Source organism: Nonomuraea sp. KM88, assembly GCF_052245635.1.
Classification (GTDB): Bacteria; Actinomycetota; Actinomycetes; order Streptosporangiales; family Streptosporangiaceae; genus Nonomuraea.
In genome coordinates this window covers 1-115,343 of the sequence record NZ_JBQQCC010000015.1, presented here as the reverse complement: position 1 = coordinate 115,343, position 115,343 = coordinate 1, and the positions used below count along the sequence as shown (strand labels likewise).

The window sequence follows — 115,343 nt, the reverse complement described above, 5'->3', positions numbered from 1 at the left end:
CGGCGACCAGCAGGCCGGCGACCAGCTTGCCCCGCCCGCCGCGTCGGCGGCGGGCGGGCGTCGCGCCGGGCTCCGCCTTCCCGTCGAGGGGCGTGGCCCGGTCCGTCGCCGGAGCCATCAAGAATCTCCCATACCGGCGTCGGCGGACTCCTTCTGGCACTTGGCCTGCGCGTCCTTGAAGTCGGGGTCCTTGCCGACCTCGCCCGTGATGCGCATCATGCCGCCCTCGGGGTCGGGGTAGTTCTCGACGCCGTTGTCACGCATGCACTGCGCGAGCTTGCGCAGGTTCTCGCCCATCTTGGGGTCGCCCTGGCCCGACTTCTGCCCGCTCGGGGCGAACTCCTTGCAGGCCTCCTGGGCCTTCTCGATCCGCTCCCGATCCTCCTGGCCCTTCGCTTCCAGTTTCATCCTGACGCCCTTGCCAGGCTCAGGGTCGGGGACCTCCACGCCGTTCTCGCGCATGCACTGCGCGAACTTCAGGCCCTGCTCCTGCGGATCCACGCTCGGCTTGCTGGTGGCCGCGGCCTGGTTGCCAGTGCCGCCGCTCACCGACGCCACATCGGATCCGCCGTCGCTGCCGGATCCGCATCCGGTCAGGGCCAGGGTGAACGCGACCGGCGCCACGGCCAGCGCGCTGAGGACTCGTCCTCGCATCAGAGCTCTCCTCCGTCGAAATGTCGTCGAAGGGAGATGCAATAGAGCCGGCTGTTTCCTCGACGTTTCCATTTCGGCTTACTTCGAGCGAATATCTCCTGCGCCACAATCGGCCTCGGCAAGCGGATGAAAGGGCCTTGGATACGCCATGCGAGTGCTGGTGGTGGAAGACGAGCGAATCCTCGCCGAGGCGATCGCCGAATGGCTGCGTGACGAGACCCACGCGGTCGACCTGGCGCACGACGGCGAGAGCGCGCTGGAGCGGATCGCGGTCAACGACTACGACGTCGTCGTGCTGGACCGCGACCTGCCGCGCGTGCACGGCGACGACGTGTGCAAGGAGCTCGTGGCGTCGGACTCCGACGCGCGGGTGCTGATGCTGACGGCCGCCGCGCAACTCGACGACCGGGTGACCGGGCTGTCCATCGGCGCGGACGACTACTTACCGAAACCATTCGCCTTCCCCGAGCTGGCCGCCCGCGTGCTGGCGCTGGGCCGGCGCTCCCGCCCCGCGACGCCGCCCGTGCTGCGGCGGGCCGGGATCACGCTCGACCCGGCGCGGCGGGAGGTGTACCGGAAGGGGCGGTTCGTACCGTTGTCCAAGAAGGAGTTCGCCGTCCTGGCCGAACTGATGCGGGCGAACGGGGCCGTCGTCTCGGCCGAGCAGCTCCTGGAGAAGGCGTGGGACGAGCACGCCGACCCCTTCACCGGCGCGGTCCGGCTCACCATCCTGAAGCTGCGCCGCAAGCTCGCCGACCCGCCGGTCGTGGAGACCGTGCCCGGAGTGGGGTATCGCATCGCATGATCTTCTTGCGTCTGCCACGCCCGCAGCCGACGCTCCGGCTGCGGCTCACCCTCGTCTACGGCGCCCTGTTCATGGTCGCCGGGCTGACGCTGCTCGGCGTCACCTATCTCCTGTTCAACCAGCAGCTCAACCATTACTTCGAGAGCCGGTTCACGCCGGAGCCCGGCAAGTTGAAGAAGACCTTCCTCCTCCGCGACGGGGTCGAACTCTCGGGCGAGGCCGCGAGAGAGTTCATAGAGCAGCAGGAGATGGAGTTGCGCGGCGTCGCCGTCACGTCGCTGATCACCCAGGGAGTCATCGCGCTGATCGTGGTCGGGGCCGCCGCAGTGGTGCTCGGATGGGTGGTGGCGGGCCGGGTGCTGGCGCCGCTGCACCAGGTGACCGCCACGGCGCGCAGGATCGCCGCCGCCCCGATGGCCGATCGCGGCCTGCACGAACGGATCTCCCTGGACGGGCCCGACGACGAGGTCAAGGAGCTCGCCGACACCTTCGACACCATGGTGGAGCGGCTCGACCACTCCTTCGACGGGCAGCGCAGGTTCGTCGCGAACGCCTCCCACGAGCTGCGCACACCCCTGACCCTGAACCGGGCCCTGGTCGAGCTGGCCATGCACCGGCGTACGGCCACGCCCGACGTCAAGGAACTGGGCGAGAACCTGCTGGAGATCAACGCCCGCCACGAACGCCTCATCTCCGGACTGCTGCTGCTGGCCAGATCGGACCAGCACATCGCGGACCGGTCGCCGGTCGACCTGGCCGACGTGGTGACCCACGTGGTCGCCCACACCTCCTCCGACGCCTTCGAGGCCAAGGTCACCATGTACGAGGTCGCCGAGCAGGCCCCCACCACCGGGGACGCGCTGCTGCTCGAACGGCTCGTGCACAACCTCGTGGAGAACGGCATCCGATACAACCTCGACGACGGCACCGGATGGGTGCGGGTGGTGAGCCGTACCGTGTCGGACGGGAAGGTCGAGGTGGAGGTCAGCAACACCGGCCCGAGCGTGCCGCCGTACGACGTCCCGCTGCTCTTCAAGCCCTTCCACCGGCACGGGGCCGAACGGACGGTCACGGGGAAGAGCGCCGGGCTGGGCCTGTCGATCGTGCGGTCGGTGGCGCTCGCGCACGGCGGCGAGGTGCGGGCCCGGCCGCGCGAGGGCGGCGGCCTGGTCGTGATCGCCTCCCTGCCCCGCCCCCGCGCCTAGCGCGTGCGCCGCGTGCAGCCGGCCCGGCTCGACGGTGACAATGTCGTACGTGGCCGCGCCCTCGTCGGCGAAAGGCTCTGCTCAGTTGACGCAGTCCTGCGTGTTCAGCCCGAACGCCAGCTCCTTGACCGTGCCCTTCTTCGAGGCGATGAAGGCGTAGTAGGCCTTCTTGTTGCCCGGCACGGAGGCGAGAAGGAAGCCGCTCGCGGCGGTCTTCCAGCGCGGGTACGCCTTCTTGACCTGCTTGGTCGTGGAGCCGATGCCGATGCCCTCCGGTGTCCTGACCCCCTTCGGGGCGAAGATCACGGCCACGCCGCGCCGCTTGGAGATGTACAGGCCCACGCTGTTCTTGCCGGTGGGGTGCGCCTTCAGGTCCCAGCCCGAGCACGAGCCTCCCCGCAGGGGCATCTTGAGCACGACCTTGCCCGTCGCCCTCGCCTTCTTCGCGCTCATCCCGAGCCTGACCTTGCCGTAGCCGTTGGGGCCCAGCCTGGTCTTGGCACCCTCAACGGCCTGAGCGGCCTGCTCCGCACGGACGGTCTGGGCGTGTGCGGGTGTGCCGGTGGCGAGCAGCGCCCCGCCGGCCAGGACGGCTACGAGTGCCTTGCCCATGGTCATCGTCTCCTCGGTCGTGATGGTGGGCCCCTCTGCAGAGGAGGAGCCGCTGCTTGATGAGAGCGCCGGAGGCGGCAAAAGTACATGATGCGGCTCATCTCGGGGGCTCCGGCACGGGATCCTGGACAGCGGCGGGCTCTCCCCGGACCCGCCACACCGCCGGCGCGAGCAACGCGGCGGCCGTCAGGAGCACGGCGGTCGCGGCGCCGGCGCCCAGCACGGGACGGGTGCCGAGCAGAGCGGCCGCGGGGCCGGCCAGCGCCATGCCGAGCGGTGCGGCCACGAGCCCGCCCAGCATCGTGACCGACGTCGCCCGCGCCACGAAACGCTCGGGCAGGTGCTGCTGGAGGCAGGTGGTCTGGAGCACGTTGTACACCACCAGTTGCAGGCCGGCGGCGACGGCCGCGAGCGCCAGCAGCCAGACGTCGGCGGGCAGAGCCAGCAACGCCGGGAAGGGCACCATCAGGAGGAAGAGCAGGATCGCCGCCGCCATGGGCCGTGCCGGTCTCCACCGCGCCCCGACCAGCCCGCCGGCGAGCCCACCGAAGGCGTAGGCGATGCCGATCGCCGACCAGGCGGGGGCGCCGCCGAGGTGCTGGTCGGCGACGTACGGGCCGAGGACGAGGATCGGGGAGACCACGATCAGGTTGGTGACCGCGGCATGCAGGGTCCAGACCTGCAACCAGGAGTGTCCGAGCACCTCGGCGATCCCGCCGCGGATGCCCGCCAGCAGCCCGCCGCCGCGCTGGAGCCGCTCGGCGGCCAGATCAGCGGGCAACCGGTAGAGGAAGGCCGCGCTCACCAGGAACGTCAGCGCGTCGGCCGCGATAGCCCAGCCCGGCCCCGCCAGCGCCACGAGCGCCCCCGCCGTGCCGAGAGCCAGCATCGAGGCCGTGCTCCTGGAGATCGAGATCAGCGAGTTGGCCGCCTGCAGCCGCTCCCGGCCGGCCAGCGAGGCGACCAGCCCCACGGCGGCGGGGTTGAAGAAGGCCGATCCCGCGCCCGCGACGAGCTGCAGGACGACCAGCATCCAGACGCTCGCCGTGCCCGTGAGCAGCAACACCGCCGTCACGCCGTGCGCGGCGAACCGGGCCAGGTCGGCGAGCAGCATGACGGTCCTGCGCGAGAACCGGTCGCCGGCCGCGCCGCCGAGCAGGGTCAGCAGGATCACGGGCAGGCGGGTGCTCAGCACCACGATTCCTAGATCCACCGGGGATCCGGTGAGGTCAAGGACGGCGAACGCGACGGCGAGCGGCGTCAGCGCGTCACCGAACGCCGAGGCCGTCTGCCCCGCGTAGTAGCGGCGGAAGCCGCGGACCGCCAGCGGCGCGAACATCATCCGGACGGACCCGCTCACCGGTCACCGCACCTCTTTCCGGCCCTCCCGCGTCATCGGCGCCCGGCCCCTGTGGCGGGGGCGGTCGGGAGGATGCGGAGTCACCCTGCCAGGTCCCACCGACAGAACTCGGCGCCCCGCCGCCGTCCCCGCCGCCGTCGTCAGGGTGGCGGGGTGAGGGCGGGGCGGGGGTTCGCCGGTAAGGGCTGGGCGACACCTGCGGCGGCTCTACGGGCGGTCGCGGACGTAGTAGTCGCCGAGCGTGCCGTCGTAGCGGCCGGTCGGACGGCAGCACCGTCGGAAAGCGCCGCCCTGAGCCGCAGGGGCACGGGTCCTTGCCGCCGAGCTTCTCGATCAGCTCCTTGTCGCGGCCGACGCGCCGGTCACCGCGCTTGACGTGCGTCTCGCTGGAGGGAACCCCCGGCGGCGCTTGCTGGTGGGCTCAAAAGGACATCTCGTCGCGGTGCATGGCGGGCCTCCTTGGTCCGTGTTCGGCGCTGTCACGATAGGCGCCGGTACGCGGATTCGCGACCCAGTTTTCTGGCTGCGGCGGCGATTTCCTACAGGCCAGTAACATCACTACAAAACTTCTTTCGTGTGAGTATCGTACGTAAAGATCTACCGCACCCGTCTCAGGAGTCACTGCTCTCATGGCGCACGTCGAACCGCTGCGGGAGGACGACCCGACGGCGGTAGGGACATACCGCTTGCTCGGCCGGCTGGGCTCGGGCGGCCAGGGGACCGTCTACCTCGGGCAGGCGCCTGACGGCACGCGGGTGGCGGTCAAGGTGCTGCGTTCGAGGGCCGGGCTCGACGACAGGTTCGCCAAGGAGATCGAGAACGCGCGGCGGGTGGAGCCGTTCTGCATCGCGCAGGTGCTGGACGCCTCGCTGGGCGCGCGGCCGTACATCGTGACGGAGTACGTCGAGGGCCCGTCGCTGCACGAGGCCGGCCGGCACGCCGGGGCCGATCTGCAGCGGCTGGCGGTCGCCACGGCCACCGCGCTGGCCGCCATCCACGCGGCGGGCGTCGTGCACCGCGACTTCAAGCCCGCGAACGTGCTGCTCGGCCCGGGCGGCCCCCGCGTCATCGACTTCGGCATCGCCCGCGCCATGGACGACGCGGCCACCCACACCAGCGGCATCGTGGGGACGCCCGCGTACATGGCGCCCGAGCAGCTGGCGGGCCAGCCGGTGGGGCCGCCGGCGGACGTGTTCGCCTGGGCGTCGGTGATGGTGTGGGCGGCCACGGACACGCCGCCGTTCGGGCAGGACACGCTGCCCGCGATCATCAACCGGATCCTGAACAACGAGCCGCAGCTCGGCGACGTGCCGCATCCGCTGCGCTCGGTCGTGTACGACTGCCTGGCCAAGGACCCGCGGGCCCGGCCGACCATGCGGGACGTGCTGCTGCGGCTGCTGAGCGGGAACAACCCGCCCGTGCCGCACGCGGGCGGCTCCGGCCCGTTGCAGCTGCCGCCGCACGTGCCCGGAGCCGGCCGGCCAGGGAGCGGTCCTCTGCCCGGAACGGCCGCGCAGCACGGAAGCATGCCGGCCGGGCCGCACCCGGGGGGTCCCCCGCCTCCGAACGTGCGGTACGCGGGCGGTCCGCTGCCTCCGAACGGGCGGCACCCGGGCGCGGGGAGGGCGGGTGGCCGTAGAGGGCTGGTGGTGCCCTTGGTGGCGGGTGTCTCGGGTGTTGTCGTGGCAGCGCTGATCGGCGGGATCGTCTGGATCGCCCCGGGATGGGGTACGCAGGAGGAGAAGCCGATCGCCGCGCCCTCCCCCAGCACCACCACCCCCACCGCCGAACCCACGCCGTCGACCACCCCGAAGCGCACCCCCAGGAAGACCAGGCCCCCCGCCCGCCGTACCACCAAGCCCGCCGGCACTCCGAAGAAGCACACGCCCACGGCGACGCCCGAGCGGACGACGGCGCGGCCGACGCCGTCCCGCACCCGTACCACCAAGAAGCCGGTCACGAGCGCCAGGGCCAGCATCCTCGCGCTCGAGCTGAGGGGCGGCCCCGGCCAGTCGGAGTCCGGAGGCTGCTACATGCCTCCGGTGCAAGTCCAGACCCGCGTGGAGTCGACCAGACGCGGGGTGTGGGTCTCCTACGCGTGGCTGGTCGACGGCAGCACGAAGGAGAGCGGCAAGTCCTGGGTGCCCGAGGACGACTACACGGCGTTCGTGACCGCCAGGCAGTGGAACCTGCCCGCGGGACGCCACACCGTGACCCTGAAGGTCAGCTCGCCGTCCTCGGCGCGCAAGAGCATGTCGTTCAGCGTCTGCGCGCTGGAAACCTGGTGACGCCGGAGGCCATCGGCCCGTACCGGGTCGTCAGGCTGCTCGGCGAGGGCGGCCAGGGAGTGGTCTACCTCGGCACTGCCCCCGACGGGACGCAGGTCGCCGTCAAGGTGCTGCGGGAGGGCGTGCCGGGCGACGGCCGCTTCGCCAAGGAGATCGCGGCGGCGCGGCGGGTGGAGCCGTTCTGCATCGCGCAGGTGCTGGACGCCTCGCTGGGCGCGCGGCCGTACATCGTGACCGAGTACGTCGAAGGGCCCTCGCTCCAGCGGGCCGGCCGCCACACGGGCGCAGACCTGCAGCGGCTGGCGGTCGCCACGGCCACCGCGCTGGCCGCCATCCACCGGGCCGGCGTCGTGCACCGCGACTTCAAACCGGCGAACGTCCTGCTCGGACGGGACGGCCCGCGCGTCATCGACTTCGGCATCGCCCGTGCCATGGACGCCGCCCTGACCCGTACCAGCAGCATCGTGGGGACGCCCGCGTACATGGCGCCCGAGCAGTTCCTCGGCGCGGTCGCCGGGCCCGCCGCCGACGTGTTCGCCTGGGCTTCGGTCATCGTGTACGCCGCCACGGGCGCGCCTCCGTTCGGCAACGACTCGCTGCCCGCGGTGCTCAGCAGGATCCAGTACGACGAGCCGAACCTCGGCGACGTGCCCGAACCGCTGCGCTCGATCGTGTACGGCTGCCTGGCCAAGGATCCGGCCGCCCGGCCGGCCATGCAGGACGTGCTCTTCCAGCTCATCAGCGGCCGGCCCCGGGCCAGGGCGTCAGCCGCCGACGACCGGTACTCCCCCGGCAGCGGCCCGATTCCGTCCCAGGCGCCCTTTCCCGGCGGCCCGGCCCACGCTCCCTTCCCCGGCGGCCCAGCCCAGGCTCCCTTCGCTGGTGGTCCGCCGGTCGCGGCACCTCCGGTGGGAGGGCGCGGGTGGCCGCCGCCGGAGGGGTTGCGCGGCCGGACCGGTCCCACCCGACCAGTGTCGCGCAACCGGCTCGGCATCGCCCTGCTGGCCGGCGCGACCGCGCTGGTCGTGACGGGCGGGCTGGCGGCCGCCTGGGCCCTGCTTCCCACGCCGCCCGGTGACGCCGGCGCCTCCACCGCCACCGTCGCCGCGCCCTCCTCCCCCACCGGCTCGCGTACGGTCGCGGACACGAAGCGGTCGCCCAGGCCGCTGGACCCGTCGGCCGGCCGGCGCCCCGGCAGGAAGACCCCGAAACCCACCAGGACCCGGGCCACGCCGACGCCTGCGAAGAGCACGAGGACCACGCCGAGGCCATCGGCCCGGCCCACCACCGCGAAACCCACCAGGACGAGGCAGGCGGGCGGGGTGACGTCGGTGTCGTTCGACTACGAGGGCATCCGGATGGGGGACTGCTGGCGCTATGACGTGAACATCTGGGCGAAGGTGTCGGCGACCGGCTCCTACAGCTACCGGTGGCGGCTCAACGGTCAGAGCCAGGGCGCGAAGGTGGGCAACGCGTCGTCGAAGCCGCTCCTGCCGTCGATCGTGTGGAAGAAGGAGGGCACGTACAGCGTCGTCTTCGAGGTGGTCGAGCCGACGCGCGCCAGGAAGAGCGCCACGGTGAAGATCTGCGATTTCGACGAGGGCTGGTAGGCGGGCGCTGGCGTCGAGGGGCGGCGGAGGGGCAGGGTGGGCGTGTGATCGTGCCACTATCGGAAGGCAGGCGTTCCCGATGCCCATGATTCCCCGCTTCCACCTGGCCGTGCCCGTCGACGACCTGGACAAGGCCCGCCACTTCTACGGCGAGCTCATCGGCTGCGCCCAGGGCCGCAGCTCTGACAGCTGGATCGACTGGAACCTGCACGGCCACCAGTTCGTCACGCACCTGGCGCCCGCGCGTCCGGAGCGGGTGCACAACCCGGTGGACGGCCACGACGTGCCGGTCCCGCACTTCGGGCTGATCCTGACGATTCCGGAATTTCATGAGCTGGCGGACCGGTTCCGCGCGGCCAGCACCGCCTTCGTCATCGATCCGTACCTGCGGTTCGAGGGACTGCCCGGCGAGCAGTGGACGATGTTCCTGCTCGACCCGGCGGGCAACGCCCTGGAGTTCAAGGCGTTCGCCGACGACGCGCAGGTGTTCGCAGCCGACTGAGCGACCGGCCGAGCGACCGGCCGAGCGACCGGCTGGGAGCGGGCGCTAACCGCGGGCGGCGTTGCGCAGCGCGCGGTAGAGCAGGCGCGCGTCGCCCAGGTGGTGGCGGAGCAGCTTCTCCAGGCCGCCGATCGGCACCAGGTTCTGGGGCGCGCGCGGGTCCTTGTAGTCGACTCCGGCCAGCGGAGGCAGGGCCAGGGTCAGCGCGTCGGCGAGCCGCACCACCTGCGCGGGGTCGAGGTCGGCGCCGGCCTCGCAGCGCGCCACGCCCGCCCACGGGGCGGTCGATCTGACGGGCAGGCGTACGTACCAGGCGTGCCGCCGCCAGCTCGTGCCCATGAGGAACACCGGCGTACGCTGCCCCGGCGCGAGCGCGGCGACCACCGCCGACTGCGGCGACGGCAGGTAGGCGGTGTGGTGGGTCTTGATGTAGCCGACCGTGCGCGGCAGGTGGGTGCGGCCCCGCAGCGGCCCGTCCACCAGCAGCAGGTCGTCGCTCGCCGACCGGTGGCGCACGGCGAGGTCGACCTCCAACTGGGTGACCTGGCGCTGCAGTGCCAGCGACAGCTCCTCGAAGCTGGAGTCGGCGGCCTTGCTGGGGCGGTAGAGGGCGTGGCCGGTCCTCACCTCGGGGGTGTCCGCCGACGCGGAGATCAGCGTACGGTTGACCTGGATCTCCGCCAGTTCGGCGCCGTCCTGCCCGCACCTGACGATCCCCGCGGCGTAGGAGGCGGCGATGCCGGGCACGGGCATCGGCGAGCCGGGGTCGTGCACCCACACGCGGGCGTCGATCCTGCGGACGCCGTCGGCGACCAGCAGGGTGCGCGGCGGGTCGGCGTCGGGCCCCGGCGTGACGGGTTTCCAGTCGGCGGCCGGGCGTTCGACGTCGAGCACCAGTTCGGCGCTGGTGGAGCCCAGCTCGGACAGGGCCTCGACGGCGAGGGCCGCGGCGTAGCCGGGATCCCACGGATCGACGGTGAAACCGGTCACGTGGCCGCCTTCCGCACGTGGGAGCCCTTGGCGTCGCGCCTGACCTCGAAGCGTACCGGCACCCGCTCCGCCAGCGCGGGGACGTGGGTGACGACGCCGATCATGCGGTCCTGGCCGGCGGCCAGGCGTTCGAGGGTGGTGGCCACCGTGTCGAGGGTGGCCGGGTCGAGCGTGCCGAAGCCCTCGTCGAGGAAGATCGAGTCGAGCCCTCTGGCGACCGCCCCGGACAGCGCCAGGGCCAGCGCGAGCGCGGCCTGGAAGGTCTCTCCGCCGGACAGCGTGCGGGCGCTGCGCCGCATGCCCGCCTCACCGAAGTCGACGACCTCGATGTCGCCGGTCTTGTCGCCGAGCGTCAGCTCGTACTGGCCGTCGGACAACTCGCGGAGCGTCTCGGACGCAGACGCGACCAGGACCGCCAGGGCCTCGGCGCACAACCACCGTTCGAAGGCGTTGGCGCGCAGGCGCAGGGCCAGCTCGTGGGCGACCTTGGCCTCGTGCTCCTTCCTGGTGATCTGCGCGTCCAGGTCGGCGGCGCGTTTGCGGTCGTCCCTGACGCGGTCGAGCGCGCTCTCGACGCGCGCGGCGGCCCCGGCGACGGCCGCGCCGAGCTGGTCGGGCGAGGCGTCGCGCGGCGGGACGACGCCGTGCTCGGCCAGGCGTTCGGCCAGCTTGCGGCGCTCGCGGGACAGCGCGTCGCCCGCCTGGGCGAGCTGCCCGTCGCAGGCCGCGAGCGCCGCCTGGGCGGCCTGCGCGGCCCGGTCGCGCCAGCCGAGCAGGTCGGTCCAGGCCCGGTGCAGGTCGTCGCGGGTGAGCGGCGGCGGCGGGTCGTCGTGTCCGCCGGAGACGAGCAGCCGGTCGCGGGCGGACTCGAGGGTACGCCAGGCGGACTCGGCCTGCCGCTCGACCTGCTCGGCGCCCGTGCGGGCACGTTCGAGCCTGCCCCTGGCGGCGCGGAAGGCGTTGCGGGCCTGGGCCGCGACCTCCTCGGCCTTGCCGATCGCGGCAAGCCTCCCTTCGAGCTCGGCCCGGTCGCCGGGCTCGGGCAGCGCGGCGAGCTCGGACGCCAGCCGGTCGGCCTGACCGGCCAGCATCGACGCCGACGCCTCGGCCCTGGCGTGGGCGGAGCTGGCGCGCTCGGCCCGGTCGCGGGCTCCGGCGAGGGCGCGGTCGGCGGTGCGGATGTCGGCGGGCGGCTCGTGGCGGGGCAGCTCGGCGACCGGGTGCCGGCAGACCGGGCAGGGCTCGCCCACGGCCAGCCGGGGCGCGAGGTGGGCGGCGGCGTGGGCGTCGCGCAGGCGTTCGCGCTGGGTCTCGGCGGCGGCCAGCGCCTGCTCCGCGGCCTTCCGCTCGGCGGCCAGGCCGGGCAGCGGCTCCGCCGCGGCCGCCGCCTCCGCGCGGGCGCGGGCGGCCTGCGCGGCGTGCCGTTCGCGGGCGTCCAGGGCGGCCAGCGCCGCCCGGGGCGCCCCGCGGTCGCCGAGCGCGGCCAGCGCTTCGTACGCCTCGTGGTCGTCGGCCTCCAGCGTCGCGACCTCGGCGGCCAGTGCCTCCACCGACTCGGCGGCGGCCCGCCGGGCCGAGGCCAGCGTCGGCACCGCGTCCGGCATCCGCAGCGACGCCAGCACCGACCGGCGTTCGGCCACGGCGGCGCGCTCCTGCTCGGCCCGCCGGATGTCGGCTTCGCGGGCCCGCAGCAGGTCGAGATCGGCGCCGATGGTCTCGGCCAGGCGCCGCAGCGCCGCCAGCCGGTCGGCCAGCTCCTGCTCGGCCTCCGCCGTGACTCCCGACAGCTTGCCGAGCTGGTCGCGGGCGAAGGCGGCGTCGCGTTTGGCCTGCTCCTCCTCCTGCACGGCCCGCTGCCTGATGAGCTCGTAGACGTCGGCGTCGAGCAGTTGCACCAGGAGGTCCTGCCGCTCGCGGGGCGCGGCGTGCAGGAACTCCGCGAAGCGGCCCTGCGGCAGCACCACGCACTGGGTGAAGAACCGGTATTCCAGCCCGGTCACCCGCTGCGCCTCGGGGGTGACGTTCTCGCCCTCGGCCAGGGGCTTGAGCACCGCGTCGTAGGCCTGGTCGAGCGGGGCCGAGGGGTCGAGCTCGTCGATCCTGGCCTCTTTGGTACGCACCGCGCCCTTGCTGTCGCGCACCATCGCCCTCACGACGCCGTAGCGCCGGCCGCCGCTCTCGAAGACCAGCGCCACCTTCCCCGAGGACACCGAGGGGGCCAGGGCGTGGGCGATGACGTTCTCCTTGCCCCAGCGCGGCACGGTGCCGTAGAGGGCGAAGCAGATCGCGTCGATGATCGTGCTCTTGCCCGCGCCGGTCGGGCCGACCAGCGCGAAATACTCGGTGTCGGAGAAGTCGACGCTCACCGGCTCGCGGAAGCTGCCGAAGTGGTCGAGCTGGAGCAGCAGCGGGCGCATCAGCTGGTCACCTCGTCGTGCAGCCGGTCGAACAGCGCGGCCACCTGGTCGTCGTGCCGCCCGGTGGCGGTGAGATACTCGCGGAACAACTCGCGGGCGCCACGGTCGGCCGAGCCGGTCCTGCGCGTGGCCGGCACCGGCCTGAACCGTTCGTCCAGCATGACGTCCACGGCACCCGGAAGCAGCTCGCGGACGTCGTCGGCCAGGCCCACGCGGGGTTTCTCCTCGACGATCACCTTGAGCCAGTCGTCGCCCTGTTCCAGGCCCTCCAGCTGCTCCAGCGTGCCGCGCACCGTACGCAGCCTGCGGGCCGAGCCGAAGGCCACCTCCCGCACCACGGCCGGGCGGCCGGGCGAGACCTCCACCAGCAGCGCGCCGGGGGTGTTGCCCTCCTCGCCGAAGTCGACGGCGAGGGGCGAGCCGCTGTACCAGATCGGGCACGGGCCCGGGATCTGCTGGCGGCGATGCAGGTGGCCGAGGGCGGCGTACTGGGTGGACGGCGGGAAGGCGGTCGGCTCGAAGTAGTAGGAGAAGATCGACTGGGCCTGCCGCTCCCCGCCGCCGAACGCGCCGCCGGGCAGCGTGCCATGGGTGGTGACCAGGTTGACGGTGTCGCCGTGGAAGCCGGCCGTCAGCGCGCCGATCAGTTCGGAGATGCGGGCGGCGTAGTCGCGGTTGTGCTCGGCGGCCGTGCCGGCCAGCACCTCGGCGGCGCGTACGACGTAGCGGTGCGACAGGAAGGGCAGCACGGCCAGCCGCACCGGCTCGCCCGAGCGGGCGGTGAAGGCCAGCGTGCCGCCCGCGTCGGGGCGGCGGAAGCTGCCGATGACGTGCAGGCCCAGCTTGCCGAGCACCGGCCGGTAGACCTCCAGCAGCTGCGGGTTGTCGTGGTTGCCCGCCAACACCACCACGTCGCGGCCGTCGCCGCGCAGGGCCATGAGCGCGTTCAGCACCAGCGCCTGCGCCTCGGGCGTGGGCGCGGAGGTGTCGAAGAGGTCGCCCGCCACGATGACAGCGTCCACGTCGTGGTCGCGGGCGGTGGCGACCAGCTCGCGCAGCACGGCGCGGTGCTCGTCGAGGCGGGAACGGCCCTTGAGCACCTTGCCCACGTGCCAGTCCGCGGTGTGCAGGATCTTCACGTCATCACCTGTGATCAGAAGGGCGGGATGTCTTCTTCGACGCCGGGCAGCCCCTGGAACGGATCGCCTGAGGCCTTCGCGGCCGGGGCCGCCGCCTCCGCGGGCCGGGTCGCCCACGCGGGGAAGGGGAAGGCGACGGCCAGCGGCACCGGGATCTCCGGCTGGGCGACGAACATGGTGCCCGGCTTGGCGATCGTGGCGCGCTCGCGGACCGCCGGGGGCAGCCAGCCGTACTCCGACCTGGCGGCCTCGGCCGGGTCGAGGCGGCCCGCGACGCGTACGGCGCTGTTGGAGACGATACGGCGCTCCACCTCGGAGGCCGTCTGCTGGGCGCCGATGAGGATGACGCCGAGCGAGCGGCCCCGCTCGGCCACGTCGAGCAGGATCTCCTTGATCGGGGAGTCGCCCTCGCGCGGCGCGTATTTGTTCAGCTCGTCGAGCACGACGAACAGCAGGGGCTTCGCGGTGCCGGACGACTCCTTGCGCTGGAACTCGCCGCGCAGCACCACGCCCACGACGAACCGCTGCGCCCGCTCCGGCAGGTTGTGCAGGTCGACGATCGAGACCTGGGCGTCGGAGGTGCTGACGGTGTGGTTGCGGTAGAACGGCAGGTCGCCCCGGACGATCGGCGAGAGCGGGCGCACCGCGCTGCGCAGCCGGCGCAGGAAGGCGTTGACCGTGCCGAGCGGGGTCTGCGCGCCGGTCCACTGCTGGCGCGTGCCCTCGTCCTGCAGCTGGTCGGACAGCAACTCGACCAGGTCGGCGAACGTGCGGGCGGCGGTACCCTGCACCATGACGGCGCCGCCGTCGCCCACCGGCTCCGCCCACGCCTTCAGCCGGGCGGCGACCTGCCCGACCAGCAGCGAGTAGCCGGCCCGCTCGTCGTCGGCGTCGGCGAAGACGAACCGCAGCAGCTCCTCCTCGCAGAACTCGACCAGCGTCCAGTAGAAGGAGCTCACGCCCTGGGTGCGGGCCGAGACGTGGGGCACGCCGTTGGCGTCGCCGGGGCGCGGCGGGGCGAAGACGTGCACGCTGCCGAACGGCCGAGCGGGCAGCCCGAGCCGGGCGTAGACGGCGCGGGCATCGTCGTCGAGCCGGAGGTTGTCGTGGTCGAGGAAGAGCAGGTCCTCCCCCTTGACGGAGAAGATCAGCGCCTTGGTGTTGGCCGACTCGGCGTCGAGGACCCCCGAGTTGAAGATGGAGTAGAGCAGGAACGTGGCGAAGGAGGTCTTGGTGGCCACGCCGGACACGCCGGAGATCGACACGTGGGCGCCGCGGGTGCCGTCGAGGAAGTCGAAGTTGGCGTACATCGGCCGGCCGTCGCGCCCCATCCCGATCGGGATGCGCCGGTCCATCACGTCGAAGTAGAGTGCCTGCTCGCGGTCGTCGGACCCGGCGAGATGGACCTTGGCGCCGGGGAGCGGCGGCACGAACACCTCGGGCTCGACCCTGGTCACCCGCACCTCGGCCACCTCGACCACGGCCGCGGGCAACGCGCCGTCGGCGATGAGGAAGACGTCGGAGTCGTAGGCGGCGCCCTCGTGCCGGGCCTCGACGGTCGTCACCACGCCCGCGACCAGCACCGGGCCGTAGCCGGGCACGTCGCGCCTGGTCACCACCACGTCGTCGAGCTGGACGACCTTGCCCGGCTCCAGGCCCACCCAGAACGACAGTGGCGAGGCCGCCTGGGTGCCGAGCACCCGCCCGACCGCGTCTCCCGCCGCGGGTGCTGCCTCCTCCACCGCCTGGCTCGCCCCGTTGACCGTCACGAATCCCTCCGCCCCCAATGATGCCCTTCCATGGAGCGTAGTAGGGGTCGACCTGTGCGTCCCGCCCATCGGGCGTCCCGGCGGAAACGGAAACGTAACGCGCCGACCGGTAGATCACACGTATGAACACACCCCTTTCACGGCGTACGTTGCTGGCCGGGGCGGGCGCGGGAGCCGTCGCCGCGGGCCTCGGCGCGCGGGCCGCCTGGAGCGACACCCCGCGGCCCCGCAAGGCTGCGCCACCGAACATCCTGCTCTTCACCGTCGACGACATGCACGGCGGCTCCCCCGGCTGCTTCGGCGGCCGGGCCGACCTCACGCCCAACATCGACCGGCTGGCCGGCGAGGGCGTCGCCTTCCACCGCGCGCACGTGCCGATCGCCCTCTGCCAGCCGAGCCGGTCGGCGCTCATGACCGGCCGTTTCCCCCACCGCAACGGCGCCGAGGGCTTCGAGGACATCGCCGACGGCGTGCCGATCCTGAACGAGCTGCTCCAACCGCTGAACTACCTGACGGGCATCCTGGGCAAGGTCGCCCACCTCGGCCCGGATGATCGGTTCGCCTGGGATCTGAGCGTGATTCCGGACGAGCAGCTGGGCATGGGGCGCAACCCCGCCGACTACGCGCGGCACGCGACGGAGCTGTTCGACCGGGCGAAGTCCGAGAATCGCCCGTTCTTCCTGATGGCCAACTCCGAGGACCCGCACCGGCCCTTCAGCGGCAGCCTCGCCGAGCAGCAGAGATTCGGGGACGTCCTGGACGAGATCGCCAAGCCGTCCAAGGTGTACGGCCCCGACGACGCCGAGGTGCCCGGGTACCTGCCCGACCTGCCGGAGATCCGCCAGGAGGTCTCGCAGTACATGAGCAGCGCCCGGCGCGCCGACGACACGCTGGCCGCGGTCCTGGCCGCGCTCGACGCGTCCGGGCTGGCCGGCGACACGATCGTGATCTTCATGTCGGACAACGGCATGGCGGTGCCGTTCGGCAAGGCGAACGTGTACGAGCAGTGCACGCGCACCCCGCTGATCGTCCGGTGGCCCGGCGTGGCCGGCGCGGGGCGCACCGACGACGAGCACTTCGTGTCCACGATGGACCTCTTCCCCACCCTGTGCCTGGCCGCGGGCGCCACCGTCCCCGAAGGGCTGGACGGTCGCGACCTCACCTCGCTGCTGAAGGGCGGCAGCCAGTCAGGCCGCGACCAGATCAACACCGTCTTCCACGAGTCCAGCTCGGACCAGCGCTACGACATGCGCGGCGTCCACGACGAGCGCTGGAGCTACATCTGGAACGCCTGGTCCGACGGCAGCCTGAACTACCGGGCGGAGAACATGCAGGGCCTCACCTGGCCCGCGATGCGCGACTCGACGGACCCCGCGGTCGCCGCGCGTGCCCAGTTCTACCTGCTCCGCGTCCGGGAGGAGCTGTACGACCTCGCGAACGACCCCCACGCGCTGAACAACCTCGCCGGCGGGGGCGCGCCCGAGGAGCTGGCACGCCGGCGTGCCGCCATGGACGCGTGGATGGGCTCCACCGGCGACCCGCTGCACGCGCAGTACAGGAAGGAGGTCATCAACGCGTGACAGACGTTCACGAGCCATCATGGATCACATGAAAGTGATCGTGATCGGAGCGTCGGGAACCGTGGGGCGAGCCGTCGAGGCCGCCCTGAGCCCTCGCCACGAGGTCGTCGCGGCCTCGCGGCGAGGGCCGGTCCGGGTGGACCTCGAAGACGGGAAGTCGCTGGACGCGCTCTTCGAGACGGTGCCCGACGCCGACGCGGTGGTGTGCTGCGCGGCCAGCGGGCCGCTGGTGCGGCTGGGGACGGTGACGGACGAGGAGTTCGCCGCGGGAACAGCGGGAAAGCTGCTGGGACAGGTCGCACTCGCCAGACGGGCGCTGCGTCGCCTGCCCGACGGCGGGTCCATCACCCTCACCGGAGGCACGTTCGCCGCCCCGCTCGCCGACGGGTCGCTGGGCGCGCTCGTCAACGCCGGGCTTGAGGGATTCGTACGGAACGCGGCGAGCGAGCTGCCCCGCGGGCTGCGGATCAATGTGATCGCCCCCGGCTGGATCAAGGAGACCCTGGAAGGCATGGGCCTCGACGGCGCGGGCGGGACGCCGGTCGCCGAGGTGGCCCGCGCCTACGTCTCGGCCGTGGAGGGCACCGCGCAGGGCCAGACGATCGTCCCGTGACGGGCGGCATCCGGCCCGGCCGTACGAAGCGCTTCTCATCGCATAATGGCGAGAACCGTCCGTCGCGTGCGGCATGCTGGACGCGATGGACGAGACCACAGTGGAGCCCGAGGCGCCGTCCGGCGCATTCGGGATCGACGCTTTCACCCTCGATGACCGGATGCGGCTGTTCCATTTCGCCGCCGCCGAGAAGCGTCACGAATACCTCTGGCTGCTGCGCGCCCTCGACCGCGGGCGCGCCAACTACCAGGTGCTGCTGCACGCCGCGCAGGCGCGCGAGCTGCTTCAGTCGCTGCGCGAGGAACATCCGTCCTGCCCGGCGGTCGAGGACGTGCAGCCGCTGCTCGACTCGCTGGCCGACTGGCGGCTGCTCGACCGCAGCTATGACGGCACCCGCGCCGCCAACCTGGCCGAATACCGCAACCGCCACTACGTCTACCAGTTCACCCAGGCGGGATACCGGGCCTACCGCGCGGTGGAAGACGTCCTGGGCGCCGGCCTGGAGGACGCGCAGTTGTCCAGGCTGGTCTTCCCCGACATCCTCACGGACCTGAAGGCGCTGGCCACGGCTAACAGGGAGGGCGACGGCGAGGAGATCTACCGCAAGCTGAGCCGTCTCGACGGGGTGCTGTCCGACATGGCGATGCGGGCGGCCCGCTTCTATCTCATGCTCGGCGATCTGGCCCGCACCAACGACACGAGCCCCGAGGTGTTCCTGGCGCACAAGGACACCCTGCTCACCCACATGCGCGAGTTCACCGCCGAACTGGCCCGCTACCAGCCGCTGCTGGCCGCCGCCGTGGAGGAGGTGGCCGAGACCGGGGCCGACCGGCTGATCGCCTTCGCGTCCGAGGCGGACGAGCGGTTGTTCCGCACCCCGGTCGAGCGTGAGGAGGACTGGCGGCAGCGCTGGTCCGGTCTGACCCACTGGTTCGCCGACGGCTCCGAGAGCGAGGCGGAGCGGCTGCAGGGCGCGACCGTCACCGCCATCGCCGGAGTCCTGTCGCTGCTGCGCCGGGTGACCGAGGCCAGGCGCGGCGGCGTGAGCAGGGAGAGCCAGCTACGCCATCTGGCCCAGTGGTTCGTCTCCTGCCCGAGCGACGACGACGCGCACGCGCTGTTCCAGGTCACCTTCGATCTCGGGTCGCCACGCCACGTCGCGGTGCCGTACGACGAGCCGGAGCTGGTCCCGAGCAGGCTGTCGTGGTGGGACGCCGAACCGGTGCGGGTGGCACGCACGCTGGTCCAGTCGGGCCGCACGCCAGGGCTGCACGGGGTGGGCCGGATCGAGCGCAACGAAGCACAGCGCCAGCAACTGCGCGCCGAGCAGATCAAGGCACAGGCGCAGCGCCGATCCGCCGCCGCCGCGCTCGCGGACGGCGCTCTCTACGACCGGGTGCTGGACGAGCCGGAGACGCAGACCTTGCTGGGCCTGCTCGACCTGGCGTTGTCCGCACGGGTCCCCGTGGCGGGCAAGGTCGCGGGGTCCGCGAGTGGCTCGGCGCACGGCATCCGTCTCACCCTGCTGCCGTGCGCCGGCTCGACCACGGTGGCCACCGTACGCGGGCGCCTGCACCTCGACGGCCTGCGCCTGGAGGTGACCTCCATATGAGGGTCGCCGCGGACGTGTCGCCGCTCGAACTCGCCGACTACCAGCGGGCCGTGCGGCTGCTGCTGCGTCACCCGCTGATCACGCCCTCCTTCCCTGACCGGAGCGCGCTCCCCCTGGTGCGGCGGTGGGCGGCGCAGTTGCGCGCCGACCTGCCGGAGGTGCTGGGCTACAGGCTGCTCACCACGGCCGACACCGTCAGGCTGCTGCGCGTCCACGACCGGCTCGACGCCACCATGCCGGCGCTGACCAGGACCGACCGGCCTTTCAACCGCAGGCGCTACGCCTACCTCATGCTCACGCTGGCCGCGCTGGGCCGCTCCGGCACGCAGATCTCGCTGAGCGAGTTGGCCGACGCGGTGGCGGCCGACGCCTCCAGGATCGACGGGCTCGGCATGGACACCGAGCGCAAGCCCGACCGCGACGCGTTCGTGGACGCGGTGGCCTGGCTGGAGCGGCGCGGCGCGCTCGCCCTGGCCGACGGCTCCGCGTCCGCGTGGGTCAACGATCCCGACCGGGCCGAGGCGCTCTACGACATCGACAGGGAGATCGTCGGCGTCGTCTACCGGCCGAGCCGCGTCCTGCAGCATGTCGCCTCCATCACCGCGCTGCTCGACACCGGCCAGGGTCTGGCGCAGGGGCAGGCCACGATGCGCAGGGCGGCGGCCCGCAAGGCGCGGCGCCTGGTGCTGGAGCAGCCGGTCGTCTACTACGAGCAGGTCGACGAGTCCCTGCACGGCCAGCTCCGTTCCCCCTCCCTGGCCGAGGACCTGGAGCGGCTGACCGGGCTGAGCGTCGAACGCCGGGCGGAGGGTGTGGCGATCATCGACACCTCCGGGCGCCTGTCGGACGTTCGCTTTCCCGGTGGCGGCACGATCGCGCAGTCGGCCCTGCTGCTGGCCGCGCGCATCGCCACCCACTGCGGCCCTGGCAACCGGCGCAATCCTCCCCCGCTGCTTCCCGCTCCCACCGAGGCGGAGCGGCTGGCCGAGGCGGCGGCGCGGATCGACGCGGCGCTGCCGCGCGCCAACGTGCTGACCGAGCTGGCTCAGCACGACGGGTTCGAGGGCGCGCCGCCGCGCGAGTCCGCCTACCCCTTCCTGGCGGACACGTGGCTGAGACGCACCATGCGCGACCTGGTCGGCCGGTACGGAGCCGCTTTCGGCGCCGTCTGGCGGACCGATCCCGACAGGTTGCTCGGCGAGGCCGTCGCCTTGCTGGCCAAGCTGCGTCTGGTGGCCGTCGTCGAGGGCGGCGTTCTGGCGCTGCCGCTCCTGGCCCGCTATCGCGGCGTGACCGCGGAGGTGAAGCGCCGCACCGAGCAGACCACTCTCTTCGAGGATGTGAAGTGACCAGGTTCGTCCCCTCCCGGGCAGGCATCATCAACCTCTGGGACTACCGCGACGAGGAGTTCGCCTTCGCCGGGGGCTGGCTGGTCCTGCGCGGGCCCAACGGGTCGGGCAAGACCAAGGCGCTGGAGGTGTTGTTCCCGTTCGTGCTCGACGGGCGCATCGATCCCAAGCGGCTCAACCCGTTCGCCTCCGAAGACCGCACGATGAAGTCCAACCTGCTCTTCCGCGGGCAGGACTCCGCGCTCGGCTACGTCTGGATGGAATTCCGCGACCCGGGCACGGGCCAGTCGATCACGGCCGGCGTCGGGCTGCACGCCCAGAGACACCGTGACACCCCCGTACGCTGGCATTTCGTCTGCGACGGCCGCGTCGGCGAGGACTTCTCCCTGCTCACGCCCGACGACCGGCCGATGACCCGCAAGCAGCTGGCGGCGGAGCTGGGCGAGCAGGCGCTGATCAGCACGGCCTCCGACTACCGCGCGGCCATCGACCGGCGGCTGTTCGGGCTGGGCCGGGAGCGCTACGAGCAGCTCATCACGCTGATCCTCACCCTGCGCAGGCCGCAACTGGCCAAGAACCTCGACCCGGCCAGGCTTTCCGACACGCTGACCGACGGCCTGCGCCCGATCGACGACGAGCTGATCGCCGAGGCCGCGCGTTCCTTCGACGACATGGAGTCGGTGCAGCGCACCCTGGAAGGGCTGGTGGCCGCCGACGAGGCCACGGCGTCCTTCCTGTCCGGTTACAGCACCTATCTGCGCACCCACGCGCGCTGGGCCGCCGACGCGCTGACCCGCCGCAGCGACGAAGTGAGCGCCGCCGCCGAGTCCCGCCGGCAGGCGCGGGAGCGGCTTGCGGTAGCCGAGCTGGAGCGGTCACAGGCGGAGGCCCGCACCAGCGCCGCCGAGGACGCGCTGGCCGGGCTGCGCGCCAGGCTCGACCAGCTCAAGTCGAGCGCCGCCTACGAGGCGCTGCAGCAGCTCGCCGATCTGGAACGGCTGGTGCGCACCTGCGCCGACAACGCCGCCGGCGCCCTCACCGAGCTTCGGCGGCGCACGGCCGCCAGGAGCAGGGCGGCGGGCGAGCTGGAGGCTGCGCGGCGAAGCCTGGCCGAACTCGAGGCCGCCGTCTCCAGGACTGCGGGCGAGCTGGCTGACGAGGCGCACGCGGCGGGCATCGCGTGGAGCACGGGCGACGGCGAAGAGGACGGCTTCACCGACCGGGTCGGCGCGCGCGTCGCGGCCCGCGCCGACGACGTGCGCGCGGTCCGGGCCGCGCTGACCGCGCTCGGCCGGGCCGAGCAGGCCCGCGAGCTGGCTCACGGCGCGCTGGAACGCGCGCTGGAGGCGCTCGCCCTGGCCGAGCAGTCCCAGTCGGAGGCGGCCGACGACGTGCGGCGCACCAGAGACACGGCCCGCGAGGAGCTGGCGGCCTGGGCCGCACGCCACGGCGTCGCGGCGGACCAGGCGACCGCGCTCGCCGAGGCGCTGGACCAGGTGGGCGAGCCCGACGCGCCGGCGCTCGACGCCGTCTTCGGCGAGCTGACCGCCGCGGCGGTGCAGGACCTGCGGGACGAGCGGGCCCGGCTGCGCGAGGCACGACGGCAGACCGAGCTGGAGCGTCGGCGCGTCGAGGAGGAGCGGCAGCGCATCGCGGCCGAGCATGACGACGCCCCCGCACAACACCCGGCGCGCACGGCTCCGCGCGAGGACCGCGCCGGAGCGCCACTGTGGCGGCTGGTCCGCTTCAGAGACGGAGCCGGCGAGCGGGACGCGGCCGGGATCGAGGCGGCGCTGGAAGCCGCGGGCCTGCTGGACGCCTGGGTGACGCCGGAGCCCGAGCCGGTGCGCGTGGGCGATTCCGACGCCTACCTGCTCGAAGGCGATCCGGCCGACGGGCCGACCCTGCTCGACGTGCTGGAGCCGGAGGAGGAGGGCCCGGTCGCCGCCGACCGGGTCGCGGGGATCCTGCGCTCTGTCGTGCTCCGGCGCGACGACGGCGAGTCCGTTGTGGAGACCGCTCCGCGGCACCCGGTGATCACCTCTGGTGGCCGGTTCTTCCAGGGCGTCCAGCTCGGCGCGCACCACAAGACGCACGCCGAGTACATCGGCGCCACGGCCAGGGCCCGCCGCCGCGCCGCCCGGCTGGCCGAGTGCGACGCCAGGCTGGCCTCGCTCGACGTCTCGATCGCCGGCCTCGACCGGCAGGACGAGGCGGCCGAGGCCCGGCTGGAGGCCGTGGCCGCGGCGAGAGCCGGCCTCCCCAGGACCGGGGCCATCGTGGCGGCTCTGCGCACCCGCGAGCAGGCGGCAGGGCGGCTGCGCGGCGCCAGAGAGGCCGCCGACGGGGCACAACGCGGGTTCGACGAGGCCGTCGCCGCGTTCGGCGCCGCCGAACGGTCGTTGCGCCGCACGGGCGCCGAACGAGCGCTGGCACCGGACACGGTCGAGGAGGTGGCGGGAGCCGTACAACGGTTCGAACGCGTGGCCGGGGCGCTGGCGGGGCGGCGGCGCGAGGCGGCCCGCCAGCACGCCGGCGTGGAGAGCGCGGCCGACCGGCTGACGGAGGCGGCCGAGGATGAGGCGAACGCCGCCGAGACCGAGCAGGCCGCACGGCGCCGGCATGCCGAGGAGGCCGCCAAGCTGGAAGCGCTGCAGGCGACGGTCGGCGCGGAGGCCCGGCAGGTGCTGGCCGAGGTCGAGCGCACCGAGCGCGACATCACCGGCGCTGAACGGGAGACGCAGTCGGCCAGGGCCGCCGAGCGGGAGGCGCTGACCGCCGAGGCCAGTGCGCGCACCCGCGTGGAGACGTCGGGCGAGGCGCTGGCGGTGGCGCGGCGCGAAGAGTTCCGGACCGCCCGCGAGCTGGCCCCCTATGCCCGCCGCGAGCTGCTCGACGTGCTCAGATGCCCGCCCGGCCTCGGCTGGCCCGCACAGGAGGCCGACTGGCAGGCCGAGGAGCTGCCGCCCGGCGTGCGCGACGTGCACCAGGCGATCCTCGCCGTCACCCGCGACCTGACGCCGACGGAGATCTCGCTCAAGCAGTCCACCACCCGGCTGACCAAGGCGCTGGAAGACCTGCAGGCGCAGCTGACCGCCGCCGACCAGGACTACCGCCCCGAGTGGGACGGGGCCGACGGAGTGATCGTGGTCCGGGTCACCGACGAGGAGGGCCCGCTGCCGGTCGGCGCCTTCGCCGCCAAGATCTCCAGCAGCAGGAACGACCAGCAGCAGCTGCTCACCGACTCCGAGCAGCGCATCCTCGAGGACACCCTGCTGGCCAGGCTGGCGCAGCAGATCCACGACCGCACGGTCGACGCCCGCGACCTGATCCGCAGGATGAACACGGAGATGCGCTCGCGCCGCATGTCCTCCGGCACCACCGTCGGGGTGGGCTGGCTGCTGGCCGACCATCTCGACGACGAGCAGCGCGCGGTGTGCGCCCTGCTCGACGGTGACGCGGCACGGTTGCGCCCCGACGACCTGGCGAGGATGCGCGGGCACTTCGCCGCACAGATCAAGAACGCGCGGGCGCGCCACCGTGATCGTCCCTACCGCGAGCTGCTGACCGACGTGCTCGACTATCGCAGGTGGCGGCAGTTCGCGTTCCAACTCGTCCGGCCGGACGGCACGGAGGAACGGCTGACCAGGTCCAGGCACAGCCGCCTGTCGGGCGGCGAGCAGTCGGTCTCCCTGCACCTGCCGTTGTTCGCCGCCGCCCACGCCATGCTCAACTCGGCCCGTCCGACGGCGCCACGGCTGCTGGCGCTGGACGAGGCGTTCGCCGGCGTGGACGACACGGGGCGCGGCGAGCTGATGTCGCTGGCGGCGCAGTTCGACCTCGACCTGTTCATGACCGGCTACGACCTGTGGGCCACGCACGCCTCCGTATCCGCCGCGGCACACTACGACCTGGCCCACTCCCCGGCCGAGCACACCGTCAGCCCGCTGCTGCTCGTGTGGGACGGCGCCCGCCTGCTGGCCGACGACGCCGGAGAGCTGACCACGGCCCTCGGCTCGCCGGGAACCCGCAAGGTGGCGCGGGAAGAGGAGGGGGCCACGCTTGGGCTCTGAGCACGACCTCGACGCGCTGCGGGAAGAGGGCTGGACCCGGCTGCTGGCAGCCGCCCGGCGCAAGCTCGAACGCGACGGCACGTCGTCAGGCTCGATCAGCATCGGCGCCCCCTCAGAGGCCGAGCGCCGGGTCATCATCGGGCTGACCGGCCGCTACCGGCCCGAGGACGTCAAACGGCTCACCGTGCCCCTGCCCGACCTGGACGCCTTCCTGGCCAACCGCTACGCCCGCGGCCTCCGCGAGGTACTGGCCGAGCTGGGCGGCCCTCTGCGTGACCGCGCCGCGGAGCGCCGCGCGCTCGGCGAGGAACGCGACCGGCTGCTCGCCGGCTGCTCGGACGGCAGGCACGCGGGCCGGCCCTGGCACGCCGCCTGGCTCGACACCCTCGCCACCGACGGCACACTGACCAGGCTCATCAGGCGCGGCGAAGGCGCACTGCTCACGACCGCCTGCCAGGTGCTCGACCTGCTGCCCGCCCCGACCATGCCGCTTCCCGTGCTGGCCGAGCGGGCCACCGGCGACACCAAAGCGCTGTCGGCCGGTTCGCCGCTGGCCTCGCTGGTGCTCCGGGCACTCGCGCTCCGCGCCGAACTGGCGGCCGTCCCTGGTGACCGCGTGGGGCAGCGGACGTTGTGGGAGTCGGCCGGGGTGATCGTGGACGACCTGGCCAGCCAGGTCCTCGTGCTCAACCTGTCCGTACGCGGCCAGGGACCGGTCGCGGGATGGCTGGCGGAGGCGGCCGGGCACGGCCTGCCGTACCGGCTGACCCTGCACCAGCTCACCCGCTTTCCCGTCTCCCTCGACGAGGGCACGATCTTCGTCTGCGAGAACCCGGCCGTGCTCCGCGCGGCCGCCACCGAGCTGGGCGCCCGATGCGCGCCGCTCATCTGCACAGAAGGTGTGCCGTCGGCGGCGTGCCACCGGCTGCTGGAGCCGGGCGGGCATGAGCTGCGGTGGCGGGCCGACTTCGACTGGACCGGCCTGCGGATCGTCGAACGCGCGATCTCCCGCCACGCGGCGGCGCCATGGCGCATGTCGGCGGCCGACTATGCCGCGGGGCTCGCGGAGAGCGAATCGACCCCACTGCTCGGGCCCACGGCGCCGAGCCCCTGGGACGCCGAGCTGGCGCCCCTCATGGCGGGCCGGGGCCGGACGGTGATGGAGGAACGCCTCATCCCCGCCCTCCTGTCCGACCTCGCCGCCTTGTGATGCAACAGGAGCCAGAAGTCGAAACACGGAGTGGAAAGCGCGAGCCGCACCTGACTGCCCGCCTCGGCCTGCATCCGCTTGACGAGGCCGCTGTCGAGTTCCGTGTCGAGAACGCACCACACCTCGTCGCCGTCATCGAAGTCGTCGGAGCATCGGCGTCCACGGGCCAGTGACGATTTACGCTCAATCGAACGCCGCGGGCGCGGACCGTCGTTCTTTCTGGGTTGCCGGGGAGACACGCGCCGAATCTACACGGGTGGTGAGCGCGGATGCGAAGAGTTCGTCATCCACGGTCGGCACAGCCCCATAACGGCCCGCCAGATAACGACGCTCCCTGTTGTCCTCTTTGCGCGGTTTGAAATCAGTCAGAGGGAAAAGCTGAGTGCTGCCGTCTTCGCTCTTCTCGACGAACCAGATCTGGTCTCGTCTCAACACATCCTGACCCTGGACCCGCCCGAGCAACGCGGCGTCGTGACTGGCGAAGACGAGCTGTGCGCCTCGCGGATTGGTGACCGGGCTCTGGAACAGCTGAATCAGCTTCGCACTGAGGTACGTGTGCAAGCTGGCGTCCAGCTCATCTGCAATAAGGATTCCCCCGCTCTCCAGAACCGGTAGCACTGAAATCGCCAGAGTGAACAACTGCTGTGTGCCGTCCGACTCCTCATGAAAGGGAAGAATGAACTCATTACCCTCGCATGGATGCCGGAAAATCAGCTTCGCCTGGCGCGTCGGCGTGAGATCATCCCCCACGAAATTCCGTGGCCCGGCCACTCACGCCGCCAACTCCTCATCTGTCTCCTCGACGATCTCGAAACCGCTGATGCCGGTATCCGCCGCACTCATGAGATCGGCGATACGGCGTTGCAGCTCTGGTGTCCTCAGGCGCTCCAGCCTGTGCGCCACCAGGCCGCGGCTCATGATCGTGGAAGACGACCTGTATCGCTGCGCGGCGAACCAGCGATAGACGGGTTGCAGAGCCTCCTGGCGGGCACGGGCTCCAAGCGACAGGAGCAGAACGTTGGGCGCGACGAGCTCCGCCAAGCTCTTGACGGAGTCAGATGTATGGACCCCGTAGCTGAAGTCGTCACCGCTGCGTTCGAACACCTTCCGCTCCCGCTTGCGCGGATAGCTGTACAGCCACTCTTCGACGACGGCGGCATCGTCAACAGCGAATCCATAAGTGTGGCGGACATCGTCGATGAGCAGATCTACAACGTAGCTGGAAGCCACGTCGCGGTCGAGCGCAAACGGATATCGCCGGATGCCGCCATCTGGCTCGTTCTCCCGGAACGACCACCTGACCACATGGGCCATGTATCTGAGCGCGTCGAGCACATTGGACTTCCCGGCGGCGTTGGGACCGAAGATCCCGATGACGGGCACCGCCGACCAACCCGCTTCAGGCACAGGAGGCTCTTCGTAGGCGGGTGTCGTCAGCAGCTGCTGCTCTTCGCGCAGCGATCGATGGTTGGCTGCGCGGAAACTCAGCAACATATCGGCCGCCACCCCTTCCTACGCCGACCCACAGCTTATCTGCTGCGGAACAACCGCGAAGGTGATCGTCGACGGCGTCCCGGGCCGTCGTCGTACGACCCTGCGCGCCGTCCCGTTCGGATAGCTGTTTCCTGCATCCACCGGCGCCGAGCGACCAGGGCCCGGCGGCTCGGCGTAACCGCCTCAGGCGGCGAGCTGGTGGTGCAGGTAGTCGCGGAACTCCCGTACGTGAATGGTGTTCTCGTACGGCCTCAGCCGCTTGTCGAACTGCCGGATGCTTTCAACCAGCCGCGCCGGAGGAAGGGGACCGGCCACGGGAACAGCTGCTCGGGCACGGTCGACCGCCTGCTCCAGCTCGCCCTTCTCCAGATAGGCGCCGGCCGCGGCGAGCTGGTTGAGTTGCGCCGACCGGGGACGGGAGACTGCGAACTCCCGCACCACATGCTCGGCACACTCCGCTGCCTTGTCGTGCGCCCCGAGGAGGTGCCAGGTCGCGCCCATCTCCGCACGCAGCTCCGGCTCTTCGTACTTCATGATCCAGTGCGGATCGCGATCGGTCTGGCCGTGTGCGTATGCGGTCTCCGCCTCGCCGAGCAGCCTTTCGATCCGCTTGGCTGCGTGCGTGTCACCGGCCACGGCCGGGCGATCTCGCACAGCCGCGCTCCACGCCTCCCTGACCAGCATCAGTGCCATGACGCGTGGCGATGCCCCGCCCTCACGCGCGCTCGCGACGGTTGCGCGGCCGAGCATGGCGGCATGCCCGCGCTGTCCGAGGTGGATCGCCTGGCGAGTCATCGCCGTCAGCACCCGTGCCCCGGTCAGCCGATCGTTGGCGATCTTGGCCAGCTTGAGCGCCTGCCCGTAGTAGTGCTGCGCCTGCCCGTGGCAACCCGCATCGAATGACGTCCAGCCGACGAACGAGATCACCCCAGCAGCAGCCGCCAACAACTCGGCGCCGACCTTGTCGTCATAGGAACCCCTCAACAGCGGCGCGACCGTGGTGTTCAGATAGTCGACCACGGCCGGTCGGGCTATCCGGCTGCCGTAGAGATGATCGATCTGGCTGAACATCCGCCAACTCTCGTTGATCCTCCTGACATCCGAGAGCCCCACCGAAAGTTCCGTGCCCCGCGATGCCGCCGGCCCGATGGCAGGACTGTAACTCCATGCGGACAACCAACCGTCGAGGGCAGCAGGGATGAAGGGCAGCGTGGCCAGCAGGTGGCGTCGGTCGAGATCCAACTCGCCCCTCCAGAGCTTTTCAGCGGATTTCACGGTAGCCGCGATGGACAGGTCGCTGAAGTCCGGCAAAGGCCACACCTCGGTGCCCACCGGCTCCGAACAGTGCAACCACCGTTCGACCACAGCCCCGCTCACCCCGAACACCTGGGCGATACGCGCCCGATACACCGGGCGGATGTCCTGCGCGCCGCGCTCCCACCGGCTCAACGTCGTCGGCGTGACCAGCAACGCCTCAGCCGCCTCCTCCTGGCTCATCCCCAGCCGCTTACGCGCCCTCGCCAGCTCAGGCCGCCCACCACGATCCCCCACAGCCCCTCCCGCGAGACGTCAAGTGGCCGCAACGTCACTCATTGTCCGTGATCGCGGCCCAGCACGCCCCACCACCGGCCGAAACGTCCAGCAAACGACCACCGGCATGCACAGCCCTCACGTCAGGGCCAACGCCTACGTCAAGATCTGCTGCGTCACGCCCGGCCACCGTTTCCTTCTCCTACAGCCATCCGCCCGAGAGAGGAACCTTGGTGACCCCTACCGGCAGCCGCCCCCACGCCCCGGCCCGCCCGTACGTACCCAGGCAGCGCGAGGCTGGGCCGCCCGCCGCGCTCGTCCGTCCCGAGCATGTCGACGCGACGATCGGACTGCACCCCGGCGGCCTGACCTGGCGACGCGCCTTCCCCGGCACTCCCGCCCAGATCCCCGGCGCCCGTTACTTCACGCGCTATCTCCTGGCCGGCTCGTCCCACCAGGACGACGCCGAGCTCATCGTCGCCGAACTCGCCACCAACGCCCTCCGCCACACCAGCAGCGGCCATACGCAGGGCACCTTCATCGTGGAGATCATCCAGGCCGTCACGGCCACCACCCTCGCCGTCTATGACTGCGGATGGGGCGGCAGCCCCCGCTTCACTCCCCGCCACCGAGTCGACGCCGACCACGGCCGCGGCCTGGCCATCGTCGCCGCCCTCGCCGACGAAACCGGCTTTGAGGGCGACGACACGGTCGGTCACAGAGTGTGGGCGACCATCCACGTCCGCTCCACACCGTAGGCCCTCTCACGCGACTTCTTCGCTCGCGAGCGTTCCTGGCCGGTCTGCCGCACGTCCTACACCGTCCACTGTCAGCGGGGGCGGCTGAGGGCGGCCTCGGCCAGGTCTGTCCACATCTCGGCCGCGGAGTGGGGCACGACCACCCAGTCCTTCATCACCCTGCCCTGCCCCGAAGGGTCGAACAGGGACGCGCCGGCCAGCTGGAGCGCGGCTGTGTGTTCGGGGGTGTCCCTGACCAGCCGGAACACCATCGCGCCGTCGCGCTGCAGGCTCGCGAACACCTTGCCCGCCTGATCTTTGAGCGAGGGGTTCCCCATCATCCTGGAAATCCGTACACCCAGGTCGGCCAGCTCGGCGCCGACCTGCTGGAAATCCTGTTCCGCGCTCATCGTCAGTCGGTCCCCGGCTCCGTGGCGGTGTTGTCGAACAGCTTGTCCCGAGAAAGGGTATCTTCCGGCGGCCGGGCGAGGCCACGTAGGCTGGCGCCGGTGACCGTGGATGTGATCGTCACCCGGGTGGAGTCCCTGCTGTCGCGTCACCGTTGCGGCCCTGTGGCCGTGGCCGGGTGGCGGCGGCTGGAGCCGTACGCCATCGCGCGGGCGCGGCTGGAGGGCGGGGAGCGGGTGATCGTCAAGTGGATGCGCCCGCACCCGGGCGCCGCCCGTCACGCGACGTCGCAGCGGCTGCGCACCGAGGTGGCCGCGCTGCGGTTCCTCTCCGACGACCTGGCGTCCGGCCTGGCGCCGCGGGTGATCGCCGCCGACCTCGACGCGGAGCTCGTCGTGCTGGAGGACCTGGCTCCGCGTACGGCGCTGGACGGGCTGCTGCGTGCGGAGGGCGCCACCGCCCATGCGGAAGGGTTGGCCGCCTTCGCCCGCATCCGCGGTGAGCTCAGCGCCGCCACAGCGGGCAGGTCGGCACTTTACGGCGTGCGCAGACGCGCTCTCGGGCCCGCCGGCGCCGCCGAGAGGTTCCCCGGGTTTCGCGAGGAGGGACGCAGGCAGGCGGCCCGCCTCGGCGTGCCGATCGAGGGCGAGGCGGAGCGGGAGCTCGCCGCCGCGCTGGAGGAGCTGGAGCATCCGGGCCCGTTCCTGGCGCTGAGCAACGGCGACCCCGAGGCGAACAACGTCCTCGTGCACGCGACGGGCGACCCGGACGCCCGCCTCATCGACTTCGAGTTCGCCGGCTACACGCACGCGCTGCACGACGCCGTCTGCCTGCACGTCCCCGGTCCCGGCTGGGTGTCGGTGGACGCCGCCTTCGCCGGCGGCTACCGCCGGGCCCTGGCCGCCGGCCTGCCCGAGGCGGAGGACGACCGGCGCTACGGGTTCGGCCTGGCCGCCGCCTGCTTCTCGTACGTGCTGGTCCGGCTGGAACGCCTGGCCAAGGTCGAGGCGCGCCCGCCGGGCGACGGGAGCCGCATCCAGCTCGTCGCCACCTTGGAGGCCGCCGCCCGTACCGCCGACGAGCACCGCAGCCTGCCCCACCTGGCCGGCTGGGCCCGCCGGTTGGCCGCCCTGCTCCGGCGCCGCTGGCCCGACACGGACCTCGACCTCGACGACAGGACCGCGTTCCCGCCCTACACGCCCCGCCGCCGATGAACGCCGGACGCCCACGTCAGGGGTCGCGGCGGAGCTCGAACCCGTCCGTCCCGAGAGCGTCGAGATGGGTGCGGATACTGTCGGCGTCGACGCCTGGCTCGTCGGTGTGGTCGGTGCCGAGCTTGCTCAGGATGGCCAGCGCCTGCGACCAGTGGTGGCGGGCGTCGTCGTACTGGTCCAGCGCGGCGTGGGCGTGGGCGAGGCCGTCGTGGGCGCGACTCTGGTCGCCCGGCTGGCCCAGGTCCGTGGCCAGCCGCAGCGCCTCCTGGTGGTCGTCGAGCGCCTGGTCGTGATGGCCCTGCTCGTGCCGCAGCCGGCCCATGCCGTGGATGGCCTCGAACTGCCAGTTCCGGTTGCCGAGCTCGCGTGCGAGGTCGAGGGCGTGCTCGTAGCAGGCATGGGCCTGCTCGTATCGCCCGCCGATGCGGTGCATGTCGCCCAGCGAGATCCAGCCGTCGAGCTGGCCGAGCCGGTGCTCGGTGCCGTTGGCCAGGTCGAGGGCCCGGGTGAAGCGGTCGGTGGCCGCGTCGTACTCGCCGCGGCCGAGATGGAGGTGACCGAGCGCGAGCAGCGTGCGCACCTCGCCGGTGCGGTGGCCGGTCTCCCGGGCGATGTCCAGAGCCTCGGCGAGGGAGTCGGCTGCTTCGCCGTGCTGCCCCACCATCCGGTGGATGTGGCCGGCGCCGATCAACGCGTCCAGCTGGCCGCTGCGGTGGCCGGTCGCGCGGGCGATGGCGAGCGCCTGCGCGAAGTTCTCGATCGATCGGCTGTGCTCGCCGTGGACGGCGCGGAGCAGCCCCAGGGAGTTGAGTGCCCGCAGTTCTCCGGAGTGATGCCCTATGGCGCGAGCGATGTCCAGAGCCCGCACGTTGTCCTCGATCGCGGTTTCGTAGCGGCTCTGCCGGTGACGGATCTCGCCGAGCGCGATGAGAGCCTCCATCTCTCCCGTGTGGTCGGCGGCGGCGCGGGCGGCTGCCAGCGCGCGTGCGCTGAGGGTTTCGGCTTCCGGGTTGCGGCCTCGGATGCGCAGGCACCGGTGCAGGGTGGCCGACAGGTGCCGGATGTGGTCCAGGTAGCCGTGTTCGGCCGCGTGCTGGGCGAGGGCCAGCAGGTTGGGCAGCTCCGCCTCCAGCCATGCTTCGGCGTCGTCCATCGCGGGCAGAGGACCGCCGCCCGGCGGAAGGCGCGGCCTCATGTCGGCCTCGTAGGGGTAGAGGCGGTCCATGGCCGCCGTTGCGGCCCCGCTGTAGTGGTCGAGCAGGCGGGTGACCGAGGCACGCCGCTCCGCCTCTGGTTCCTGACCGGCCAGGGCGGCGGCATGAGCGCGGATGAGGTCATGGAACCGGTACCGGCCGGGCACCGGCTCCTGCAGCAGGTTTCCCTCAAGCAGCCGGTCCAGCAGGCCGGTCGCCGCCGCGACGGAGGTGGCCAGCAGCGCGGCCGCCGCGTCCGGGGCGATGTCGGTGCCGGCGTGCAACCCCAGCAGCCGGTACGCGCGCCGCTCGGCGGTATCCAGCCCCCGGTAGGAGAGATCGAGCGCCGCGGTGACGCTGCGCTCCCCGGCGTGCAGCTCGCCCAGCCGGCGGTGATGCTCCTCCAGCCGTGCCAGCAGATGCCCCACGCTCCACGTCGGATGCGCCTTGAGCCGGGCCGCGGCCAGCCGGATCGCCAGGGGCAACCACCCGCACCGCCGGGCCAGCTCCGCCAGCGCCTGCGGCGGCTCGCCCGCGACGCGCTCGTGGCCGGCGGTACGGGTCAGCAGCGCGACCGCCTCGGCTGGCGGCAACACGTCGACCGACACCGTACGCACATCGTCCAGGCCGATCAGCCGCCGCCTGCTGGTGATCAGAACCAGGCAGCCGCCCGAACCCGGCAGCAGCGGGCGTACCTGCGCCTCGTCGGCGGCGTTGTCCAGCACGATCAGCATCTTCCGGTCCGCCAGCATGCTCCGGTACAGGGCCGCCCGGTCGTCGGCGTGCTGGGGGATGGACTCACCGGGCACGCCCAGCACCGCGAGAACCCTGGCCAGCGCCTCGGCCGGGTCAACCGGGACCATGCCGTGCGTGTATCCGTGCAGGTCGAGGAACAGGTCGCCGTCGGGGAACCGGGCGGCGAGCTGGTGCGCGGCGTGTACGGCCAGCGCCGTCTTGCCCACGCCCGCCATGCCGTCGATGGCGGTGATCAGCACCGTGCCCGCCGTGCCCTGATCGCCGACGCCGTCGAGAGCGGCGAGTTCCCGCTCCCGCCCGGTGAACGCCACCACGTCGGCGGGCAGGTGCCGCGGCGGCACCCGCACGGGCGCCGGACTCGCCGGGGCACTTCTCGCGGCGTGTGGCAGCGTCGCCGGCTCCGCGTTCTCCCCGGCACTTCTCGCGGCGTGCGTCAGCGTCGCCCGCTCCGCCTCGTCCAGGCCCAGCGCCTCGGCCAGCAACCGCACCGATGTGCCGCGTGGCCGTCGCAACTGTCCGGCCTCCAGCCGGCGGACGGTGCGGGCGTTGAGTCCCGCCCGTGCGGCCAGCTCTTCCTGGGTCAGCAACGCCCGCTCACGCCAGCCCCGCAACATCGTCCCGAACGCCGCCGGCGACTCCTCTGCGGCGTCCGCGTCGGCACCGTCACGCTCTTCTGAGGACATAACGCATCTCCGATGGTCGCCGCGCTCCGAGCGGCCATTGTCATACGTTCGGAGATCGGCGGCAAAGCCGTTTCCCACGCCGCGCCTCCCCGCTAGGCGGTCATGGCGCTCCTGACCGCCTCCACCAGGGTGGCGGCTCGCCGGTTCTCGCCGTCCTCCTTGACGTGGTTCATCACGTAGCCGAACGCGAGCCCGCTCTGCGGGTCGGCGAAGCCGAGCGAACCGCCGAGCCCGGCGAACCCGAAGGTCGTGGGGGTGTAGAAGAACATGTCCGGGGTCGGCAGGCCGAAGCCGGTGCCTATCCTGACCGGCATGCGCAGGACGCGGTCGGGGCCGGCGGTCTGTTCGGCGGTCGCCGCCGCCAGGGTGGCGGGGGTGAGGACGCGGTGGCCGTCGACCTCGCCGATGAGGGCGGCGTAGAAGCGGGCCAGCGCGCGGGCCGTACAGATGCCGTTGGTCGAGGGCATCTCGGCCTGCTGCTCGCGGGGGTCGTTGTGGTCGAGCGGGGGCGAGACCACGGACATCGAGCGTACGGTCAGCGACGCCGGGTCGGTGTAGGCCCGCATCATCTCGCGGGCGGGTTCGGGCAGGGCGTCCAGGTCTATCCCGGCCAGGTCCGCCATGCCGGGCATGGACGTGACGATCCGGCTGACCCGGTGCAGTTCGCTCTCCGGCAGCCCGATCCACAGGTCCAGGTCGAGCGGGCCGGCGATCTCCTCCGCGAGGAAGGCGCCGATGCTGCGGCCGCTCACCCGGCGGACGACCTCTCCGACGAGCCATCCGTACGTGAGCCCGTGATAGCCGTGGTCCGTGCCCGGCTCCCAGAAGGGCCGCTGGACGGCCAGCGCCTCCACCATGGGCTCCCAGGCGATCGCCTCTGCCGGAGTGATCGGCTGGTCGATGGCGGGCAGGCCAGCCTGGTGGGTGAGCAGCCAGCGCACCGGGATGCGGTCCTTGCCCTGCGCCGCGAACTCCGGCCAGTATCGTGCGACGGGCGCGTCGAGGTCCAGCTCGCCCCGCTGCGCCAGCAGGAGCGCGCAGGCGGCGGTGATCGCCTTGGTGGTGGAGTAGACGACCTGCAGGGTGTCGCGCTCCCAGCGACGGCCCTCATCGGGGTCGGCCAGGCCGCCCCACAGGTCGACGACCTTCCTGCCGTGCAGGTAGACGGCGACCGCGGCGCCGATCTCCTCGTGCTCGGCCAGGTTGCGGGCGAAGGCCGTACGTACTGCTTCGAATCCCGGTGCGGTCTCCCCGCTGATGTCGGGCATGCGTCATCGCCTTCCGTCGGTGTGGATGGGGTGCTGCTCGCCGGCGGCGCTTACTCCTGAGGGCCGAAGGTGATCACGATGTACCTGCCGTTGGCGTAGCTGACCACGGGCCGTCCGAGCAGCTCGCCCACCCTGCGGGCGACGTTCTGGAACATCTCGGTCAGCTCGGGGGTGTCGGCGCTCACCCTGAACCGGCCGGCGGCGGTGAGGTGCTCGGCGACGAGGGTGACGAAGCTGGCCTCCGCCCGGGACTTCTCCTCCGCGGTGAGGGGGGTGCGGCCGGGCCGGGGAAGGTGGGCCATCGAGGGGTCTCCTTGGGGTCGCCGGTGGATCCGGCAAGCTAGCCGCGCCACTTCTCCATGAGCCAGGCGCAGACCTCCGGCTCGGTCATCTCGGGGAACTCCGCGACGAACGCGGCGAGCGCGCGCAGAGCCTCGTCGCGGTCGAGACCGCGCGCCAGGGCCGCCCTGAGGTAGTCCTGGCGGGCGGCGGACGGACGGCCTCCGCCCACACCCCGGCCCGGCAGGCCGTCGCGCCATCGGACGATCTCCTCCACCCGGTCGGGACGCCAGCCGGGAGCCCCGTCGATCTCGACGTCGGGCTCGGGGAACGGGCGGTCGGAGCCGGCCGGATGGCGGGAGCGCCATTTGTGCACCGCGTGCCGGGTCACTCCCAGCGCCTCGGCGACGCCGAGAACACCCAGGTAGTGCTCGGTCATGGTGCCAGCTCTGTCTTTCCTGCCTCCTGCGGGGATCTCATTACTACCACGCCGGGAAGTGGCACCCGGGCGGGCAGAACATCGTCTCTGACAGAGACAGACGGTACCCTGGAGCAGGAATCGTCGTCAACGCCAGAGACGATGTTTTTCGGGTCAGCGGGTTCCGTACGCCCGGATCACCTCCTGCGTCACCGTGGAGCCGGCGGCGTCGGAGGCCGTGACGCGCAACGACACCGCACCCGGCCGGGGCCGTTCGATGGTGGCCTCGTACGTGCCGTCGCCCTTGTCGCGCAGCCGGCGGGCGGGGCGCCAGGTCCTGCCGTCGTCGGACGACGTCTCGAGGGTCACCTTCTCGATCGCGCTGCCCTCCGCGCCCTCCTGGTGGGCGACGGTCAGGCCGAGCCTGGTGGAGGCGGTGCGGTTGCGCAGGTCAACGGGCACGTCGTACGCGACGGCCAGCAGCGGCAGCACGACGGTATCGCCCTCGGCGCGCTCCGAGTCGAACGTCCACACCGTCCTCGTCCTGGTGGACAGGCGCGCCCAGGTCGAGCGGTTCTCCACGGTGTACTCCACGCGGTAGCCGGCCCGCTCCGGCGGCAGCAGGATCCGTCCGGAGCCGCCGGTCGCCGTCCTGCCGAGCAGCTCGTCGCCCTTGTAGATGCGCCAGTCCGACAGGTAGCCGTGCGGGAACGGGTCGGTCTGCTGGGCCCCGGTGTTCCCCTCGGCGTCGACGAAGGCGTGCATGTCGACGGTGAGCGTGTCGCCCTGCCGCTGCGTGGGCGAGTCCGCCGGGAACCCGGGCGCCACCGGCTGCTTCAGCCACGTGCGCTCGATCCGCTTGCCCGCCTGGTAACCGCGCACGGTGTCCCTGACGGTCATCACGCCCTGCGGCTCCTCGGGGAGGATCGAGTTGTACGACCGTTCCGGCATGTCGGTCCCGCTGTGCCATTGCACGTTGGGGGCTGGGCTCAGGTAGTCGGTCCGCACGCGCGGCGCCCTGGCCACCGGCCTGACCGAGTCCCACGAGAAGGTCTCCCACGGCATCCAGCCGTACTTGACCTCGGAGAGGGCGACGTCGTCGGTCAGCTCGCTGTGGAAGGCCGTGTCCACGCGGGCCAGGGAGCGTTTCCCGACCACGTACGACGGTTGCTTCCTGACCTGGCCCTCCTCGCTCAGGTACAGGTCGTAGACGTAGGGGCTGGCCACGATGCCCTTGGCGACGACGTGGGTCGTCCGGCGGCTCGCCCGCTCGGCCAGCCGGGTGCCCTCCGCCTCCGCGAGCGTCACCGTCGGCACGGTGAGCGGGCTCTCGTCCCAGCCCAGGTGCGTGTCACCGTAGATCGCCACCATGCGGGCGCCGGCCGCCCCAGCGGCGTTGGCGAGGGCCGAGACGGGCGTGCCGGGCGTGCGGCGGATGAGCGCCAGCCGGCCGCGCAGGTCACGGCCCTTGAGCGCCGCCGCGCTGCCGTCACCGGCGTCGGCGACGGCCAGCACCGCGGTTCCGTCGAACCGCGGATACTGCGTGGACCGGTTGCTGAAGTGGACCGGGTCGACGTATACGGGGTCGAGGTCGACGCCGGACGTCCACATGGTGAGCGCGGGCGCCTCCAGCCGCCACCGCGTGGCCACCGCGAACTCGCCCTTGGTCACCTTGGCGGTGGGCTGCAGGTAATAGCTCTCCTCAAGGCGGCCGTCCACGAGGAGGCTCTCGGTATACCTGGGTCCCTTCACCGGCTGCCTGGTGTAGACGAGCTTGGTGGCAGCGCCGCGGTTCCGCGCGGTGTGATGGTCAGGCGTGTCGATCTTCACCGCGACCGCCTTGCGCGCGTCGAGCACGACGTCGGTGTCGCGGGTGACCTCCATCTCCGGATACCCGGCGAAGCTCTGGTTGACGATGTCTCCGCGGCCCTCGCTGGTGGCTCCCGGCCGCAGGGTGCTGACGATGCCGGCGATCGAGTACGTGCCCGGCGGGACGAGCCAGCAGTCCCCGGCGTCCGTCTCGCACCGCCTGTCGGGGTCGCTCGGCAGCTCGTGGCCGAAGAGGTCGCCGTTGCCCAGGTCGACCACGCTGGGCAGGATGCGGCTGGGACGGCCGTCCCGCGCCACGGCGGACACCCGGAGCTCGACCCGCTGGACCTCGACGTTGCCGGTCAGCAGCGTCCGCAGCGCGGCGCCGCCGGCGGGCGTCGCGACGAGTTCCGCGCGGGCCCAGCCCGCCGGTGCCCCGGCGGGGTCGAGGGTGACGTCCACCTGGCCCTTGCCGCCCGCGGGCAGGGTGAGCTCGGTCGTGGAGAGCGTGAACGGGGCACCGGCGTCGAGGGCGACCGTGACCGGTTCCGCACCGACGTTGCGGTAGGAGATCGTACGCGTCACCGGGTCGCCGGTGCCGGCCGTCGTGAGCCCGAAGTCGAGCGCCGCGTCGCCGGCCAGCACCGTGCGCGCGAGCGCCCCTGCCACGTCGAGCCGGCCCGCTCCGCCCTTGTCCACGGGCACGCCGGGCAGCGCTTCCGAGCCGCCCACGAGCGCGGACCTGACCTCGGGAGCGGTGATGCCGGGCCTGGCCTGGCGCAGCAGCGCGGCGGCGCCCGCGGCGTACGACGCGGCGAGGGCGGTGCCGGAGAAGCGCGCGTAGTGGTCGCCGACGGGCTCGGCGGGCCGGAGGTCGCCGGCGCGGGTCGAGACCACGCCGACCCCGGGCGCGCTCAGCTCGGGCTTGACCGCGCGGTGCAGGCCCACCGGCCCGTAGCCGGAGAACTCCGCGAGCCCGCCCTTGCCGTCCACGGCGCCGACCGTGAGCGCGGCCTGGGCGTCCGCCGGACTTTCGACGCAGGCCTCGCAGCCCCGGTCGCCCGTGCTCATGACGAAGAGCGTGCCGTTCCTGGCGGTCAGCTCGTTCACGGCGTCGGTGAGCGGGCCGCCCTTGCCGGGGACGCTCACCGCCATCGTCACGACCTCGGCGCCCGCCTCCCCCGACGCCCACTCCAGGCCCTCGATCGCCCAGGAGGCGAGTCCGCTGCCGGCGCCATCGATGATCTTGCCGTTGAGCAGCCGCGCCCCGGGAGCGACGCCCGTGTACGTGCCTCCGGACGACGCGCCGCTGCCCGCGATGACACCCGCCATGGCCGTGCCGCTGCCGTACCGGTCGACCCCGTCGCCGTCGTAGGTGAAGTCGCGCGTGCCCGCGACCTTGCCCGCCAGGTCGGGGTGGCCGGCGTCTATTCCGCTGTCGAGGACGGCGACGGTGGTGCCGGCGCCGTCGCCGCCGGCCGCCGCCGTCACCGCGGCCCCGGCGGTGGACGCGCTCGTGACCGGCCGTGCGGTGATCTTGCGGTCCAGCCAGATCTTGTTCACGCCCGCGGCCGGTCCGGAGCCGGTGACCAGGCCGGTCGAGAACGTGGCCGCGTCCTTCTTCGCGAGCCTGACCCCGGTCGCGCCGATGCTCTCCAGCCGGGTGACGGCCGCGAGCCCGGCCAGGGGCGCGGCGCCCGCGTCCTGCCGCACGATCAGCGGGATGGAGTCGGTCTGCTGGTCGGTGTAGCCCTGGGCGGCCAGCGAGGTCACGTTGAACAGTTCTGGGTCGAGCCGCTCCGGCACCAGGTCCGCCACGTCGGCGGGCACCACGGACAGCTCGCCGCCGTGGTCCACCATGCGGAAGCCGGTGCGTGCCGGGTCTCGCGGGGTGACCTTCGCCCGCTGCCGGCCGTCCTCGCCGACGGTGATGTGCACCCTGTCACCGGTGATCAGCGTGACGTCGTAACTTCGCGGGTTGGCGGCCGGTAAGAGCTCCGGTACGGAGTCTGCCCGCGCTCCCGGCACCGGTGTCATGCTCACCGCCAGCGCGGCCGCCACCGCGGCCCATCGCCGGACTGGGGCCCATCGACCAGGCCACATCTCTTTCCTCCACATGTGCGTCATTTCATCTGGTCTAAGATGGCACAACTGCGCTGGTCATAGGACTTTCAGCCATGGCGAAATTCAGACATGTCATGAACTAGCCACAGATCGGTCGGGCCAGGAAACGCATGCGTTGTCCCGATGCGGACACATCTGTCAACCGAATGCCCTCGCGCCCCGTCTCCTCTTGCGCACCATCTGCCTCAAGGAGCCGCCTTGCGCGTTCGACTGGCCGTCCCGGCCGTGGCCCTGGCCCTCGCGTACACCGCCCTGCCCTCGGCGGCGCACGCCGACACAGTGGCGTACACGTGCGAAACCGTCGCGACGGGCATGCAACAGCAGATCAGCCTCGACATCGAGCTGACCGTGCCCACGGACGCCACGGTGGGCACGCAGATGACGATCGGCTGGCGCGGCTCCTACGTCGGCTCCGCGAGACTGCTCGCCCCCACGACGGTCACGGACGGCCAGCTCAAGATGTACGCCTACGCCGGCATCAGCGGGATCGACAGGCTGACCTCCGCCACGGGAGTCGGCCAGCTCGGCACGGTCACGCCGGGGCAGCCGATCACGCTGCCCGCGACGACCGTCGAGATGAAGACCACCGCGAATTTCCCGGGCACCGGCACGGTGCACGCCGCCGCCGTCAACTTCGGCCCCACCCCGCAGGAGCGCGTGATCGAGTGCGAGGTCGACGACGAGGAGTCGCTACGCGAATATCCGCTCACCGTCACCGGGGAGCCCACCAGCCCCAGCCCCGACGAGACCGCCGGGTCGGAGACGCCCGACCCCGACGTCTCCACCCCTGAGGACACGACCACCAGCCCGGCCTCCACCACGACCAGGACGGTGACCGAGCTCCCGACGGGGGGCGTGGCGACCGGGGGCGGCGGCATGGCTGGGCCGGACGGGCGGGTGCTGGTGGCCACGGGATTGCTGGTCGTCTTCGCCGCCACGGGCGGCCTGTGGTTGCGCAGGCCCGCCCGGCGTTCGCCGAACGGCCCATAAATCCGTACGTGCGGCATGGTGATTATTTGGCAAGGTTAGCCTAACCTATCCTCATGACCGAGGAGATCTCTCTGCGCGGGGCGGAGCTGTGCCTCAGCTACCACGGAGCCACCGTGGTCGAGGACGGCCGCATCGTGCTGCGGCCCGGCCACGTCACCGCGCTGGTGGGCCCGAACGGCAGTGGCAAGTCCACGCTGCTGCGCGCCCTGGCCCGCCTGCACCGTCCCGACCGCGGCACCGTGACGCTGGGCGACGGCGCCTCCGCGCTCGCCCTGTCGGCCCGCGACTTCGCGCGGCGGGTGACGCTCCTGGCCCAGAGCCGGCCCACCCCCGGTGGCGTGCAGGTCCGCGACGTCGTCGGGTACGGCCGCCACCCCTACAGGGGGCGCTGGAGGGCCGGCGACCCCGGCGGCTCCGAGGCCGTACGCCGGGCCATGGAGCTGACCGGGGTGACGGCGATGGCCGAACGCCCGGTCGACGAGCTGTCCGGCGGCGAGCTGCAGCGCGTATGGCTGGCCACCTGCCTGGCGCAGGACACCGGCGTGCTGCTGCTCGACGAGCCCACCACGTTCCTCGACCTGCGCTACCAGGTGGAGCTGCTGGAGCTCGTCCGCGACCTGGCCGACGAGCACGGCGTGGCGATCGGCGTCGTGCTGCACGATCTCAACCAGGCCGCCGAGATCGCCGACCACGTCGTGCTGCTGCGGGAGGGCCGGGTCATCGCCGACGGCCCGCCCGCTCAGGTCCTCACCGAGGACCAGCTCAGCGACACGTACGGCATCCGCATCGAGGTCAGCCACGACCCCAGGACGGGGACGGTGAGCACCCGGCCGATCGGCCGGCACACCAGGAACGTCCCCGCCACGACATGACAGGAACGACCATGACCTCACTGCGCAGCGCTTTGACGGCGCTCGCCGCGATCGTGACCCTCGCCGCCTGCGGCACCACCGAGGCGCCCGTCACCGAGCAAACCCCCTCTCCCGGCGGATCGACCGCCGCCGCCGTGACCGTCACCGACGACCGCGGCAAGCAGGTCACCCTCGACCGCCCGGCGACCAGGGTGGTCAGCCTGGAATGGGGAGAGACCGAGATGCTGGCCTCCCTCGGCGTCATGCCCGTGGGCGTGGCCGACGTGAAGGGCTACGCCACCTGGAACACCTCCATCAAGCTCGACGCCTCGGTCAAGGACGTCGGCAGCCGGCAGGAGCCCAGCGTCGACTCCATCAGCGCGCTCCAGCCCGACCTGGTCGTCATGGAGTCCGGACGCGACTCGGCGCTGGTGAGCCAGCTGGAGAAATTCGTGCCGGTGCTGGCGTTCGAGGGCAGCGACGCCAAGGACAACCTCAAGCGGATGCGCGACGACCTCGACAGGATCGCGACCGCGGTCGGCAGGACGGACGAGGCCGGCAAGCTCATGGCCGACTTCGACGCCGCGATGACCGCCGCCAAGGAGAAGATCGCCGCCGCCGGCGCCGCGGGCAAGCCGTTCGTCATGGCCGACGGGTGGAAGCAGGGCAGCACGATCTCGATCCGCCCGTTCGGCGAGGGCTCGCTCGTCTCCCAGGTCGCCATCCGCCTCGGGCTGAAGAACGCCTGGACCGGCAAGGTCGACGAGGTGTGGGGGCTCGGCGCCACCGACGTCGAGGGCCTGTCCGCGCTGAAGGACCCGGACATCCGCTTCTTCTACAACGCCTCCGACGGCGTGGACGTGTTCACCGACGGCCTGGAGAGCAACGCCATCTGGAAGTCGCTGCCGTTCGTGGCCAAGGGGCAGGTCACCAAGCTGCCCGACGGCATCTGGACCTTCGGCGGGCCCCTGTCGTGCCGGCAGTACGCCGAGGCGCTGGTGAAGGCGTACGCGGGTTGAGCGTCCCGGTCCTGGCTCCGGCGCCTCCCGCCACGCCACTGCGGCGGCTGGGGACCGCCGGGGTCTTCCTGCTCGCCGTGGCCGCCACCGTCCTGGTGGCCGCCGTGCACGTGACGCAGGGCACCTCGTCGGTGGGCGCGCTGGACCTCCTGGCGCTGCCCTTCGGCGGCAGCGAGGAGGCCGCCCGCGTCCTGCTGGCCTCGCGGCTGCCCCGCCTGCTGGCCGGCGTCACCGTCGGCTGCGCGCTGGGCGTGGCCGGCTCGCTGCTGCAGTCGGTCGCCCGCAACCCGATGGCCTCGCCGGACACGCTGGCCGTCAGCTCCGGCGCCCACCTCGCCATCGCCACGGCCGCCGCGTTCGGCCTGACGCTGCCCCTGCCGGTGTCCGGCGGGCTCGCCCTGGTCGGCGGCCTGGCCGCGGCGGCCCTGGTGATGGCCATGTCGGCGGGCGGGCGCAGCGGCACGACCCGGCTGATCCTGGCCGGCACCGCCACGGCGCTGGCGTTGAGCTCGCTCACCAACCTGGTGATGATCCTCTTCGAGGAGGAGACGACCGGGTTGTACGCCTGGGGCAGCGGCTCTCTCGTGCAGGGCGACCTGCGCGCCGTCACGCAGTTCGCCCCCGTGATCGCGGTGGCGATGACGGCGGCGATCCTGGCCGGGCCGCGGCTGGACATCCTCGGGCTCGGCGACGACACCGCCTCGGTGCTCGGCGTTAACGTGCGGCGCCTGCGGTTGTGGCTGACGCTGCTGGCCATCGTGCTGGCGGCCGCCGCCGTGACCGTGGCGGGGCCGATCGGGTTCGTCGGCCTCTGTGCCCCGGTGATCGTCCGGCTGCTGCCCCGGTCGATCCCCGGGCTGCACAGGAACAGGTCGATGCTCCCCCTGTCGGGGCTGGCCGGCGTGCTCATCGTGCTGGGCTCCGACATCGCCCTCCGTGCCGTGCTGGGAGCGCAGGCCGGCGTGGAGGTGCCGCCGGGCGTCGTGACCACGCTGCTCGGAGCGGGCGCGATGGTGTGGCTGGCACGCCGCTACCGGGACGCCGGGCCGACGCGCCGCCCTCCGGCCGCGCGCATCGGCGCCACCCGGTCGCGCGCGGCCTTCCTGGCCGTGACCGGCACGTTCGCGGCGTTGCTGGCCGGGGCGCTGGTCCTGGGCCTGCTGGCCGGTGACCGGTGGCTGCTGACCGGTGACGTGCTCAACTGGTTGCAGGGCCGTACGGGCCGGGCCCTGACGTTCGTGCTCGACCAGCGTTACCCGCGGGTCCTGGCCGCCGTGCTGGCCGGGGCGGCGCTGGCCGTGGCGGGCACCGCCGTACAGGCTGTGTGCCGCAACCCCCTCGCCGAGCCGGGCGTGCTGGGCGTCACGGCAGGGGCGGGCGTCGGCGCGATCTCGCTGCTGACCTTGGCTCCGGTGGCCGGGATCTGGGCCATGACCGGCGCGGCGGGCCTGGGCGCGCTGATCGCCTTCGGCCTGGTCTACGGGCTGGCGTGGCGCGGCGGCCTGAGCTCCGACCGGCTGGTCCTCATCGGGATCGCCGTGCAGTACGCCTGTACGAGCCTCACCGTGCTGATCATCGTCAAGGCCGACCCGTGGAACACCGCCCTGGCCCTGACCTGGCTGTCCGGCTCCACGTACGGCCGCGTGCCCGCGCAGCTGATCCCGGTCGCGCTGGCGCTGCTGCTGGCCGTGCCGCTGCTGGCCTGGCTGCGCCGGGACCTGGACCTGCTCTCCCTGGACGAGGACAGCCCGCGCATCCTGGGCGTCCCTCTGGAGCCCGTACGGCTGGCCGCGCTCGCGGGCGCCGTGCTGCTCACCGCCACGGCGGTGTCGGCGGTCGGCGTGGTCGCCTTCGTCGGCCTGGTGGCCCCGCACGCCGCCCGGGCCATGGTGGGCGCCCACCACGCCAGGGTCCTGCCGGTGGCGGCGCTGCTCGGCGCGCTGCTGGTGAGTCTCGCCGACACGCTGGGGCGTACGGTCATCGCCCCCGCGCAGGTGCCGGCGGGGCTCGTCACGGCGCTGATCGGCACGCCGTACTTCGTCTATCTCCTGTGGCGCGCCCGCGCTCACGCGGACGGGTCGTAGTAACCGGTTACACACCGAGGCTTGACGCTCATCGCGGTGCGTGCGTATCTTCGGCGCGGCATCACAGTAACCCGTTACCAAGGAGTCGTCATGCGCGCTGACCACCCTCGCGAGCACTGGGTCAGCGTCGCGGACGGGCTGCTCGACGCGGTGACTCCCTACGCCACGCCCGGTCACGCGCAATACCGGTTGCCCGGCCGCACCAGCAGGTCAGGGCCCGAGTCCGACGGGCTCGAAGGGTTCGCGCGCACCTTCCTGCTCGCCGCGTTCCGCCTCGCCGGCGACCCGGCCGCCGCGCCGGCGCCGCTGCTGGAGCGCTACGCAGAAGGGCTGGCCGGCGGCACCGACCCCGGCCACGAATTCGCCTGGCTGCCCATCGCCGACGGCCACCAGACCATCGTCGAGGCCGCCTCGATCGCGATCGCGCTGCACGAGACCCGGCCGTTGCTCTTCGACCGGCTCGACCCCGGGGTCCAGGAGCGGGTGGTCGCCTGGCTGGGCGGGATCGTCGGCAAGCACGCCTGGCCGTGCAACTGGGTGCTGTTCAAGGTGATCGTCGAGCAGTTCCTCGCCGGGGCCGGCGGCCCGTACGACCAGGACGAGATCGACCGGCACCTCGCGGACGTGGAGCGCTGGTACGTCGGCGACGGCTGGTACACCGACGGCGCCGGCCAGAACTACGACTATTACTGCGGATGGGCGATCCACCTCTACACGCTGTTGTGGACCAGGATGTCGGGCGCCGACGCGACGATCCACCGCGACCGGCTCCGCACGTTCCTCGACGGCTACCGGCACCTGTTCGCCCCCGACGGCGCTCCCATGCACCAGGGGCGTTCGCTCACCTACCGGATGGCGAGCCTGGCCCCGCTCTGGCTCGGCGCGCTCTTCGACGCCTCCCCGATCGAGCCGGGCGCCACCCGCCTGATGGCCGGCCGCACACTCGACCACTTCGCCGCCCACGGCGCGCCCGACGAACGCGGCCTGCTCAGCCTGGGCTGGCACCGTCCCTTCCTGCCCGTGACCCAGGGTTACTCGGGGCCGGCCTCCCCCTACTGGGCGAGCAAGGGTTTCCTGGGGTTGCTGCTCGGCCCCGACCACCCGGTGTGGACCGCACCGGCCGCCGACCCCGACGCGGGCGAGCTCAGCCTGGCCCTGCCCGCGCCCGGCTGGCTGCTGCACCGCCACGACGGGATCACCCGCCTGGTCAACCACGGCAGCGACGGCAACGACCCCGACACCGCCAGGGACGACCCCCACTACGCCAAGCTCGGCTACTCCACCCACACCGCGCCCGAGACCGGCCCCGGCGGCCGGGCCGAGAACATCGACAACCATCTCACCGTGCTCCTGCCCGACGGGCGGGCCACCCGCCGCCGCCGGATCGAGCGCATCGGCGTCGCCGACGGCTTCGCCGCGTCCCGCTACGCCGACGGGGAGGTGGTCGTGGAGACCGCGTCCGTGCTCGACGGGCCCTGGGAGATACGCGTGCACCGGGTGAGCGCCCCCGCGGGGAGCGTGGTCCGCGACGGCGGGCACGCCGTCGCCGCCGACGAACCGTGCACGGTCACGCCGGGCGGGCTCACCGCTTCGGTGACCACCACCTCGGGGAAGGAGCTGGTCAGCGAGATCGCCGGGCTGCACGGCTGGGACACGGCGGCCGCCGCCCTCCGCCGCGACGAGAACGCGTTCGGCCCCCACTCCGCGACCCCCTACCTCGTCGGCGCCCACCCGGGCGGTCGCACGGCGATCTTCGTCTCGGCGGTGCGGCTGGGGCGTGCCCCTTCCGTCAAGAGCCCGGAAATCTCGGTGCACGGCGAGCAGGTCTCGTGGAATGATGCCGCCGGCTCGCGGGTCGAAGTCCGGCTCGGACGCGAGCCCGCCTACCGCCGGCATGGATCCGCGGGAGCACGCGTTGTCTGGACCGGCTAGACGCGTCACCATCCGCGACGTCGCCGCGCACGCGGGGGTCTCGGTGGCGACCGTCTCGCGCGCGCTGGCCGGTGACTATCCGGTGCACCCGAGCACCAGGCGCAAGGTGCTGCGCGCGGTGCGCGAGCTCGACTACGTGCCCAACGCCCAGGCCAGAGCGCTGTCCGTGGCCTCGCCCGGCGCGGTGGCCATCGTCATCCACTCGGTCGACTCGCCCTACTACGCCTACATCGCCCAGGGGGTGGAGGAGCAGGCAGCCGCCGAGGGCCGCCTGTCGCTCGTCTGCACCACGGGCAGCGATCCCGAACGCGAGCTGGCCTTCGTCCAGACCATGCGCGAGCAGCGGGCCGAGGCGGTGATCCTGGTGGGCGGCGTGGTGCTCGACGACGACTACCGCGAACGCATGACGCGCTACGCGCACGGGCTGGCGGCCTCCGGTTCCCGCCTGGTGTTGTGCGGCCGCCCCCCGCTCGGTGACGGGGTGCCGGCCTTCACGGTCGACTTCGACAACACCGGCGGGGCCCACGCGATCACCGCGCACCTGCTGTCCGCCGGGCACCGCCGCATCCTCTACCTGGGGATCCGCCCCGGCAACACCACGTCGGACACCCGGGTCGCGGGCTATCGCGCGGCCCTCGCCGATCACGGGGTCGCGGCCGACCCCGCGCTGGAGATGTGCGGCGACTTCGACCGGCGCAGCGGCTACGTGACGATGAAGCGACGGCTGGCCGAGGGGCCGCGTGACTTCACCGCGGTATTCGCCGCCACCGACCTGATCGCCGCCGGCGCCGTCAAGGCGCTGCGCGAGCACGGGCTGCGCGTCCCCGAGGACGTCTCGATCGTCGGCTACGACGACGTGCCGCCGGCCGAGGACATCGGGCTGACCACCGTTCACCTGCCGCACACCGAGCTGGGCCGGGCCGCCGTGCGCCTGGCGTTGTCGGGCAGGGATCCGCTGGCCGAACCGCCGATCACGCTCGGCACCCACATCGTGGTCAGGTGCTCGGTGCAGCGGCTGGGGAGCGAACGCTGAAGGCCGGGCGCATGCCGGCCCTCGTGGCGGTAAGACTTACCGCATGGGAGACACGGCATCGCCCTCAGGACGGGGCCTTCTCACGGCAGCCGCGGGCTGCGCGCTGGCCGTACCGGTGGCCGTCTGGTGGCTGGTGGGCGACCTCAGCGCGGACGTGCCACCCGGCACGGTCCTCGACCACCTGATCAGTCCACCCGGCCTGGACCCGTGGGCCGAGCGCGCCGTCGGCCTGGGAGCGCTGGTGGTGGCGGGCGGGACGGCGGCGCTGCTGGTGCGGGCGTCGCGGCGGCGCCGGTTCGACCGCCGGTGGTGGGCGGCGCTGATCCCGGTGCTGGCCGCGGGCGCCGTCGTGGGAGCCGGCTGGCGGGTCGTGACGGCGGGCACGGTCGGGGCCAACATCGGCGCCGGGCTGACCATCGTGCTGGGCGGCGCGCTCGTTGCGCTGCTCCTGCTGTGGGCCGCCGGCTGGTCGGCGCGGCTGCTGCTGTCCCGCCGCGTCACCCGCTGACTCCACAGCTGACAGAATCGCGTCGCATTGTAAAGATCAATGCTGTGCGAAGCCTGCCCGGAAGTTTGGGCAAGATCTGCTTCGGATTTTCCCGGAACCGCGCGTCATCGTAAGGACATCAGGCGAACCCTGCCATATCCCCGGGCATCTGGAGCAGGTTTTCATGATCAGACGATCAATCGCCCTCATCACCCCCGCCGTCGTCCTTCTGTTCACCTTATTCGGATTCGCGCTGCCGGCCCACGCGGTGACGCTGGAGCAGAAACTCGCCGCTCTCTCCTCGTTCAGCCAGCCCACCACCACGAGCGCCAATGCGTGGCGCAACGCGTGGGAGAACCAGTCGGCCTGGGCCGACTACGCCTTCGACTGGTCCACCGACCTCTGCTCGAGCAGCCCCGACCAGCCGCTCGGCTTCGATTTCCGCATGCCGTGCAGGCGGCACGACTTCGGTTACCGCAATTACAAGGACGTCAGCCAGTTCCCGGCCAACAAGCCCCGCATAGACGACGCTTTCTACTTCGACATGCGCCGGGTGTGCGCCGGCTATTCGGGAGTGTCGAAGTCCACCTGTGACGGGCTCGCCTGGACCTATTACCAGGCGGTCAAGGAATTCGGCAACCTGGTCGTCACCGACGAGCAGATCCAGAAGGTCAAGCGCGAGGCCGAACGCTCCGCCCAGCGGTAGCCGTCCCCAACCGACCTGGCGGGGACGCCGGCCGCGTCCCCGCCATCGGGCGTGCGCGGGCGGGGCGGCACGATCGATCCGGCGACGTCGGTAGTTCCGTGGAACTAGGCACGTCAGTGCCGCCGGGCGATGTGGCGGATGCGGGCCGGCTCCTACGCTCGACGCCGTGATCAACCGTCTGACCCCGGTTCTGCTCGCCCTTGTGGCCCTGCTCGCCTGGGCGTCCCCCGCGGCCGCGCACGGCCGGGACGCCGAGGCCGATGCGCGTTTCGCCCAGACGATCGGCGGCATGGAACTCACCGTCGTGGTGCGGGCGAGCATACGGGTACCGGCTCCGCTGCAGGTGGACGTGGTCGCGCACGACCCCGGGAAGGGCGGGCAGGTCGAGCTGGCCGTCCGGTCCGTCGAGAACGGCGGGTCGTCCACGGCCTCCGTGCGGGTCGAGGGCGGGCGGCCCGGCATGTACCCGGCCATCCTGCGCGCCCAGGACGTGGGACCGCACGAGCTGGAGGTGCGGGCGGGCGGGGAGCGGTCGGTGCTGCCGTTCAGCCTGCTGGTGCCGACCACGCCGCGGTGGGAGGTCGTCGTGTACGCGGCCTTCGCGTGCGGGGCGGTGGCGCTGCTCGGCGCACTGGCGAGTGCGGCGCTTCGGCGCAGGGGCGCGGCGGTGGGGTTCGCGGGGACGTTCGCGGTGGCGATCGTCGTGGCGTTCACCACCGGAGCGATCTCGCCCTGGTTCGCGCCGGAGGGTGCCCCGGCTCCCGAGACGCTCACCCGGCCGAACGCGCAGCCGCTGGTGGAGGTGGCGCCGGAGCGACCCGCCCTCCGGTCGGCCTACCGGCTGCGGGTGACGTTGTTCGACGGCTCTACCGGGGCCCCGGCGGACGACCTGGCCGAGCACCACGCCGCCCTGGCACACCTGGTCGTGACCAGCGACGACGGCCGCTTCTTCCGGCACGTGCACCCGATCAGGACCGCGCCGGGCGTGTACGAGGTGCGGCTGCGCGCGGAGCAGCCGGGGCGGCACCTCGTGTACGTCGAGTTCGAACGGGCCGGTGCGGGCGGCCAGCTCGTCTCGGGCACGTTCACCGTCCCCGACCCGGAGCACCGCGATCGGGGGGACAGGCCGGTGACCGCTTCCACCGGCGCGCGGCCGGTGACCGAACCCGCACATCCCGTAGCCGGACGGCCGCTCCGCCTCACGCTCGACACCGGCGCCACCGCGCTGCGGCCATGGCTCGGCATGGCCGGCCATCTGATCCTGCGCAGCCATGACGGCGGCTACCTCGGCCACGTCCATGAGGCCCGCTCCATGGCCGACGCCACCGCCGCCCGGGTGCCGGACGAGTCGGTCGCCCGCTACGGGCCCCGGCTCGAGTTCGTCTTCAGCTTTCCCCGGCCGGGCCGCTACCTGGTCTGGATCCAGTACGCCCGGGACTACCGGATCGTCACCGTGCCCCACGTCATCGAGGTCGCCGAAGAAGGGAGCGGCCGATGAGGCGCCGCCTGTACATCGTCCTGCCCGTGCTGCTGATCGCGGCCGGCATCGCCTGGATCTTCCACGGGAGTCCCGCCGCTCCCGGACCGGCCGAGCTGCGCGGCCGGGGCACCCACCACGCCGTCGTGGTGCGTCTTGAACCCCGGCTCGGCCCTCTCGACGTGCGCGTCGAGCTCCACCCGGCGTCCCCGGCGGACGTCTCGATCTCCGCGGTGATGCCGCACATGGGGCACACCACGCCGGAGCTCCAGGCCCGGTCCGACGGGCCGGGCCGCTATGTGGCCCGCGGCGAACTGTTCACCATGACCGGCCCGTGGGAGATCGGCGTCCGCGTGCACGACACCTCGGCCACCGAAGTCATCAAAGTCAACACATTGATCACAGCTTAGGAGTGACTCCCCCATGTCATCCGAACTTCCACACATACCCCGCCGGGAGGTCACCGGCGCCTGGTCCCTGCTCCTCGGCTACGCCACGTTACTGACCGGCATGGTCTGGGACGGGCAGTGGCACGGCGACGTCGGGCCCGACAACTTCTGGACCGCCCCGCACCTGCTCCTCTACGCCGGCACCGGCATCATCGGGCTCACCTGCCTGATCGTGGTGCTGCAGTCCACGTGGGCACGTGGCGCGCCCACCAGCACGCCCTCCGTGACGGTGTTGCGCACGTTCCGGGCGCCGTGGCCGTTCCTGGTGGGCGGGCTGGGCGCTTCGGGCAACCTCCTGTACGCGGGCTCCGACCTGTGGTGGCACGAGGTGTACGGCTTCGACATCGCCGCCGGGACCACCCCGTCGCATTTCGGGCTCGGGCTGTCCATCCAGGTCGAGATCTTTGCCATGATCATGGCGTTCGCCGTGCTGCGGCGTACCCGGGCCGAGCGATGGGGCCTGGCCCTGGCCGTCGGCCTGGCCACCCTCGGCTCGACGTCGGCCTTCGGCATGGTGTCGGAGATCATCTTCGAATGGCTGCCCGGCGTGGCGCCCCGCGTGCTGGGCCTGAGCGCGGCGGCGGCGCTCATCCTGAGCCTGGTCATCGGCCTCACTCGTTCCTGGCACTGGCCCGCCGCGACAGGGCTGACGTTCGTGCTCGTCCAAGGCGGGCTATCACTGTTCGCCCCGGCCGCCACCCGGTGGTACGCCGAGGCGATCGGCCAGCCGATGCGCGACTACGCCGCGAACATGCCACAGGCGCTGATCGGGTTTCCGGTCACCTATCCGCTCGTCGCGCTGCTGGCCGGCGCCATGACGGCGTGGGCGGTCCGGCGCGCGGTGCAGCCGGTGCGGATCGCGATGGCGGCCGGCGCGCTGGCCGGTACGAACACCGCGCTCTTCTACGGCGGGCTCGGGATTCTGGAGATGAACCTGCCGATCACGCTGGCCGCGGCGACCGCCCTGGGCGCGGGGGCGGGATGGCTGGGCTGGCAGTGCGCCGTCCTGCTGCGCCGTTTCAACGAGCGCGGCCTCTCCGTCCCGCAGGCGGTGACGGCATGAGGCGCGTCCTGGTGGCTCTGGCGGCCGCCCTGGCCGTGATGACCGCCGCGGGACCGGCCGCCGCCGCCCCGCTCCCCGGTGAGATCGTGCACACGGAGACCGTCACCATGAGCGACGGGGCCCCGATCACCGTAGGGTTCACGGAGTGGCCGGTCCGCGCCCTGCAGTCCCTCGACTTCACCTTCGAACCGGCGGGCGGCATCGGCGGGCGCACAGGCCTGGTCACGACCGTGTCGCCCAGCGGCGACCGCAAAGGGCTGAAGGGCATCGTCCTGCAGCGCCGCGGCGATGCCATCGTGCTGCCGCGGCATCCCCGCGCGGAGCAGGTCTGGGGGCTGGACGTCGTCTCACTGCCTGAGGAGGGCACATGGCGCTTCGAGTTCGCCGTGGAGAGAGCGGGCGCGACCTCGACGGGAGTCCTGCCGGTCCAGGCGATCGACCAGCCGGGCCCGCCGCTCGGGGTGAGCTGGACGATCGCGCTGCTGCCGTGGGCACCGGTGCTGGTGCTGGTGGCGGCCGGCTGGGCGCGTACGAGGGCGATCCGGCGCAGCGCGAAACCAGGCTGGAGTGGCTGAGCGACGGCCTGCCCGCCCTGCTGCCGCCGCTGGCCGCCTGGCTGGTCGTGCCCGGTGACGAGCCGGGCGTGCAACTGGCGCTGGCGGGCGCGCAGTCGGCGGCGCTGATGTTGTCGCGCCGCTTTCCGCTCTCCGTGCTGGGCGTGAGCGTCGTCCTCGAGCTGGCGCTGATTCTCGTCAAGATGCCCGTCCTGGTGGCGCCACTGGTCGCCGCGTCCCGTCTCGGGGCGTGGGGCCGGGGTGGCCACCGGGTCATCGGCGTCGCGGCGGTGCTGGCGCTGCTGGGCATCGGGTTGCCGGTCACGCTGGTGTCACTCGGCGACCCCCTGCGGGTGGTGGCCGTGTACGCGGTGGCGGCGGTGCTCGTCGTCGGGTTCTGGGCCATGGGGCGTGTGGACGGGCGCCGCCGTGACCGCATCCACGAGTTGCAGGCCCGCTCGCGGCGGCTGGAGGCCGAACGCGAGCTGGCCGAGCGGCGCGCGGCGGAGCGCGAGCGGACACTGCTGGCCAGGGAGCTGCACGACATCCTCAACCACTCGGTCACCACCATGGTGCTGGACGCGGAGGCCGGCGCGGACACCCGTGACGACATGGAGGAGACGCTGCGCCGGGTGGCCCGTACCGGCCGGGAGTCCCTGGCCGAGTTGCGGCGGCTGCTCGGCGTGCTCAGGCAGGCGCCGCCCGGGCACGATCCGCTCGCCCCTCCTCCGCGGCTGCACCAGCTCGACGCTCTGGTGGCGGCCATCCCGCCGGGTGGGCCACGGGCGACGCTGATCCGCTCCGGCGACGTACGGCACGTCGACACCAGCATCGAGCTGGCCGCCTACCGCGTCGTCCAGGAGGCGCTGACCAACGTCACCAAGCACGCCGGCCCTGTGGACGTACGGGTGTCGCTCGACTACAGCGCCACCCACCTGAGGGTCACGGTCGTCAACGCCGTCCCCGCCGAGGCCCCCGCCGGCGGGCCGAGCGGGGTGGGGCTGATCGGCATGCGCGAACGCGTCGGGCTCCTCGGCGGCACCGTGGAGGTGAGCTCGGGGCGGGAGATGTTCGAGCTGTGCGCGACGCTGCCGCTGCGGGCGGTGTCGTGACCGCCATCCGCGTCCTGGTCTGCGACGACGAGCAGTTGCTTCGCGAGGCGCTGGTCCGGCTGGTCGGGGCGGCGGACGACCTGACCGTGGTGGCCGCCGTGGGTGACGGTGCCGCCGCCGTGGCCGCCGTCGCGGAGCACCGTCCTGACGTGGTGCTCATGGACATCCGGTTGCCCGGCATGGACGGCATCGAAGCCACCCGCCGCATCGCCGGCGGGCACAGCCGGGTGCTCATTCTCACGACGTACGACCTGGACAGCTACGTCTATGCCGGCTTGCAGGCCGGAGCCAGCGGATTCCTGCTCAAGGACGCGCCGGGCGAGCGCATCCGCGACGGCATCAGGATCGTCGCCGCCGGCCAGTCGGTGCTGGCTCCGGAGGCGACGACCCGGATGATCGAGGCGTTGCAGCCCACGCTGCCCACCGACGCCGACAGGGCGCTGCTGGCGGCGGCCGACCGGCTCACCGACCGCGAGCGGCAGGTGTGTGAGCTGATCGCCGAGGGCCTGTCCAACGACGAGATCGCCCGCCGGCTCGTCATCAGCCGATACACCGTGAAGGTGCACGTGTCGAGCATCCTGACCAAGCTGGACCTGCCGGACCGGGTGCACGTGCTGCTGTCGTGGACGCGGCTGCGCGGCCTGCGCCTGCCGTAGACGGCCAGGTCGCCAGGGGACGGTCCTGGGCGGTGGCCGGTCAGTCGTGTGTGCTGACGCCTTGGAGCCTGGCGAAGCACTCGTCGACCAGTGCGGGCAGCCGTTCGGGGTCATCGGCGACCCGCATCGCCGTGTAGAGGCATGCCAGGGAGAACTGGGTGGCCAGCGTCGCCGCGGTGATCGTGGCGCCGTTCTCGGTCAGCGCGTCGACGATCATGGTGGCCTCCTGCTGTTGCTTCAGCAGCAGGCGCGCCATCAGGTCTGGATGTTCGCGCAGCAGCCTGGCGTGCACCGCCGCATGCTCGGGCGCGCTCGTCCATCCGGTCAGACCCTCCTGGGTGGCCTGCCTGATCACCTCGATCGCGGCGGTGAGTGAGTCGCCCATCGGGCGGCGGGCGGCTGCCTCCCGCCGGATCGTGCCGATCAAGGTGGCGATGGTGCGCTCGTCGTCGGCGAACACGACCTCCTGCTTGTCTCCGAAATAACGGAAGAACGTCGTACGACCGACCTCGGCGCGCTCGGCGATTTCCGTCACGGTGACGTCGTCGAATCCACGCTCGCCGAACAGCTCGTATGCGGCTGTGATGATCGCGCTTCGCGCCCGCCGCCGCTTGCGTTCCTGGAGTGACTCGGCTGACATGTGCCCAGTCTACCCGCCTGGAACTCAGTATGTTACGGTACTCAGTACCATATGGAATCAAGTACGGGAAGCGCGTGCCGAGGGCGGGACCACAGCCCGGAGGCAGAGCACAGGGAGGCTGACGGTGGAAGATCAGGCAAGGGACGACGGGGTGTCGCGCCGCGGCTTCCTGCTGACGTCGGGAACCGCGGCTCTGGCAGCGAGCGTGGCAGGGCCACGCCCGGCCGTGGCCGCCACCGGAACGGGCACCGTGGGCGCGGCGACCACGCTGACGGTGACGATGAAGGTGAACGGCAAGGCGCGCACGCTCGACGTCGACTCGCGCGTCACGCTGTTGGACGCACTGCGCGAGCGGCTGGAACTCACCGGCACCAAGAAAGGATGCGACCGCGGTCAGTGCGGCGCGTGTACCGTGCACGTCGACGGGCGACGGGTGCTGTCGTGTCTCACCCTCGCGGCCGGGGCCGACGGCACGGCCGTGACCACCGTGGAAGGGCTCGCCGACGGTGCCCGGCTGCACCCGGTCCAGCGAGCGTTCGCCGAGTGTGACGGGCTCCAGTGCGGGTTCTGCACCCCGGGGCAGGTGATGTCCGCCGTGGCGCTGATCGAGGAGGGACACACGGGCTCGGAGGCCGAGGTCCGCGAGTACATGTCCGGAAATCTCTGCCGTTGCGGTGCATATCAGCAGATCGTGGCGGCGGTCCTCCAGGCGAAGGAGGGATCGTGATGCGGCCCTTCACCTATTCCACCGCGCGCACCGTCGAGGAAGCCCTGGAGCGGGCAGGGAACGGGGCAACCTACCTTGCCGGGGGGACGACATTGGTGGACCTGATGAAGCTCGAGGTGATCGAGCCCGCGCACGTGGTGGACATCACCGCTGTGCCGCTGCGCGGCATCCGCGCCGACGCCGGCGGGTTATTCATCGGCGCCATGGAGCGCATGGCGGACGTGGCCGAGCACGCCCAGGTGGCCGAACCGTACCCGATGCTGGCCGAGTCACTGCGGCAGAGCGCGTCCCCGCAGATCAGGAACATGGCAACGATCGGCGGAAACCTGCTCCAGCGCACCCGATGCGGCTACTTCCGCGATCCGGCCACTCCCTGCAACAAGCGCTCGCCGGGAACCGGCTGCCCGGCTGTCAACGGGCACAACCGCGCGCACGCCGTCCTGGGCACCAGCGATGCCTGCGTGGCCGCCCATCCCAGCGACCTGGCCGTCGCGCTCGTCGCGCTCGACGCCGAGGTGGAGCTGCGCGGGAAGCAGGGCAGGCGCCGGGTTCGGCTGGCCGACTTCTACCGCCTGCCCGGTAGCACCCCGCACCTGGAGAACGAGCTACGGGCGGGCGAGTTGATCACAGGCGTGACCGTGCCCGCCCTCCCGTGGGCGCGCACCTCCACCTATGTGAAGGTCCGCGACCGGCAATCGTATGAGTTCGCGCTCACCTCCGCCGCCGTGGCCGTGAACGTCGTGGGCGGTGTGATCCGCGCCGCCCGGGCCGCGGCGGGCGGCGTCGGCACGAGGCCGTGGCGGCTGCAGGCGGTCGAGCAGGCACTGGTGGGCCGGCCGATGCGGCAGGAGACGTTCGAGGCCGCGGTCGCGCACGCCGCCGACGGCGCCAGGTCGCTGTCCCGCAACGCCTTCAAACCGGCGCTGCTACGCCGTACCCTCCTCCGCGCGCTCAACCACCTGGCAGGCTGACATGACACCACCCACCCGTGACCGGATCGACGCCCGCGCCAAGGTAACCGGCGCGGCGACCTACTCCGCCGATCGCCACCTGCCCGGTATGGTCTACGGACATCTGGTGACCAGCACCATCGGCAACGGCCGGATCGTCGCCATTGACGTGGACCGGGCCCGTGCCGCCGGAGGCGTGCTCGACATCTTCACGCCCGATCATCCGCTGACATTCGCGAGCGGGTTGAAAGGGCTCGCGGCCGTTTTCGCCGAGACCCGCCTCCCACTCGCCGACCGGGAGATCCACTACCACGGTCAGATTGTCGCGCTGGTCGTGGCCGAGACGATCGAACAGGCCCGCGACGCGGCAGCGCTGATCAAAGTGACCTACGAGGCGCGGCCCCCGAAGTCCTCCTTCGAGGAGGCCAAGCGTGATCCCGCGCCACCGCCCGTCACCGACCTCCCACTCGGGCGGCCGATCAGGAAACCCGACGACGTCGACATCGAGGCCGCGCTGCGCGCCAGCGCGGTCAGGATCGAAAGAACCTACGAGGTTCCGCCGAGACACCACAACATGATGGAGCCGCACGCGGCCGTGGCCGTCTGGGAGAAGGACCGGCTGACGATCTACAGCGGCACCCAGGGGCCCGTGGCGCACGCGACCGAGCTGGCCACCGTGCTGGGCGTCCAGCCCTCCGCGGTGCACGTGATCAGCCCGTACGTGGGCGGCGCGTTCGGCGGGAAGGCCTTCACCTGGGCTCCCTCCATGCTGGCCGCGGCAGCCGCCCGCGCGCTCCGGCGCCCGGTCAAGGTGGTGGCCGGGCGTGAGCAGCTCTTCACCGTCACCGGGCACCGGGGGGCGTCCTCGCAGACGTTGGGCCTCGGCGCGGCCAGGGACGGTCGGCTGAATGCGATCAAGCATCACACGATCAGTCAGAGCTTCGTGGAGGACCCCGGCTACCGGACCACGGCGAAGTATTACGCGACCCCGAACCTCGACATCAGATTGCTGATCACACCGGACATGAATTTGCCCACCGCCACGATCATGCGCGCGCCCGGTGACGAGGCGGGTTCCTTCGCTCTGGAAAGCGCGATGGACGAGCTGGCCGTGGCGCTCGGCATGGACCCCATCGAACTACGCGTGCGCAACCATCTGGAGACCAATCTGGAGGGCCTGCCGTACTCCAGCAAGCACCTTGAGGAGTGCTACCGGGTGGGGGCCAGGCGGTTCGGCTGGTCACGGCGGCGCCCCCGGCCCCGAGCGGTGACAGAAGGGGACTGGCTGGTCGGCATGGGCATGGCGACCGCCATCCTGGATGCGGGGCGGGCGCCGACGACGGTGACGGTGACCTTCCGCCCGAACGGCATCGCCACCGTCGCCAACGCGACCTCTGACGCGGGAACAGGGATGCTGACCGTGATGGCCATGATCGGGGCAAGCGCCCTGGGGTTGCCCGTGGAACGGATCAAGCCCGCGCTCGGCGACTCACGGCTGCCCGTCAAGGGAATCAACGACTCGTACGGTGCGGTCGGCTCGGCGGCCACGGCGACCGTGACGCCCGCGATCCTGGCCTCAGCGGAGACGGCGATCGCCAAGCTGGTGGAGCACGCCGTCACCGCCGATGGCTCGCCGTTGCGCGGGGCGGACGGCGTGCGCTACGAGAACGGCCGGCTGATCGCTGCCGGGAAGTCGATCCCGTTCGGCGAGCTGCTCATCCTGACCAGGACCGCCGAGGTCGAGGCCCAAGCGAGCAGCGCGGACCTGGACCAGAGCCACGCCTACGCCTCCTACGCCGCGCACTTCTGCGAGGTCAGGGTCAACCGGTGGACCGGGGAGGCGCGCTTGTCCCGCTTCACCACCGTGGTGGACGCGGGCGCCATCCTCAACACCGCGACCGCGCGCAACCAGATCACCGGCGGTGTGTTGTTCGGGCTGGCGGCCGCGATGTGCGAGGAGGGCAGGGTCGAGGGCGACACCGGCCGGATCTCCAACGCCAACCTCGCCGACTATCTCCTCCCGGTCAACGCCGACACGGTGCCGATCGACGTGCACTTCCTGGACTACCCCGACACCAGGCTCAGCCCGACGGGAGCCCGGGGCATCGGCGAACTCGGTACGGTCGGGGCCGCCGCGGCCTTCGCCAACGCCGTCTACAACGCCACCGGCGAACGCGTGCGAAGACTTCCCGTCACTCCCGACAAACTCCTCGCCCAAGAGGCCCACGGCCCCGCGGACGCTCAGTCCGCCCGCCGCGGGCCGAAGTAACGCAAGGTGCACGACGACCAAGGACCATGGCGACTTCGGCGACGGCCCGCAGACCCACTCATTCGCATCGCCATCGGGACGGCGTTCCGGCGGAGTGGGCCCCGCCTCGCGTCCTGTGGACGCGGGGTCAAGGGCGGGCGACTTCCCGGCATGGACGCCGCCGCGCCCGGCCAACATCCTGGCAGTCGACCTCACCGTCCGAAGTCTGATCTAACCAGTTTCAAGGAGAGTGCTGTGACGCAGACGATTCTGCTCAGCTTCCTGGTCGGCGTCCTGGCCGCCAACGCCACACCCCATTTCGTCAAGGGCATCACCAAGGAACCATTTCCGACCCTTTTCGGCACCAGCCCGCTGGTGAATCTCGTGGCGGGCTGGGCCATGTACGTGATGGCCATCACCCTGGTGATCGCGGCCCAGCTCGACAGACACCCGATCCCCGCGCTCGCCGCCGGCGCGGCAGGCGTGCTGGCCATGGGTGTCTTCCACGCCCAGGGCGGCGCCTTCGTCCTGGGCAGGCGTCCCGCCCGTGCCGCGTCCGGATCGTTCTCCGAGTGACGGGATCCGATGGCCCGGCTCTACTCCGTGCCTCACGCTGTGCGCGGAGGCCACCTCCCTGGTTCGCGGCCGTCCGAACTGGCCCGCGACCGGGAGGTGGGTGGCGCTCTCCGGTGAGACAGCGCCACTCTGCTCGGCCTCCCCGTCACCTGACGGATCGGGCGATCAGTGATGGGGCCGCGGATCGGGTTCGGCCGTCCCCTGGGTGATGGCGTGTACGGCAGGCCGCAGCACGCTGACGATCTCCGCCGCTCCGGCGTCCCTCACCCCTTCCAACTGGAGGAGGTGGCGGCTCAGCAGGACCCCGATAGTGAGGGCGCCGATGAGCCCGGCGCGAAGAACCGCGTCGTCGGCGGAGAGTGCGGCGGCCACCTGCCGCTGCTGCTCTGCGATCGCGGCGCGCACCTCGTTGCTGGCGTCCGGGTGCGTGAGCATGGAACGCAACATCGCCAGGGCGCCCGGGGCATCGGACTCCAGTTTGCCCGCCACGGCGGCCAGCAGGAGTTCGGCGACCTCTTCCGGCGTCCCGGCCACCGGCTGGTCGGGCGCGACCTCGGCGACCCGGGCGAACAGCGCGTCCTTCGAGCCGAAGTAGCGCATCACCAGCCCGGGGTCGGCCTCCGCGGCGGCGGCGATTCCCCTGATCGTGGTGCGGTCATATCCGAGGGTGGCGAAGAGTTGGCGAGCGGCGGCCAGAATCCGGTTCTCGGTCTGTCTGCGCTGCTCGGCCCGGGACAGGTGAGGAGGGTTGTCGGACATGAAGCTTGAGTCTACAGTCGTTGACCCAATACGCCGGCTCGCGCTACCATCAATTCAGTCAACGACCGTAGACTCAACGACGGGACCCACCATGCCAACGCCCGACACCCTCCCCAAGGCGATCCTCGAACGCGCGCAGCGACTCTTCCTCGCCAAGGACCTGAACGGCTTCGCCGACATGTTCGCGGCCGACGGGACACACGAACTGCCCTTCGCGCCACCCGGGGTGCCCAAGTTCCTGCGGGGCCGGGAGGAGATCCGGCGCTACCTCACCTCGATCACCTCCACTCCGCTGGAACTGACCGGCTTTCACGGGCTCGACGTCTATGAGACCGGCGATCCGGAGGTCGTCGTCGCCGAATACGAAGGGCATGGGCGGGTGGTGAGCTCCGGCAAGCCGTACCGGATGCCCTACATTCAGGTGCTGCGCGCGCGGGACGGCGAGATCGTCACCTGGCGTGACTACTGGAGTCCCCTTTCCGGGATTCAGGCGCTCGGCGTGCGCGGGCTGGTGCCCACGATCGTCAGGACCGCCGCGACCCGCTGGCGAAGGGGCCCGGCGGCCGTCTGACGATCGGCTCAGGCGCCGCCGTTCAGCGCCTGAGCCCGGAAGTCCTTGGCGGGCATGCCGTACGCCGCGCGAAACGAACGGCTGAAACCGGCCGCGTCCGGAAATCCCCACCGGGCGGCGATTCCGTGAATGGGAACATCGGCCAGCGACGGATCAGCCAGATCACGGCGCACTCGCTCCAGCCGGCGCGTCTTTATCCATGCGGCGACCGAGGTTTCCTGCTCCTGGAAAAGTCTGTGCAGATGACTGACCGAGATGTGATTCGCGGCGGCGACCGACCTCGGCGAAAGTTCGGCGTCGGCGAGATTGACCTGAATGAACCGCTGAATCTGCAGGGTCAGGGAATATCTGTCCCGAGCCCGTGGGTCGATCATCTCCTCGCCGCCCGGGCAGGAGAGAAGGACCGTGGCCAGGTCGATGAGAACCATACCCAGCCTGACTCTCTCCGACGTGCTGAATTTGCTCTTTCCGTTGGCGAGTTCGGCGACGAAGCCTTTCAGCAGCGCGCCCGTTCCCTCCGTGCCTGACATTCGCTGCCCGAGCATCTGCTCGTGCCGCGCGTGGCGAGGCAGGAGAATTTTCGGGAACGCGATCACCGCCATCTCGAACAGCCCGTGCTCGTGGGGTGCGCTGAACTGGTATCGATCGGCCCGCGCCATGTCGTGCACGTAGAGGTCTCCGGCGCCGACCTCGGTTTCTCCCTCGTCCCCGCTGGCACGCAGGCTCCCGCGCAAGGGCAGGACGATCTGATACGTGCGATCGTCGATCGTGACGCCCCGCACTCGCCGTGCCGCTGCCGACCGGAACGACTTCACCTGGAGGTCGACAGGACCGAGGGGCGTTTCCTGCCCGCTGACGTGGAAGTCGTCGGCGAATTCGCTGGCCACCTCCAATCCAGCACCCTTGCTCATTTGCTCGTGCCACACCTCGAACCAGTCCGCAGGATGCGACCGCACCTGCTCCGCTTCCCCGCTCATCATCTCGCCTTTCCTCTGGACGCATCGCCAAAAAGCGTGGACTCCACGACATCGTTTCGCGTGCCCAGGTCCAATAGCCTAGCCAAAGACCGAGCATTGAAGCGGAAAAGATGGAGGTGATTCACGTGACGGCACGTCGAAAGAACACCTGGTACTGATCCGATCGTGTGCGCCAATTAAAGGGTAACGGGTGGGCCCGCGCGCCGGGTGCGCGGGCCCACCTCGGCAGCATGTACTCCGGGGAAGAGAATGCCGACAGACACAACGGCCGCCACCTATCGAGAGATCTTCCGGCTCCGGGAGTTCCGGGCTCTGTTCGCCGCCCACTTGTTTTCGCTGATCGGCGACCAGCTCACGAAGGTCGCGGTCGCGGCTCTCGTGTTCACCGGCACCGGCTCCGCGTTCCTGGCGGCGGTCGCCTTCGGCATCGGCTATCTGCCGTGGGTGCTCCTCGGACCCCTGCTGTCGGCTCTGGCCGACCGCTTTCCCCGGCGTACCGTGATGATCGTCAGCGATGCGGCCCGCATGTGCCTGATCACGTTGCTGGTGATCCCAGGCCTCCCGGTCGCCGTGTTGATCACCGTGTTGTTCGTGTCCGCGCTGTTCGCCCCGCCCGCCCAGGCCGCTCGCTCGGCGACCATGCCAGAAGTGCTCGAGGGCGACAAGTACGTCGTCGCCGCCGGCATCAGCAACCTGACCGGCCAGATCGCTCAGGTGCTCGGCTTCGCCGGCGGCGGGCTGCTGCTGACGGTCTTCTCCGCGCGCGAGGTGCTGCTCATCGACGCCGCCACCTTCGCCATCTCGGCGCTTCTCCTCGCCCGTCATCTCATCCGCCGCCCGGCTCCGGCACGGGTGGGGCCGTCCACCATACTCCGGTCGACGGCCGACGGCTTCCGCCTCGTCACCCGCGACCCCCAGTTGCGGGCGTATCTTCTGCTCGGGTGGACGGGCGCGGCCTTCGCCACGGCGCCGGAAGGGTTGATGACCGCCTACGCCCAGTGGGTCGACGGCGGTGACGCGACCGTCGGGCTGCTGCTGTCGGCCATGCCGTTCGGCTGCATGATCGGAGCGATCATCTACGGCCGCTTAACCCCACCGGCCGCGCGCTGGCGACAGGTCCGCCCGATGGCCCTGCTGTCGTGCCTCGCCCTCGTACCGATCGCCGCCGGCCCGCCCCTGCCGGTGGTGCTCGGGTCGCTGGCCCTGTGCGGGTACGGCACGGCGTATCAGATCGCGCTCAACGCCCGCTTCGTACGCGAGGTGCCCGACTCCCACCGCGCCCGGGCCTTCGGCGTCGCCGCCGCCGGGATGATGGCCGGCATCGGGCTGGCCACCAGCCTGGCGGGCGCGCTCACCGACCTCTCCGGCAACCCCGCCCTGATCGTAGGCGGGTGCGGCCTCGCCGGCTGCCTGGCCATGCTGCCTGTGGCACGGCGCTTGCCGGCGGACCTCCCGGCACCCGCCGACACCCTGGTGAGAGCGCGAAGCGGCCGGGACGCATGAGGGCGCCAGGCGGTCGGGACTCTCGCTGTCGCCGCGATGACCGGTCGTTCGAGGACTCACCGCATGACGATCCGTTGTCCGAGGTCTTCGGCGTGGTCGGACCGGCGGTCAGAACGTCCTCGAGCAGCGCGGGTCCTTACCCTTGCGGTCGAAGATGAACTCCACACGGACCTTGCCGACGCGGCGCTGGTAACTCCGGATGAGCAGGGGTTTCCAGTCGGATCCGTAGCTGTCCACCGTCCCGTCATCGATCACTGGCCCGGTGTTCCCCCGCTTGCCGAAGTCCACGACCTTGATGTTGTTGCGGTAGCGCTTGGTTGGGGGCAACCAGTACTGCATGCGGGTCACTGTGGAATTGCTCCAGGTCGACCCCTTGTAGAAGATCTTGACGCGGCCGGTGTACGTGGCGAACCCGTACCGCACGCTACAGCCCACGGTGACCGTCTTGGTGGGTGCCGCGGCCTGGGCGGGGACACCCACGAAGCCGGTCACGGCGAGCGCGGTGATCGCCGTGGCGGTGAAACGGCGGAGGAGGATGGGCATGGAATCCCTACTTTGGTCGAAACGGCTAAATCTGGGGGAAAGCCTCACCCATCGCCGCTCCGTGGGCCATGTCGGAGCCTCCACGTTCCCTTGCCGTAGCGTCCACGATCCACTCGCGCAACGCATCGCGGACCCCTGCGCGATGGCGACGACGGTCTTGGCGAGGCCCAACGCCCAGCGGTAACAACCCAGCAGCGGTGGGGACCCCAGGTCACGGGCGTGATCCGGAGTCCCCGCCGGGTACGCGGCTGACGGCAGGCAGCCGTTCGCAGGAGGTGATCCTCTATTTGCGGGACGCGGCCCTGCACGCCGAACTCCAACGACGCGTGCGCGCGGCGGGGATGGCGCGCGGGGTGAACGGGAGCCCGGTCATTCCTGCTCGGCGAGCCCCGCCAGCCCGTCGAGATAGCGCATGAGCGAATGCTCGAACACGACCTCCAGGTCTTCGGCGAGCACGGTCTGCTCCACGGCCGCGAGATGGGGAAAGCTCCCCGACCGGAACGTCATCCTGGCCTCGCTCTCCATGGCCGCCCACCAGTCGGTCGTGCGCATGCGCGTCTCGCGCTCCGCGCGTACCTCATCCGCCGCCGTCAAGGCGAGCCCGCGCACCAGCGCGGGGAGCGCGAGGGCCGCGCGCTTGCGCTCGTCCGGCGACAGGCCGAGCTGGGCGAGCGCCGCGAAGGTCCGCTCGCTGTGCATCATGGCCTCGGGGACGAACGGCGGCCGCGTCAGCGACAGCAGCCCGGCCAGCCACGGGTGACGGCGGTAGAGCCGCCACTGCAGCCGGTAGATCTCCTCCAGCTGCGCGCGCCACCCCTCGGGAAGGACGGCGGCCAGCGGCTGCGCCCGGAACACTGCGTTGATCATCAGGAGCTCGAGCTCGTCACGGCCGGCGACATGGTGATAGAGGGACATGGCCGCCACACCCAGCCTGCCCGCGAGGCCACGCATGGAGACCGCTTCGATCCCCTCGCGGTCGGCGACCGCGATGGCCACCGCGATGATCTTCGCTCTGGTCAGGTCGCGGGGCGACAACCGTGGCGCGGCGGGCGCGCGGGTCTCGGGGACCCTGACCACACTGCCCGAGCCGGGCCGCGTGACGATCAGGCCCTCCTCCCTCAGCAGGGTCAGCGCGCGGCTCGCGGTCGCCATGGCGACGCCGAAATCGCGCACGATCTGCCGGGTGGAGGGCACCCGATCACCGGGCCGCAGGACGCCGTCGGCGATCCTGCGACGCAGCTCGAGAACGACGCGCTGCGCCGGTCGTTGATCATCCCGCACCGCTGCCACGGCCCAACTGTACTAGTTCGGAAGCGAACGCGGGCAACCCGGCGAGCCGCCGTTCAGCGCCCAGCCAGCAGTACGGTTGAAGAAGTGCATCAGGTGATCGAGCCTGCGAGCGTGCCGATCCATACGGTGTACACATGACATTCGCCGACGTACCCATGGCACTCACCCATGTCACCGTGATCGACGTCACCGGCGGGCCGTCCCTGCCGGACCAGACCGTCCTGCTGGCCGGTGGCACCATCGTGGCGGTGGGGCCCGCATCCCAGGTCGTGATCCCGCCGGGGACCGAAATCCATGATCTTACCGGGCGTTATGTGCTGCCGGGGCTGACCGACATGCACGTGCACAGCGAGGGCGGCGACGACGAACGGCAGTTTCCCGCCCTCTACATCGCCAACGGCGTGACCACGGTACGCGAGATGTGGGGTCAGCCGCACCTGCACGAATGGCGGCGGCGGACGGAGGCGGGCAAGATGCTCGGACCTCGTTCGATCATCGCCAGCCCGATCGTGGACGGCTCCCCCGCCCTGTGGGAAGAGCTGTTCGAAGACGCGCCGATCATCTCGGTCACCACCGAGCAGGAGGCCCGGCGCGCCGTCGGCGAGGCCAAGGACGGTGGAGCGGACTTCGTCAAGGCGTACTCCCGGCTGGGCAGGGAGCCCTACTTCGCGCTGCTGGACGAGGCGGCCAAACAGGACATCCCAGTGGTCGGCCACCGGTCCGACCTGATCCCGCTCGTCGAGCAGGTCGGCGCGGGCCAGCGGTCCTTCGAGCACGTCCACGGCCTGTGGCCCGCCACCGCCGACGACGTGGAGCGGATGGAGGCCGCGATGGCCCGGATCTCCCCGGAACCCGGTTTCCACTACGCGAACTGGTTCAAGCAGGTCAACGAGGTGGAATGGGAGTCGGTCAACCGCTACAGCCGGGCATCCGCCACGGCGCTGTTCGAGCGGTTCGTCGCCGAGGACGTCGCCTACTGCCCGACGCTCATCATGCACGCCGCGGTCGACCTGGCCGAGGGAATCCGGCTGGACGACCAGCGGCTCGCTTACATGGCCCCCGGCACCTCCGACATGTGGGCGTTCGTCCGGGACCAGATCTTCCACGGCGGCGGGCGTAGTTCGGACGAGGTGACCAAGCGGCGCAGGCTGTTCGACCACCGGCGGGCGGCGGTCGCCGCCATGGACGAGGCGGGCGTGCGCGTGCTGGCCGGCACGGACGCGGTGACCCCGGGTCTGTTCCCGGGCTTCGCCCTGCACGACGAGCTCGAACTGCTGGTCGGCTCCGGGCTGAGCACGATGCGCGCCCTGCGGGCCGCGACGCTCGAACCCGCCAGGTTCCTCGGGCGCGAGCGAATCTCGGGGACGGTCGAGCCGGGCAGGCTGGCCGACCTGCTGGTCCTGGACGCCGATCCGCTGGCCGACATCACCAACACCCGGAGGATCCACGCGGTCGTGGCCGCCGGACGGTACATCGGGCCGGACGAGCGCTGCCGTCTTCTCGAGACCGCGGCCGCCGCCGCGGCGGCGACACCGATGGAGGGCGCGTGACGAGCCGCGGCCAGGGGAGCGGCCTTCGTCGTGACCGGACACCGGAAGGGGACGCGGGCGCGGCCGTTCGCGTGCTCACCGCCGCTTTCGCCGCCGACGCCGTCATCCGCTGGCTCACCCCGGAGGTCTCCGCCCGGATGTTCGCCTTCGTGGTTGCCGAGTCCGCCGCGGCCGGAGGCCTGGAGGTCCAGGACGAGGTGGCCGTCGCCGTCTGGCTGCCCTGGTCCGCCGACGACTCCACGCCCGGCTCCGCGACCGACGGGCTGCCACCGGAACTGCCCGTCCGCCTGAGGCAGTATGTGGAGCTCACGACCGCTCGGCACCCGAGCGACCGCGACCACCTCCACCTCCAGTTCCTCGGCGTTCACCCCGCCTGCCAGGGGCAGGGCACCGGTTCCGCGCTGCTCGCCCGCGGTCTGGCACGCGCCGACGCGGCTGGTCTGCCCGCCTACCTGGAGGCGAGCGGGCAGGCGAACCTGCGGCTGTACGAACGCCACGGGTTCGTGCGGTGCGGAGAACCGATCCTTCTGCCCGACGGCCCAGCCGTCTGGCCGATGTGGCGCGTACCGAAGATCGCCTGATCAGCCGGAGTCGGGCCGGACGCTACGGGTCCGAACCGAGAAACTTTAGCTCGGCACATCGAGCTGGGGTTTCTGTGCGGTGCGCCGCCAGGGACTCGAACCCCGGACCCGCTGACAGGGCCGTGATCGAACGGGCGCTCACGGCCGGCGTGCCGTACGGCTGGGTGACCGCCGATGAGGCCTACGACGTCAACGGCCCGCCACTATCTGGAAGATCGCCGCCTCGGCTACGTGCGCGCAGTCTCCCGCTTTCCCGGGAGACTGGACGCAACTGGGTCACCGAGGAGAGGTGCCACCGGTCGGGCGATACCGAGCAGGCTCGAGACGCTGCGGAGCGGGCGCGAGTACGCGAGATGGAACGCCGCATCACCGAACTCGAGCAAGAGAACGCCTTCTTGGAAAGATGCGCAGCCCGGCGAGTGTGGCCATCCCGACGCCAACCTGGCGTCCGCGGGACTCAAGCACCAAGGGGAGCCCGGTCTCTGATCAGCCCCGCCAGTAGGCCATGTGCCACAGGCCCCCTTGCTTGATGTTGGCCTTGATCAGGGCGTTGCCGTTGTCGTAATCCCTCACAGGACCGGCGTACTTCTGAAATTTCCCGGCGTCGGCGGCGTCCCAGCCGCGGTTCCAGTCTGTCTGGCTGGGCCGCGGACTGCCCGCTGTGATCTTGTCCTTGGACTGCTTGCGGCCGTCGCCCAAGTAGATGGACATCCACTGGTTGCGGCGGCCATTGCTCTCAACCATTCCGCACAACTTGCGGCCGCTCCGATAGACGTGCAGAGTGCCGGCGCTCCCATTAGCTGCCGCCGCATACTTAACGGGTACTGAGGCGACCCGCTTCCCGGAACAACCGGCCGTCGCTGTAGCCGGGGGCTGCATCATGACGACGCCCGTAATGGACAAGATCGCAACGGCCAGAGCAGCCGTGTTCTTCCGCAGTCGCATCTGGAATCTCCCTAATCTTGCGAAGCAAGTGGGTCAGTGCAGCGGTGCTCTTCTTTGATCCGCTACAGCCTGCCCACTCACTCACCGATTTTCGGATTAGCGGGCGAGTGCCCAGGCGCCCAGGCGCCGTCCTTCTCCGCTCTTCATCTTCCTGCCAGCATGATCTGCGAGACCTTGACGCCGAATGTGCGCGGCACGATGAAGGCGGAGTGCTGAACAGCCATAAATTCTGGCCTACCGGCTCATGCCTCACCACTGAGTAAAAGGCCTAAAACCTCACGCTTTCGGCCAGGTGGTTCCACGGGCAGCGGCCCGGCCAGGCGCCCGGGCAAGCCATGATCGACTACGAGAGTCGTTCCCACCACGGCTGGTACCGGCACATCACCCTGGCCCAGTCACCCGCCGCGTTCCTCGCCGTCCGGCCGCACCCGAAGATCCGCGGTCCGTTCACACCACGCATCCAGCAAGGCCTGGGTACGCTCCACCGTGATGTCGTCCGGAACACTCCGCCACCACCGCTACGCGGCAGCGATCCCACCAGCAGCGACGCGTCCTTGCGCGACCGCCCCCTCCCTTGGGCACATCGGGCAGGCTGACCCAGCCCCACTGCGTTTCCTCGCCCGGCTCATGTCCCAAGCCCGCTCACCTCCTCGAACAACGTCGTGCGCCAGGTGCGGATCCGCCGCAGCCGGATCCGGCAATACTCCTCCACCACTGCGAAAGGGCCGGCCCAGCCGCCCGTCGCTTGCCCGGCGTCGATCCGCGCTGTCGGCAACGATGTGGATGCTAAGCATCGAGGTGGCGTACTCGGCCTCAACCTTGGATCCGTCGTCATGTAGACCGCACACGGTGATGTGCTCACGATCAGCCGAGACACGAACGCTTCCAGCCGTTGGCTGAGTTCTCCAGCCGGACAGAGGTGACATCACCGACGCCGAGGGCGAGCAGCACCAGGACAGCGCCTACGACAGAGTCAAGGCCAGCGATCATGCGCAGATCCATTCCGCAGAGAAGATCAGAACGGCAGCCACTGTGAAGCGGCTCCATCTCGGCCGAACGCGGCATTGCGAGCCTCTGGACGAGTCCGCGATCAAGCCGGGCGCGGCCCACCCGCCGCCCTTTCCGGCTGGCCTTCCCTTGAGCTCCCAGCGAGCTTGACGTGACCGGCCACGACCGCATGCACAAACCGGTGCATATCTCCCTCGTCACCCACGCGCAGAAGTGCCATACCGTGCCGAAGAGCATGAACGCGTCCGACTCCGCCCCCCACAAGACGCGTCGCCGGCAACTGGCCGAAAATCGAAAAGCCCCATGACAAACACGTGACCTGGGGCTTCCACCGGGTGCGCCGCCAGGGACTCGAACCCCGGACCCGCTGATTAAGAGTCACTAGCTTTTGTGTCAGGCCATACCACAGCGTGCTTCCTTGTAACGCTACGTTCCTTTTCGTCGTTCGCGAAATGCCCCAAAATGCCACCGCGTGTTCACGGGTGCCGATGGCCGAAGAGCAACCACCGAGCAACCGGCCCGGCAATCGCACGGCCTTGACCATTCGGTTCGCCCACGAAAGCCCTGTGCTTGAAGGGAGCTTGGACGGCTTGGAGGTTCCGGGCGGCAGGTCGCCGACCAGGGCCCTGCTCAAGATCCGTGCCGATTGCGCTCAATGACGGCCCCACGAGCGGGTCATCATGCTCTTGAGCCACCTTGCCTGTGGTGCAAGCGCGCCTGGATCAGTGCGGAGGCTCAGGCGTTACTGTACGTGCAGATTTAGTATCACCGAAGGCTTCTAGACTTCAGGATGCTGGCGAGCATGTGACTCGGCGGTTGCCTTGGAAGAGGCCGACTGGCTGCCCATGATGCCATCGCGGAGGATATCGCCTCATCATGGCGGAGCTGCGCTGGCTGGGTTACGATACACCCTTCAAACTTTCGTTTGGCACTAATGCGACATATTGATGTCCTAAATGGTTCCTCTACGAGCTCGGCGATGCGGACCCAGCTTGCCCGTGGTAAGTCTTGGTGAATCCAAACCACTTAGATTAGTTAAGCTAGCTGCAGGTGAAGACGTGGTCTTGCGTCGGCATGGTGGGAGAGCAGTGGACGGCCGATGGCGGAAGCCTCCGTGGCTCGTGGGGGATGTGGACCTGTTGCGCGTCGGGCCGGGCACGGGGGGCGATGAGGAGCATTCCTGTCCTTCGCACGGTGCCGCGAAGGCACGCCCAGCGTTGCGTGCTGCGGTGCGTTCGCGCTTGCCTGCCTCTCGCATCGAGACCTTTACGCTCGGGCCCGTGATGGAGATCTTGGACCGAATCGAATTCAACAGCGTCTCGCTTGAATCGGTGCTTGAGGATCTGCGGGGCCGCTCTCCTGTCATCCATGACGGCCACCTTCGCTACGCGGAGCATGCCGTTCGTATGTACAGGGAGCGCTTCGCTGGAGAGGAACTGATGCCGGTCCGTCCCTACTGGGTCGTGCAGCACGAGGAGGACAAGCTCTGGGAGCTGTATGCATGGTGGCGGCGATATGAGTCGGACGACGGAAGCGTTCGCGAGTACCGAAGGCTGCGTCATGGGAAAATCAAGGGATCGTCGCCAGGTGAGTTAGGGATTGCGGCATACGTTGCCGTACATGGTCGTCCGGCTGCCTGGCCGGATCCGTGGAGTGATCGCTTCCCGATGCTCCGTTCGGCTCAGCAACGGGTTAGACATGTCCGGATCGTGGAAATCGGCCTGGCCGATGGACGGGTCAGCATCGAGTTCGACGGGAGTCTTGAGGACGCCGAGAACTACTATCGCCAACACGGGCATCCGTATGTCGCCAAGGTTGTGTCGGCGGGTGGCCTCTCCACGGGCGCTTCGTGCTTCGAATGCAAGCAGATGACTGGATGTCCAGCGCTGCCACGCGTTCCTGGGATCCTCGGACTGCCATCACGGCCCGCCCCGCTTCGGAAGGTTTCCGTTAGTGACCTGCGGTACTACAAGGACTGCCCGGCACAAGCGCACCTGCGCGCATTGCATCTCCCCAAGGAAAGCGAGTACAGCGATTCGGCCAAACTCGGACAAGCCGTTCATCAGTGGATCGAATCACTCCACCGACGCAAGGGGCATCCACCCTGCATAGCAGGCGATATGCCGTCATCTGAACAGAATTGGACGGAAGGACGCTGGCACGTTCCAGACGAACTAGCAGAAATCGGTCTGCGGATGCTTCACCATCACGTGGATGCCTGTCCCTTTCTGGCAGAAAGCCTCGTCGAATACGTTGATACAGAGGCAAGACGCGCCTTTCACGACACAGCGGCCCAGGTAGTCGTCGTTGCCAAACCCGACCTGCTCTACCTTGACGACGGGTCCTGGGTGTGGAGGGAGCTCAAGACAACGCAAAAAGAAGGCTGGTTCCACGACGATCTGCTAGAGGAATTCCCGCAGCTTGCCCTCGGGGTTGTGGCGCTGGCGCGTGGCGCGCTCGGCGGTGACCCGAGCGGTTCGCGAGTCGAGGTGGAGGTTCTTCGGCCGGAGGGGTCCGACCTGCACACTATCGACCCCTTCGAGCCGGATCGTCTGGAGAAGGCGCTGACGGTGCTTCGACACTACGCCGCGCCGTGGCGCGAAGATGAAACGTTCGAGGCGCGGCCAAGCCGAAAGTGTCAGTGGTGCCCTGTATCAAAGTGGTGTGCCAGCTACGCACCCCAAGATTCCTAACTTCCCAGGGGCGGTCTGATGGACGAAGACTCTTCCGCTGCCGTGCCCAGCTTCATCGATGGCGAAGTCCTCATGCGTTTGATCGCCACCGCCATCGTGGTTCTGTCCCGGCAACGCACGGTGCCAAATCCGGTCTATCCGGCCAAGGTCCAGAGCGCATATAACCACCTGGTCCTCCATTGCCTGAAACGCGATGTTGATCCTCCTGGGAGCATCGCCGAGATGGTTGCCTGGGCGAGCGAACGGCCCCTTGAGCGATGGCCAGTGTCGCTTCCCGAGGAGATGCTCGGTGGAGACGGCCTGCTTGTCGACAAGGAGACCCGTACTCCCACCCAAACATGCTTGGAGTGGGAGGTAAATGCGGCCGATCCCGCAGCCGAGCTGTTTGAGAACGAGCGACTGCTGGAGGCCATCGCAGTGTGCCGCGCGGCACAGGCGCCTGAGGCCTACACGGCGTTTCGACGTCATCTGACTTCGCAGCCGGTCCTCACCGGTGCGGAACTCGCGGAACTTGGCGGCGATCCGGAGTTCGGTCTCTTGCTCCATCCCATCCTCAAACGCTGCTACGAAGCCGCTCCCGCCTCCTATCATCGCGATGGCGTGTACATGCAGTGTGAGCGATGCCGTTGCCTGATGGTGCCGACGAGCCGGGGAGGTTTCCGTTGCGAGCTCGATCGTTGCCGGCGGGATGGCAAGACCAGTAGCGGGGCTCCCCTAGGGGGAAGCAAGGGCGGGGTGCTTCAGCTGAGCAGACCCTTGCGCGTGTTCATCACCAGCCCTGGACTTGCGGAAATAGAGCTGGAACAGGCACTCATCGCCAGATTTGGGCTCAGCCCGCAGATGTGGCCCAACTATGACGCCTACGATCTGCGGGTCGTCCTTCCTAACGGGCAGGCATGGGCCGTGGACGTCAAGGATCGAGTCAACCCGGTTCTGCTGGCCCGAACGACCAAACCGTTCCGTGTGGATCCGCCCTTCGACCGGGCATTCCTTGTGGTTCCCCGCTACCGATTCGCGGAGAACGACGCCTACGGGCGAATCTTCGCCCGCCATCTTCCGGACGAGATGTCGGGCCAGATCACACTGCTCGACGATCAGAGGTTTTTGAAGCTGGTCGCATCGGCGCGAAACAAGACAGGAGGGTCACATGCGTGACCGAAGCGGCTGGCACAGGCGCTGCTCGCCGACGCAGCTCAACGACGTGTGGCCGAAAAGCATGGACACATTCCGCTCCGGCGATCTCCTTGACGTTGAACTAGGGCTTTACCTCCTGACATGTGTCATGCCCACCAGAACCGCCGCTGACGTCTGGACACTGCTCGGTGGCTACCGGTATGCAGAAGCGTTCGGCGATGTCCACAGTGAGGACCAGCGGTTGCGCATCCTCCGGGCGCGCCACTACCTGTGGGATCTCAGACGCCGTAAGGCCTGGCGAGACAACCTCACCGACTACCTCAAGGTTCCGCAAGAGCTGCGAGGCTATGACCTCGACGGCTTGGAGGATATACCGCGCCGACGTGAGCCGGCGCGGGCCGCGCGCCGCTTCCAGATCTATGAAGAGCTGCTCACCAGCGCCCCTACATATGCCACACGCGAAATCCCCATGGCTGACGCCGCAGAGCATACGTTCCGCGCCCGCGATCGGGAGTTCTCCATCACCTTCACCTCTGAGTTGCTGACGGGATCCGCACCCAGGTCACATTCGCTCAGTGCGCTACCGGCCGGGCAAGGCGAGGCGATCGAGGTGAGCTGGGCACAGCTTGAAGAGGCCGCCAGCAAGATGGACGCCATTGAACAAGGCCACATTGACGGCCCGCGTAGCCGGTGGGCTTGGCGACTGCAGCGTGTCAAGCTCCTTATACGTGATGAGACGGCCGGTAAGTTCATCCGCAAGAAGAAGCTGCGTATCGACCGGCTACTGCACCTGGTTGGAATGGTCGGCGCAGGCAAGTCCACCATTCGGGACATCTTGACCTTTCACGTTGCAACACAGACAGGGCGACGCACCACCATTGTGGTCGGCGATGTCGCCGAGACACTCGCGGTCGTCGACCAGTTCAACCGGCTCGGCGTGAGGGCCGCTCCAGTTCTTGGGCACTCCACCAGGGAGCGCAACATCAGTCGGCTGCATCGACGGACGACGACCGCTGGGGCCACCACCATGCTCGCCCATACGCATCCTGGGTTCGCCTATTTGAGCAGCGCGTGCCCGGTGGACGCGCTGCGCGGTCTGGAGGCCCGAGCACCTTTGGGCATCCGAGAAGCCCCCTGCACTTCGCTCTACACCGTGCCTGAACCAGAGGAGACGCCAGCTGTCTCCGAGCTTGACGACGACACCCCACCGGTCCGGCGATCGAAACCGAAACGACGTCTGTGCCCGCTGTGGAGCCGTTGCCCACGACATCATGGAGCACGTGAACTGGTGGATGCGCAGGTCTGGGTCGCAACCCCCGCCGGCCTGGTCCACAGTGCGGTACCTCCGCATCTGCACGTCGAACAACTGCGTTATCTCGAGCTCGCGTGTCGGCTGAGCGATCTGGTGATCGTCGATGAGGCCGACCGGGTGCAAATGCAACTGGACACAGCCTTCGCCCCCGCCAGCACCCTGGTCGGCAGATCACCGAACTCCTGGTTCGATGAGGTGGCGGTCCACAAGTTCCAGCAGATGGCGCGCGACGGACGCCTGCAACTGTCGGCTCGGGACGTCGACGACTGGACCAATGCGGTCAACACGGTCAGCGCGGCCACCGACCGCTTGTACGCGTTGCTTGTCAAGGACGAAGAACTGCGAAGGTGGATCAGCGTCGACTACTTCAGCGCCTTCACCTTGCACTCACTGCTCATCGACAGCTGGTTCCCGGACAACGACGAGAAGGACCCGTCGCCGGAGGCCCAACTCGTCGAGGAAGCGCTCTCCCGTTTCCGTGACGACCCTCTGCACGAGACCCAGCCCAAGAATGAGTCGGACAAGGTCGCTGACCTCGTCAACACCTTCGTGCATCTCGCCCTGGAACTCCTCCACGCCCCACATGGCTCACGGACACGTGATCGGCTCCGTTCCACGCTCACCGGCATCGTCGGTGCCAAACCGGACATCATTGATCAACTCGACGTGCAGGCAACCCGCTTGGAATTCACGCTGCTCCTCGCCGCGCTCCACAGTCGGCTGGACTTCATGACAATTCTCTGGCCACGAGTCGAGGCCGCCATGAACCTCGAAGCGACCTCCAACGCTCTGTCGAGAAGACCGCCCAAGGACTACGAGCCCGTTATTCCCGAATCCCCGATGGGCAACGTTCTGGGCTTCCAGTTCCGGCACGATGAACGGGAACGCGACGGTGACCGCAGCGGCGAACTCCGGTTCTTCCGCTGCAGCGGCGTCGGCCGTGAGCTGCTCGCCCGCCTCGGAGACCTAGCCGCGGTAGACGGGCGCCCAGGACCCAACGTGCTCCTCATGTCCGCGACAAGCTGGGCAGGCACATCGAGCCGGTACCACCTGCACGTCCCGGTGGGAGCCATCTTGCGTCCACACGACGAAGAGATCGAAGCCGTCTTGGAGACCGAATTCCGCAAGGAGTTCCTTTACTGGCCGAGCAGCGACAGGCCAGTAAGGCTGTCCGGCAGCGACCCGGAAGACCGCTCGGATGCTCTGTTCCAGATGCTCCATCAGCTCGCCGTCCCCGATCGAAGCCTCACCGATTCGGCGAGCATGTTCGACGCCGAGCTCGACGAGATCGAAGACCCCGAGCGGCGCCGTATCCTGCTCCTGGTTGGCAGCTATGTCGAAGCTCGCCGCGCCGCAGAGTTTTTGAACCAGATCCCCGAGTGGAGCGGCAGAGTCACCTTGCTCATCTCCGACGACGCGGATGCGGATCCCGCGTGGGCCCGCCTGCCGGAGACTGCGGCGGTGCGCACCCTCTCCCGAGGGAACGTCGCGTCTTTCGCCAGATCCGGCGGAGAGATCCTGGTTGCGCCATTGCTCGCCGTCGAGCGTGGCCACAACATCGTCTTGGAAGACGGGAAGGCCGCCATCGGAAGCGTCTATTTCCTAGCCCGTCCTCATCCCCGGCCCGATGACATCTCTCTCGCCATTCAAGCGATCAACGACTGGGCGGTGCGGCAGATCCGTGATGACGATGGCTTGTTCCGCCAAGCCGCTCTCGCCGCCGGCACCCCCGACCAGGCCGGAAAAGACTTTCGGGGCAGAGCCCGCAAGCTGTGGAATCGCCTCCTCACCAGGCGGCTGGCATGGTCAAGCCTGCGTGAAGACGAAAAGATCGCATTCACTTGGGACCAACTCGTGGTCATCTGGCAGGTCATCGGCCGTCTTGTCCGTGGGGGCGTGCCCGCGCGGGTGGTCTTCGTCGACGCGGCTTTCTCGCCACGGGAAGCCGGATTCCGCGCCACCGACACCGCGGACACGAGCCTCCTGGCCAGTATGCGCGAAGTCCTCACCCCGTACTTCGACAAGGACTCCGACCTGTCGCCCATCGACCGGTCACTTGTCCAGGAGCTCTATGAGCCGCTCTACCGAGCGCTCGTCGACATGAACTAATTAGCCAACGTTCCTCGATCAGGTCAGCACGAAGGACATAAACGTGGAGTACCAGGAGATCCGGCTCGCATCCTACGGGCCCAACCCCGAGCGGGACGGCTTCAAGGCCCCGATGTACACACTGGCCCTGCCCGCCGAATGGGAGATGCCCATCAGGCGCCTGTACCACCACGGGATGACAACCCAGCAGGCTGAGCGGCGTAAGCGGATACCCACCAAGCGGGTCAACCACCTGATGCGCGCAGTCGCACCGGATTTGATCTCCGTGGACGACAGCGTGACGTTCGGTGCGGAGCAGCCCTGGCTGTACGCCGGCAGCCCTTACCCAACGCGGATCGTCAACAGCTTTGCCGCCGCCTGGTTGCGAAGCCTACAGCGGAACCCAGAAGACCCCGAATCGGCCGACCTGCTCCACAAGACCTTCCGACTTCTCGACACAGGTGGCCTCACCTGGCAAACCACCATCGTCGACCTCCTAGAACAAACGCCTTCGCCGAGCGGCACAGCTCTACCTGCCGATCATTTGTACCGGCTGCTCCCTGATATTCTCGCCGCCCGAATCGCTGATCTTCCGCCCTACGAGCACAACGGAAGGACCTTGCAGTTCAGGCAGATAGCCGGCGACGCCAGAGCTGGCGGCGCTGAACTGATGTCCTGGCCTCCGCTGACCTATGAGTCCAAGAACAAGGATGACGACGGCACCAAGACTTGGTACTACTCCGCCTACATTCGGCTCAGCCTGCGCACGGTGCCCTTCTCGCCGATACCGCGTATCTATCTCAGCACGGGAATCCGTCGCTTCGTCCGTGGACAAGTATGGATGCCAACCGAGGGCGGGGTGTCGGTCTACCTCCTGCCCGACGAGTCACTGATTCCCAACGGACCCACACCGCAACGGTTTTCTGTCGCCATGATCGAGTGGAATCGTGGCACCACGGACTGGAGACAGGGCGGACCACAGGGCATGCTGCTCTCCGTCTCCGCACTCGACCAGCTCCCTTCTGTAGACCGCCTGGTCAAGGAGGCCGATCACTGGATCGATGGACGCGACGGCATGGCCGTTGCTGTCAGCCACCATGCTGCGATGGGTTATCACGCTATCGGGGCCGGTCTCATGCCCAGCGAACGCCGTAGGCTGACTGAATGGGCGGAACAAGCACTGGCTCCAGATTTCCTGCCTATCCCACTGCTTACCCGGAGTAAATATAGTAAGCCAGCGAAAACACAGCTCAAGAATCGCCTATCCATTCCTAAGAAGGAGATCTCGGAAGAGGATCTGGCCGCCATCTACGCAAAAAATGAGGCCATCGATGCCCGCAACGCGGGCCTACGACGTAAGCACCTGGCCGAAGCCCTTGACGGTCTACCTTTCGTGGCCGTGGTCCTCCACCAAGCGGACGCTACACGGAGCCGGATCATCCAGGCCGCGGAACGCAGCCTGGACCTCAGCTCGCATCGGGTAGAGCAGGGTCCAGACACGTGGACATGGCGGACTGAGGAGATCGAGATCAGGATCCATGCGCTGCCCATTGGCGACCTGGCCGCCCCTCTCGGAGATGACAAGCCACCCGCCAAGGGCCAAGAACACGATCAGCAGATTACGTCCCGGCGGGGCGCTGTTGAGAAATTTACTAAAGAATTCAAGGCGAAGGTGCCCGGTGCCCAGGTTGCGTTCGTCGAGCTCGACGGTAAAGAGCGGTTCGCCAAGGCAAAGCGCAGAGCCGACCCTAAGCACGCCATTCGCCTCGGCCTGGCAGACGCTGGCCTTGTCAGCCAGTTCATCCGACCCCTCGATCAAGACATGGAGCCTGAAGAGGCCGAATCGGACGCTGTCTTCCGCGCGGAGGCCGCCTGGCACGACGGTCTGCGACAAACCGGAATGCGATTCGTACCTCTCCACTCACTCGGAGAGGCCATACCGGAGAACCTCAACCAGCTCGCTTTCTGGCTAGTGAAACGTCGTTCTGACAGCCCCACCAACGCGGCACAGTTCACTCCCATTGCGGTCCTTATTCGCCCTGGCCAGAAATGCATCATGGGAAAGACCGCCGACATGACCGAATGGGTACCTTACCCGCAACTTCTGCGAAGTCTCACCGGGCAGATCGGAAAGGCTGAACTCAAAAGCGCTGCCCAGCAGTCCGCCGCAACGGCCGCGTTTGTTAAGAAAACCCTAAGCGCCATGCGTGGAACTCCAACGCTGGTGCTCGTCCGAGCCCAGAACATCCGGTACCGATGGCCATGGCTGCGTAATAGCGATCTGGTCCAAGACCGCATCAGCTTCGACAACGGACCACTGCAAAGGATCGGCCTGATTGGTAAACAGCTCAGACTCATCAGGATCGCTGACAGTCAGCGAGACGAGAGCGCAGAGTGGTGGGCACCAGCCGAACTACGAGACGAAAAGTACAAAGGTAAGCAACGTGGCGGCATCGCGAAGGGACTCTGGACCTCTCAGGATTCAGATCACGTCTTCTACAGCACGGCCGACAAAGCAAGCACGCATCCACTGAGTACAGACACAGCAAAACTCACGCCGCACGTTAACGACAAAGGCCGCAGCGAGTTCAAACCTACCAAGAATGCTTGGAATCCGGAGCTCCTCGAGCTAACAGTTGCCTGCATGCAGCAGGGAGACGAGCCTGAAAAATGGGCGATGTTCGTCCACCAACAGCGCCTGTGCGACGACTATCGTGATGTCCTGGGCCTGCCGCTGGTTCTGCACTTGGCCAAGCTAGCCGACCAGTATGCGCTTCCCCAGGAAGAGGTTGAAATCGCAGATGCTGACACGGGAGAGCTAGCTGATGAACAACTGGCTCTCGACTTCGGTCTCACGAACGGCGAGAGGTCCCCTGAAAGCTGAATAGCTGAGGCGAAGGGAGAAGGTCGGTAAGATGCCTTCTCCCCGGCCATTATTTATGCAAGCAGCCCTTCAAGAAAAGGACTCGGCTGACCCGACCAGGTGATGGAGAGCGCTTCTCGAGCGCGGGTGGCTGCGACGAACAGCAGCGACCGCTCCCGCTGGAGATCGCGCCTGTAGTCGAGGTGGTCGACCATCTCCGCCGTGACCGCGATATCAAGTGGAACGTGCGCAGCGTCGGCGCCGACAATGGCCACAGCGCGGAATTCGAGTCCCTTGGCGCGATGCATGGTCATGGTCTGGACGCCTGCGGCCGAGGCTGGCTTCTGCCCGGACTTCACGAGCGTGGCGGTTATTCCAGAGGCGTTGAGCGCCTCGGCCGCGGCCGACGCCATCGCACTTGTCCGGGCGAAGACCGCGATTTCCTCAAGCGATATCCCACGGTCATGCCAGGAACGGACCCTCTCGCTCAGCGCAGCCAGTTCGGAGGCCATGGACGAATATCCCTTGATATGCGGTTTCCCGCCTCGCAGCACCGATCGATACCCCTTCAGGGTCGCCGAACCCTCGTCGAGATCATCGGGAAGCTCGTCGCCGGAGAGTCTGAGCGCATCGGCGAGGATCTGCCGGGTGGTGCGGTAGTTTAGTGTGAGCCGTTTGGAACGACCGCCGCGGACGTCGATGCCGAGCTTGCCGAGTGTCACCCGGTTGTCGTAGATCCGCTGGAACGTGTCACCGACGAGGAACATGTCGTCGGGGCCGGCGGGGACGAGGGCACGGAGCAGCGTCCAATGTGCAGCGTGCAGGTCCTGGGCTTCGTCGATGACGACATGTCGGTACGGCCGGTCCGCATCACTCCAGGTTGCGGCGACATCGCTGGCCTTGACCGCGGCCTGTTTGAATCCGATGGCCTTGTCCCGGTCCAGACGGCGCTCGAACTCCTGCACGAGCTTCCACACCTGGAGACGTTCAGCACGAATGAGCCGCCGACCGCGTCCAGATCGGCGCGCCGCGAAGTATTCGTCACGGGTGCGGATGTTCTGCGCGAGAATGACCTGTTCCCACTCCCCAATGAGGAAGAGCCGGTCGAAGGTCGTCTGACCGGAGGAGGCCACGACGTCGTCCCACCGGACGGCGATGGCGGCGTCACCGAGGACTTCGACCCCCGCCCACTGGGACTCTGAGTCCTGGCGCAGCACATCGCGTACAACCTTGTCGATGTTGAGCACCTCGACCTTGCCGGTCAACTCCGGCCCTCCGAGGTCGTCCAGAAGCCGCCCAAGCAGGTCGGAGAGGGCGTTCGTGTAGGTCGTCAAAAGGATCTTCTTCCCCGTGCCAGCCGGGAGCCTATCGGCTAGCGCCTTGACCCTATGCAGTGCGACGACGGTCTTCCCTGTGCCAGGGCCACCCGTGACCTTGACCGGGCCGTTGTACGGCTTCGCCCGGTAGGCGATCTTCCGCTGTTCGGGATGGAGGTAGACCCGCCATTCCGACATCGGCTTGAGCAGCATCCGCTCCAGTTCTTCGGTGTCATCGGTGACGACAGCGAATGTCTCACGGGTCGCGGGCCGCTCCGCAGCGGCACTGTAGTCCTCCGGATCGATCTCGTCTTCGGCTTCCGATCCAGCGACGATGTCCTCCCACACTTGATCGACGGTGTGGCCGTCGGCAAGCGCCAGGACCACCTGCGCGGCAAGTTTGGGGATGTTCTCGGTGATGCCGAGCAGCGCGTCCTCGCTGCGGATCTCTCGGAGCACCGGAACGAGCGAGGCGTTGACGCCGAGCCTCCCGAAGTCCGCATCTGAGATCGCGTCGAAATAACCCTTGGTCGTGATTCCGGGGTCGGTGTCGCCACTGCGGACCAGAATCTCCCGTATGACTCCGTGGTCCCAGAAGTCCACGCCACCGGTGACCTTGTTAATGTCCCAGACAATGCGGGCCGCGTATGCGTACGCATCGTCATGCGGTCTGATTGTTACTAGATAAAACGTGTCGGCGGTAGGGCGGAATAACACGGCCCGGAAGTTGTCGTTGACCCGAGCCGTCCAGATCTCCTTGCTCAGCGCGCCCTGCGGCTGTTTGAGGTTCAGACCGTTGCCGTCGGGGTCCTTGCGGAGCTTCAGCATGAAGTCGATGACTCTCCGCTGAATCGTCGCGTCCAGACCCTGGTACGCCTTCTCAAAACTGTCCGCGAACAGGACATGGGCCTTAGCCACCGAGGCTCCTCAGTTCTTCGATGAGATGCGCAGGGTCAGGGACACCGTCGGGCTCCACGTAGTGGACCCGCCACCCCGCAAGGTCGTAAGCTTCGTCCCTTTCTGGATCGACGTCCACGACGACGGCGATGCGCCGTTCGGGCCAGGCGAGCTCGGCCAGGAATGCCTCATCACCTAGCTCGTACCCCACCTGCGGCAGTGGCGTCTGTGCCTGGGCGAAAGCGCGGAGCATGCCTTCCAGTACCGACGAGGCAAGCTCCGCCACATCGGCCCAGGCCGGCGGTAGTTCCTGAACGTCATCCTCTGCGACGACCTCGGAGAGCAGCGGCACTCGGTGTCGGTCGAGCATCTCGGTCTGGGATAGCGCGGTCTGTTCGAAGTAGCGGCGCGGGCCTGTGAGGAACTGGAGCAGGTTGGACCAGGCGAGCCATTCGGCCCAGCGGGCGCGATGGTCGTGGTCGCTGAGCGCCTTCGGTCGATCGTCCAGGCAGGTGAACACCGACCATGCCCGCGGGTCCTTTCTGCCCGAGGAGCCGGGTCTGTCGTCGCGGAAGCCGATGATGCGGCAACCCGTGGGAGTCGTGGCCTCCAGCACCACGACGTCATCCGTGCCGGAGGACCCAGGCGCGTTCTTCTGCCCGGAGACCAGGTCGGGAAGGTGTGCTCCGATCTCCCCTCTGGACGACAGGGTCACCTTTCCGCTCCCGATCAGTCCACTCAGCAGCGCGACCGCGCGATTCGCCCACTTCTCCGGTTCGGGATTCTCGAGGAAGGCCAGGAGAGATTCCACGGGATTGAGCAGGGCGTCGTCCAACGGGCTTGCGGAGGGCTCGTCCTTCTGGCTCAGCTTCTGATACTGCGCGAGGGCGTTGTCGAGCCCCCCGCTTGTCAGGAGCGTCGGCCGCTCCGCGCGGACATGGACCCCCTCGTCGACGGCCTTCGCCCAGGCTTTGACGTCATCCCAGGTGAGTTGCCAGACCCAGGTCCCTCGGTCTCGGAGAGCCGACCTCTTCGCCGCGTCGACGGCGATTTCGTTGTTCTTCCGGCTCGCGTGGTAATCGAACCCGTCGAGGAAGATCGCCACCTTCGGTCCATTCTCGGTCTCGAACACGTAATCGGGCTCGCTCCGCACCGCGGCATGTTCGACGACGTGGTCACGCATACGCCAGCGGACCGCCTCACCGCGCCGCGGTTTGAGTTTCAGCTCGAATTCGACGCCGCGTGACCCTGCCCGGGGGACAAGGGAGAACCGGTCCCGCTCGACCTTGTCCTCCTGCGCCTTGTCCGCCTTGATCCGCAGGGTCTCGACAAACAGCCGCTCTAGCTCGCTGTCGGCCAGCGCGTCGAGAGAGATGTCAGCCAGTGTGTCGACCGGCTCGACGTCCCATCCTTCGATGAGATCGGACAGGAGCTCGATTGCCGTGTCCTTGGAGACCAGTTCGTACTCGTCCGGCCGGACGAACGGCAGCAGGCATCGGTGGCAGGGCTGGCGGTCCTCCTTGCCGCATGGGCAGGCGCGCATGTGTGCCAGGGAGAGGGACAGTACCCGGTGCATCGTGTCCTCATCGGCCAAGTGCTCCACGTAACCAGTGCCACCAGGCACGATGTCGTGCAGCACCAGGAATCGGCGCGGCACGTCCCGGTCCGCACCCGGCATGGTCGCCACGACCACGTCGAGGTGGTCCGGTTCTCCGCCGAAGTGCTTGGTGACACCCAGAAGCAGCGCTGCTTTGAAGGACACCAGCCGTTTGGGCACCAGCGTCGTGGAGAACGGCAGGAGCACCCGGAGGGCCTGCGTCCGTAGCTCATACCCAGACATGAGCCTGACGGTCGGCTCCTTCAGCACTCCCTTGTCCCGCTGCGGACACCAGCGGGAGTGTCGGGTGCCGATCCGCTGCGCCTCCCGATCGTAGGCGGCTGGGTGGACGCCTTGCACGGCGCCACAGTTCGGGCACGCTAGGAACCCGGGGGTAATGACCTGCTCACCTGCGACAGCTAAGTCCGCACCGGCGACGCCACGGGGACCAAAGTTGATTCGCCGGATCACCGCCTCCCGGGCGAATTCCACGCCAAAGAACCGGCCTGCCTTCCAGGCACGCAATCCTTGCGGCTGCGCCGGATCGATGTCGACGAGTGTGAACTCCTCATAATGTTGCCGCTCACGTTCATCACGCTCGTCGGTGACACGAGCGTCCTCTCTCCGCTCGCGGGCGAAGGTTCGTTCCGGGCGCAGAACTTTCAGTCCGGAGGCCGCTGGATCAGAGATCCCGCCATCACCGCAGCGCGGGCATCGATTGATGACCGCCTGCTCCGCGTCGGGCTGCACGTATCCACAACCGCGGCAGAATCTCCACGATGTGTAAGCCGCATGCCTCGCGGTCCCGATGTCTAGTACGTCCACAATGTACTTGGACCCGGCTGCGTAGAAGGTGTTGCCGGGCGCGAACTCCGTTAGCGCGTATCTGGGCGCCCGACCGTACTCGGCCTTCTCCTCCTGATACTCGCCATCGGCATCCCGCCACCACAGCGACGCCTCCAACCAGCCCGCGTCGTCGTGCAGTGTGTAGTTGGGCAGCAGGCCCAGCCGGACAAGGGCGTTGAGGGAGTTCTCCTTCACCAGGTCGTCCAAACGCCGACGTACCGCGCGCAGTTCGGCAAAGAGAGCCCTCCTATCCTCCTGCCTGTCGCGCTCTGTGGTGTGCATTGGGATGGCATCGAAGGCCTTATTGATGGCCGCCAGGCGCTGTTGCAGCTCTTCACGCCGCCGCCGCCATGCCTGTACAGCCTTGCCGACTTCGGTGTGAATGCCCCCAGCGGCGAAACGGCGCACCGCCTGCCGCGCGAGCCCGTCTTCAGCGGTCTTGTCCGGGAACCGGCGGAGGAATGCCGCGTCCATCTCGGGGAAGAGCGCAATGAACGCAGTGGACAGCTCCTCGTGCCGAACGACCGACACCTCCAGCAGGCGGCGTAGCCACCCGTCCGCGTCGTCTAAGCCGGCTTGGAACAGCTCGCCGATCCAACGGGGCCGCGACCGGGAGGGCATCAAGGTGCCCTGCCACAGCGAGCCGTCAGCGGCACGGTCGAAGAGATAGGCGAAGTAGTGCCGCTGCAGGATCTCGACGGCGTCCAAGTAGCACGCCGGAGGGACGATCCGCCCGGCCAGCATCGCCGTCGGCCGGTGCAAATAGTAGTGGTTACGCGCGTCGCGCGGCACGAACGTGGTCACCAGCGCATTGCCGGTGGCACGGCCTGCGCGGCCGATCCGCTGGGCGTACTGCGCCGGGCCAGGCGGCACCGACGTTAGCAGCACCGCCGACAGATCGCCGATGTCGATGCCCAACTCCAGCGTGGGCGTACAGGCCAGCACATTCGGGTCGTACGGGTGAGGCCGGTCCTTGAATGCCTTCTCGACTCGCTCACGGTCCCGCCGCGACAGCGCCCCGGTGTGTTCTGCCGTGAACACGTTGCCCGGACGGTCGCGGTGGTATAGCCGGCGATAGAAGTCGTCACGCGCCTCGGGCCGCGGGTCGGCTTCGAATCTACCGTCACAGCGGAACCGCAGGCACGGCATGCCCACACATGCATCCAGTTTGCCGAGAGGGATGGTCTGCTGCCAGGTGCACGTTCGGCAGCGCACGCCGCATTCGGCGACTACCTCGTCAGCATCCGCGCCGATCAGCGGGTGCACCAGGACCCGCCGAGGGGCTAGCGCGTACACGGTCCCGCCGTTCTCGGTCCGGTACTCGTCGACAATTTCCTGCGACGCGAGGATGCGCAGTGCCCGCCGGTTCAGCTGTGCCGCTTCCTCGGCACTGCCCGCGACCGTCCGCTGCGCCCAGTCGGTCAGCCACGTGGCGGTCTGCCGCTTCGCGAGCGTGTCGAATCCGGTCGCGCTATGCCCTCCGTCAACGAAGAAGAGGGGTGCGGCGACCCCTCGGGGGAAGGCGGGCATGCCGGTCTCCCGGCCGCCCCAGATCGGCCAGCGCCGCGTCCCGGACTGCTCGATGTATCTGCGCAGCCACGGATGGTAGAGCCCGCCCCTAATCCGAAGCCGTTCCAGCAGACCACGCGCGTAAATGAGATAGGCCTCCGGATCGTCCTGCAGCGTCACCCTGCCCGGGATATGGCCGTGCGCCTCTCGCAGCAGCGCACCCAGCGCGTCCGGGTCTGGAATGTCCACTCCAGCTGCTGCCGTACGGGTCAACTCCAGCGTACGACCGAGCCGGGACCGCAGACCGAACTCCAACTGGGTGGCGAAAATGAGCCGGTCCTGGAGCATGTCCATCGCCGCCTGTACCGGAGTGCCCTCCAGCAAGCGCAACATCTCGGGCAGTCGCCGCAGGTCCGGCGGAATCAGCGAGGCGAGCCGTTCGGTCATGCCGACGTTCGCGTGCTCCTTCACCACGGACTCGGCCGCGTCCAGCGCCAACTCGTGTACGGCCGTTGTCCCCGAGGCTGAAAGGGCGGCGGTCAACAGCCCGCGGAAGGTGAACGAGAATGACCGATGCGCGATAAACCCGGCCCGGTGAGTGGCGTCCTGCACCGAGTCCGTGAAAGCCAGGAGTTTGCGTTCCTGCCCTCCCAGGTGTCGTTCGGAGAAGAGCTGCGTGGTCGTCACCGACGCAAGCGTCGCCGTGCCGGCGCCCAAAAAGCGCATTCCGTCGTCTAGGCCGCAGGACGGACAGGTGTCGCCGCCCTTTTTGATCGGCCCCTCCTCGGTGATGACCGGAACGGTCCGACTATTCGGGTTACGTTCTAATCGACGGCCCTCGGCGTCGAGGTGGAGGACGTGCGGCTCGTGCGCGGAGGCGCGGAGCATCCACCGCACCTTGCCCTCGCGCCGAGCCGCCGCGCGGTAGATCTCCAGCGGCCGGGTCTTGAGCTCCTGCCAGTCCATGGCCGCGTCCTTAGAGAGCGCCGCCCATCCGGACCTCCCGCAGTTGCGGCAGTACACAGCGGGGAGATGGCAGCGGAGCGGAGCGGGGGGAAGAGCCTCAATGTCCGTGTCGGCGTCGCTGTCCTCGGCCGCGGCGTCGCGCTCGCCCGACCGGTAGACCGCGAGGTTTAGCCGGTTGGGTTTGCTGTCACCGGTCGGGCCGTCATCGTCGAACCAGCGGAAGTGGGCCTCGGGGGTCGCCGCGCGGATCACCCGGGTGATCTCGCGTACCCAGAGCTGAGCCTCGACCTTTAGCAGCGGCGAGCCATCGGGCTTCTGTGCCTTGGAGACCAGGGCGAGGAGCCGCGACAGCGCGGGGCCGAAGGATGGCTTGGGTGTGCCGTCGCGCCGTGCCGCCCACGCCGGTCCCCCGCCGTGCACTGCGAATGGCTTGGCAATCTGCTCAACGGTCATTGGGGCGTCAGACGCCGACTCCAGCAGCGCCTTCACCAGGATGTGGCTGCGGAGCCTGTTCCCCAGTTCCACCGGGTCGCCCGTGCCGACTCCGACCGTCAGCATGGCGATCTCATTGAGGTCCCGTTCGCTGCCGAGCGGGTCGGCCACCCTCGCCAGTTCGTCCGGTGTAGGGAACGGGAGCTCGAAGTCGATATCGGGACTAAACTCCGCCGGGGTCAGCCGCTCCTCGCCGATCAGCGAGTTCTCTTCGAATGTCGTCCCGAACACGCTCGTCGCGAACCTTAGCAGCTTGTTTCGGTCGCTCTCGGCCGCTTGCTCGGCGAAACCGACGTCCGCCGCGTGCTCGCTGGCGAGCGTCGCGGAGGTGGCCACCGGCGTGATCCGACCCAGGGGTCGGCCCGGTTCGTTCATCCCGGTTGCCGCGCCCAGGCGGCGCAGCAGCATCGCCACGTCAGTTCCCTGGGCGCCGTCGTAGGTGTGGAATTCGTCGAGCACGACGTACTGAAGTGTGTGGTTTCGCCACAGGACGAGATCCGGAACTCGCTGCAGGAGTAGGTCCAGCATCTTGTAGTTGGTGAGCAGGATGTCCGGTGGGTTGGCCCGGATTTCCTCCCGGTCGTGCAGCAGCCGGACCGATTCGTGGCTGGGGAGGTTCGACGAGCCATAGTCCCGGGCAAATTCACCGGGGTTCTCATCACCGGAGTCGCTCCCGCCCTGCTTCACTTGTCCGCCGGGGCGGCCGCCAATGTAGATGCCGGCGGTAACCTCGGCGAGTCGGGCGTCGCGGTTGAGCAAGTCGCTTATCCGGCGGGCCTGGTCATCGGCGAGCGCGTTCATCGGGTAGAGCAGCAGGGCCTTGACGCCCTTCCGGTCGCGCATGCGCACGCAGTGGTCGATGATCGGGATGAGGAACGACTCCGTCTTACCGGACCCGGTTCCGGTCGTCACGATCGTCGGCCTGGGCACCTGCCCCTTGGAGGAGAGCCGCGTCCATGCCCGCTCCTGATGCAGGAACGGCGCGAACACTTCCGGGCACCAGTCGAGAGCCTTCGCATAGGCGCCCGTGGCGGGCTTGAAGCCGGCTCTCACCCTCAGGTACGGCCCGCGGAACACGCCGTTCTTATCGTCTTTGAGGAACCGCTCCAGCTCGCTGCGGACATCGTCGTCGGCGAGTGCGAATGAAGTAGTCAGATACTGAACGAGGCTATTCTTGAGGTCCTCGACCGCGAGTGAGGGGATCACAGCTCGGCCGCCTCGGAATACTCGCCCGCCTCCAGGCGGCGCTGGAACTCCTTGTAAGCCCGGGTCATCTCTTTCTCCCTTTCAGGTCGTACCCAGCCCTCCGGAAGCTCGAAATCATCATTATTCTTTTGAGCCTTCAGCCACGCCTGAGCGATCTTCTTCTCTTCCTCGGTCTGCCGCATACCGAGGTTGTCCTTGTTGGCGCAGATCTTGTGACCATCGGGCGCGAAGAAGGTCTCCCACTCGAACTTGCGCAGCACCCCGAACTGCGACCGATACCAACCGATCAGGCCGTCTGCAGGGATTCCGAGAATGAGAGCGGCAAGAGCGTCGATCTCGACAAGGGCCATGCGGCGATCGAATTCGGTGCGGAGCGGCGTGCCAGCCGTCCACTTCTCTTCCACGCCTTGGATGAGAACCCTCTTGTTGTGCCCTCCGGCCCATCGGTCACGGAGCCATCCGGCGTCAAACAAATCCTCCCAGAGAGGAGCGAAGTCCTCGGTCAGGCAGTTGAGTCTGAGCGCACGCAGGAGCAGGGGCGAGACGAGAGGACCGTCAAGCGGCGCGGGGAAGACCTTGAACGTATCTGCGAAAACGTTCATTTTCCCTCGGACTTTTATCACATAGTCAAACGGCAGGCTGGCGAACAACCCAGCCAGAACAGCAGTGTGACGCTTGTCTGACAGGGCCAGGCTGCATGTTCCGTCGGTGTGCGCCGGACCCGGCGGAATAAGGGCGGCATGGAGCGTCCGCTGCATGGACGGATCCACCATTCTTCTCCACACCACCCGCCACTCGCTGGGGCCAAAAACCGCGTCTCCATCCTTATCGACCCACAACGCCAGATCGAATCTCTCGCGGCTGCAAGACCTCTTGCGCTGATACCCAGTCCTCGGCACGACCCGTTCGGGCATATTCTCCAGATCCCGCCCCTCGATGTCCTTTCCCTTCGTCGCCGAAGTTTTCATATCGGCGGAGAAAGGAGTCGCCACCGTGAAGAGGGTTCCTTGAAGAACGACCTCCGACAGGGATTCAGGCCTCTCAGGCCTCCACTCGATCAACCCGGATTTCTTCGCTCCCTTCTCGTGAAGTCCTGTGGTCCACCAAAAGTTGAAGTCGCCTAAGCGCACAGGCGAGTCAGCCAGGGATCTCAGGGTGTCGTTGTCTAGCGCAGTGAGTGGTCTGAGCAGACTCGCCTGAGAAGGAGGAGTACCAGCCGGGTCAGCCAGGAGCGCCCAGTCGGCGAGCACGCCCTCGTCGACGCGCACGACTCGTAAAGCGTGCGGGTTCGTGTCCCATCCTCCGCCGGGAAGTTGGATTCCAGGAGGATTTCCGTCTCCATTGTGGGACAATGACGCGTCTATCGTATCCGGCCTGAAAATCCAGCTCAGATTGGTGAACTCAATCTTCCGAGGGGGTCCATATACATGGATGCCATACTCGCGAGTATGCATAATCTCTTCAAAAAGCTGCAGCTCGTTTCGGAAATGGAAATGACGACGGAGACGTGCATATGCTGCAGCCCTGAGCGCTTCCGCATCCGGATCAACAAAATGCGATTCAGGATGAATCAGGCCAACTGTTCCTCGCGCACTACTGTTTCGCCATGTCTGGTCCATGAAGTTCGTGTACAGATTTGTCTGAACACCGGCGAGGACGGGATGTTCGACGTTTGATCCCAGATGGGCGTTCAGGCCAGCCCAAGAATTCAGATCCAAGAGATATCCGTCGACCACGTACTGATTGCACAGAACTTCAGCCCGTATCCGCGTCAGCTCGTCCTCGGGAATCTTCTTCTCCAACATGAACCACGGTTCATATTCAGCGAGAGACAGCTTGTCGTCCCAGGTGGGTCGGACCCACGGGGGATTCCCCACTTGGAGGTCGAAGCCGCCTTTGGCGAAGACCTGAGCGAACTCGAGTTCCCAATGGAAGAAGCCTTCGCGCTTGGCGATCTCGTGTAGGACCGTCCACCACGCGAATCGATCGTCGACGGCGACCTCCGTGATGGGCTTGCACCGGGCAATGAACCGGTCGTGGGCATCTTCCTCTGCCCGAGCAGCGAACCTGGGATCCGGGGCGAACAACCCATATATGTCATCGATATGCGCGTTGCCCTTCTTCCCTCGCGGCTTGGCCTTCTCCGGCTGGACGCCGAGGACGGCCTCGCAGAAGTCGAGCCACTGGCCGAGCGTCGGCGGTGCGACGTCCAGGTTTTGGCCGACCGGCCAAAACCAAAGGGCGCACCAAGCGTCCATCACGGTCTTCAGCCGGTTGTACGGCGACTCCCAGTCCTCATACAGCGCTCTGACGATCTCGTCGCGGGTCACCGTTCCGGAGGCCGGTGCGGGCAACGGACGGTCCTCGGGTCTGAGCCCCCAAATGGGGATCCGCCGCCGGATCTCGTTCTCCGAGGCGGCGATGCGCTTGCGGGTAAGCTCCCAGAGGCGCTCCACCCGCTGGGCCAGAGCGGTCAGTCGTCTCTGTGTTGCCGAGTCGCTGATGGAGCGCCGGATGCTCCTCCGCCACTCCCTCAGCTTGTCCCGCTCGTCCGTTGTGAGTTCCTTGGTTTGGTCCGCGTCGACTATCGCGCCCCAGCCCTCCGCCGGTAGTAAGAAGTGGTGGACTTCACCCTCGGCGAGCCGGTCGATCACCTGGTTGGGGTCATCCTCGTCGGTCAGGTCGCAGGTGAGCGCCCGGTCGAGGGGTGGGGTTGTCCGCCAGTCGCCGCTCTTGAGCTGGTCGATGTGGTAGACGGCACGGCGGGCGCCGATCAGCGAGTTGCCTGGCCGCAGGTGCAGACCGAACCATGGCGCTTCGAGGCCCTGGTGCATGACGTTGAGCCAGATCGAGACTTCGGCGAGCTCTACGGCGGTGGCGTTGAGGTCGACTCCGTAGCAATTGTGCAGCGCGATATAGGCCTTGACCTTCTGCTTCTCCCGCGCCAGTTCCTCGGGCAGCAATTTGACGCTCTGCCTATCTTGCGCGAGCCGCATGTAGCGGTCGGCTAGCTGGTTGATGGCCTCGTTGAGGAACGCTCCCGAACCCAGCGCCGGCTCGCAGATAGTGACGTCGAGGATGTCCCGCGGATCGGTCGCCTCGGTTAGCAGTTCCTCCAGGGCATGCCGCACAGTGCACTCAGTAAGGACTTCGGGCGTGTAGTAGGAGGCCGATCGCTGACGCTCCCGGCCGGAGAGCCGGTAGACGAACGAGCCCTTGTCATGGACGATCGGTTTCGGCTCACCGGTGACAGGATCGGGGCGCTTGACGATGTACTTGGCGTACCGGCTCGACTCCTCGGTCGGGACAATCCAGGTGCCCTTCGACGGGTCCGGCTTCTCCTTTTCCTCTCCGGCTCCGGTGCGGCCCGCTGTCTTCACCGTCTGGGCGACCTCGTTAACATCCTTAGGAGCGAAGAACCCCGTGTAGGACATCAGCCCTTCGTAGACGGCGCCGAGCTGATTGATGCCGAGTTGAGCATAGGAGATGAACCCGCGCTGGCCGTTCTTTCTACCCCGCCGGGACTCTGGACTGAGCATGAGCATGTTAAGCACCCGCCACAAGCACTTGTTCCGGAGCCGAGTGTCCACTACCTTCTCTCCAACCCGGATGCTCTCTCCGAAGAGCGCTGTGCTGCGAGGATCGAACAGGGTGGACTTCAACGCCTCGAAGCGGATGCCCTCGCGGCCGAGAGCGATCTCGTTCCCGTCCTCGTCGAGGACCGGCTCCGTCGCAGTGGGCGGCTGGTACCCCTGGTCGACGAGGGAAAAGAGCAGCGACAGGGAGTCGTGGAGGTAGAGCCCCTGCTCGGCCTCTTCCGGCAGGTCGTAGCTGACGGTCTCGCCGAGCCGCGCCAGGCCGTACCCCTCCTTGTACGCCTCGCTCTTGCTCGGCAGGATGCCCAACTCAGGGCGGGCCTCGGCGTACAACAGGAAGAGGATCCGGTAGAGATACCGCAGTGACTGCTCGGTGAGCCGTCCGGCAAGGTCGTCGCCGAGGTCCTCGTGGTCGGCCCCCTGCTCCCGGACCCGGTCGAGGATCTCCTGCGCGATCAGTTCTACCGAATGGCGCAGTGCTTCGCGCAGTTCCTTGGAGACACTGACCGCGTGCTTACGCCCATTACCAACGAGGTCGGCAAGAGCGCTGTGCCCGTCATAAGTAATCAGGGACTCCGCGCCGAACAACGCGGCAACCGTTTCCAGCTCCCCGCCCGGCCTATCGTCCATGGCATGCAGCGCCTGGCTCAAGTCAACCGCCAAGTATCCACTCGGCCATGCCTTACTGTCGGCAAGAAGGACGACATTCCCCGCGAGCAGCAGTACGTAGCGGGGCTCTTCTTCGCAGCCGAAGAGGAACTCGACGGCCTTGCCCGCGTGGTCGATCTCCTCGCTACCGTCGAGCACGATGGGAGTGAGAAGGCGGCATCCGCCGTCCTTGTCGAGGATCCCCTCCGGGTCGGTGGCCCAGGTGGCGTCGAGCACGACGAGTTCGAGCCCGGACAGGCCGGTCACCGCTAGTGCTACCGGTACCTGACGTGGCTTATCGAGGAAGACCAGGTCCAGGTCCGTCCGGCGTAGCCAGCCTTCAGGGTCACCGTCCGGCGCGGCGAAGCACAGGGCCCGGAGGATCTCGTCATTCAACTCTCGGGCCTGTTCGATGACCAACGGGTCGCGCAGCGCGTCGAAGCTCGGATTCTCTCCGAGCCGCTCGCTGATCCGGGTACGGTGCTCGAAGAACCGCTTGCCGAACCCTTTGAGGCCCTGCGCCGAACTGAACGGGCCGGGAGCAGAACTCTCCGCCCCGCTCTTCTCGGCTTGGCGCCAGCGCCTGCGGAGACCCTCCAGGTCGTTCTTGAGTAGGGCGGCCAGGTAGTGCGAGGAGATGTACTCGCCCTGGTTGACGATCGACTTGAACGTCATGGCGTTTCTACTCCCCCTTCTGAACAGGGACGAGTACTGCGACCAGCCGGAGCATCGGCTCACCGTCGGTGGCAAGCTCCTCGATCAGTTCCTTGACCGCCGTCGCGGTCTTCCTGACCCGCTTCTCCGCCCGTGTGCGCACCCCGGTGAGCGTTAACTGCTCGAACCGCACCGCATTTTCCTTCTCCCACACCGCAAGTCGTTCCGCGTACTCCTGCAGAGGCGCCATCAAGCGGTCCTCTTCGGCGGTGCGCCGCCGGCGCATCTCAGTCCGGGCGGCTTCGATCGCAGCGGGCACCCATCCCTGGAGCGCAGTGAGGTCACCGACATCGCGCAGATGCATCTCACCGTTGACGTGCGCGTCGTGCAGCACCTGGACGAATTCCCGGGGATCGAGGACGAATCCGGTCGGCAGTGCCCGGAACGCCATCCATGCCATGACGGTTGGCTTACCTTGCCGGTTGGAATAGCGGCCGTTGACGAGGAAGACCGGCTCGGGAACGTCGCCTGCGATGACCGGCGCAGTCTGCCTGTGAGTCCCGGCGTTCTCCACCGCATTGCTTGCGAGCACCTTGTCGACGAGCCACTCGATCACTGGATGCTGATCGGTGAGATAGGAGATGTCTGGCCATCCAGACTCCTGCGCCTTCTGCTCTTTGGTCGCCGCGCCTTTGCGCTTGGGCTTCTCACCGCTGTTCTTCCGGGCGAGTTCTAGCCGACGCTGGGCGACGCTTGCGGAAAACGTCAACGTCATCTTCATGAGCACTTGGCGCTCGTCGAGATACGACTGGGGTAGCGCGCTGAGGCGGCGCTGCAGATCGGACAACCGGCAGGTGTCCCGATTCAGCTCGAACTCAAAGGTGTCCGGATAGTCGGCGTGGTTCAGCCAGGTCAGCCCGACGGCTGCGGCTGGGTCGCCGTACGCCTCGGTGAAGGCGTCCTTCACAAACTCCTTCATGGAGGGGAAGAGCCGTGGCTGCCGCAGCACCTCGTCCTCGGAAAGTGTCGCCGCGACGCCCGCGTCCGCCGCGGCGGGCCGGGCCGCGGCGAGGAAGATGTCGTCTTCATCTTCCGGCTCGTCGGGCACGACCTCATCGATGTCCCGACCGGCCAGATAAGCCTTCTTGATGCTCTCGGCCTCGCGTTCTTCGTCGCGGAAGCCCATCAGCGCACCGGCCTCACCGAGCGTGCGGTGCGCGGCGTCCTCTTTCCTCGTCAGCGCCTTCGAGACGGTCTCGTCGGCCTCATGCGCCGGATCGGCCGACCGGTGGATCAGCACCCGGATCTGCGGTGAGACCCGCTGGCCGTACCGGTCGATCCGACCGTTGCGCTGCTCAATCGTGATCAGAGACCACGGGATGTCGTAGTGGACGAGGTTGTGGCACTGGCGGTGCAGGTTCACGCCTTCTGCTGCGATGTCGCTGGTCAGCAGGACGCGCACATCGCTGTCCTCCAGGGCGAAGTCCTTCACAATGCGCTGCTGGGCGTCGTCGGACTGTCCACCGTGCAGGATGCGGATCGGGCCGGTGACACCCTTCTCCTTGCCCACCGAGGCAGGCTGCTCGAAGCCCAGCTTGCTGGGCAGCACCTCGTACAGCCAGTCGATGGTGGCCTTCCGCTCGGAAAAGATCACTACCCGCGTCGGCGACTTCGGGCCGACTCTAATCTCCTTCAGCTCCTTCACCAGCGCGGTCAGCTTCGCGGGATCGGGTCTGCCCTCCGCTGCCGCCTCGGCTCTGACCACCTCGGCAAGGGTCTGTAATCTTGTGAGTGCCTCACATTCGAGGAGGTACTGGCCGGTACATTTCGGGTCCTTCTCGATCCGCTTCCTGACTTCCTTGATCCGCTCATCGATGGTGGCGAGCAGCGCCTCGTGCGAGGAGAGGAACGCCTTGAGCAGCGTGATCGGGAAGAGCTGGCTGCCCTGCCCGGTGAGTGGAGCAGTCCGCCCAACCGGGGGGCTGATCCAGGTTCCGTACAGCTCATCGAGGACCGATTCCTCGGCCTTGGTCGCCGGGCAATCCACGAACATCGGCTCGGCGCGTTTCGCCCACTCCGCGCCAATCTGCGCCGCGACGTCTGGGCTCATCTTGTGCCGCCGGACGTAGAGATGCTCAAGCTGCTCACGTGTCGCGCGCTGCTTAACATCCACGATCGCCGTCGGGTCGATCAGACTGATGAGCTCGTTGAACGATTCGTCATCACCGTTATGCGGGGTGGCCGAGGCCAAGATGAACGCGTGTGTGGTCGGAGCGAGCACCCGGGCAAGCTGGTTGTTTCGTGAGGTCTTGCTGATCAGCTTGTGTGACTCATCCATGACGACGGCGTCCCACTCAACGCCACGTAACTGCTCGCGGTAGCGGGCACTCTTGAGTGTGTCAATCGAGGCGATCACCCGTTTGTAGTAGTCGAAGGGGTTGCGACCGGCCGGCAGGCGCTGTTGCATCCGCGCGATCCCCGCAGAGTCCAGCGCGACCAGCGGGATCGCAAAGCGCGTCCACAGCTCGTGTTGGAACTGCTCCAGGATGTGCCGCGGGGTCACCACCAGGATCCGGTCCCCGCGGCCGCGGCGGATCAGTTCGGAGAGGAGCAGACCGATCTCCAGGGTCTTGCCGAGCCCGACCGCGTCTGCGATGAGGAGGCGAGGACGCAGGCTGGCGAAGGCACGTTTCGACGGCATCCGCTGGTAGAGCAGGTCGTCCGCTAGGTGGGAACCGACAGTGGCCAGCCTCTGTTCTCCCTGCGGGAGCGGCGTCTTGCGCAGCAGCGCCTCGATGAACAGACGCGAACGGCGGAAGCCCTCCGTGGAATCCTTGACGAGGCGGGTGTGCTCGGGCAGTAGCGGCTCGATCCTGTCGAGTCCGTTCGCATGGTAGAAGATCGCGCTCTGGTCGCGGACGAGCGGGGAGGTTCCGGTCACGACCAGGCGGGTAACTGGAGCGGCGTCGTCTGGTCCGGGCAGCTCGTGGGCCTCGGTGACCAGCCACTCCTCACCACGGACCAGCACGGTCATCCCTGAGGCAAACCGCTGTTCGCCGAAGGCCGTACCGTTACCCATCGATTCACCTGGCCTTTGACCTGTAATGGTTTTCTCCACCGCCAACATCACGACCGTTCCAAACCTGCTCAGCCTCCGTATTCACCACGGCGGCGCTTTGCCGTACCATGCCATCGCTGTAGCCAGTCGCTGTCATAGCTCTGCCGGGCTCGCCCCCCGCCAGAGCCGGAACCCATACCAGAGCCGCTGGAGACAAGAACCCCACCGTCCGGGCCAGAGGTACTACTCGTATCCAGCCGCACCCCGCCGTTCGTCGGCAACCCGGGAGGCTCGGGCAGCACCGCAGAGGCCCATAGGTCTACGAGGGCACGATGGGCATTGGGCAGAGGCGGTCCTGTCTCGGCGACCAGTGGGACGGCGAAATCTGTGAGCCTGTCCACCGCCTCCGTGAGCACTGCGGAGCAGCGCATCCTGTTCTCCGGATTGAACGCGAGACACGCCTCGGTCATCTCGTAAAGCTCGTCCGGCATCAGGTCCAGATCAGGTGACCATCCCTGACGGCGCTGGCCATCCGTCACCTCGACGAACGGCGGACGGCCCGTGAGCGCGTACACCAGGACACCACCCAGCGCAAAGATATCTGTCCGCTCGTCGGCATCACGGGGGTCAATCAGTTGCTCCACGGCGGCGAACTGCCGGGAACCGAAGAAGGGTGTGCCTGCCGTGGTGACGCCGGTCTCCCCCAGATACCGGGAGATGCCGAAGTCGATAACATGCAGGCCTTCCGTACCGATGAGAATATTCTGCGGCTTCAGGTCGCGGTGGACGATGCCCTTCGCGTGGATCTCGGTCAGCGCCTCGGCAAGCCCTGCGGCCAGCCACCATCCGCCGATCGAATCGACCGGACCGCACTTGCGGATCAACGTGTACAGCGAGGGTGCCTGGACGTAACGGGTGGCGATCCACGGTGGATCGTCGTCTGCGCCAGCGTCCAGCAGCCCGGCTGTGTGGACGCCGCCCATGTCTCGGACGGCTTCGATCTCTCGCCGGAATCGAGCCAGCCAGGTCGAGGAGGAGGTGAAGTCCGATTTGAAGATCTTGACAGCCGCGGCTCCCAGAACGTCAGGCCGGAATCCCAGAAAGACCGCACCGAAGCCGCCACGCCCAAGAAAGTGTGTGAGCCGGAATCCACCGCATTCGCTTGGGTCCTCGGCCTGCAATGGTTGCCAAGGATCCACGGCGTACCCCCTCGCCCCGACCGCAGTAACTTTCTTGCACCCCGCGTACGGACGTATGACGCCTTCCGGGTGATGAACATCATATGAGAGCAAACTGGTTTTGCGAGCGAATTCGGCGGTTCTGCTCGTCGAGAGCGCATCTCGTTTGCGTTTCGCTCGCATAACCCCGCCCATTCAAGGACGCCGGAGTTCGCTGCGCTCGATGCCTCAGCCTGGATCCACAGCTTGATTTCCCGTGATCAGTTTGTTGGTCCAATTCCTCGATGAGGACCGTTCACACAGGTAGAGGCAAGGTTCCGGGGTATGAGGGACCTGCCGTGCTCGGTCACTGCCTGTCCCGGGGACGGTCAGGGCAGAGGTGGGCGCTGGAGGGGCGCGGGTGACCGGGCAGGGTCGTCTAGCGGAGCAGTGATCTGGGCTTTTGGGCGGGTCAGGCCGCGGTGGGCCGGTGACGGGCGGTGGGTCGCGTGGAAGGCGTTGGTCCAGGCGCGTTGCCAGGGCCAGTATTGGGCCAGGTGGAAGACCACGCGCCCGTGGCCGTGCCGGGCGATGCTGACGGCGGAAGGCTTTTTCCAGGAACGGCGAGGCTCCATCGTGCCGTAGCGGCGGGCAGCGGTGTCGGTGCTGAGGCCTCATACGACGGCTGGTCAGGCTTAAATCTCAAGCTTGATCTCTATGGCGTCTACCCTCTTGCGGAGCCCTCGGGCCAGATGATGGTCACGGGGAGGCCGCGTTCCCGGGCCTCGTTCACGACCTCGGCGGTCCCGCCCGTGCCGGTACCGGGCTGTCCGTCCCATACGGCCACCAGCTCATCGACCGTTGACAGTACTGCCTCGTTGGCGGCCTCGTACGCCTGCCGGTTGGCGTGGTCGAAGTCCATGAGACGGACGGTCTTCGCCGCCTCCATGAGCCGGTCGAACTGTTCGGCATGATCCGGCTTCACCTTGGCCTGCCGGTAATCACGCGATGGCAGCACCACCTCCAGCGATCCGCCGGCCGCGAGCACCGCGTCAGCGAACAGACTGTCCGCACCACGAGCGATGCAGGACACACCCACGAGTTCGCCGGTGAACGAGGCAAGGTGCGCGCGGAGCGCGTCGGCGACGAGGCGGGCCGCCGCCGGAGTCAGGTTCATGTGGCCGGTCACGCCGATACGCATCATCGAGTCCTTCCTAGGTGCCGGTGCCTAGCGTGCCAGCGTCTCGCGGATGTGCTGCTGAAGAGGAGCCACGACGGGATCTTTCCGGGTCTCGATCTCAAGATAGAACTCGCGTAGCTGCACTCTGACTCTGTCGGACTGGACTTGCCCGGCGCTGTCGGCTGCGGCGTTGCCCACGGTCACGGCCTCGTCAAGGTCGCCGCTGATGAGGTGAGCGTAGGCGAGTCCCACCTGATCGAGCGCGAGGCTGCGCATGCTTGAACGTTGCCGGAGCGCCACCGCTCGTCGAATGTGATCGAGGGCGTCGCCCGCGAACCGGCTATCGCGGTGGGCCAGCTCCAGGTATCGCCCGCCGGTCACCCCGGCCAGCTCGGCGGCGTCGAAGTACGTGATCCAGTCCGGATCGGGGTCGCAGGAACCGATCGCGCTGAATGCTTCCTCGGCGTTGCCCGTGGCGCGCTTGAAGGACTCGGCTCGGCCCATCTTGGCGTACGACCACGCCTCTCGGGTGTGCAGCATCGCGCGGAGTCGAGGTGTGGCCGTGGACCTGACTCCGTCCATGGCGAGCCGGATCAGCTCCAGCGCGTCCTGCGGTTGATCGAGATACAGCAGCTGCCGGGCCATGGACGCCAGGACGCTCGCGCCGAACGGCTTGTCCTGGCCGGGCGTGGACGCCTGCAGGGACATGACGTAGTACTTCTGCGCCGCGGTCTGCATGCCGCAGTCCCATGACATGGTGGCGGCGATCTTCGCAAGCTGCGCCATCACGTGGAACAGGCGCACGCTCACCTCGTGGGGGTGGCTGTCGCGTAGCAGGTCGGCCACCTCGTTGAGCTGCCCGATCACCGCCTTGCGGGCGAGCCCGCCGCCGTGCTGGTCATCCCACGTGCGAAAGACGTTCGCCGCCTGCTCCAGCTGGGCGACCTCGTCCAATCCGATCCGTCCGCTGTACACCGACGGGGAGGGCACTGGAGGCGGGGGCGCGAGCCAGCGTTGTACCGGATCGACGAGCGGGAGCCCTGCCGTGATGGCCAACGCCTTGACCGCTTCGCGACGGTTCAGCATGAGGTCGCTCTTGGTGATGTCGTAGATCGCATCGGCTGTCGGTCCTGCTTCCCAGAGCCAAGGCAGGGAGGGTGAGGAGACCGAGTTCGCGTCGTCGTCGGCGCTTTCATCGGTCATGGCCTCCGGCAATGCCGGACGCTCAAACAGCTTAGCCTCTGGGATCTTGAATGCGCGGCAGTACAGAAGGGGATACGGATCACGAGGACGTCCCTTGCCCGCTTCGTGCCGTTTAACCCTCCGCAGGACCGACGCGAATTCTGCCAAAGCGATCTCGTCACCGGCGGCTTTGAACAGGTGGACGGCCACTTGCTTCTGAGACCAGCCGCGCTGCCGACGCTCGTGTCGGATGCGTTCGGCCCAGGCTGGCAGGCCAGTCTCGTCGGTCATGCCGTCGCACCTCATCAGGGGAAGGTGACACGCTCGCGTCCCCCAGTGTCCCCCAACGCCACCTGTTCGCGCTCTGTTACTCAGCGTTGTGATGAATCTGTGCACCCGGACACAGAAACTTCTTCCTCTTTGACGGCTCGGGACAGTCGAAGCCTCTCTCGATGCGGTCCAGCCTGCGGTGGTCTGCGCGCCACGGCGAGGCTCATCCTCTCGCCCGTTGCGGTGGGGAAGGGTAGGCACGCGCGGTTCAGCCACGCGAGTTCTGCTGCCTACCTAAGCTCGCGGCCGGTCATCCGCGACCAACGCAAGCCGAGCGGTCCGTTTCTGTTCGCCGGCGGAGCGTGAGATGGCCTCGACCGTGATCGAGGCATGGCTTGAGCTGGACATGCGTGACCGTCAGCTCGCAGTACTCCGCCTCACCTACCCGCAGTGGACGATCTTCTACGAAGTCTTCTCAACCGGTTGGATCTGGCGGGCCGTGCCGTCTTGGCAGCTCTCGGTGGAGATGTTGACCGCCGGGCTGCGACCACGGTTGGAGCGCGGGAACCCTGTCGCACTCATGGCGGAGTTGAGCAACCAGATGGCGATCATCCACGACATGACCAGCCGTCACCCATGAAGCCTCCCCGGCCCGTCGTCGCGTGCGGCTTCGGCGGGTCGGGGGATCCAGGCCGGGGCCGGCGCCCGGCAACAACGAAGCAACAACCCGAGGGAGACCCCATGGTCAGCACGCAGAGACTGTTCGAGCCTGACCTGTATGCGATGGACGTGGAAGAAGCCACGTTCGCGCAGCTCGAAGGCACGGGTCTGGAACACGCGGCGATCGCGGACGGCGACGACTACGCCGTCCGCGACAAGAGCCTCCCGGCCGTCGAGATCCGCAGGGCCGGCGACGACTTCCGCAGGCTGGGTGCGGTCATCGGCCAGAGAAGGCCCGGCGGGAGGGCTCAGTCGCCGGCCAGGGTGGACCTGCACGACATCGACGTGGACGACGACAGGTTCGAGCTGGTCAAAGGCACGGGCCTGGAGTACGCCGTGATCGGGGACGGCGACGACTACGCGGTGCGTGACCTAGAGCACCCGGGCGACATTCGAAGGCCCGGCGACGACTGGCGCAAGCTCGGCACGGTCCTCTGACACCGGTCCTCCGAACGCCCTGGGGCAGACGGTTCGACACCCTCTGATCACGGGGCCCGTTAGCAGGCGCGGCGGTTGGCCGGACCTCACCCGGTCTCCGTGTCCGGCCGCCGCGTCACCCGGATGTGATCTACGTGCAACTCAAGTGGGAACCGTACATTCCCAGATCGGATGTCTTCGTGTGGGTGCAAGAGTCCTCGTGCTGCGACGCATACACGCTGCTCCACGAAGGCCGCGAGGGCGTTGTGACGCGGTGGAGCAGAGAAGGGAACCGCCTGGAGACCGGCAGAGGCCCGCACCTCAAAGCCCTCCTCGTGTGGAACCACCTGGTGGGCTGTCACCTCCACTACCGCCACGACAAGCGGAAGCGCCGGGTGGCGTCATGACCGTTATCCAGTGGATCGGCCTGGCGTGGGGCCCTCTGACCTTGCTGGGCATCCGCCCGACCTTGGTTTCCAGGGCCCTGCTCGCCGAGGGCGACCCTTCACGGATGTGCCGGGGCTGCCGCGCGCGACAGCGGGCGTACTGGCACAGGGAACGTGAGTATCGCGACACCTACGGCCCGGCCGGACCACCCCTGATGATCCTCGCCGCCGCCGCATTGTGGTGGACCGCTCCCATCCTGCCCATCCTGCTCCGGCTCGCCCGCTTATCGTCCCTCCCTCAATGCGCGGGCCCGTCCTGCGCCGCCCACAAGCACCACGTCCCCGCGGCCACAAGCCGCCCCGCCGCACGAGCCGCCTCACGTCGCTATCCGTCGTGACGGCCAGCAGCAGAACGGAGAGACCACGATGACAACGCCCCGTCCCTCCCTCACCCACGTTGGACCGCACCATGATCCGCGAGGCCCAGACAGCGTCGGCCTGACCATCGGCAAGACCTTCACCTTCGAGGCGTCTCACCGCTTGAACGGGCTACCTGACGGGCACAAATGCGCCCGCCTGCACGGTCACAGCTACCGGGTAACCGTCGAGCTCACCGCCGACGAGCTCGTTGGCCCAGGATTCGTCACCGACTTCGGCGATCTGTCACCGTTCAGCGCCTACCTCGCTGAGCACTTCGACCATCGCGACCTGAACGAGGCCCTCGACGTCGACCCGACCTCGGAGCGGTTGGCCCTCCACCTGGTCAGGTGGTTCCTCGACAACGTGCAGCCGGTCATCGCAGGGCGACTGGTCGCCGTCACCGTGAGCGAGACCCCGAAGACGTGGGCGCGTTGCACGGTCGGAAACGCCAGATGATCGCCGCAACGGTGTCCACCCCGTCCCGCGCTCCGGCGCTCCTGATCGCCGAGCGCTTCGGCCCGACGCTTCAAGGCGAGGGGCCCAGCATCGGTCAGCCGGCGCTGTTCATCCGCCTGTCCCGCTGCAACCTGTCATGCACGTGGTGCGACACGCCGTACACGTGGGACACCACGCGCTTCGACCTACGGCAGCAGAGCGACCGCGTCTTGGTCACCGACCTGGTCGCGTGGGCACTGGACCACCCGGTGCCACTGATCGTCATCACCGGCGGAGAGCCCCTCCTGCAGCAGCACCACCTGCCTGCGCTGGCTGAGCCGCTGCTGCAGGCCGACCGCCGCTTGGAGATCGAAACCAACGGCACTGTTGTCCCCGATCCGGCTCTGCTGACGGACGGGCTGCGCTTCAACGTCTCCCCCAAACTCGCCAACTCCGGCCTTACGGCCGACATGCGTATCAAGGCCGCCGCCCTGGAGGCGTTGTCGGCCAGCGGGCAGGCCGTGTTCAAATTCGTCACCCGCGACATAGCCGACCTGGACGAGATCGCCGAGCTTGCCGAGCGCTTCGCGATGAAGCAGGTGTGGGTGATGCCTGAAGGCATCACCACCGGCCACAATCTGGGCCGCGCCCAGCTGCTCGCCGAGGCGGTCATATCCCGCGGCTGGTCGCTGTCGCTTCGCCTGCACGTCCTGCTGTGGGGTGACGAACGTGGCCGATGACAGCCACCGCTCCGTACCTCCTGGCCCAGCCTTTGGAAGCGAGGAAGGAACATGACCACGGATGCCGCACGGCCTCTTGATACGGCGCGTCCCGGCCGAGCCGTCTCACAGCCAGCCGATGACGTACCAGGCCCGGAGATAGACACACCGTACGTGACCATGCTGGTTCGCGAACTTCTCATCGCGTTGGGAGAGGACCCCGGCCGCGCCGGCCTGCTCGACACGCCTGCCCGCGTCGCGGCCTGGTGGCGCGACTTCCTGTCACCGGACCCCTCGGCCATGGCGACATGCTTCACCGAGACTCACGCCAGCGACCAGCTGGTCGTGGTCGGAGGGCTGAACGTGTGGTCCCTATGCGAGCACCACATGCTGCCGATGAAGCTAGACGCGCACGTCGGCTACCTCGCTCACGGCACTGTCCTGGGCCTGTCGAAGTTCGGCCGGATCGCGCAGCGTCACGCCGGGCGGCTCCAGATGCAAGAGCGCTTCACCCGCCAGCTCGCCGACGCCGTGATCGCAGCCATCGGCCACGAGGACGTGGCCGTCACGGTGCACGGCGTGCACCTGTGCATGAGCATGCGTGGCGTCCGGATGGAGACGGCCCGCACGTCCACCGTGCAGGCCAGCGGCCGGTTCAAGACCGATCCACTGCTGTCCCAGCAGTTCCTCACCCTCACCACCGCCGGCCGACGAGGGGCACCATGATGACGATCAGCCCTTCGGCGGTGGCGCCATCCGGCATCACCCACCTGCTCTGGCCTCGCATGGAAGAGCTGGTCCGCTGGATCGCCGAGGCGGTCAGGGCGGACGGCACACCCCAGACCCTGGTAGCGGTCCTGCGTGGTGGCGCCGTTCCGGCAGTCTGCCTCTCCCACCAGCTCGGGCTGCGGGATGTCCGCACGGTGGAGGTGACCCACACCACGAACGACAGCACCAACGCCGCGAAGACCCCGCAGCCCATGACTGTCAATCCAGCCTCGCTCGGCAACCTCACCGGCCGGGACGTCCTGATCGTGGACGACGTTGCCGGCACCGGGCACACCCTCACAACCACGACGCGACTGGTCGCCGGCGCAGGCGCCAGCCGGGTTCGGAGCGCGGTGTGCGTGATGAACGAGAACAACTGGACCGGCCGCCTCCCGGCGAAGGCCGCCGTCACCTACATCGGCACGATCGCCCACGGGTGGGTGATCTTCCCCTGGGAGAGCAACGATGAGCACGAGCACTGATCAGCTTCCCGAGCAGTTCTGCACCCGGCCCGGGACTCCCGTGATCGGCCCGTACAGCACCAACCAGATGGATGACTTCTACGCGGCACTGTATCGCGGAGAGGCCAAGGCGTCGGGGCTGATGAACCTGATGCAGCACCTCATCGTCGCCGAGCGGTGCGCGCCTGGCGTGAAGGTGCTGGACGTGTGCTGCGGTCGCGGGCTGGCTCTGCCGTTGCTGCATCGCTACGCGCCGCAGATCGAACGGTACGTCGGGCTGGACATCAGCCACGCCAACCTGGATGAAGCCCGGGAACGGATGACGTTCCTGCGTGAGACGTACGGAGAGCTCTTCCCGGTGGAACTCGTCGAATGCGATGTGGCCGAGCTCTGGCCGGAGTTGCCCGCCTTCGACGTGGCGCTGTACACCTCGGCGCTGGAGCATCTGCCCTTCGAACTCGGTGCGCGCAGCCTGCGCAGGGCAGCCCAGGCACTCGCGCCCGGCGGGCTACTGTTCCTGTCCACACCGCAGGCGTTCGGCCCGCCGCCGCGGCCTCTGCAGTACCGCGTCCATGTCTACGAGTGGTCGCGAGAGGAGGTGGAGCAGGTCGTCGGTGATGCGGGCCTGGTCGTTGAGGACGTGATGGGCCTGCTGCCTCCCGAACCGGATGTGGTGGCCAGCGAACTCATCGAACGGTACGGGCAAGGTGCGGCCAGCTGGTACCGCGACCTGGCCGAGCGCACCCCCAGGGCGCTGCTGGACACGATCGCGGCGGTGTCCGTGCCGACGAGCGCGACCGAGCTGCTGTACGTCTGCCGGAGGCCCGCATGAATACGGCCGCTGTCCCGGCGCCTCGCCGTGAGCTCGCTCCCCGCCGGCCGCTATGGGTGACCATCGAGGGCATCAACGGCGTCGGGAAGACCACCACGGCCCGCGCACTCGCCACCTATCTCGGCCAGCGCTGCCTTGCTGCTGGACGAACTCACCGACCAGCCCGGCAACACCCTGACCGGAGACGTGATCTCCGCCCTGTCCGGGGAAGACGACGTATGTCTGCGCACCGGACACCCAGTCGCGGAGACGCTGGCCCTGCTCGCACTGAAGATCCGCGAAGTCGAACGCCTTGCCGTCCACCCGATTACGCCCACGGTGGTCATCGAGGACCGCGGCGTCGACACCGTCGCCGTCTACCAGGCCGCGATCCTCTGCGAGCACGTACCGGAAGCCGAGCCCGCGCACGTCGCACGGCACGTGCTCTCGACCATGTCGCGGTGGCGGCCCCAGCCCGACGCCACCGTCCTACTGACCGGCGACCGGGCAGTGTGCATGCGGCGCTTCGCCGACCGGATCGGACGGACGCTGGCGCCACGGGACCTGCGCGTGATCGAGCAGGCCGACATCCTCTACGCCGGGCTGGCCACCGCCGAGCCGACCGCTACACCGTGATCGACACCGCCGGACAGCCCGCCCACGCTGTCGCCGACGCGGTGGGCGCGGTCGTACGGAAGCTCATGAAGCAGCGGGAGGCCAACCGTGCCGCGTGATGCGACTCTGCTCTGGGGCCTTCGCTCGCCCTGCGCGTTCGCCTGCCCCCACTGCTACTTCGGCACGATCGAAGATCATAAACAGGCGCCGCCCACCGAGATCGGTGTCCTGTCGCATCTGTCGCGCGCCGACCTGCCGCCCCTGGCGCTCAAAGCGTTCGCCCGGACCTTGGCCGGCTCGCCGATCGAGCGGGTGGTCATCGCCGGCGGTGAACCGTTGGACTGGCCTCCCACGCTGGCGTTGATCGAACTCGTCAAGGAAGCCGGTTGTCAGGTCGTGATCGCCACCAACGGGATCCCGCTCACTCGCCCGCCGGTGACCCAGCGGCTCATCGCGCTCGGCGTCGACGGCGTTTCGGTCTCTCTGGACAGTGTGGACGCGCACACCAATGATCGGCTGCGCCCCTCGCGTTCTGGGCGCTTCGGCTACGACGATGTTCTGGCCGGTGTCCGTGCCCTGCTGGACGCCCGGGGCGACCGGCACGCGCCGCGGGTGGGGATCTACACCGTGGTGATGCGGGAACGCCCGCAGGAGATCACCGACATGGCCCACCTGGCCGGCCGGCTCGGCGTGGACTACTACGTTCCCCAGCCGATCTCCCTGACGCCCGATCACAAGCTCTTCACGGAACTGACCCACCGCCGTGAAGACGTACCGGCCGTGGCAGAACAGCTCGCTCGTCTCTACAACGAAACGAGCGGACTGGCGCTACCGGATCCCTCCTACGCACGGCGCTTCGTCGCCGCGATCTCCACGCAGGAGAGCGGGCTTGTGCCCGACTGCTTCGGCGGTGCCCGCCTGTTCTTCATCCAGCCCGACGGCTCGGTCTGGGACTGCCCCTCCGACCGCCGGATCGCCGCCACCCCGCCCGAGCGGCGGCGCAACATCCGTGACGCCGACGCGCGCACGCTCTTCGCCGTCCGGCCCGCGTGTACGAACTGCTCGCTGTTCAGCCGGGACTGCGTGAACATGTGGCCGCTCGTGCTGGACATGCCGCAGCTGCTGAACGCGGAGGCCGTCCGATGACGCTCCCTCCGATCCCCGATAAGCAGCTACTCGCCGATCAGCTCGCCGTCGTGCTCGGGCAGATGCCCGACCCGAGCGGCGGCCCCGTCGCCGGACAACTGGAGCGGGACCTGGCCGAGGTGTTCGGCGTCCCGCACGCCGTCGCGGTCGCCTCCGGCACCGCGGCCCTGCACGCCGCGCTGTCCGCCTGCGGCATCGGTGCGGGCGACGAAGTCCTCGTGCCGGCACTGACCGTCGTCATGACCGTGGCACCTCTCAACGTCCTCGGGGCAACGCCGGTGTTCGTCGACAGTGACCCGGCCACCCTGGACCTGGACTACGACGACGCCGCCCGCAAGGTCACCTCGCGGACCCGGGCGATCATCCCGGTGCACCTGTGGGGCCGGATGGGAGACCCGGCAGCGCTGGCAGCGTTCGCCTCCGAACACGGACTCGCCATCATCGAGGACGCCGCGCAGGCCGCCGGCACCACGCGCGACGGGCAGCGGGCCGGGACGATCGGCACCGTCGGCTGCTTCAGTATGAAGGACGGCAAGGTTCTCTGGAGTGGTGAGGGCGGCTGCCTACTCACCTCCCGCCGCGACATTGCAGAGCACGCGGCCGCGTTCCGCAGCCACTGGCAGCCGGCTCCCCCTGGAGAGGCCCCAATGAGCCGCCTGACAACCAACTCCCGCCTCGCTCCCCCGCTCGCCGCGATCGCCCTGGCCAACCTCCGGCGCCTCCCAAGCCTGGTCGAACTGCGCCGCGCACAGACCCGCTACCTGCTGCACGCCCTGGAGCAGGCATCGGGCCTGGTCGCCCTCGCACCAGCAACGCGTGAGAAGTGGAACGGCTTCGCCCCGCTGCTTCACATCGACCTGCCGAACCCCCGGGCATTCGCCGAACACCTCGCACAGCGGGGAGTGCCGAACTCCACCGGCAGCTTTCGACTCGTCCCCTGCGATGCCCGGCCCATGTTCACCGACCGCGGCCAGCCTTGCCACGGCGCCGCCCAGATCCTCGACCACACACTCGCCATCATCCTCACCGAACGCGACACCGAGACCACACTCGACCGCTACGCCGCCACCATCGCCAAGGAGGCCGCCGCATGGACCACGTGACCGACGCCCCAGAACCCCGCTCCTGCTACGCCCTGCCCTCACCTCAAAACGGACCCGCCGCATGACGACCACCCTCTGCACGCGAGGCCCACTGATCTCCGTCGAGGGCGTCACCGGAGTAGGCAAGACGTACCTGACCGCCCGCGCCGTCGAGGCCCTCAACGGCGGGCCGCTGATGATGGAGGCGTTCTCCCAGCGGGCAAGCGGGCATCCAGGACTGGGTAAAGCCCTGCTCCGCGCCCTGCGAAAGGCCAGCACAGGGGACCCATTTCTGCGCGGGGGCACTCCCCTGGCCGAGGCTTTGATCCTGCTGGCCATCAAGCGGTATGACCTGGACACGATCATTCCCGAACTGTCCAGCGGGCGTACCCTCATCGAGGGCCGCAGCATCGACACCACGGCGGTCTGCCAGGCTCTGCAGTTGCACCCCGCGGACCCGGACGCCGCTCTGGAGACGGCAACCGCCCTGCTGGCGTTCGCGACCTGCTACCGGCCCCTGCCCGACCTCACGATCCTCGTCACGGACGACGCCCGCGAGGCTATTGAACGCGCGCAGCGGCGCGACGGGCGTCTCTTCACGACCGAGCAAGCCACCTTCATGCGGGAGGCACGCGCACTCTACGAACGGCTCCCCGCCACCGACCCGGCACGCTACCGCGTCGTGGACCGGCGCACCGTGGACGAGTACGAGGCTGCCGAGCAGATCCGGGCATGGATCCACGACGCCGGGACCAGTCTGGGCTGCTTGCGCGAGCCGTGGCAGGGCTCGGGAGGCCGATGCCTGTGCTGCGGCCACCGCGAGGGATCGGCGATGGCATGAACGAGGCTTCCCGCCCCTCAACGTGCCCAGTAACGGCTTCAGCGAGCAGCTGCTGCGCGCCCGCGATACCCGACGACGTCGACGCCCTCGTCTTCGACTTCGACGGAACCCTCGCCAACACGACGCCCATTCACGAGCACGCGCTGCGAGCGGCGCTGCGGCCACACGGCGTCGGCCTGAACCACGACTGGTACGTCCGGCACGTCGGCCTGTCCATCGACGACCTGCTTGCCGCGCTACCGGGCGGCCGACAGTTGTCCCGGGACGAGATCATCCGGCATAGCCGCGCTCACCTGATCGCCACCGTGCACAGCATCACCCCCAACTCGTGCGTCGTCTCGCTCCTGCACGCCGCACGCCATGCTGGATTGCCCTGTGCCGTGGCATCGGGCGCCAGCCGACTTCTCGTCTATCCCGGGCTCGACGCTATGGGCTTGACGGACGAGTTCGCAGCCGTCGTCGCGCGAGAAGACGTCAGACGTGGCAAGCCAGACCCTGACCTGTACCTCGAGGCTGCTCGACGCCTCGGCACTCCGCCGGACCGCTGCCTCGCCGTCGATGACGCTCCCGACGGCATCACCGCCGCACGCGCAGCCGACATGTACGTGATCGCGGTGGTTGATGGCCACCTGATCCCCACCGACGAAGGCGCCGCACACCGCTTCGCTTCCGTGGCTGCGGCGCCGATAACCGCACGATCAGCAGATCCTGCCGGATGACGACGTGACGCCATCGCACGAGGAGAACCTGATGCCCGTCCTCCACTCGACCAAGAACCTGAAGATCGTCGAACCCCCCACGCCCACGGGGGAGGGTCTCGCAATCTTCGAGTACATCGACACGTACACGGTGTTCCATTACGGCAGGATGCCGGACGAGATTGCCGGGAAAGGCGAGGCGATCTGCCGGATGGCCGTCTTCAACTTCACGATGCTGGAGGCGGCGGGCGTGCCCACCCACTTCCGCCGATTCATCGCCCCGAACCAGATCGAGTTCGATCTCGCGCGTGTCCCGGACCCGAACGAGCCGTTCACCCCGGACGCCGGAAGCTACCTCATTCCCGTGCAGGTCCTCTTCCGCAACGAGCTCCCGCAGGGCAGCTCCGTGCACCGCCGGCTTGCAACGGGCACACTGCAACCGGCCAAGATCGGGCTCCTGGGCCGCCCCAAGGTCGGGGACAAGCTGCAGCGTCCCCTCATCGAGTACGCAACGATGCTGGAAGACGTCAATCGATTCATCGGCGGGCCCAAGGCCCAGCGTCTCGCCAGCCTGAGCGACGAACAGTTCCAGACCATGCGCGACACCACCATCAAGGTCAACAAGGTACTGACCGGCCACGCGCGTAGGCTCGGGCTGAGCCACTGCGACGGCAAGCTCGAGTACCTGGTGTCGAGCAACGCGCGCATCGTGCTGGCCGACAGTCCCGGCACACCCGACGAGAGTCGTCTGATGTACAACGGAGTGCACTGCGGCAAGCAGATCCTGCGGAACTGGTACGTGGACAACGGACTCGAAGTGCCGGTGAGCAAGCTGATCGCCGAGGGCGTACCCAGAAGCCGATGGCCGCAGCCGCCGCCACTCCCGCCCGAGTTTCTGCCAGTGATGTCGGATCTGTACCGGTCCCTGAGCGAGACCTGGACGGGCGAGCACCTCTCGAACGCGCCGGACCTGCACGCCGCCACGGAGGCCGTCGCCCGCCTCATCGGTCAATGACGGCACACAGCGGCCGGCATGAAGGCATGCTCGTCTCGATGCGGCGGGCGCGAGCCGGAAACGCCACGGAACCCGCGAGAACGGTGGATACATGGGCGGCTTGACAGACGACCCCGCCTTCCTGGCGACGACGTTCGTGGTCATCGACTTCGAGGCGACGACCCCCAAGGGCTACCCGGCCCAGCCCATCGAGGTCGCCGCTCTCGCCCTGCGCTACGAGCAAGGCGCCTGGACGACGGCGGGCAGGCCGTTCGTCTCTCTCATCCGGCCGCCCGCGTTCGCCCCGGTGACGCCGGCTGTTACGGCCCAAACCGGCTTGACGCCCGAGCAGGTCAGGCAGGCACCTAGTCCAGCCGAAGCGCTGAGCGCACTGGATCTGCGATTCGCCGCGGGTAAGCAGTATCTGCTGGTGGCTCAACATGCCGCCACCGAGGCCAACCTCATCCACAACCAGCGTGAGCACTGCCCAGCGCTGGCCCGCATTGACCTCCTGGACACGATCCCGTTCGCCAAGCACGTCGTCCCGGGCCTGCCGAACCACAAACTTGACACGCTGCTGGCGCACTTCTCCATCAAGCAGCCAGCGGATCGGCACCGGGCCTACGCCGACGTCGATGTCACCGCGCGGGTGTTCATCCGGCTCATCAACGCCGCGAACGAGGATGCTCAGATCAGCGATCTCGCGGCCCTCGTGAAAATCGCGGGCCGCACAGCCAAATGCAACATGCCCGCCCAAGGCGGATTGTTCGACATCTAATCCGCCGGTGGGGGAGGGCCCCGAGGAGGACGGTTGCTCACCATGATGATCGATGAACAGTCGGACCGCGAGGAGGTCCCATTCTGGTTCGATCCGCTGTGCCCCTGGGCGTGGATCACCTCGCGCTGGCTGCTGGAGGTCGAGCGGGTCCGGCCGGTGCGCGCCGACTGGCGGATCATGTCACTGGCCCACCTGAACCTCGTCCAGCGCGAGGGCAAGGGACTCAGCGACGAATACCGAGACCTCATGACGAAGGCATGGGGTCCGGTGCGCATCTGCGCGGCAGCCGCTGAGCACGCTGGCCGTGGGGGGGCTCACCCCGAAGTGTGGACACCGGTCGTTATGCGGCGAGCAGCACCCTATCGACGGTCTGCTGCTCGTAGTCATTCGGGCTGAGGTAGCCGAGGGCGGAGTGTCTCCTTCGGGTGTTGTAGCGGGTGATCCACTTGAAGACGGCCAGGCGGGCCTCGCGCGCCGAGGACCAGCGCTTGGCCCCCTGCAGCGTCTCGCGTTTGAGGCTGGCGTTGAACGCCTCCGCGGCGGCGTTGTCGGCGCTGGTGCCGACGGCTCCCATGGATTGGCGCACTCCGAGCTCGGCACAAAGGGCAGCGAACTCAGCCGAGGTGTACTGGGCTCCGTGATCGGAGTGGAAGATCGCTCCGGCCAGGCTGTCGCGGGTCGCGGCGGCGGCCCGCAGCGCGTCGGTCACCAGCTCGGTGCGCATGTGGTCGGCGATCGACCAGCCCGCCAGCCGGCGTGAGCCCAGGTCCAGCACGGTCGCCAGATACATGAACCGGCCCTCACCAACGGGCAGGTAGGTGATGTCGCCAGCATAGCGCTGGTTCGGCGCCTCGGCGGTGAAGTCCCGCCCGATCAGGTCCGGCACCTTCTGATGCGACGGCTCGGGCACCGTGGTGCGCACCTTCTTGCGCAGGTGCAGCCCGACGATGCCAGAGTGGCGCATCACCCGCGCGACCCGCTTGTGGTTGACCCGGCGGCCCCGGCCGCGCAGCTCGGCGGTGACGCGCGGACTGCCGTAGGTGCCGTCGAACTCCTCGTGGATCTGCCGGATCTCTTCGGCCGGCACGGCATCGGCCGCAGCCCGCGCCGCCCGGGCCGGCGCGGTCCTGAGCCATCGGTAGAAGCCCGAGCGGGACACCTTCAACACCCGGCACAGCCGCTTCACGCCGAAGGCGCTCCGATGGTCGTCAACGAACGCGAAGCGGCTCACCAGTTCGTCTCTCCCGCGAAATATTTCGCGGCCCGGCGCAGGATGTCGCGCTCCAGTTCCAGCTCCCGGATCCGGGCCTTGAGCTGCTTGTTCTCCTCTTCCAGCACATCGTCGGACGATAGCGGGCCAGCCTTCGGCCGTTTCGCCGGGCCCGCCTTCTTGGCCCCGGCCGTGCCGTTCGCGCGGGCCTCCTTCACCCACAAACGCAGCGTTTCGCGGTTGATGCCCAAGTCCCGAGCCACCGACGCATACGTCCGCGCCGGATCAGACAGGTACAACGCGACGGCGTCCGCCTTGAACTCCGGCGGATACGACTTCATCGCCACGTGGAACTCCTTGTCTCCGGATTTCCATCATCCGGTACTCAAGATGTCCACGCTTCGGGGCGAGGGCCCGTGGCGTCCTCGGACCGCTGTATACCGCCATCGGCAGTCGGCTTCACAACCAAAGACGTCGCGACGATCCCAACGTCATCGCCGAAGCTCTGGCCGAAGCGGGCTTGCCCGAGTCACTGGCCGCAGCTGCCACCAGCACGGAGTTCGATCAGCTCATCAAAGCCTCGCACGACGAGGCGTTCAACGAGGTCGGCCTCGATGTCGGGACGCCCGTTCTCCGCATCGCCGGCACGGCCTTGTTCGGCCCAGTGATCACACCGGCTCCCCGCGGTGAAGCTGCTGGACGTCTTTGGGACGGCCTCGTCCTGGTTGCGGGGACGGATGGCTTCTTCGAGCTCAAACGGAGCCGGAACCGGAGCGTCAAACCGTCATTTGAGTGAGTGGGCACCCACAGCGCGACCGACGCCGACTGCTGTGGCGAACAGCGGCTCTGGTGCCGACCGAATATGTTCGACGGGCCCGGTCAACCGATCCGAGCCGGGCCGCTGATCGCCCGCGCAATACGGGGCCCGACAAGGCGCTCGGCGTCGGCGAGCGGGTACCAGGCGGCCCCGCTCACTTCGGACTCCTGGATGCGCCCCATGTCCGCATCCGTCACAAAGGCGTACCCGATGTCCAGGTGGTAGTGATCCGGCTCATCCTTCGCCGGCCGGGCAGGAACCGCGCCGTACTCGATATAGACGGGGGTCGGCGACGCAAGGAAGACCTGGCCGGGGTCGACACCGCACTCCTCCGTCAACTCGCGCACTGACGCGTCGATCAGCGTGGTATCGGTCGGCTCCAGGTGGCCTCCGGGCTGCAGCGGGATCCCGTACGCAAGGTGCTCGACAAGCAGGATCTTGGCGCCGCGGACCAGCAGCGCTCCGACGGTCACGTGCATCCGAAAATTCCGCCGCGAGGCGAAATCCCCTCCCTGAGACAGCAGTCGCACCGGCTCAGACAGCAGCGCGGCTTCGTCCGGGTGCTGCACAAGGTATGCGGTCAATGTGCTCGAGATGTCTGAGTCACTGATCGCCACGGGGCACCTCCCCAACGACCCGAGAGCAACGCTCTCCGCGACCGACTGCTCGGAAGTAGACGACGGGCACCGACACAGTCAGCTCCTAAGAATGATCATCAAGCGGTCCCTACTGCGCCGGTCGCTGCAGCCACTCCACGATGGGTGTGACAGCGCTCGCTGTCGAACTAGCAGCGTGGCACAGCCGTCACATGCTCCGCTCAGCAAACCAGAAACTCGCCAGCCACCCGCGACACGCCAGTGGTACCGGTAAGGGAGACGGATGAGACGCTCGACTCGCGCTGTGGCAGACCAGGCGCGGGGACACGATTCCCGGTGGCGTCTGGCAGAGCGTCCATAGTGTGAGGCGAGGAGTCCTGCTGGCCACCGAGCTTGCTGGCTCCGGCGCTGCCTAGGGTTATCAAGGCGGTCGACGACAGCGGCTCCGCCCGCCGTCAACAGAGTCCTGGTGCGCACTCGTCCACGTGGTCGTTCACTAACCTCGGCCAGACCAATTGCGCCGCTGTCAGGGACGTTGGCCGCCGAACGGTCAGGGAGGGGCACGTGGGCGGTTGCCGCCTCTGATCCGGCGCGGGTGGCATGGCGTGGATGGGCGATGTGGGCGCGGGGCAGGCGTCGGGGCCGCTCACCGTCAGGTGCGCGAGCCCGGGAAACAGGTGGTCCAGCTCGCCAGGGCGGGAGGGTAGGCGTGGACGGGCCTCATCGCCGAGCCCCCGTCGTCTCCCGCCGTAGTTGTCCCTGCTGAGGCCCGACACCACACCCACGTATGTCTGGTCGGGGGCTCAGCCTTGACAGGCGGCGCGGAGGTGGGTGTCGATATCGGTCCGTCCGCCCGGTGCAGAGGGGGTGCTGAGCGGATCGACCGGGCTGGGATGGGGTTGCTCTGATGGGGCAGCGCGAACGTACCGCCAAAGACGAGGAGACGGGTGTTGAGTCCGTTTGGGGTGTCGCGGTCGCTGTTGCGGGTGCATGGGCGGGGGCGTTGTTCGGTGTTGCCTTCAGTGTCGCTTTTTGTTGTGCGCTCGAGCAATTGTCAATACTTGTGGATCGGGTGGGTGGTCAGTCTCGGTAGCGGGGGTATCCGCCGAGGTCGGGTAGTTCGTCTTCGTAGTCGCAGGCAGCGACTGCGTCATGGCCTGCCTGCCAGGCGTGGGTGAGGATCTTGGAAACCGTGTCGATGACCTGGTGGCTGGGGGCGTTCCCGCTTTCGATGTCCATCTTGATCGGCCAGGTGGGGAAGTCGGCTCCATCGTGTGTGTAGTTGTCGTTGCGCCGGACCTCGATCTCTATGGTGCCGACGCGCAGCAGGCAGCCATCGCGTGTCGCGCCGGTGGCACGGGCGGTCAGCTCGATGGCGGCCTCGTGGCTGGCGCCGCGTAGGAAGAGCGCGCAGTAGCCGTAGCGGCCGGGAGTGGTCATGCGGCGTCTTTGCTCTCGTGACGTTCCAGCAGCACCCCGCGTTCGAAGCGGGCGCCCGCACGGACGAGGGCGACCAGGTGAGGGGCATTGACCGCCCGCCAGCGAGCCTGGGCCGATTCGATGAGCTTGAAGGCCATCGCCAGGCCGGCAGCGCGTGAGCCCGGCCCTTTGGTGACCTTGGTGCGGTGCCGGACGGTGGCGAAGGTGGACTCGATGGTTATCTTGAGCGCTCGCTTTGATCATGATGCTGACCTGCTGGATTATGTTTCGGACAGTGTCATTGACGTGGTCCTGCAGGGTGCTGTGCCAGCGATCAGCGCGGGTCGATCGTTGCTGTATCGCG

91 protein-coding genes and 2 pseudogenes (1 of these 93 running past the window's edge) are annotated in these 115,343 nt (G+C 69.0%); 56 read left to right on the top strand and 37 right to left on the bottom strand.

Annotated elements, in window-relative coordinates:
• A protein-coding gene (locus ACTWPV_RS35840) for an efflux RND transporter periplasmic adaptor subunit (protein WP_443155179.1) crosses the window boundary here: on the bottom strand, positions 1–118 show its beginning. It extends 1,031 nt beyond the left edge of the window; the window shows 118 of its 1,149 coding nt (coding positions 1–118); it begins with the start codon at positions 116–118; its stop codon lies off the left edge, out of view.
• Positions 118–654 (bottom strand): hypothetical protein, encoded by a 537-nt coding sequence (locus ACTWPV_RS35835; RefSeq protein ID WP_347647135.1) that lies wholly within the window; start codon positions 652–654, stop codon positions 118–120. Before ACTWPV_RS35835 ends, ACTWPV_RS35840 begins: the two co-directional genes overlap by 1 nt.
• Before the next feature lie 148 nt (positions 655–802).
• Between ACTWPV_RS35835 and ACTWPV_RS35830 the strand changes: the two genes are divergently transcribed.
• Together ACTWPV_RS35830 and ACTWPV_RS35825 are read left to right on the top strand one after the other, a co-directional pair.
• On the top strand, positions 803–1,459 hold the full coding sequence (locus ACTWPV_RS35830) for a response regulator transcription factor (protein WP_347647134.1): 657 nt from the start codon (positions 803–805) through the stop codon (positions 1,457–1,459).
• Positions 1,456–2,664 (top strand): sensor histidine kinase, encoded by a 1,209-nt coding sequence (locus ACTWPV_RS35825; protein WP_347647133.1) that lies wholly within the window; start codon positions 1,456–1,458, stop codon positions 2,662–2,664. The genes ACTWPV_RS35830 and ACTWPV_RS35825 overlap by 4 nt, the downstream gene beginning before the upstream one ends.
• 81 nt (positions 2,665–2,745) lie before the next feature.
• Here the strand turns inward: ACTWPV_RS35825 and ACTWPV_RS35820 are convergent, their stop codons facing one another.
• Complete coding sequence (locus tag ACTWPV_RS35820; protein WP_443155178.1) at positions 2,746–3,282, bottom strand: hypothetical protein; 537 nt, start codon at positions 3,280–3,282, stop codon at positions 2,746–2,748.
• 91 nt (positions 3,283–3,373) lie between these two features.
• Positions 3,374–4,636: an MFS transporter gene (locus ACTWPV_RS35815; RefSeq protein ID WP_443155177.1), complete on the bottom strand. Its 1,263-nt coding sequence runs from the start codon at positions 4,634–4,636 to the stop codon at positions 3,374–3,376.
• A gap of 629 nt (positions 4,637–5,265) precedes the next feature.
• Here ACTWPV_RS35815 and ACTWPV_RS35810 point away from each other — a divergent pair.
• From ACTWPV_RS35810 to ACTWPV_RS35800, 3 genes are all read left to right on the top strand, one after another.
• Entirely contained in the window at positions 5,266–6,924 is a 1,659-nt protein-coding gene (locus ACTWPV_RS35810) for a serine/threonine-protein kinase (RefSeq protein WP_443155176.1), read from the top strand.
• The gene (locus ACTWPV_RS35805; protein ID WP_443155175.1) at positions 6,921–8,534 is read left to right on the top strand and encodes a serine/threonine protein kinase; all 1,614 of its coding nucleotides are present in this window, start codon (positions 6,921–6,923) and stop codon (positions 8,532–8,534) included. The genes ACTWPV_RS35810 and ACTWPV_RS35805 overlap by 4 nt, the downstream gene beginning before the upstream one ends.
• A 79-nt stretch (positions 8,535–8,613) precedes the next feature.
• Entirely contained in the window at positions 8,614–9,036 is a 423-nt protein-coding gene (locus tag ACTWPV_RS35800; RefSeq protein ID WP_443155174.1) for a VOC family protein, read from the top strand.
• 45 nt (positions 9,037–9,081) lie between these two features.
• Here the strand turns inward: ACTWPV_RS35800 and ACTWPV_RS35795 are convergent, their stop codons facing one another.
• The 4 genes from ACTWPV_RS35795 to ACTWPV_RS35780 are packed head-to-tail and all read right to left on the bottom strand — an operon-like array spanning position 9,082 to position 15,351.
• Positions 9,082–10,026 carry a hypothetical protein gene (locus ACTWPV_RS35795; protein WP_443155173.1) on the bottom strand — a complete coding sequence of 315 codons (945 nt, stop codon included), beginning with the start codon at positions 10,024–10,026 and terminating at the stop codon, positions 9,082–9,084.
• Positions 10,023–12,443 (bottom strand): AAA family ATPase, encoded by a 2,421-nt coding sequence (locus ACTWPV_RS35790; RefSeq protein ID WP_443155172.1) that lies wholly within the window; start codon positions 12,441–12,443, stop codon positions 10,023–10,025. The genes ACTWPV_RS35795 and ACTWPV_RS35790 overlap by 4 nt, the downstream gene beginning before the upstream one ends.
• The gene (locus tag ACTWPV_RS35785; RefSeq protein ID WP_443155171.1) at positions 12,443–13,582 is read right to left on the bottom strand and encodes an exonuclease SbcCD subunit D; all 1,140 of its coding nucleotides are present in this window, start codon (positions 13,580–13,582) and stop codon (positions 12,443–12,445) included. Before ACTWPV_RS35785 ends, ACTWPV_RS35790 begins: the two co-directional genes overlap by 1 nt.
• A gap of 14 nt (positions 13,583–13,596) precedes the next feature.
• Positions 13,597–15,351: an ATP-binding protein gene (locus ACTWPV_RS35780; protein ID WP_347618723.1), complete on the bottom strand. Its 1,755-nt coding sequence runs from the start codon at positions 15,349–15,351 to the stop codon at positions 13,597–13,599.
• A 122-nt stretch (positions 15,352–15,473) separates the two neighbouring features.
• Here ACTWPV_RS35780 and ACTWPV_RS35775 point away from each other — a divergent pair, with 122 nt between their 5' ends.
• The 6 genes from ACTWPV_RS35775 (at position 15,474) to ACTWPV_RS35750 (ending at position 25,788) form a co-directional block, all read left to right on the top strand.
• Positions 15,474–16,931 carry a sulfatase family protein gene (locus ACTWPV_RS35775; RefSeq protein ID WP_443155170.1) on the top strand — a complete coding sequence of 486 codons (1,458 nt, stop codon included), beginning with the start codon at positions 15,474–15,476 and terminating at the stop codon, positions 16,929–16,931.
• A gap of 28 nt (positions 16,932–16,959) precedes the next feature.
• Complete coding sequence (locus ACTWPV_RS35770) at positions 16,960–17,544, top strand: short chain dehydrogenase (protein ID WP_443155169.1); 585 nt, start codon at positions 16,960–16,962, stop codon at positions 17,542–17,544.
• An 85-nt stretch (positions 17,545–17,629) separates the two neighbouring features.
• Positions 17,630–19,156 (top strand): TIGR02677 family protein, encoded by a 1,527-nt coding sequence (locus tag ACTWPV_RS35765; RefSeq protein ID WP_443155168.1) that lies wholly within the window; start codon positions 17,630–17,632, stop codon positions 19,154–19,156.
• Positions 19,153–20,505 (top strand): TIGR02678 family protein, encoded by a 1,353-nt coding sequence (locus ACTWPV_RS35760; RefSeq protein ID WP_443155167.1) that lies wholly within the window; start codon positions 19,153–19,155, stop codon positions 20,503–20,505. The genes ACTWPV_RS35765 and ACTWPV_RS35760 overlap by 4 nt, the downstream gene beginning before the upstream one ends.
• The gene (locus ACTWPV_RS35755; RefSeq protein ID WP_443155166.1) at positions 20,502–24,578 is read left to right on the top strand and encodes a TIGR02680 family protein; all 4,077 of its coding nucleotides are present in this window, start codon (positions 20,502–20,504) and stop codon (positions 24,576–24,578) included. The genes ACTWPV_RS35760 and ACTWPV_RS35755 overlap by 4 nt, the downstream gene beginning before the upstream one ends.
• A complete protein-coding gene (locus ACTWPV_RS35750; protein ID WP_443155165.1) occupies positions 24,568–25,788 on the top strand; it encodes a TIGR02679 family protein in 1,221 nt (406 codons plus the stop codon). Before ACTWPV_RS35755 ends, ACTWPV_RS35750 begins: the two co-directional genes overlap by 11 nt.
• 47 nt (positions 25,789–25,835) lie before the next feature.
• Here the strand turns inward: ACTWPV_RS35750 and ACTWPV_RS35745 are convergent.
• The 4 genes and pseudogenes from ACTWPV_RS35745 to ACTWPV_RS35730 all read right to left on the bottom strand — a co-directional run.
• A pseudogene (locus ACTWPV_RS35745) lies at positions 25,836–26,027 on the bottom strand (hypothetical protein); the annotation flags it as partial.
• The gene (locus ACTWPV_RS35740; protein WP_443155164.1) at positions 25,972–26,538 is read right to left on the bottom strand and encodes an AAA family ATPase; all 567 of its coding nucleotides are present in this window, start codon (positions 26,536–26,538) and stop codon (positions 25,972–25,974) included. The gene ACTWPV_RS35740 and the pseudogene ACTWPV_RS35745, both read right to left, overlap by 56 nt.
• A gap of 21 nt (positions 26,539–26,559) precedes the next feature.
• Positions 26,560–27,282: an AAA family ATPase gene (locus tag ACTWPV_RS35735; RefSeq protein ID WP_443155163.1), complete on the bottom strand. Its 723-nt coding sequence runs from the start codon at positions 27,280–27,282 to the stop codon at positions 26,560–26,562.
• A gap of 183 nt (positions 27,283–27,465) precedes the next feature.
• Positions 27,466–28,833, bottom strand: a complete 1,368-nt coding sequence (locus ACTWPV_RS35730) for a helix-turn-helix transcriptional regulator (RefSeq protein WP_443155162.1) — start codon at positions 28,831–28,833, stop codon at positions 27,466–27,468.
• A gap of 212 nt (positions 28,834–29,045) precedes the next feature.
• Between ACTWPV_RS35730 and ACTWPV_RS35725 the strand changes: the two genes are divergently transcribed.
• Positions 29,046–29,570 (top strand): ATP-binding protein, encoded by a 525-nt coding sequence (locus ACTWPV_RS35725; protein WP_443155161.1) that lies wholly within the window; start codon positions 29,046–29,048, stop codon positions 29,568–29,570.
• Positions 29,571–29,641: 71 nt separating this feature from the next.
• Here ACTWPV_RS35725 and ACTWPV_RS35720 read toward each other — a convergent pair whose 3' ends face one another.
• The gene (locus tag ACTWPV_RS35720) at positions 29,642–29,959 is read right to left on the bottom strand and encodes a hypothetical protein (protein ID WP_347618712.1); all 318 of its coding nucleotides are present in this window, start codon (positions 29,957–29,959) and stop codon (positions 29,642–29,644) included.
• Positions 29,960–30,058: 99 nt separating this feature from the next.
• Here ACTWPV_RS35720 and ACTWPV_RS35715 point away from each other — a divergent pair, with 99 nt between their 5' ends.
• Positions 30,059–31,171 (top strand): hypothetical protein, encoded by a 1,113-nt coding sequence (locus ACTWPV_RS35715; protein ID WP_443155160.1) that lies wholly within the window; start codon positions 30,059–30,061, stop codon positions 31,169–31,171.
• Between the two features lie 16 nt (positions 31,172–31,187).
• Here the strand turns inward: ACTWPV_RS35715 and ACTWPV_RS35710 are convergent, their stop codons facing one another.
• The 5 genes from ACTWPV_RS35710 to ACTWPV_RS35690 form a co-directional block, all read right to left on the bottom strand.
• On the bottom strand, positions 31,188–33,803 hold the full coding sequence (locus tag ACTWPV_RS35710; protein WP_443155159.1) for an ATP-binding protein: 2,616 nt from the start codon (positions 33,801–33,803) through the stop codon (positions 31,188–31,190).
• A 92-nt stretch (positions 33,804–33,895) separates the two neighbouring features.
• The gene (locus ACTWPV_RS35705; protein WP_443155158.1) at positions 33,896–35,071 is read right to left on the bottom strand and encodes a serine hydrolase domain-containing protein; all 1,176 of its coding nucleotides are present in this window, start codon (positions 35,069–35,071) and stop codon (positions 33,896–33,898) included.
• Positions 35,072–35,121: 50 nt separating this feature from the next.
• A complete protein-coding gene (locus tag ACTWPV_RS35700; RefSeq protein WP_347647117.1) occupies positions 35,122–35,373 on the bottom strand; it encodes a hypothetical protein in 252 nt (83 codons plus the stop codon).
• Positions 35,374–35,411: 38 nt separating this feature from the next.
• Entirely contained in the window at positions 35,412–35,789 is a 378-nt protein-coding gene (locus ACTWPV_RS35695; RefSeq protein WP_443155157.1) for a hypothetical protein, read from the bottom strand.
• Between the two features lie 153 nt (positions 35,790–35,942).
• A complete protein-coding gene (locus ACTWPV_RS35690; RefSeq protein WP_443155156.1) occupies positions 35,943–39,638 on the bottom strand; it encodes a S8 family serine peptidase in 3,696 nt (1,231 codons plus the stop codon).
• Positions 39,639–39,899: 261 nt separating this feature from the next.
• Between ACTWPV_RS35690 and ACTWPV_RS35685 the strand changes: the two genes are divergently transcribed.
• From ACTWPV_RS35685 to ACTWPV_RS35620, 14 genes are all read left to right on the top strand, one after another.
• The gene (locus ACTWPV_RS35685; protein ID WP_443155155.1) at positions 39,900–40,691 is read left to right on the top strand and encodes a hypothetical protein; all 792 of its coding nucleotides are present in this window, start codon (positions 39,900–39,902) and stop codon (positions 40,689–40,691) included.
• A gap of 53 nt (positions 40,692–40,744) precedes the next feature.
• Positions 40,745–41,563 (top strand): ABC transporter ATP-binding protein, encoded by an 819-nt coding sequence (locus ACTWPV_RS35680; protein ID WP_443155154.1) that lies wholly within the window; start codon positions 40,745–40,747, stop codon positions 41,561–41,563.
• A gap of 11 nt (positions 41,564–41,574) precedes the next feature.
• Positions 41,575–42,561: an ABC transporter substrate-binding protein gene (locus ACTWPV_RS35675; RefSeq protein WP_443155153.1), complete on the top strand. Its 987-nt coding sequence runs from the start codon at positions 41,575–41,577 to the stop codon at positions 42,559–42,561.
• Positions 42,558–44,645 carry an iron ABC transporter permease gene (locus ACTWPV_RS35670; protein WP_443155152.1) on the top strand — a complete coding sequence of 696 codons (2,088 nt, stop codon included), beginning with the start codon at positions 42,558–42,560 and terminating at the stop codon, positions 44,643–44,645. Before ACTWPV_RS35675 ends, ACTWPV_RS35670 begins: the two co-directional genes overlap by 4 nt.
• 90 nt (positions 44,646–44,735) lie before the next feature.
• A complete protein-coding gene (locus ACTWPV_RS35665) occupies positions 44,736–46,577 on the top strand; it encodes a DUF2264 domain-containing protein (protein ID WP_443155151.1) in 1,842 nt (613 codons plus the stop codon).
• Complete coding sequence (locus ACTWPV_RS35660) at positions 46,561–47,610, top strand: LacI family DNA-binding transcriptional regulator (protein ID WP_443155150.1); 1,050 nt, start codon at positions 46,561–46,563, stop codon at positions 47,608–47,610. Before ACTWPV_RS35665 ends, ACTWPV_RS35660 begins: the two co-directional genes overlap by 17 nt.
• 43 nt (positions 47,611–47,653) lie before the next feature.
• The gene (locus ACTWPV_RS35655; RefSeq protein WP_443155149.1) at positions 47,654–48,118 is read left to right on the top strand and encodes a hypothetical protein; all 465 of its coding nucleotides are present in this window, start codon (positions 47,654–47,656) and stop codon (positions 48,116–48,118) included.
• Between the two features lie 163 nt (positions 48,119–48,281).
• Positions 48,282–48,803 carry a phospholipase gene (locus tag ACTWPV_RS35650; RefSeq protein ID WP_443155148.1) on the top strand — a complete coding sequence of 174 codons (522 nt, stop codon included), beginning with the start codon at positions 48,282–48,284 and terminating at the stop codon, positions 48,801–48,803.
• 166 nt (positions 48,804–48,969) lie between these two features.
• Positions 48,970–50,301: a hypothetical protein gene (locus tag ACTWPV_RS35645; protein WP_443155147.1), complete on the top strand. Its 1,332-nt coding sequence runs from the start codon at positions 48,970–48,972 to the stop codon at positions 50,299–50,301.
• Complete coding sequence (locus tag ACTWPV_RS35640) at positions 50,298–50,690, top strand: FixH family protein (protein ID WP_443155146.1); 393 nt, start codon at positions 50,298–50,300, stop codon at positions 50,688–50,690. Before ACTWPV_RS35645 ends, ACTWPV_RS35640 begins: the two co-directional genes overlap by 4 nt.
• Positions 50,691–50,703: 13 nt before the next feature.
• Positions 50,704–51,792 carry a hypothetical protein gene (locus ACTWPV_RS35635; RefSeq protein ID WP_443155145.1) on the top strand — a complete coding sequence of 363 codons (1,089 nt, stop codon included), beginning with the start codon at positions 50,704–50,706 and terminating at the stop codon, positions 51,790–51,792.
• On the top strand, positions 51,789–52,367 hold the full coding sequence (locus ACTWPV_RS35630; RefSeq protein ID WP_347647103.1) for a hypothetical protein: 579 nt from the start codon (positions 51,789–51,791) through the stop codon (positions 52,365–52,367). Before ACTWPV_RS35635 ends, ACTWPV_RS35630 begins: the two co-directional genes overlap by 4 nt.
• Positions 52,280–53,458 carry a sensor histidine kinase gene (locus ACTWPV_RS35625; RefSeq protein WP_443155144.1) on the top strand — a complete coding sequence of 393 codons (1,179 nt, stop codon included), beginning with the start codon at positions 52,280–52,282 and terminating at the stop codon, positions 53,456–53,458. Before ACTWPV_RS35630 ends, ACTWPV_RS35625 begins: the two co-directional genes overlap by 88 nt.
• On the top strand, positions 53,425–54,114 hold the full coding sequence (locus tag ACTWPV_RS35620) for a response regulator transcription factor (RefSeq protein ID WP_347647101.1): 690 nt from the start codon (positions 53,425–53,427) through the stop codon (positions 54,112–54,114). The genes ACTWPV_RS35625 and ACTWPV_RS35620 overlap by 34 nt, the downstream gene beginning before the upstream one ends.
• Positions 54,115–54,154: 40 nt before the next feature.
• Here ACTWPV_RS35620 and ACTWPV_RS35615 read toward each other — a convergent pair whose 3' ends face one another.
• Positions 54,155–54,754 (bottom strand): TetR/AcrR family transcriptional regulator, encoded by a 600-nt coding sequence (locus ACTWPV_RS35615; RefSeq protein WP_443155143.1) that lies wholly within the window; start codon positions 54,752–54,754, stop codon positions 54,155–54,157.
• Positions 54,755–55,034: 280 nt separating this feature from the next.
• On the opposite strand from ACTWPV_RS35615, the gene ACTWPV_RS35610 reads away from it, so the two are divergent.
• The 4 genes from ACTWPV_RS35610 to ACTWPV_RS35595 all read left to right on the top strand — a co-directional run bounded on the left by ACTWPV_RS35610 (position 55,035) and on the right by ACTWPV_RS35595 (position 59,255).
• Positions 55,035–55,481: a (2Fe-2S)-binding protein gene (locus ACTWPV_RS35610; RefSeq protein WP_443155301.1), complete on the top strand. Its 447-nt coding sequence runs from the start codon at positions 55,035–55,037 to the stop codon at positions 55,479–55,481.
• A complete protein-coding gene (locus ACTWPV_RS35605) occupies positions 55,481–56,452 on the top strand; it encodes an FAD binding domain-containing protein (RefSeq protein WP_443155300.1) in 972 nt (323 codons plus the stop codon). Before ACTWPV_RS35610 ends, ACTWPV_RS35605 begins: the two co-directional genes overlap by 1 nt.
• 1 nt (position 56,453) lies before the next feature.
• Positions 56,454–58,700: a xanthine dehydrogenase family protein molybdopterin-binding subunit gene (locus tag ACTWPV_RS35600; RefSeq protein ID WP_443155142.1), complete on the top strand. Its 2,247-nt coding sequence runs from the start codon at positions 56,454–56,456 to the stop codon at positions 58,698–58,700.
• Between the two features lie 234 nt (positions 58,701–58,934).
• On the top strand, positions 58,935–59,255 hold the full coding sequence (locus tag ACTWPV_RS35595) for a hypothetical protein (RefSeq protein WP_443155141.1): 321 nt from the start codon (positions 58,935–58,937) through the stop codon (positions 59,253–59,255).
• 165 nt (positions 59,256–59,420) lie between these two features.
• On the opposite strand, the gene ACTWPV_RS35590 is transcribed toward ACTWPV_RS35595, so the two are convergent.
• The gene (locus ACTWPV_RS35590; protein ID WP_443155140.1) at positions 59,421–60,014 is read right to left on the bottom strand and encodes a TetR/AcrR family transcriptional regulator; all 594 of its coding nucleotides are present in this window, start codon (positions 60,012–60,014) and stop codon (positions 59,421–59,423) included.
• Positions 60,015–60,105: 91 nt separating this feature from the next.
• Between ACTWPV_RS35590 and ACTWPV_RS35585 the strand changes: the two genes are divergently transcribed.
• Entirely contained in the window at positions 60,106–60,585 is a 480-nt protein-coding gene (locus ACTWPV_RS35585) for a nuclear transport factor 2 family protein (RefSeq protein ID WP_443155139.1), read from the top strand.
• A gap of 8 nt (positions 60,586–60,593) precedes the next feature.
• Here the strand turns inward: ACTWPV_RS35585 and ACTWPV_RS35580 are convergent, their stop codons facing one another.
• A complete protein-coding gene (locus tag ACTWPV_RS35580; protein WP_443155138.1) occupies positions 60,594–61,565 on the bottom strand; it encodes a helix-turn-helix domain-containing protein in 972 nt (323 codons plus the stop codon).
• Positions 61,566–61,811: 246 nt separating this feature from the next.
• Here ACTWPV_RS35580 and ACTWPV_RS35575 point away from each other — a divergent pair, with 246 nt between their 5' ends.
• Positions 61,812–63,065, top strand: coding sequence for an MFS transporter (locus ACTWPV_RS35575; RefSeq protein ID WP_443155137.1), 1,254 nt, complete (start codon positions 61,812–61,814; stop codon positions 63,063–63,065).
• 108 nt (positions 63,066–63,173) lie between these two features.
• Here ACTWPV_RS35575 and ACTWPV_RS35570 read toward each other — a convergent pair whose 3' ends face one another.
• Positions 63,174–63,608, bottom strand: a complete 435-nt coding sequence (locus ACTWPV_RS35570; RefSeq protein ID WP_347618683.1) for a hypothetical protein — start codon at positions 63,606–63,608, stop codon at positions 63,174–63,176.
• Positions 63,609–63,977: 369 nt separating this feature from the next.
• On the bottom strand, positions 63,978–64,898 hold the full coding sequence (locus ACTWPV_RS35565) for a TetR/AcrR family transcriptional regulator C-terminal domain-containing protein (protein WP_443155136.1): 921 nt from the start codon (positions 64,896–64,898) through the stop codon (positions 63,978–63,980).
• Between the two features lie 134 nt (positions 64,899–65,032).
• On the opposite strand from ACTWPV_RS35565, the gene ACTWPV_RS35560 reads away from it, so the two are divergent.
• Both ACTWPV_RS35560 and ACTWPV_RS35555 read left to right on the top strand, forming a co-directional pair.
• Positions 65,033–66,448 (top strand): amidohydrolase family protein, encoded by a 1,416-nt coding sequence (locus ACTWPV_RS35560; RefSeq protein WP_443155135.1) that lies wholly within the window; start codon positions 65,033–65,035, stop codon positions 66,446–66,448.
• Positions 66,445–67,029, top strand: a complete 585-nt coding sequence (locus tag ACTWPV_RS35555; RefSeq protein WP_443155134.1) for a GNAT family N-acetyltransferase — start codon at positions 66,445–66,447, stop codon at positions 67,027–67,029. Before ACTWPV_RS35560 ends, ACTWPV_RS35555 begins: the two co-directional genes overlap by 4 nt.
• A 486-nt stretch (positions 67,030–67,515) precedes the next feature.
• Here the strand turns inward: ACTWPV_RS35555 and ACTWPV_RS35550 are convergent, their stop codons facing one another.
• The 3 genes from ACTWPV_RS35550 to ACTWPV_RS35540 form a co-directional block, all read right to left on the bottom strand.
• A complete protein-coding gene (locus tag ACTWPV_RS35550) occupies positions 67,516–67,773 on the bottom strand; it encodes a hypothetical protein (protein WP_443155133.1) in 258 nt (85 codons plus the stop codon).
• An 826-nt stretch (positions 67,774–68,599) separates the two neighbouring features.
• Entirely contained in the window at positions 68,600–68,749 is a 150-nt protein-coding gene (locus ACTWPV_RS35545) for a hypothetical protein (RefSeq protein ID WP_443155132.1), read from the bottom strand.
• 89 nt (positions 68,750–68,838) lie between these two features.
• Positions 68,839–68,976 carry a hypothetical protein gene (locus tag ACTWPV_RS35540; RefSeq protein WP_443155131.1) on the bottom strand — a complete coding sequence of 46 codons (138 nt, stop codon included), beginning with the start codon at positions 68,974–68,976 and terminating at the stop codon, positions 68,839–68,841.
• A gap of 1,289 nt (positions 68,977–70,265) precedes the next feature.
• Between ACTWPV_RS35540 and ACTWPV_RS35535 the strand changes: the two genes are divergently transcribed.
• From ACTWPV_RS35535 to ACTWPV_RS35520, 4 genes are read left to right on the top strand one after another with little or no spacing between them, the layout of a single operon-like run.
• A complete protein-coding gene (locus ACTWPV_RS35535) occupies positions 70,266–71,675 on the top strand; it encodes a PD-(D/E)XK nuclease family protein (protein WP_443155299.1) in 1,410 nt (469 codons plus the stop codon).
• Between the two features lie 18 nt (positions 71,676–71,693).
• A complete protein-coding gene (locus tag ACTWPV_RS35530; RefSeq protein WP_443155130.1) occupies positions 71,694–72,830 on the top strand; it encodes a pPIWI_RE_Y domain-containing protein in 1,137 nt (378 codons plus the stop codon).
• On the top strand, positions 72,823–76,230 hold the full coding sequence (locus tag ACTWPV_RS35525; protein WP_443155129.1) for a pPIWI_RE_Z domain-containing protein: 3,408 nt from the start codon (positions 72,823–72,825) through the stop codon (positions 76,228–76,230). The genes ACTWPV_RS35530 and ACTWPV_RS35525 overlap by 8 nt, the downstream gene beginning before the upstream one ends.
• Positions 76,231–76,273: 43 nt before the next feature.
• A complete protein-coding gene (locus ACTWPV_RS35520; protein ID WP_443155128.1) occupies positions 76,274–79,093 on the top strand; it encodes a pPIWI_RE module domain-containing protein in 2,820 nt (939 codons plus the stop codon).
• A 53-nt stretch (positions 79,094–79,146) separates the two neighbouring features.
• Here ACTWPV_RS35520 and ACTWPV_RS35515 read toward each other — a convergent pair whose 3' ends face one another.
• From ACTWPV_RS35515 to ACTWPV_RS35485, 7 genes are all read right to left on the bottom strand, one after another.
• The gene (locus ACTWPV_RS35515) at positions 79,147–81,306 is read right to left on the bottom strand and encodes a UvrD-helicase domain-containing protein (protein ID WP_443155127.1); all 2,160 of its coding nucleotides are present in this window, start codon (positions 81,304–81,306) and stop codon (positions 79,147–79,149) included.
• A complete protein-coding gene (locus ACTWPV_RS35510) occupies positions 81,299–87,901 on the bottom strand; it encodes a DEAD/DEAH box helicase (protein WP_443155126.1) in 6,603 nt (2,200 codons plus the stop codon). Before ACTWPV_RS35510 ends, ACTWPV_RS35515 begins: the two co-directional genes overlap by 8 nt.
• Entirely contained in the window at positions 87,898–92,820 is a 4,923-nt protein-coding gene (locus ACTWPV_RS35505) for an Eco57I restriction-modification methylase domain-containing protein (protein WP_443155125.1), read from the bottom strand. Before ACTWPV_RS35505 ends, ACTWPV_RS35510 begins: the two co-directional genes overlap by 4 nt.
• Before the next feature lie 7 nt (positions 92,821–92,827).
• Positions 92,828–95,878, bottom strand: a complete 3,051-nt coding sequence (locus ACTWPV_RS35500; RefSeq protein ID WP_443155124.1) for a helicase-related protein — start codon at positions 95,876–95,878, stop codon at positions 92,828–92,830.
• A 68-nt stretch (positions 95,879–95,946) separates the two neighbouring features.
• Positions 95,947–97,056: a serine/threonine protein kinase gene (locus tag ACTWPV_RS35495; RefSeq protein WP_443155123.1), complete on the bottom strand. Its 1,110-nt coding sequence runs from the start codon at positions 97,054–97,056 to the stop codon at positions 95,947–95,949.
• A gap of 682 nt (positions 97,057–97,738) precedes the next feature.
• Complete coding sequence (locus ACTWPV_RS35490; protein ID WP_443155122.1) at positions 97,739–98,218, bottom strand: hypothetical protein; 480 nt, start codon at positions 98,216–98,218, stop codon at positions 97,739–97,741.
• A gap of 24 nt (positions 98,219–98,242) precedes the next feature.
• The gene (locus ACTWPV_RS35485; RefSeq protein ID WP_443155121.1) at positions 98,243–99,667 is read right to left on the bottom strand and encodes a hypothetical protein; all 1,425 of its coding nucleotides are present in this window, start codon (positions 99,665–99,667) and stop codon (positions 98,243–98,245) included.
• Positions 99,668–100,013: 346 nt separating this feature from the next.
• Between ACTWPV_RS35485 and ACTWPV_RS35480 the strand changes: the two genes are divergently transcribed.
• From ACTWPV_RS35480 to ACTWPV_RS35405, 16 genes are all read left to right on the top strand, one after another.
• Complete coding sequence (locus ACTWPV_RS35480) at positions 100,014–100,286, top strand: hypothetical protein (protein ID WP_443155120.1); 273 nt, start codon at positions 100,014–100,016, stop codon at positions 100,284–100,286.
• 101 nt (positions 100,287–100,387) lie between these two features.
• Positions 100,388–100,804 carry a hypothetical protein gene (locus tag ACTWPV_RS35475; protein ID WP_443155119.1) on the top strand — a complete coding sequence of 139 codons (417 nt, stop codon included), beginning with the start codon at positions 100,388–100,390 and terminating at the stop codon, positions 100,802–100,804.
• Positions 100,805–101,186: 382 nt separating this feature from the next.
• Entirely contained in the window at positions 101,187–101,567 is a 381-nt protein-coding gene (locus tag ACTWPV_RS35470; RefSeq protein WP_443155118.1) for a hypothetical protein, read from the top strand.
• 100 nt (positions 101,568–101,667) lie between these two features.
• Entirely contained in the window at positions 101,668–102,045 is a 378-nt protein-coding gene (locus ACTWPV_RS35465) for a 6-pyruvoyl trahydropterin synthase family protein (RefSeq protein ID WP_443155298.1), read from the top strand.
• Positions 102,042–102,764 carry a 7-carboxy-7-deazaguanine synthase QueE gene (locus ACTWPV_RS35460; RefSeq protein WP_443155117.1) on the top strand — a complete coding sequence of 241 codons (723 nt, stop codon included), beginning with the start codon at positions 102,042–102,044 and terminating at the stop codon, positions 102,762–102,764. The genes ACTWPV_RS35465 and ACTWPV_RS35460 overlap by 4 nt, the downstream gene beginning before the upstream one ends.
• Before the next feature lie 51 nt (positions 102,765–102,815).
• Positions 102,816–103,469, top strand: a complete 654-nt coding sequence (folE, locus tag ACTWPV_RS35455) for a GTP cyclohydrolase I (protein WP_443155116.1) — start codon at positions 102,816–102,818, stop codon at positions 103,467–103,469.
• Positions 103,466–103,993: a phosphoribosyltransferase gene (locus ACTWPV_RS35450; RefSeq protein WP_443155115.1), complete on the top strand. Its 528-nt coding sequence runs from the start codon at positions 103,466–103,468 to the stop codon at positions 103,991–103,993. The genes folE and ACTWPV_RS35450 overlap by 4 nt, the downstream gene beginning before the upstream one ends.
• Positions 103,994–104,033: 40 nt before the next feature.
• Entirely contained in the window at positions 104,034–104,804 is a 771-nt protein-coding gene (locus ACTWPV_RS35445; RefSeq protein ID WP_443155114.1) for a class I SAM-dependent methyltransferase, read from the top strand.
• 135 nt (positions 104,805–104,939) lie between these two features.
• Complete coding sequence (locus ACTWPV_RS35440) at positions 104,940–105,419, top strand: hypothetical protein (RefSeq protein WP_443155113.1); 480 nt, start codon at positions 104,940–104,942, stop codon at positions 105,417–105,419.
• A gap of 87 nt (positions 105,420–105,506) precedes the next feature.
• Positions 105,507–106,544, top strand: coding sequence for a radical SAM protein (locus ACTWPV_RS35435; RefSeq protein WP_443155112.1), 1,038 nt, complete (start codon positions 105,507–105,509; stop codon positions 106,542–106,544).
• A complete protein-coding gene (locus ACTWPV_RS35430; RefSeq protein WP_443155111.1) occupies positions 106,541–107,647 on the top strand; it encodes a DegT/DnrJ/EryC1/StrS family aminotransferase in 1,107 nt (368 codons plus the stop codon). Before ACTWPV_RS35435 ends, ACTWPV_RS35430 begins: the two co-directional genes overlap by 4 nt.
• A 61-nt stretch (positions 107,648–107,708) precedes the next feature.
• Entirely contained in the window at positions 107,709–108,467 is a 759-nt protein-coding gene (locus tag ACTWPV_RS35425; protein ID WP_443155110.1) for a thymidylate kinase, read from the top strand.
• Positions 108,464–109,186: an HAD family hydrolase gene (locus tag ACTWPV_RS35420; protein ID WP_443155109.1), complete on the top strand. Its 723-nt coding sequence runs from the start codon at positions 108,464–108,466 to the stop codon at positions 109,184–109,186. Before ACTWPV_RS35425 ends, ACTWPV_RS35420 begins: the two co-directional genes overlap by 4 nt.
• A 31-nt stretch (positions 109,187–109,217) precedes the next feature.
• A complete protein-coding gene (locus ACTWPV_RS35415; protein ID WP_443155108.1) occupies positions 109,218–110,180 on the top strand; it encodes a phosphoribosylaminoimidazolesuccinocarboxamide synthase in 963 nt (320 codons plus the stop codon).
• A 91-nt stretch (positions 110,181–110,271) separates the two neighbouring features.
• Positions 110,272–110,937 carry a 3'-5' exonuclease gene (locus ACTWPV_RS35410; protein WP_443155107.1) on the top strand — a complete coding sequence of 222 codons (666 nt, stop codon included), beginning with the start codon at positions 110,272–110,274 and terminating at the stop codon, positions 110,935–110,937.
• A gap of 42 nt (positions 110,938–110,979) precedes the next feature.
• Positions 110,980–111,333: a mycothiol-dependent nitroreductase Rv2466c family protein gene (locus tag ACTWPV_RS35405; protein WP_443155297.1), complete on the top strand. Its 354-nt coding sequence runs from the start codon at positions 110,980–110,982 to the stop codon at positions 111,331–111,333.
• Here ACTWPV_RS35405 and ACTWPV_RS35400 read toward each other — a convergent pair.
• Positions 111,278–112,494, bottom strand: a protein-coding gene (locus ACTWPV_RS35400) for an IS3 family transposase (protein WP_443155106.1) whose coding sequence is annotated in 2 segments (ribosomal slippage) — positions 111,278–112,182 and positions 112,182–112,494 — 1,218 coding nt in all. Because the reading frame shifts where the segments join, the coding sequence is not laid out codon by codon here. The two genes, ACTWPV_RS35405 and ACTWPV_RS35400, sit on opposite strands and share 56 nt — an antisense overlap.
• Positions 112,495–112,514: 20 nt before the next feature.
• Here ACTWPV_RS35400 and ACTWPV_RS35395 point away from each other — a divergent pair.
• Entirely contained in the window at positions 112,515–112,943 is a 429-nt protein-coding gene (locus ACTWPV_RS35395; RefSeq protein WP_443155296.1) for a mycothiol-dependent nitroreductase Rv2466c family protein, read from the top strand.
• Positions 112,944–113,026: 83 nt separating this feature from the next.
• Here ACTWPV_RS35395 and ACTWPV_RS35390 read toward each other — a convergent pair whose 3' ends face one another.
• The 3 genes and pseudogenes from ACTWPV_RS35390 to ACTWPV_RS35380 form a co-directional block, all read right to left on the bottom strand.
• Positions 113,027–113,581: an NUDIX hydrolase gene (locus ACTWPV_RS35390; protein WP_443155105.1), complete on the bottom strand. Its 555-nt coding sequence runs from the start codon at positions 113,579–113,581 to the stop codon at positions 113,027–113,029.
• A gap of 1,059 nt (positions 113,582–114,640) precedes the next feature.
• A complete protein-coding gene (locus tag ACTWPV_RS35385; protein ID WP_443155104.1) occupies positions 114,641–115,000 on the bottom strand; it encodes a hypothetical protein in 360 nt (119 codons plus the stop codon).
• Positions 114,997–115,215: pseudogene (locus ACTWPV_RS35380) on the bottom strand (IS256 family transposase); the annotation flags it as partial. The pseudogene ACTWPV_RS35380 and the gene ACTWPV_RS35385, both read right to left, overlap by 4 nt.
• Positions 115,216–115,343 lie beyond the last annotated feature (128 nt).

What these genes read in the sequence shown, in the direction of transcription:
- ACTWPV_RS35650 (WP_443155148.1), top strand. Translation starts at nt 48,282, where the DNA reads ATGATCAGACGATCAATCGCCCTCATCACCCCCGCCGTCGTCCTTCTG.
- folE (WP_443155116.1), top strand. Translation starts at nt 102,816, where the DNA reads ATGACCACGGATGCCGCACGGCCTCTTGATACGGCGCGTCCCGGCCGA.
- ACTWPV_RS35830 (WP_347647134.1), top strand. Translation starts at nt 803, where the DNA reads ATGCGAGTGCTGGTGGTGGAAGACGAGCGAATCCTCGCCGAGGCGATC.
- ACTWPV_RS35820 (WP_443155178.1), bottom strand. Translation starts at nt 3,282, where the DNA reads ATGACCATGGGCAAGGCACTCGTAGCCGTCCTGGCCGGCGGGGCGCTG.
- ACTWPV_RS35385 (WP_443155104.1), bottom strand. Translation starts at nt 115,000, where the DNA reads ATGACCACTCCCGGCCGCTACGGCTACTGCGCGCTCTTCCTACGCGGC.
- ACTWPV_RS35835 (WP_347647135.1), bottom strand. Translation starts at nt 654, where the DNA reads ATGCGAGGACGAGTCCTCAGCGCGCTGGCCGTGGCGCCGGTCGCGTTC.
- ACTWPV_RS35765 (WP_443155168.1), top strand. Translation starts at nt 17,630, where the DNA reads ATGGACGAGACCACAGTGGAGCCCGAGGCGCCGTCCGGCGCATTCGGG.
- ACTWPV_RS35610 (WP_443155301.1), top strand. Translation starts at nt 55,035, where the DNA reads ATGAAGGTGAACGGCAAGGCGCGCACGCTCGACGTCGACTCGCGCGTC.
- ACTWPV_RS35590 (WP_443155140.1), bottom strand. Translation starts at nt 60,014, where the DNA reads ATGTCCGACAACCCTCCTCACCTGTCCCGGGCCGAGCAGCGCAGACAG.
- ACTWPV_RS35410 (WP_443155107.1), top strand. Translation starts at nt 110,272, where the DNA reads ATGGGCGGCTTGACAGACGACCCCGCCTTCCTGGCGACGACGTTCGTG.
- ACTWPV_RS35470 (WP_443155118.1), top strand. Translation starts at nt 101,187, where the DNA reads ATGACCGTTATCCAGTGGATCGGCCTGGCGTGGGGCCCTCTGACCTTG.
- ACTWPV_RS35695 (WP_443155157.1), bottom strand. Translation starts at nt 35,789, where the DNA reads ATGACCGAGCACTACCTGGGTGTTCTCGGCGTCGCCGAGGCGCTGGGA.
- ACTWPV_RS35600 (WP_443155142.1), top strand. Translation starts at nt 56,454, where the DNA reads ATGACACCACCCACCCGTGACCGGATCGACGCCCGCGCCAAGGTAACC.
- ACTWPV_RS35680 (WP_443155154.1), top strand. Translation starts at nt 40,745, where the DNA reads ATGACCGAGGAGATCTCTCTGCGCGGGGCGGAGCTGTGCCTCAGCTAC.
- ACTWPV_RS35640 (WP_443155146.1), top strand. Translation starts at nt 50,298, where the DNA reads ATGAGGCGCCGCCTGTACATCGTCCTGCCCGTGCTGCTGATCGCGGCC.
- ACTWPV_RS35800 (WP_443155174.1), top strand. Translation starts at nt 8,614, where the DNA reads ATGCCCATGATTCCCCGCTTCCACCTGGCCGTGCCCGTCGACGACCTG.
- ACTWPV_RS35485 (WP_443155121.1), bottom strand. Translation starts at nt 99,667, where the DNA reads ATGACCGACGAGACTGGCCTGCCAGCCTGGGCCGAACGCATCCGACAC.
- ACTWPV_RS35615 (WP_443155143.1), bottom strand. Translation starts at nt 54,754, where the DNA reads ATGTCAGCCGAGTCACTCCAGGAACGCAAGCGGCGGCGGGCGCGAAGC.
- ACTWPV_RS35630 (WP_347647103.1), top strand. Translation starts at nt 51,789, where the DNA reads ATGAGGCGCGTCCTGGTGGCTCTGGCGGCCGCCCTGGCCGTGATGACC.
- ACTWPV_RS35405 (WP_443155297.1), top strand. Translation starts at nt 110,980, where the DNA reads ATGATGATCGATGAACAGTCGGACCGCGAGGAGGTCCCATTCTGGTTC.
- ACTWPV_RS35570 (WP_347618683.1), bottom strand. Translation starts at nt 63,608, where the DNA reads ATGCCCATCCTCCTCCGCCGTTTCACCGCCACGGCGATCACCGCGCTC.
- ACTWPV_RS35460 (WP_443155117.1), top strand. Translation starts at nt 102,042, where the DNA reads ATGATCGCCGCAACGGTGTCCACCCCGTCCCGCGCTCCGGCGCTCCTG.
- ACTWPV_RS35720 (WP_347618712.1), bottom strand. Translation starts at nt 29,959, where the DNA reads ATGAGCGCGGAACAGGATTTCCAGCAGGTCGGCGCCGAGCTGGCCGAC.
- ACTWPV_RS35760 (WP_443155167.1), top strand. Translation starts at nt 19,153, where the DNA reads ATGAGGGTCGCCGCGGACGTGTCGCCGCTCGAACTCGCCGACTACCAG.
- ACTWPV_RS35530 (WP_443155130.1), top strand. Translation starts at nt 71,694, where the DNA reads ATGGACGAAGACTCTTCCGCTGCCGTGCCCAGCTTCATCGATGGCGAA.
- ACTWPV_RS35450 (WP_443155115.1), top strand. Translation starts at nt 103,466, where the DNA reads ATGATGACGATCAGCCCTTCGGCGGTGGCGCCATCCGGCATCACCCAC.
- ACTWPV_RS35585 (WP_443155139.1), top strand. Translation starts at nt 60,106, where the DNA reads ATGCCAACGCCCGACACCCTCCCCAAGGCGATCCTCGAACGCGCGCAG.
- ACTWPV_RS35605 (WP_443155300.1), top strand. Translation starts at nt 55,481, where the DNA reads ATGCGGCCCTTCACCTATTCCACCGCGCGCACCGTCGAGGAAGCCCTG.
- ACTWPV_RS35705 (WP_443155158.1), bottom strand. Translation starts at nt 35,071, where the DNA reads ATGCCCGACATCAGCGGGGAGACCGCACCGGGATTCGAAGCAGTACGT.
- ACTWPV_RS35425 (WP_443155110.1), top strand. Translation starts at nt 107,709, where the DNA reads ATGACGACCACCCTCTGCACGCGAGGCCCACTGATCTCCGTCGAGGGC.
- ACTWPV_RS35480 (WP_443155120.1), top strand. Translation starts at nt 100,014, where the DNA reads ATGGCCTCGACCGTGATCGAGGCATGGCTTGAGCTGGACATGCGTGAC.
- ACTWPV_RS35665 (WP_443155151.1), top strand. Translation starts at nt 44,736, where the DNA reads ATGCGCGCTGACCACCCTCGCGAGCACTGGGTCAGCGTCGCGGACGGG.
- ACTWPV_RS35675 (WP_443155153.1), top strand. Translation starts at nt 41,575, where the DNA reads ATGACCTCACTGCGCAGCGCTTTGACGGCGCTCGCCGCGATCGTGACC.
- ACTWPV_RS35635 (WP_443155145.1), top strand. Translation starts at nt 50,704, where the DNA reads ATGTCATCCGAACTTCCACACATACCCCGCCGGGAGGTCACCGGCGCC.
- ACTWPV_RS35770 (WP_443155169.1), top strand. Translation starts at nt 16,960, where the DNA reads ATGAAAGTGATCGTGATCGGAGCGTCGGGAACCGTGGGGCGAGCCGTC.
- ACTWPV_RS35475 (WP_443155119.1), top strand. Translation starts at nt 100,388, where the DNA reads ATGGTCAGCACGCAGAGACTGTTCGAGCCTGACCTGTATGCGATGGAC.
- ACTWPV_RS35550 (WP_443155133.1), bottom strand. Translation starts at nt 67,773, where the DNA reads ATGGTTGAGAGCAATGGCCGCCGCAACCAGTGGATGTCCATCTACTTG.
- ACTWPV_RS35735 (WP_443155163.1), bottom strand. Translation starts at nt 27,282, where the DNA reads ATGTTGCTGAGTTTCCGCGCAGCCAACCATCGATCGCTGCGCGAAGAG.
- ACTWPV_RS35490 (WP_443155122.1), bottom strand. Translation starts at nt 98,218, where the DNA reads ATGATGCGTATCGGCGTGACCGGCCACATGAACCTGACTCCGGCGGCG.
- ACTWPV_RS35775 (WP_443155170.1), top strand. Translation starts at nt 15,474, where the DNA reads ATGAACACACCCCTTTCACGGCGTACGTTGCTGGCCGGGGCGGGCGCG.
- ACTWPV_RS35535 (WP_443155299.1), top strand. Translation starts at nt 70,266, where the DNA reads ATGGAGATCTTGGACCGAATCGAATTCAACAGCGTCTCGCTTGAATCG.
- ACTWPV_RS35560 (WP_443155135.1), top strand. Translation starts at nt 65,033, where the DNA reads ATGACATTCGCCGACGTACCCATGGCACTCACCCATGTCACCGTGATC.
- ACTWPV_RS35505 (WP_443155125.1), bottom strand. Translation starts at nt 92,820, where the DNA reads ATGACGTTCAAGTCGATCGTCAACCAGGGCGAGTACATCTCCTCGCAC.
- ACTWPV_RS35655 (WP_443155149.1), top strand. Translation starts at nt 47,654, where the DNA reads ATGGGAGACACGGCATCGCCCTCAGGACGGGGCCTTCTCACGGCAGCC.
- ACTWPV_RS35540 (WP_443155131.1), bottom strand. Translation starts at nt 68,976, where the DNA reads ATGGATCTGCGCATGATCGCTGGCCTTGACTCTGTCGTAGGCGCTGTC.
- ACTWPV_RS35580 (WP_443155138.1), bottom strand. Translation starts at nt 61,565, where the DNA reads ATGATGAGCGGGGAAGCGGAGCAGGTGCGGTCGCATCCTGCGGACTGG.
- ACTWPV_RS35710 (WP_443155159.1), bottom strand. Translation starts at nt 33,803, where the DNA reads ATGTCCTCAGAAGAGCGTGACGGTGCCGACGCGGACGCCGCAGAGGAG.
- ACTWPV_RS35525 (WP_443155129.1), top strand. Translation starts at nt 72,823, where the DNA reads ATGCGTGACCGAAGCGGCTGGCACAGGCGCTGCTCGCCGACGCAGCTC.
- ACTWPV_RS35790 (WP_443155172.1), bottom strand. Translation starts at nt 12,443, where the DNA reads ATGCGCCCGCTGCTGCTCCAGCTCGACCACTTCGGCAGCTTCCGCGAG.
- ACTWPV_RS35825 (WP_347647133.1), top strand. Translation starts at nt 1,456, where the DNA reads ATGATCTTCTTGCGTCTGCCACGCCCGCAGCCGACGCTCCGGCTGCGG.
- ACTWPV_RS35415 (WP_443155108.1), top strand. Translation starts at nt 109,218, where the DNA reads ATGCCCGTCCTCCACTCGACCAAGAACCTGAAGATCGTCGAACCCCCC.
- ACTWPV_RS35430 (WP_443155111.1), top strand. Translation starts at nt 106,541, where the DNA reads ATGACGCTCCCTCCGATCCCCGATAAGCAGCTACTCGCCGATCAGCTC.
- ACTWPV_RS35810 (WP_443155176.1), top strand. Translation starts at nt 5,266, where the DNA reads ATGGCGCACGTCGAACCGCTGCGGGAGGACGACCCGACGGCGGTAGGG.
- ACTWPV_RS35420 (WP_443155109.1), top strand. Translation starts at nt 108,464, where the DNA reads ATGAACGAGGCTTCCCGCCCCTCAACGTGCCCAGTAACGGCTTCAGCG.
- ACTWPV_RS35700 (WP_347647117.1), bottom strand. Translation starts at nt 35,373, where the DNA reads ATGGCCCACCTTCCCCGGCCCGGCCGCACCCCCCTCACCGCGGAGGAG.
- ACTWPV_RS35575 (WP_443155137.1), top strand. Translation starts at nt 61,812, where the DNA reads ATGCCGACAGACACAACGGCCGCCACCTATCGAGAGATCTTCCGGCTC.
- ACTWPV_RS35500 (WP_443155124.1), bottom strand. Translation starts at nt 95,878, where the DNA reads ATGGGTAACGGTACGGCCTTCGGCGAACAGCGGTTTGCCTCAGGGATG.